95 protein-coding genes and 6 pseudogenes (2 of these 101 only partly in view) are annotated in these 115343 nt (G+C 60.2%); 39 read left to right on the plus strand and 62 right to left on the minus strand.

Going from position 1 to position 115343, the window contains the following annotated elements; genetic code table 11:
* Positions 1–265 carry the final stretch of an integrase gene (locus tag EJ076_RS00610; protein WP_063169217.1) on the plus strand. It extends 1058 nt beyond the left edge of the window, so 265 of the gene's 1323 nt are visible here — the last part of the coding sequence; its start codon lies off the left edge, out of view; it ends in the stop codon at positions 263–265.
* Between the two features lie 1453 nt (positions 266–1718).
* Here the strand turns inward: EJ076_RS00610 and EJ076_RS00615 are convergent.
* From EJ076_RS00615 to EJ076_RS00670, 12 genes are all read right to left on the minus strand, one after another.
* Positions 1719–3620 (minus strand): EAL domain-containing protein, encoded by a 1902-nt coding sequence (locus EJ076_RS00615; RefSeq protein WP_082826564.1) that lies wholly within the window; start codon positions 3618–3620, stop codon positions 1719–1721.
* Between the two features lie 175 nt (positions 3621–3795).
* Positions 3796–4977: a 5-demethoxyubiquinol-8 5-hydroxylase UbiM gene (gene ubiM, locus EJ076_RS00620; RefSeq protein ID WP_024502870.1), complete on the minus strand. Its 1182-nt coding sequence runs from the start codon at positions 4975–4977 to the stop codon at positions 3796–3798.
* A gap of 280 nt (positions 4978–5257) precedes the next feature.
* The gene (locus tag EJ076_RS00625; protein ID WP_063169219.1) at positions 5258–5875 is read right to left on the minus strand and encodes a hypothetical protein; all 618 of its coding nucleotides are present in this window, start codon (positions 5873–5875) and stop codon (positions 5258–5260) included.
* 728 nt (positions 5876–6603) lie between these two features.
* Positions 6604–6759: a cbb3-type cytochrome oxidase assembly protein CcoS gene (ccoS, locus tag EJ076_RS00630; RefSeq protein ID WP_081714250.1), complete on the minus strand. Its 156-nt coding sequence runs from the start codon at positions 6757–6759 to the stop codon at positions 6604–6606.
* Between the two features lie 5 nt (positions 6760–6764).
* Positions 6765–9044, minus strand: a complete 2280-nt coding sequence (locus tag EJ076_RS00635) for a cation-translocating P-type ATPase (RefSeq protein ID WP_063169220.1) — start codon at positions 9042–9044, stop codon at positions 6765–6767.
* Complete coding sequence (locus EJ076_RS00640; protein WP_063169221.1) at positions 9041–9538, minus strand: FixH family protein; 498 nt, start codon at positions 9536–9538, stop codon at positions 9041–9043. The genes EJ076_RS00635 and EJ076_RS00640 overlap by 4 nt, the downstream gene beginning before the upstream one ends.
* Positions 9535–11094, minus strand: coding sequence for a cytochrome c oxidase accessory protein CcoG (gene ccoG / locus EJ076_RS00645; protein WP_063169222.1), 1560 nt, complete (start codon positions 11092–11094; stop codon positions 9535–9537). The genes EJ076_RS00640 and ccoG overlap by 4 nt, the downstream gene beginning before the upstream one ends.
* Before the next feature lie 167 nt (positions 11095–11261).
* The gene (gene ccoP, locus EJ076_RS00650) at positions 11262–12125 is read right to left on the minus strand and encodes a cytochrome-c oxidase, cbb3-type subunit III (protein WP_063169223.1); all 864 of its coding nucleotides are present in this window, start codon (positions 12123–12125) and stop codon (positions 11262–11264) included.
* A 2-nt stretch (positions 12126–12127) separates the two neighbouring features.
* Complete coding sequence (locus EJ076_RS00655) at positions 12128–12277, minus strand: cbb3-type cytochrome c oxidase subunit 3 (RefSeq protein WP_024502864.1); 150 nt, start codon at positions 12275–12277, stop codon at positions 12128–12130.
* A gap of 11 nt (positions 12278–12288) precedes the next feature.
* On the minus strand, positions 12289–13020 hold the full coding sequence (gene ccoO / locus EJ076_RS00660) for a cytochrome-c oxidase, cbb3-type subunit II (RefSeq protein WP_063169224.1): 732 nt from the start codon (positions 13018–13020) through the stop codon (positions 12289–12291).
* Positions 13020–14639 carry a cytochrome-c oxidase, cbb3-type subunit I gene (ccoN, locus tag EJ076_RS00665; RefSeq protein ID WP_063169225.1) on the minus strand — a complete coding sequence of 540 codons (1620 nt, stop codon included), beginning with the start codon at positions 14637–14639 and terminating at the stop codon, positions 13020–13022. The genes ccoO and ccoN overlap by 1 nt, the downstream gene beginning before the upstream one ends.
* 494 nt (positions 14640–15133) lie before the next feature.
* Complete coding sequence (locus EJ076_RS00670; RefSeq protein WP_024502861.1) at positions 15134–15877, minus strand: Crp/Fnr family transcriptional regulator; 744 nt, start codon at positions 15875–15877, stop codon at positions 15134–15136.
* Between the two features lie 152 nt (positions 15878–16029).
* On the opposite strand from EJ076_RS00670, the gene hemN (EJ076_RS00675) reads away from it, so the two are divergent.
* A complete protein-coding gene (hemN, locus tag EJ076_RS00675) occupies positions 16030–17379 on the plus strand; it encodes an oxygen-independent coproporphyrinogen III oxidase (RefSeq protein WP_063169226.1) in 1350 nt (449 codons plus the stop codon).
* 110 nt (positions 17380–17489) lie between these two features.
* On the opposite strand, the gene EJ076_RS00680 is transcribed toward hemN (EJ076_RS00675), so the two are convergent.
* The 18 genes and pseudogenes from EJ076_RS00680 to EJ076_RS00760 all read right to left on the minus strand — a co-directional run.
* On the minus strand, positions 17490–18836 hold the full coding sequence (locus tag EJ076_RS00680) for an IS5 family transposase (RefSeq protein WP_063169227.1): 1347 nt from the start codon (positions 18834–18836) through the stop codon (positions 17490–17492).
* 335 nt (positions 18837–19171) lie between these two features.
* A complete protein-coding gene (locus EJ076_RS00685; RefSeq protein ID WP_024502859.1) occupies positions 19172–19414 on the minus strand; it encodes a DUF2274 domain-containing protein in 243 nt (80 codons plus the stop codon).
* Between the two features lie 12 nt (positions 19415–19426).
* Entirely contained in the window at positions 19427–20641 is a 1215-nt protein-coding gene (locus tag EJ076_RS00690) for a TrbI/VirB10 family protein (protein WP_063169228.1), read from the minus strand.
* Positions 20638–21663, minus strand: coding sequence for a P-type conjugative transfer protein TrbG (gene trbG / locus EJ076_RS00695; RefSeq protein ID WP_164548809.1), 1026 nt, complete (start codon positions 21661–21663; stop codon positions 20638–20640). The genes EJ076_RS00690 and trbG overlap by 4 nt, the downstream gene beginning before the upstream one ends.
* 1 nt (position 21664) lies before the next feature.
* Entirely contained in the window at positions 21665–22396 is a 732-nt protein-coding gene (gene trbF / locus EJ076_RS00700) for a conjugal transfer protein TrbF (RefSeq protein ID WP_063169230.1), read from the minus strand.
* Positions 22397–23719, minus strand: a complete 1323-nt coding sequence (gene trbL, locus EJ076_RS00705) for a P-type conjugative transfer protein TrbL (RefSeq protein WP_063169231.1) — start codon at positions 23717–23719, stop codon at positions 22397–22399. It abuts the gene before it with no gap.
* A gap of 33 nt (positions 23720–23752) precedes the next feature.
* Positions 23753–24478, minus strand: coding sequence for a P-type conjugative transfer protein TrbJ (trbJ, locus tag EJ076_RS00710; protein WP_024502854.1), 726 nt, complete (start codon positions 24476–24478; stop codon positions 23753–23755).
* Complete coding sequence (gene trbE / locus EJ076_RS00715) at positions 24475–26925, minus strand: conjugal transfer protein TrbE (RefSeq protein ID WP_063169232.1); 2451 nt, start codon at positions 26923–26925, stop codon at positions 24475–24477. The genes trbJ and trbE overlap by 4 nt, the downstream gene beginning before the upstream one ends.
* Positions 26919–27191, minus strand: coding sequence for a VirB3 family type IV secretion system protein (locus EJ076_RS00720; RefSeq protein WP_024502852.1), 273 nt, complete (start codon positions 27189–27191; stop codon positions 26919–26921). Before EJ076_RS00720 ends, trbE begins: the two co-directional genes overlap by 7 nt.
* A complete protein-coding gene (locus tag EJ076_RS00725; RefSeq protein ID WP_024502851.1) occupies positions 27191–27499 on the minus strand; it encodes a TrbC/VirB2 family protein in 309 nt (102 codons plus the stop codon). Before EJ076_RS00725 ends, EJ076_RS00720 begins: the two co-directional genes overlap by 1 nt.
* Before the next feature lie 12 nt (positions 27500–27511).
* The gene (gene trbB, locus EJ076_RS00730) at positions 27512–28480 is read right to left on the minus strand and encodes a P-type conjugative transfer ATPase TrbB (RefSeq protein WP_024502850.1); all 969 of its coding nucleotides are present in this window, start codon (positions 28478–28480) and stop codon (positions 27512–27514) included.
* On the minus strand, positions 28477–28890 hold the full coding sequence (locus EJ076_RS00735) for a CopG family transcriptional regulator (protein ID WP_063170364.1): 414 nt from the start codon (positions 28888–28890) through the stop codon (positions 28477–28479). Before EJ076_RS00735 ends, trbB begins: the two co-directional genes overlap by 4 nt.
* A 116-nt stretch (positions 28891–29006) precedes the next feature.
* Entirely contained in the window at positions 29007–31031 is a 2025-nt protein-coding gene (locus tag EJ076_RS00740; RefSeq protein WP_063169233.1) for a conjugal transfer protein TraG, read from the minus strand.
* Positions 31032–31250: 219 nt separating this feature from the next.
* Complete coding sequence (locus EJ076_RS00745; protein ID WP_063169234.1) at positions 31251–34715, minus strand: Ulp1 family isopeptidase; 3465 nt, start codon at positions 34713–34715, stop codon at positions 31251–31253.
* 833 nt (positions 34716–35548) lie between these two features.
* Complete coding sequence (locus EJ076_RS00750; protein ID WP_063169235.1) at positions 35549–37855, minus strand: S9 family peptidase; 2307 nt, start codon at positions 37853–37855, stop codon at positions 35549–35551.
* Positions 37856–38522: 667 nt separating this feature from the next.
* Positions 38523–38754, minus strand: a pseudogene (locus tag EJ076_RS35540) (IS5/IS1182 family transposase); the annotation flags it as partial.
* A gap of 86 nt (positions 38755–38840) precedes the next feature.
* A pseudogene (gene fni, locus EJ076_RS00755) lies at positions 38841–39885 on the minus strand (type 2 isopentenyl-diphosphate Delta-isomerase).
* 88 nt (positions 39886–39973) lie between these two features.
* A pseudogene (locus EJ076_RS00760) lies at positions 39974–40867 on the minus strand (hypothetical protein); the annotation flags it as partial.
* A gap of 902 nt (positions 40868–41769) precedes the next feature.
* Between EJ076_RS00760 and EJ076_RS00770 the strand changes: the two are divergent.
* The 4 genes from EJ076_RS00770 (at position 41770) to EJ076_RS00785 (ending at position 44724) form a co-directional block, all read left to right on the plus strand.
* A complete protein-coding gene (locus EJ076_RS00770; protein WP_024505654.1) occupies positions 41770–42066 on the plus strand; it encodes a DUF2604 domain-containing protein in 297 nt (98 codons plus the stop codon).
* Positions 42059–42676 carry a putative metal-binding protein gene (locus EJ076_RS00775; RefSeq protein WP_024505653.1) on the plus strand — a complete coding sequence of 206 codons (618 nt, stop codon included), beginning with the start codon at positions 42059–42061 and terminating at the stop codon, positions 42674–42676. Before EJ076_RS00770 ends, EJ076_RS00775 begins: the two co-directional genes overlap by 8 nt.
* A 98-nt stretch (positions 42677–42774) precedes the next feature.
* Positions 42775–43161, plus strand: a complete 387-nt coding sequence (locus EJ076_RS00780) for a Mov34/MPN/PAD-1 family protein (RefSeq protein WP_236383243.1) — start codon at positions 42775–42777, stop codon at positions 43159–43161.
* A 3-nt stretch (positions 43162–43164) separates the two neighbouring features.
* Positions 43165–44724, plus strand: coding sequence for an E2 ligase fold family C protein (locus EJ076_RS00785; RefSeq protein ID WP_024505651.1), 1560 nt, complete (start codon positions 43165–43167; stop codon positions 44722–44724).
* Between the two features lie 206 nt (positions 44725–44930).
* On the opposite strand, the gene EJ076_RS00790 is transcribed toward EJ076_RS00785, so the two are convergent.
* The 7 genes from EJ076_RS00790 to EJ076_RS00820 form a co-directional block, all read right to left on the minus strand.
* Positions 44931–47399, minus strand: a complete 2469-nt coding sequence (locus EJ076_RS00790; RefSeq protein WP_063169237.1) for a S8 family peptidase — start codon at positions 47397–47399, stop codon at positions 44931–44933.
* 17 nt (positions 47400–47416) lie between these two features.
* Positions 47417–48403: an ATP-binding protein gene (locus EJ076_RS00795; protein WP_024505649.1), complete on the minus strand. Its 987-nt coding sequence runs from the start codon at positions 48401–48403 to the stop codon at positions 47417–47419.
* Positions 48404–48758: 355 nt separating this feature from the next.
* The gene (gene rlxS / locus EJ076_RS00800) at positions 48759–50729 is read right to left on the minus strand and encodes a relaxase/mobilization nuclease RlxS (protein WP_063169238.1); all 1971 of its coding nucleotides are present in this window, start codon (positions 50727–50729) and stop codon (positions 48759–48761) included.
* A 178-nt stretch (positions 50730–50907) separates the two neighbouring features.
* Entirely contained in the window at positions 50908–51591 is a 684-nt protein-coding gene (locus EJ076_RS00805; RefSeq protein ID WP_024505647.1) for a lytic transglycosylase domain-containing protein, read from the minus strand.
* The gene (locus EJ076_RS00810) at positions 51579–52031 is read right to left on the minus strand and encodes a S26 family signal peptidase (RefSeq protein WP_244514236.1); all 453 of its coding nucleotides are present in this window, start codon (positions 52029–52031) and stop codon (positions 51579–51581) included. The genes EJ076_RS00805 and EJ076_RS00810 overlap by 13 nt, the downstream gene beginning before the upstream one ends.
* Before the next feature lie 92 nt (positions 52032–52123).
* Complete coding sequence (locus tag EJ076_RS00815; RefSeq protein ID WP_024505645.1) at positions 52124–52393, minus strand: helix-turn-helix domain-containing protein; 270 nt, start codon at positions 52391–52393, stop codon at positions 52124–52126.
* A 181-nt stretch (positions 52394–52574) separates the two neighbouring features.
* Positions 52575–52898: a DUF736 domain-containing protein gene (locus EJ076_RS00820; RefSeq protein ID WP_024505644.1), complete on the minus strand. Its 324-nt coding sequence runs from the start codon at positions 52896–52898 to the stop codon at positions 52575–52577.
* Positions 52899–53908: 1010 nt separating this feature from the next.
* Here EJ076_RS00820 and EJ076_RS00825 point away from each other — a divergent pair.
* The 3 genes and pseudogenes from EJ076_RS00825 (at position 53909) to groL (ending at position 56333) form a co-directional block, all read left to right on the plus strand.
* On the plus strand, positions 53909–54256 hold the full coding sequence (locus EJ076_RS00825) for a hypothetical protein (protein WP_063169239.1): 348 nt from the start codon (positions 53909–53911) through the stop codon (positions 54254–54256).
* A gap of 62 nt (positions 54257–54318) precedes the next feature.
* Positions 54319–54612, plus strand: a pseudogene (gene groES, locus EJ076_RS00830) (co-chaperone GroES); the annotation flags it as partial.
* A gap of 65 nt (positions 54613–54677) precedes the next feature.
* Entirely contained in the window at positions 54678–56333 is a 1656-nt protein-coding gene (gene groL / locus EJ076_RS00835) for a chaperonin GroEL (RefSeq protein ID WP_063169240.1), read from the plus strand.
* A gap of 157 nt (positions 56334–56490) precedes the next feature.
* Here groL and EJ076_RS00840 read toward each other — a convergent pair whose 3' ends face one another.
* From EJ076_RS00840 to EJ076_RS00850, 3 genes are all read right to left on the minus strand, one after another.
* Positions 56491–57492 carry a zincin-like metallopeptidase domain-containing protein gene (locus EJ076_RS00840; RefSeq protein WP_063169241.1) on the minus strand — a complete coding sequence of 334 codons (1002 nt, stop codon included), beginning with the start codon at positions 57490–57492 and terminating at the stop codon, positions 56491–56493.
* Between the two features lie 732 nt (positions 57493–58224).
* Entirely contained in the window at positions 58225–58530 is a 306-nt protein-coding gene (locus tag EJ076_RS35545; RefSeq protein ID WP_126057771.1) for a thioredoxin domain-containing protein, read from the minus strand.
* A gap of 150 nt (positions 58531–58680) precedes the next feature.
* The gene (locus tag EJ076_RS00850) at positions 58681–59895 is read right to left on the minus strand and encodes a cation:dicarboxylase symporter family transporter (RefSeq protein ID WP_210326676.1); all 1215 of its coding nucleotides are present in this window, start codon (positions 59893–59895) and stop codon (positions 58681–58683) included.
* Between the two features lie 706 nt (positions 59896–60601).
* On the opposite strand from EJ076_RS00850, the gene EJ076_RS00855 reads away from it, so the two are divergent.
* A complete protein-coding gene (locus tag EJ076_RS00855; protein WP_024505560.1) occupies positions 60602–60991 on the plus strand; it encodes a hypothetical protein in 390 nt (129 codons plus the stop codon).
* Between the two features lie 189 nt (positions 60992–61180).
* Here EJ076_RS00855 and EJ076_RS00860 read toward each other — a convergent pair whose 3' ends face one another.
* The 3 genes from EJ076_RS00860 to EJ076_RS00865 all read right to left on the minus strand — a co-directional run bounded on the left by EJ076_RS00860 (position 61181) and on the right by EJ076_RS00865 (position 62198).
* The gene (locus EJ076_RS00860) at positions 61181–61426 is read right to left on the minus strand and encodes a hypothetical protein (RefSeq protein ID WP_063169243.1); all 246 of its coding nucleotides are present in this window, start codon (positions 61424–61426) and stop codon (positions 61181–61183) included.
* Positions 61427–61600: 174 nt separating this feature from the next.
* Complete coding sequence (locus EJ076_RS35940; RefSeq protein WP_256754986.1) at positions 61601–61735, minus strand: hypothetical protein; 135 nt, start codon at positions 61733–61735, stop codon at positions 61601–61603.
* Positions 61728–62198, minus strand: coding sequence for a hypothetical protein (locus tag EJ076_RS00865; protein WP_224570941.1), 471 nt, complete (start codon positions 62196–62198; stop codon positions 61728–61730). The genes EJ076_RS35940 and EJ076_RS00865 overlap by 8 nt, the downstream gene beginning before the upstream one ends.
* Positions 62199–62797: 599 nt before the next feature.
* Here EJ076_RS00865 and EJ076_RS35550 point away from each other — a divergent pair.
* Positions 62798–63046 (plus strand): DUF6074 family protein, encoded by a 249-nt coding sequence (locus EJ076_RS35550; protein ID WP_063169245.1) that lies wholly within the window; start codon positions 62798–62800, stop codon positions 63044–63046.
* Positions 63047–63411: 365 nt separating this feature from the next.
* On the opposite strand, the gene EJ076_RS00875 is transcribed toward EJ076_RS35550, so the two are convergent.
* The 4 genes from EJ076_RS00875 to panB all read right to left on the minus strand — a co-directional run bounded on the left by EJ076_RS00875 (position 63412) and on the right by panB (position 66696).
* The gene (locus EJ076_RS00875; protein WP_063169246.1) at positions 63412–64044 is read right to left on the minus strand and encodes an acyl-homoserine-lactone synthase; all 633 of its coding nucleotides are present in this window, start codon (positions 64042–64044) and stop codon (positions 63412–63414) included.
* A 92-nt stretch (positions 64045–64136) separates the two neighbouring features.
* Positions 64137–64856 (minus strand): LuxR family transcriptional regulator, encoded by a 720-nt coding sequence (locus EJ076_RS00880; protein ID WP_063169247.1) that lies wholly within the window; start codon positions 64854–64856, stop codon positions 64137–64139.
* 98 nt (positions 64857–64954) lie between these two features.
* Positions 64955–65863 carry a pantoate--beta-alanine ligase gene (panC, locus tag EJ076_RS00885; protein WP_063169248.1) on the minus strand — a complete coding sequence of 303 codons (909 nt, stop codon included), beginning with the start codon at positions 65861–65863 and terminating at the stop codon, positions 64955–64957.
* Positions 65860–66696 carry a 3-methyl-2-oxobutanoate hydroxymethyltransferase gene (gene panB / locus EJ076_RS00890; RefSeq protein ID WP_063169249.1) on the minus strand — a complete coding sequence of 279 codons (837 nt, stop codon included), beginning with the start codon at positions 66694–66696 and terminating at the stop codon, positions 65860–65862. Before panB ends, panC begins: the two co-directional genes overlap by 4 nt.
* 171 nt (positions 66697–66867) lie before the next feature.
* Here panB and EJ076_RS00895 point away from each other — a divergent pair, with 171 nt between their 5' ends.
* From EJ076_RS00895 to EJ076_RS00940, 10 genes are all read left to right on the plus strand, one after another.
* Positions 66868–67830 (plus strand): membrane protein, encoded by a 963-nt coding sequence (locus EJ076_RS00895; protein ID WP_024505567.1) that lies wholly within the window; start codon positions 66868–66870, stop codon positions 67828–67830.
* 62 nt (positions 67831–67892) lie between these two features.
* Positions 67893–68867 carry a quinolinate synthase NadA gene (gene nadA / locus EJ076_RS00900; RefSeq protein ID WP_063169250.1) on the plus strand — a complete coding sequence of 325 codons (975 nt, stop codon included), beginning with the start codon at positions 67893–67895 and terminating at the stop codon, positions 68865–68867.
* Positions 68864–70405, plus strand: coding sequence for an L-aspartate oxidase (locus tag EJ076_RS00905; protein WP_063169251.1), 1542 nt, complete (start codon positions 68864–68866; stop codon positions 70403–70405). The genes nadA and EJ076_RS00905 overlap by 4 nt, the downstream gene beginning before the upstream one ends.
* 1 nt (position 70406) lies before the next feature.
* Positions 70407–71288, plus strand: coding sequence for a carboxylating nicotinate-nucleotide diphosphorylase (gene nadC / locus EJ076_RS00910; RefSeq protein WP_063169252.1), 882 nt, complete (start codon positions 70407–70409; stop codon positions 71286–71288).
* A 174-nt stretch (positions 71289–71462) separates the two neighbouring features.
* The gene (gene bioB / locus EJ076_RS00915) at positions 71463–72431 is read left to right on the plus strand and encodes a biotin synthase BioB (protein ID WP_224570943.1); all 969 of its coding nucleotides are present in this window, start codon (positions 71463–71465) and stop codon (positions 72429–72431) included.
* Positions 72428–73567 carry an 8-amino-7-oxononanoate synthase gene (locus tag EJ076_RS00920; RefSeq protein ID WP_024505572.1) on the plus strand — a complete coding sequence of 380 codons (1140 nt, stop codon included), beginning with the start codon at positions 72428–72430 and terminating at the stop codon, positions 73565–73567. The genes bioB and EJ076_RS00920 overlap by 4 nt, the downstream gene beginning before the upstream one ends.
* Positions 73564–74199, plus strand: coding sequence for a dethiobiotin synthase (bioD, locus tag EJ076_RS00925; RefSeq protein WP_063169254.1), 636 nt, complete (start codon positions 73564–73566; stop codon positions 74197–74199). Before EJ076_RS00920 ends, bioD begins: the two co-directional genes overlap by 4 nt.
* Positions 74199–75464, plus strand: a complete 1266-nt coding sequence (locus tag EJ076_RS00930) for an adenosylmethionine--8-amino-7-oxononanoate transaminase (protein ID WP_063169255.1) — start codon at positions 74199–74201, stop codon at positions 75462–75464. The genes bioD and EJ076_RS00930 overlap by 1 nt, the downstream gene beginning before the upstream one ends.
* Positions 75461–76444 (plus strand): beta-ketoacyl-ACP synthase III, encoded by a 984-nt coding sequence (locus EJ076_RS00935; RefSeq protein WP_063169256.1) that lies wholly within the window; start codon positions 75461–75463, stop codon positions 76442–76444. The genes EJ076_RS00930 and EJ076_RS00935 overlap by 4 nt, the downstream gene beginning before the upstream one ends.
* Positions 76445–76617: 173 nt before the next feature.
* Positions 76618–78261, plus strand: coding sequence for an MFS transporter (locus EJ076_RS00940; protein WP_063169257.1), 1644 nt, complete (start codon positions 76618–76620; stop codon positions 78259–78261).
* A gap of 234 nt (positions 78262–78495) precedes the next feature.
* Here the strand turns inward: EJ076_RS00940 and hemN (EJ076_RS00945) are convergent.
* Both hemN (EJ076_RS00945) and EJ076_RS00950 read right to left on the minus strand, forming a co-directional pair.
* A pseudogene (hemN, locus tag EJ076_RS00945) lies at positions 78496–79822 on the minus strand (oxygen-independent coproporphyrinogen III oxidase).
* A gap of 464 nt (positions 79823–80286) precedes the next feature.
* Positions 80287–80643: a hypothetical protein gene (locus EJ076_RS00950; RefSeq protein ID WP_024505577.1), complete on the minus strand. Its 357-nt coding sequence runs from the start codon at positions 80641–80643 to the stop codon at positions 80287–80289.
* 681 nt (positions 80644–81324) lie between these two features.
* Between EJ076_RS00950 and EJ076_RS00955 the strand changes: the two genes are divergently transcribed.
* On the plus strand, positions 81325–82464 hold the full coding sequence (locus EJ076_RS00955; protein WP_063169258.1) for a porin: 1140 nt from the start codon (positions 81325–81327) through the stop codon (positions 82462–82464).
* Positions 82465–82924: 460 nt separating this feature from the next.
* Positions 82925–83878 (plus strand): IS481 family transposase, encoded by a 954-nt coding sequence (locus EJ076_RS00960; protein WP_063169259.1) that lies wholly within the window; start codon positions 82925–82927, stop codon positions 83876–83878.
* A gap of 106 nt (positions 83879–83984) precedes the next feature.
* On the opposite strand, the gene EJ076_RS00965 is transcribed toward EJ076_RS00960, so the two are convergent.
* The 12 genes and pseudogenes from EJ076_RS00965 to EJ076_RS01020 all read right to left on the minus strand — a co-directional run bounded on the left by EJ076_RS00965 (position 83985) and on the right by EJ076_RS01020 (position 99538).
* Complete coding sequence (locus tag EJ076_RS00965; protein ID WP_063169260.1) at positions 83985–85856, minus strand: acyltransferase family protein; 1872 nt, start codon at positions 85854–85856, stop codon at positions 83985–83987.
* An 83-nt stretch (positions 85857–85939) separates the two neighbouring features.
* On the minus strand, positions 85940–86500 hold the full coding sequence (locus tag EJ076_RS00970) for a CpaD family pilus assembly lipoprotein (protein ID WP_063169261.1): 561 nt from the start codon (positions 86498–86500) through the stop codon (positions 85940–85942).
* Positions 86501–86512: 12 nt separating this feature from the next.
* Positions 86513–87934, minus strand: coding sequence for a type II and III secretion system protein family protein (locus EJ076_RS00975; RefSeq protein WP_063170365.1), 1422 nt, complete (start codon positions 87932–87934; stop codon positions 86513–86515).
* A 71-nt stretch (positions 87935–88005) separates the two neighbouring features.
* Complete coding sequence (locus EJ076_RS00980; protein WP_063169262.1) at positions 88006–88692, minus strand: response regulator transcription factor; 687 nt, start codon at positions 88690–88692, stop codon at positions 88006–88008.
* An 805-nt stretch (positions 88693–89497) separates the two neighbouring features.
* Positions 89498–89666, minus strand: a pseudogene (locus tag EJ076_RS35555) (transposase); the annotation flags it as partial.
* A 714-nt stretch (positions 89667–90380) separates the two neighbouring features.
* Positions 90381–91415, minus strand: a complete 1035-nt coding sequence (gene tdh / locus EJ076_RS00990; protein WP_063169264.1) for an L-threonine 3-dehydrogenase — start codon at positions 91413–91415, stop codon at positions 90381–90383.
* Positions 91416–91480: 65 nt separating this feature from the next.
* Positions 91481–92494, minus strand: coding sequence for an adenosine kinase (locus EJ076_RS00995; RefSeq protein ID WP_063170366.1), 1014 nt, complete (start codon positions 92492–92494; stop codon positions 91481–91483).
* 100 nt (positions 92495–92594) lie between these two features.
* Complete coding sequence (metK, locus tag EJ076_RS01000) at positions 92595–93770, minus strand: methionine adenosyltransferase (protein ID WP_063169265.1); 1176 nt, start codon at positions 93768–93770, stop codon at positions 92595–92597.
* 57 nt (positions 93771–93827) lie between these two features.
* Positions 93828–95165: a serine hydroxymethyltransferase gene (glyA, locus tag EJ076_RS01005; RefSeq protein WP_063169266.1), complete on the minus strand. Its 1338-nt coding sequence runs from the start codon at positions 95163–95165 to the stop codon at positions 93828–93830.
* Between the two features lie 37 nt (positions 95166–95202).
* The gene (locus tag EJ076_RS01010; protein ID WP_082826567.1) at positions 95203–95547 is read right to left on the minus strand and encodes a helix-turn-helix domain-containing protein; all 345 of its coding nucleotides are present in this window, start codon (positions 95545–95547) and stop codon (positions 95203–95205) included.
* Positions 95548–96603: 1056 nt separating this feature from the next.
* Positions 96604–98538, minus strand: coding sequence for an HrpF/NolX family T3SS translocon protein (locus tag EJ076_RS01015; protein WP_024505366.1), 1935 nt, complete (start codon positions 98536–98538; stop codon positions 96604–96606).
* Positions 98539–98839: 301 nt separating this feature from the next.
* Positions 98840–99538 (minus strand): secretin N-terminal domain-containing protein, encoded by a 699-nt coding sequence (locus EJ076_RS01020; protein WP_024505367.1) that lies wholly within the window; start codon positions 99536–99538, stop codon positions 98840–98842.
* Positions 99539–99725: 187 nt separating this feature from the next.
* Here EJ076_RS01020 and EJ076_RS01025 point away from each other — a divergent pair, with 187 nt between their 5' ends.
* The 12 genes from EJ076_RS01025 to EJ076_RS01080 all read left to right on the plus strand — a co-directional run bounded on the left by EJ076_RS01025 (position 99726) and on the right by EJ076_RS01080 (position 109276).
* Complete coding sequence (locus EJ076_RS01025) at positions 99726–100235, plus strand: nodulation protein NolB (protein WP_024505368.1); 510 nt, start codon at positions 99726–99728, stop codon at positions 100233–100235.
* Positions 100236–100244: 9 nt separating this feature from the next.
* Complete coding sequence (gene sctJ / locus EJ076_RS01030) at positions 100245–101108, plus strand: type III secretion inner membrane ring lipoprotein SctJ (RefSeq protein WP_024505369.1); 864 nt, start codon at positions 100245–100247, stop codon at positions 101106–101108.
* Complete coding sequence (locus EJ076_RS01035; protein WP_210326671.1) at positions 101053–101739, plus strand: nodulation protein NolU; 687 nt, start codon at positions 101053–101055, stop codon at positions 101737–101739. The genes sctJ and EJ076_RS01035 overlap by 56 nt, the downstream gene beginning before the upstream one ends.
* Complete coding sequence (sctL, locus tag EJ076_RS01040) at positions 101736–102359, plus strand: type III secretion system stator protein SctL (RefSeq protein ID WP_024505371.1); 624 nt, start codon at positions 101736–101738, stop codon at positions 102357–102359. The genes EJ076_RS01035 and sctL overlap by 4 nt, the downstream gene beginning before the upstream one ends.
* A complete protein-coding gene (gene sctN, locus EJ076_RS01045; RefSeq protein ID WP_063169268.1) occupies positions 102356–103714 on the plus strand; it encodes a type III secretion system ATPase SctN in 1359 nt (452 codons plus the stop codon). Before sctL ends, sctN begins: the two co-directional genes overlap by 4 nt.
* Positions 103690–104202, plus strand: coding sequence for a hypothetical protein (locus tag EJ076_RS01050; protein ID WP_063169269.1), 513 nt, complete (start codon positions 103690–103692; stop codon positions 104200–104202). Before sctN ends, EJ076_RS01050 begins: the two co-directional genes overlap by 25 nt.
* 89 nt (positions 104203–104291) lie before the next feature.
* Entirely contained in the window at positions 104292–105320 is a 1029-nt protein-coding gene (gene sctQ, locus EJ076_RS01055; protein WP_095769044.1) for a type III secretion system cytoplasmic ring protein SctQ, read from the plus strand.
* A complete protein-coding gene (gene sctR, locus EJ076_RS01060; protein WP_029354851.1) occupies positions 105313–105978 on the plus strand; it encodes a type III secretion system export apparatus subunit SctR in 666 nt (221 codons plus the stop codon). Before sctQ ends, sctR begins: the two co-directional genes overlap by 8 nt.
* Positions 105979–105980: 2 nt before the next feature.
* A complete protein-coding gene (locus EJ076_RS01065) occupies positions 105981–106256 on the plus strand; it encodes an EscS/YscS/HrcS family type III secretion system export apparatus protein (RefSeq protein WP_024505375.1) in 276 nt (91 codons plus the stop codon).
* Between the two features lie 8 nt (positions 106257–106264).
* Positions 106265–107083 (plus strand): type III secretion system export apparatus subunit SctT, encoded by an 819-nt coding sequence (gene sctT, locus EJ076_RS01070; RefSeq protein ID WP_063169270.1) that lies wholly within the window; start codon positions 106265–106267, stop codon positions 107081–107083.
* A complete protein-coding gene (locus EJ076_RS01075; protein WP_024505377.1) occupies positions 107080–108117 on the plus strand; it encodes an EscU/YscU/HrcU family type III secretion system export apparatus switch protein in 1038 nt (345 codons plus the stop codon). Before sctT ends, EJ076_RS01075 begins: the two co-directional genes overlap by 4 nt.
* Positions 108118–108472: 355 nt before the next feature.
* Complete coding sequence (locus EJ076_RS01080) at positions 108473–109276, plus strand: hypothetical protein (protein WP_024505378.1); 804 nt, start codon at positions 108473–108475, stop codon at positions 109274–109276.
* A gap of 525 nt (positions 109277–109801) precedes the next feature.
* Here the strand turns inward: EJ076_RS01080 and EJ076_RS01085 are convergent.
* On the minus strand, positions 109802–111916 hold the full coding sequence (locus EJ076_RS01085; protein WP_224570035.1) for a hypothetical protein: 2115 nt from the start codon (positions 111914–111916) through the stop codon (positions 109802–109804).
* 1348 nt (positions 111917–113264) lie between these two features.
* Here EJ076_RS01085 and EJ076_RS01090 point away from each other — a divergent pair.
* The 4 genes from EJ076_RS01090 to sctV all read left to right on the plus strand — a co-directional run.
* Positions 113265–113594, plus strand: a complete 330-nt coding sequence (locus EJ076_RS01090) for a hypothetical protein (protein ID WP_081714433.1) — start codon at positions 113265–113267, stop codon at positions 113592–113594.
* A 71-nt stretch (positions 113595–113665) separates the two neighbouring features.
* Positions 113666–113908, plus strand: coding sequence for a nodulation protein NopA (locus EJ076_RS35560; RefSeq protein WP_224570034.1), 243 nt, complete (start codon positions 113666–113668; stop codon positions 113906–113908).
* Between the two features lie 117 nt (positions 113909–114025).
* A complete protein-coding gene (locus EJ076_RS01100) occupies positions 114026–114916 on the plus strand; it encodes a hypothetical protein (protein WP_024505382.1) in 891 nt (296 codons plus the stop codon).
* Between the two features lie 232 nt (positions 114917–115148).
* Positions 115149–115343, plus strand: partial view of a type III secretion system export apparatus subunit SctV gene (sctV, locus tag EJ076_RS01105; protein WP_063169272.1) — the 5' portion only. 1869 nt of this gene lie beyond the right edge of the window; the window shows 195 of its 2064 coding nt (coding positions 1–195); the start codon lies at positions 115149–115151; its stop codon lies beyond the right edge, outside the window.

A 115343-nucleotide genomic window follows, 5' to 3' on the forward strand; every position in this document is an offset into this window, starting at 1 on the left:
TTATCGCGACAAGGCCGCGTCACTTTCAGCGCTCGTCAACAAGGTGCTCGCCAGCAAGGAACTTCTGCCGACTTCCGAGCATAGTCTTTATAGCCTGCGACACACTTTCGAGGACCGGCTGACGGCAGTTGAGGCGCCGGAGAAGGTAATTGCTTCTCTGATGGGCCACAAATGGATCCGGCCCAAATACGGCGCGGGACCTTCGTTAGCGCAAAAGCGCGAGTGGCTCCAAAAAATCGCTTTTACCCCGCCCGGGCGAATGTGATTGCGGCGCCATCCAGGCCTTGAGAACCAACCTCACGGCTCCAGCTGTCCGAGCCATTTAGGTTGAGCGTGGCCAGCACGCGCTGCGCTCGCTCGCGATTTCCGAGCTTCCGCCGCATTTGTTCGACCTCGTATTCCAGCCTTTCGAAGGTCGGTATATAGGCATCTCCATGCCGGATGACCAAGTAGGCGGCAACAGCTAGACACCATTCTAGCTCCGTGGCCGATGGATCGGAAAAAGGGGCGACGCCATACCAAGACGAGCAACGCCTCTCGAGGGCTTCCGAACTAGGCAAACGGCCAGCATGTGGCATGGGAAAGAAACCTATGCCTGATCGACGAACCTAAAGTGCTCACGAAGCTTGACCGGTACGCGGGCCATCGGAGGGTTCTGCCTAAAACCGCCAAAAATTTTGAAACACCCATTCATCCGGCTCGAATTCAAAGGGATCGGCGATTTTTGGGTTATGGCTTGCAAGCATAGTTCAGCCCAGACAAGAACGCCTGATATCTTGTCGTGCACTGTCACCCTGCCAAATATGGTGCCGGCGACAACGGCAGTTTGGCGAGCAGAAGAATTCCCGAGACTGAGACGTTCTACGGCTTGGCCCATGTTCGCGCTCCTCCTCGATTGGAGACAGGATGGGCCATATGGAAGCGAATAAAAGGAGGTTGGTGACGAGTCTCGGTAGTGGAGTAGAAACGGGTGGAAAAGCTTGCGCTATTCGCCATCGGCGCCGCTAAGCGCATTTGAGAGAAGGGGCAGCGATCGCCAAGAGATGACGTCCGATCGCAAGCCGGCTAGAAATGCGACAGTGACGCGCCTTTTTTGGCACGACCTTAGCACCCGATCGGGCCTCAGCTGGTCGTCGTTGCGCAGCCGATCGGGTGCGATTTTTATAAAGCTCTCTTGGCTTTAGCTTTGAGAGCCCGTCATCGAGACAAATGCAAGGGAACGGTCCGCCCCCTGGGGACATTCGACATGCCGTGGCAGCTTCCTATGGTGAGCCAGCGCATTCCGATACACGTTTTCCGCGCTCTACCGTTGCTCCAGCACCTGTGCTGAGGCTGAGCGCTTGATCAGGACCCGACCGCTGCTGTTGCGGGATGGTGACTGGGTTGAGGTCGCGAAGACCTTGACCGCGGGTACGTTGTTCATCCCGATGAGCGCTGAGCCGAGAAGCAGCCAAGAACGCTTCCCGTAATCGAATCCTACGGGAACCGCGAAACCAGCGTCCAAAGGACGCAATTCTCCGACGTCGTTCACTCAAGCTCATCTCGCAACTTGAACGCTTGTATGAAGCCGCTGCATGTGCGCCGGTGGACCGGATTGCTGCTATCCAAACCACGTGCTCAGTTTCGCCCCCGTAATAACTCTACCGTCCGAAACGGCTTTCGCGCGTCAGGTCCACCCCACATGAAAGTTCCGCGAGCAGCACGGACGGAGAGGCCGGTCACAACTCCTTCGCGTGCTCTTTTACTACCGAATCAAGTGCCAAATGGAGAGGCACTGCCTTAGAGAACAGGAAGCCCTGCGCGGTTCTGCAGCCAAGCTTGTACAGAGTTTGCCGATCTGCCTCTGTTTCAACGCCCTCGGCCATGACCTCGATCCCGAGCGTCCTACCAAGATCAATCACCGCTTTGACAAGCAGCCGATTCTCCCGGGACTTGGCTAAGCCGCGAACGAAGCCCTGATCTATTTTCACCTTCCTGATCCGACTGTCCTTGAGCGATGCCAACGTCGAAAAACCGGTGCCGAAGTCATCGAGCGCGATAGAAATGCCAGCATGTGAAAGCCGGGCGAGCTTTTCATCCACTCTGTCCGGATCCACTGGGGCTTCTTCGGTAATCTCGATGTCGAACATCGTTGCAGGGAGGTCTTTTGCCGCCAGACCATTAAGAATCATCTCGTCAATATCGCCAGCTTCCAACTCGCACGGTGAAACATTCATCGCCACACGAACATCACGACGGTCAGCTTTGACCAAGCCCTCGATAAGAGCGCAACAGTCGGCGAATACCGTTTGAGTTAGCAGCTGAAGCATTCCAGTTTCGCGTGCCGCTGTCATGATCTCGGGCGGAGAAATGGGACCGTGAAGCGGGTGAGACCATCTTAGCAAGGCTTCAAAACTGACGACGGCTTCAGTTTCGAGTCTTACGATTGGCTGAAACCAAGCGACCAAGCTTCTCATCGTTATCGCCGAATGAAGATCGCGTTCGATTGACTGGCGGCGTTGCAACTCCCGGGCTAGCTCGGCATCGAACAGACAAAATTCATTCCTGCCGCGGCGCTTAGCTGTGTAAAGGGCGATGTCGGCCCGCAACAACATTTCCGTTAGTCCGGGGTTTTCAGCCAAGTAGATTCCTATAGACGCTCCAATGCGGACTGATGCGATCCCAGGATAGGGGCGAGCAAGCTTGGCTATGAGATTGGACGCGAGATTGGTGGGAGAAGGAGAATTCTTTCGCGAAGAAAAAACCAGCACGAATTCATCCCCACCGATGCGGGCGAGCGTTGAGCCCTCCGGTGCTTCTTCCTCTATTCGGCGGGCGATCCTGGCAAGCAGCTCGTCACCCGTTCTGTGACCGTAGGTATCGTTGACAGATTTGAACCCGTCCAGATCAATCAGCATGGCCACAAAGGGTCCATCGGTGTTCTCAAACTGATCGATTGCATGTTCGAGGCCCCGCCTGTTGAGGAGCGCGGTAAGATGGTCCTCCCTGGAATTGCGCTCCATTTCCGCGGCAAGCCGCTCGGCTTGATGTCTCAGGCGGCTCGCGTCACGGAAGCGCGCTTGTCCAACGAACGAGGATCGAACCAGGCCGCCCTCGAAAAGCAGGACGGCAAAAGCCAGAATGTAGTTTTCCGGGGCTCCCTTCGTCAGCAAACATGCGGCGGCAATGAGGAGTGGCGGTGTGATGAAGCATATCGCTGCCGCAGCATATGAGCTGCCGTACGTGACCGCGCCAGCTGAAATGCCCGCCAGAATTATTAGATGCAGCGATGCTTGAGACGTCGTGTATCCAGCCGTTAGGACGGCAAGGAATGACCAGGTGAATCCCGCCAGAAGAGCAAGCCTGCCAAACCAGCGAAGCCGCAGCCAAACCCGTGTCAGATCATCCTGGACTCCGGGTTCCTTCAGCTGATGACGGGCGAGTGCAAGGCGGGCGGCATTTATCGCATTAACGACCGAAAACCAGGCCGCGCCAGCAAGACCGTTCCCGGAAAGGGCCTGCACGGTCAAAATCAGCCCGGACAGCACAATGCTTATCGGCATTGAGACGAAAAGGCCTGCCCTCAGATCAGCGAGCTGGTCCTGAAGGATTCTCGCCTCCAGCGGATCTTCTTTTTCCAAGGCTGGACGGGTCAGCTTGCTTACTCCTGCTTGTCCGCAGCCTATGCAGCCCCCCTGAAGGACGGGTTAATTCTTCAATCGGAGATCAGCGTCGGGGAGCAGGATTACTCCGGTGCATCATGCACTCTCTCATCGCTCGCCCAGCACGCGCAAAAATGCGACTGCTGGTGCAGTATCACCGCTGGAGCTCCGCCGAAATCCCATGCCGGACAAGGGGAACATGTTGGGCAAAGCGAAGCCCCAGATGCCTTGCAAGCCGTGCCGCCAGGTGGTCTCTGGAGTAGAGTCCAACCAATATGTTCGTTGCATGGTAGAGCGGCGCCGCCGACAGGCGCAGCCGCCTTTCGTATATATGCAGCATGTCGGGGTCGCCAACATTGCGGCCGTCGCGGCACGCAGTCATGATTCCACGGGCGAGTTGCTTCTGGCTGCTGAGACCGATGTTGAATCCGTGAGCGGTCACCGGGTGCATGCCGATGGCAGCGTCGCCGATGAGTGCGGCGCTCGGCGCCCGGAATTTGTGCGCCCAGGTCGTGACCAGCGGATAGGTGTGGCGCTTGCTTGCCAAGGTCATTTTTCCAAGGCGCCCTCGACACCGTTTCGTCAACTCCGACAGGAACAAATCATCATCGAAGGCAAGCAGTCTATAGGCCTCGTTTGAGCGCAATGTGAGCAGCAGCGACGACATGCCCTCCGCGAGGGGCAATATCGCTATCGTCTGATGGTGATCGAACCATTCGATGGCGATCTGGTGGTGGGCGCGCTCGTGCCTCACTCGGCAAATCAGCATCGAGTGGCCAAGCCGGTTGATATCGGCGCCGATGCCTAGCAGATCACGCGTGGCGGACAAACGCGAATCCGCGGCAACAACCAGCCGAGCAGTTAAACGCGCGCCATTAGAGAGCGTTACGACTGCTCCTTCTTGGCTGTTTGTTGCATCGACGACCGAGTGGCCGCACAACAGCCGGGCGCGATCCTGCAAGCGGACGATTTTGAACAGCGCCTCGCGGATCCGGCAATTTGGAACCAAAACCCCCAGCGGTTCTCCAGAGTTGCTGGGAGGATCGAAACGAAGAGCGAATGCGCTCGAGCCGTTGAGCACGCGCGCGCCTTGAAGTGCTGATTTGTCCGAAGCCGGGATGACATCCCAGGCGCCGAGCTCGCGAAGGGTTCTGATCGAAGCGTTGGTCAGCGCGATTTCGCGACCATCGAAAGCCGGATTCGCCAGACTATCGAATGTGTTCTGTTCAACAACTGCCACCTTGAGTTCGCTTTGGGCAAGCGACGCAGCGAACGAAAGGCCGACCGGGCCGGCTCCAACGACAACGATGTCAAAATTATCGTCAGAGCCCATCAGCGTGCCGCCATCCGGTCGCCTATCCTCGTGTAACGGTGGAACTGAGCCGAGTGACATGAGCTCCGTGCCCGCCGCATTGCCTAAAGGCGCTGGGCCGGGAGATTCGCATCGATCGGCAACGAAGCACTCAAAGCGCTCAGAGGTGGATGCGGCTAACCGATCCCGCCCTTTCGCCGCGCAGCCGCGCAGATCGCCGCCAGCAAGCGAGACACTCGCGACGCTGGTCAGCGACGGCCGCGCCGCATCGATCGCCACATTCCACCTGGAACCCTTGCGCATACTACTCACGCTCCACGACGTCGAAGCGGGCTCTCTTGCGAGGGTGAGGGTATCGAACGTAGCGCTCTCTCTCGTCATCCCAGCCAAGGTAGCGGAAACTTTTATCCACGACCGCGCATATCTCATCAAGAACCTGCTGCATGGCTTCGATGTCGATGTCCTTGCAATTCAGTCGCCGATAGAGCAAAGCCCACGCGGCGACATAGTCGTCGAAATAGCGCGCGTCACTCGAACCAATGATCAACTTCGGACGGTTGATCGATTTCGAAAACGCACGTCCCAACCCCGATGATGCTCCGCAGCACGTTGACATCACGAGGATCTTCGGCGCTGGATGCGAGCCCTGGAACATTTTTACGAAGTCAGCCCAAAGAAGGCCACTTCGCCCACTGGACGAAGCGATCCCGTCACCATTGCCGTGCCCGGCGATGTGAAGCACGTCGCACTCCGCCTCCATCGCTCGTACTACAGCCTCACCAAATTTCGTTCGGTTCAACGCCATTTGGAGCTCCGCGCGGATGTTGACAGCCTTTAACAAGTGCTGCACGATCGGTCCCTCTTGCCTGTCGGCGAAGTAGTCATTTGCATTGTGGCAGTCGATGATGTGTACGGTGTTCATGGTACTCCAGCCGCTTGTTCGTTCATCGTCGTGACGAGCGGACACCACGCGCGCGGAACCGCGTGACGTGCGCTGGGTTCCGGTACCGTCGCATAGCCTCAAGGCGCGGGCCGGGAATCGGGATGGATCGGCAACGACGCACACAACCCATCAAAGGCGAAAGCTGTTGATCGGCCCCCTGTCCGCGCAAGCCACGCGGATGGTCAGCCAGCAAGCGAGATACACACGACGCCGGTCAGCTAATGGCTGCGCCGTAAGCACAAGGCATGGCCGACCACACGACAGAAAACCCAGAACCGTGAAGGTGCTGATAATGACGACCAATCTTTCCGTAAGTCATGCATTTCTCCGTCGAAGACTGGTCAATAGACCACGCCGATGAGTATGACCCTGATCTGGATCAGCCAGACATGACCAATCGGCACTGGCGGTTCACGGTCAGGTGATCGACCGTGACGTTCCACTTTGGAACCCGTGCGCACATTGCCAAGCTCTCGTCCGGCCACGCGAGGTACTCTCGTGGCATCACACGCCTCATACTGGGTGCAATGGGAGGCAGTCCTTCGCACGACAGAGGCTTTTCACAAATGTAGTGTGCAGCTTAGGTCAAGATGGTCATGGAGCATGGAGCATGGAGCATGGAGCATGGAGCATGGACAGCTTGTTCCCGACCGAGCCGGCTCGACTGACGAGCGCGATCCGCGCATCTTATGCACAGCGGATTGAAATCAGCGTTCCGGTTTGTCGTCCCGATCAATTAGTATCCGCTCGGCGGCTCCGTCGAGATCTTCGTATTGACCGCTTCGCAATGCCCAGACGAAGCCGGACACACCCAGTGCACCCAGAAAAAGGGCCACTGGTATGAGATAGAGCAACGTCGTCACGAGGATTATGCCGAATAGCTGACTGCGGAGCGTCCGACTTTTTGAATAACTTGCAGCGTCGCATTCGCCCCGAAGCCGTGCAAGCGCAATGCGTTTCCAATAACAAGCACCGATGAGGCAGACATGGCAATCGCCGCTAACAAAGGCGTGGCGTGGCCCAGGATGGCGATCGGCACGGCGACGGCATTGTAGACGATCGCAATCGCGATGTTCTGGCGGATCAGGTGTCCCGCCTTGCGCGAGACGTCCAGCGCGAGAGGCACTGCCAGAAGGCTTTCGCGCAGGAATACGAAGTCGGCGGCATTGCGGCCAATGTCGGCGGCGGTGGCCGGAGCGATCGAGACATGCGCCGCGCTCAGCGCCGGCGTGTCGTTGAGGCCGTCGCCAACCATCAGAACCTTGTGTCCGTCTTTCGCCAGGGTCTCGATGCGCTCGACCTTGCCCGACGGCAGCAGGCACGGAACGAAGTCCTCGACACCCAGCATTCTTGCAACTTCACCGCAGGCACCTGCGGTATCGCCCGACAGCATTTGCATCGACACCCCAGTATCGTTCAATCGCTTGATCGCCGCCGCCGCGTCGGCGCGCAGCGCATCCTCGAAATCGAAGGTCGCGACAATGAACCCGTCTTTTGTCAGCACCGTTCCGCCATAGCCATGGTTGCCTTCACCACCGGTCCGGGCCTTCCATCCAGCCCATCCGCGTCGACCCAGCCGCCAGATGCTTCCGGCGACAGTGGCTTCGATCCCGAACCCCGGATGCTCTGTGACGGCATCGAATTTGTGTTGCCCGCCAGGAGCGGCAAAGCCGGTTATGGCCTTTGAAAACGGGTGACGCGAGTGCGCGGCCATGTCTGCCGCGATTGCCAGCATGGCCGGATCGATCGACGATGCATTGAGGAGCCGGGGTTGTCCGAGCGTGAGCGTTCCGGTCTTGTCGAACACTGCGTTATCAATCGTCGCCAGGCGCTCCATGGCCGAACCGTCCTTGACCATGATGCCGTTCTCGAACAGACGCCGCGCGGCGACCACCTGAACGATCGGTACGGCGAGGCCGAGCGCGCACGGGCAGGTGATGATCAGAACGGCAATGGCGATCGTCATCGCCCGGTGCCAGTCGCCCGTCGCCGCCATCCAACCCAGGAATGTCACGAAGGCGGTGAGATGAACCACGGGCGCGTAGAGTGCCGACACGCGATCAGCGATGCGGCGATAGTGCGCGCGACCGCCCTCTGCGGCTTCCATCAGCCGAACCATTTCGGCGAGGAACGAATCCTTCGCGGCGGCGGTCGCCTCGATCGTCAGCGGGCCGGTAAGATTGAGCACGCCGGCCTGCACGGCTTCGCCCGGCGCCACGTTTTTCGGCGCGCTTTCGCCTGAGGCCAGCGAGCAGTCGAGATCAGACGCTCCGTGGATGATCTTGCCGTCGACGGGGATCCTTTCACCGGCCGCGATCAGCAGCTGCATCCCCGGTTCGATCTCGCCAACCGGCAGATAGTCGCGCGCGCCATCGCCGCGCAGCACCATGGCGCCGCGTGCGGCCAGCTGCGACAGGCCTTTCACCGCGGTGCGGGCACGTTCGCGCATCACGTGATCCAGCGTCCTGCCGATCAAAAGGAAAAAAAGCAGCGAAACCGACGCGTCGAAATAGGCGTGGTCGCCATGGTTGATCGTCTCATAGAGGCTCATGGCGTAAGCGAGCGACACTCCGACCGCGATCGGCACGTCCATGTTCATGCGGCCGTGGCGCAGTGCATTCCAGGCCGAGCGGAAGAAGATGCCGCCGGCGAAGGCGAGCGCTGGGATGGCGATCAATGCGGAGACCCAGTGAAACAGGTCGCGGGTAGCCCCTTCGGCCCCGGACCAGACAGAGACCGAAAGCAGCATGATATTGCCCGCCGCGAACCCGGCAACCGCGACGGCGCGGATCAACTCCGAAAGCGTCCTGTCCTTTTCATCAATCTCGGGGGCGAAGAGATGCGCCTGGTAGCCGAGCCGTCCAAGCGCGGCGACGAACGGTGGAACCTCGTCGCCACGCCAGCGGACCGAGACCCGTTTCGTCGACAGGTTGACGCGGGCGCTCTCGACGCGATCGAGCGTTCCCAACGCCGTCTCGATCGTCTGGATACAAGCTGCGCAATGAACGCTCGGCACCGAAAGATCGGTTTGGCGGAGATCATCTCCAAGCGATCGGCTCGCCAGCCTGATCTCTTGACTAGACGGCAGGACCGACGTGGTGCTGCCCAGATCAAGCGCCATTTCGGCGCCCGGTGCACAACAACTCATTTCAGCGCTCCATGGGAAATCATGATCCTGCGGACTTCGCGGTAGGGCTCGGCCAGACCGGCGTCAGCGTCGACTTCGACGATCCAGACGCCATCCTTCGGCATGTGCTGGGCTGCGAATTCCTGGCCGGAGGCGAGGGCGAGGTTGACCGCCTTGTCCTCTTTCTCGTAGGCGGGATGGCGAAACAGCACCTTGACGCCATGCAAGGCAATCGGCTTGCCGACGGCGTCGGTAAGGCTATAGCGGACCTCGCCCCATGCGATGGTCAGCTTGCCGGTCCAGCCGAGCGCTGCCTGCGCCCGCCCCTCCTCGGCCTTCTTGTTGAACTGCTGGCTCGCCACATAGGTGTTTTCGACGACAAGGCCGGTCCAGCTCGTGTTGGCGAGCGTTGCCATCGTCAGATTGACCGCGATGACCACCCCGAAAAAGGCTAGGATGATGGCCAGCATGTGCCTGCCGGTGAATACGCGGGGTTTTTCAGCGTTAGCGGTCATCTGGCAGTCTCCGGCGCGTTGAAGGTGGCGGTGTATTCGTCCGCCTCGAAGCTCGCCTTGTCCTCGACACGGAACTTGAAGGTCTGCGCTGTGCCCTGGATTTGATCCGCCGGCTGGCGCACGAAGACCTTCAGCATTTTCAGGCGGTCGGGTTCGACCGGAATGGCAAAAGAACGGCCTTCCGGGATGTCGTCGCCGACCACGCTCATCTCGGCGCCCTGCAAGCCTTGAATCGCGACAACGATCGTCCTTGGCTCGGGGATCATGTTGAGCAGCTTGACGGTGTAGCCGTTGCGGATCGAGCCGTCGGACAGCGTGACAAATTGCGGATTGCGATCATGCAGCACGTTGACTTCGAGCCGATCGCGCGTCAGCAGCGAATAGAGCAGACCCAGGCCGATCAGCGACCAGATACCCATGTAGACGTAGGTGCGTGGCCGAAAGATCTTGCGGATATGGAAATGCGCCACCTTGTCGGAGAACAGGCCATCAGCGGTCCTGACCTGCGACGGGTTGACTGAACTGGAGCCGCCCGCGGTCGCCAGCATCATGTTGGCGTTGTAGTCGGACAGTGTCGCATAGGAGATCAGCCCGCGCTCCTTGCCGAGCTTGTCCATGACCCCGTCGCAGGCGTCTATGCACAGCGCGCAGGTGATGCATTCCATCTGCTGGCCATCGCGGATGTCGATCCCCATCGGGCAGACCGCGACGCAGGCATTGCAGTCGACGCAGTCACCGACCGGCAGCCCTGCGGCAAGGACCTTCTTGGCGTGGCGAGAACGCGGTTCGCCGCGCCAGTCATTGTAGGTGACGGTGAGAGAACTTTCGTCGAGCATCGCTGCCTGGATGCGCGGCCATGGGCACATGTAGGTGCAGACCTGCTCGCGCATCAGACCGCCGAACGTGTAGGTGGTAGCCGTCAGCACGGCGACAGTGATGTAGGCGACGGGTGGCGCGGTGCCGGTGAAGAGTTCGCCAACCAGCGTCGGCGCATCGGCAAAATAGAAAATCCAGGCGCCGCCGGTCGCCGCACCGATGACCAGCCAGACGGCGTGCTTCGATAAGCGCAGCATCAGCTTGCGGGCGGTCCAGGGGCCTGCATCGAGTTTCATGCGAGCGTTACGGTCGCCCTCTATCGCACGTTCGACGACGAGGAACAGATCGACCCACACCGTCTGAGGGCATGCATAGCCGCACCAGGCACGGCCGACAGTCGAGGTGATCAGGAAAAGACCGACGCCCGCCATGACCAGGAGGCCGGCCACATAGAAGAATTCCTGGGGCCATATCTCGATGAAGAAGAAGTAGAAGCGCCGGTTCGCGAGATCGAGCAGGACTGCCTGGTCCGGGGCAAATGGACCGCGAGCCCAAGGCAGCCACGCAGCCAGGTAATAGATGCCAAGTGTGATCGTCATCACCAGCCATTTGAAGCGACGAAAGTTGCCCGAGGCGCGCTTCGGAAAGATCTTTTGACGCGCGGCATAAAGCGGCTTGCGGGTTTTGGCGGAATTGACAGTTTCTGTTTCGAGCCCTGTCAACTGCGTCTTGTCACGCATGTGCAACTCCACTTTCCCAGCCAATGTCAGGGGCACCTGTCGTAAAGCCTCGCCGTAGGATAGCCTTGCCGGGTTGTGCAGATCGCATTAGGGATGGTGTCGAGGCCCGGCTCACGCCGGGCCTCGTCCGCTTGGCAGGGGGGACCGAAGAATAGGACCTTCCATTCCTATTCTCCGCCGCCAAGCGAATGGACATAAACTGCAAGTTCCTTGACCTTGATCTCGCCGAGACGGCCAACCCAGGCCGGCATGACGCCCTGTTTTGGCGCACGGACCTGTGCGGCGATGGCTGTCTCACCGGATCCATAGAGCCAGATCGCATCGGTCAGGTCGGGGGCGCCGAATTCCCTGTTGCCTTTTGCATTGTCGCCGTGACAGGCCACGCAATTCTCGGCAAAGACCTTGGCGCCGGGTTGGATCAGACTTGCATCGCGGACCTTGCCGGAAAGGCTGGCCACGTAGGCGCTGACTTGTGCGATCTGGTCGGCGGTAATGATGTCGCCGAAGGCCGGCATTTCCGACAGGCGCGTGTCCGGATCGGATGCGAAGCGGATGCCGTGCGTAATCGTCTGCTGGATCTGCTCGGCCTTGCCGCCCCACAGCCAGTCGTCGTCGTTGAGATTGGGAAAGCCCTTGGAACCCTGGGCGCCGGAGCCATGACATTGTACGCAATTGACCTTGAAAGCGGCGCCACCGGCGGCGATTGCGAATTCGCGCAGGCCGTCGTCCGCGGCGATTTCCGAGACGCTCTTGGACTCCACCGCCGAGATATATTTGCCCTTGGCGGCCTCAGCCGCGGTCAGCTCGTTCCTGACCTCGTTGCGGCTGGAATAGCCGAGCACACCCGTTGTCGCCGAGTGCAACAGAGGCCATGCTGGATAGGCAATGGTGTAGCCTATCGCCCAGACAATGGTGACGTAAAAAGTGATAACCCACCATCTGGGAAGCGGGTTGTTCAGCTCCCGGATACCATCCCATTCGTGGCCGGTGGTCGAGACGCCAGAGATTTCATCGATATGCTCGTCGCTCATGATCACTCGTCCTCGAGCGGAATGCGGGCCGCTTCGTCGGCCAGCCTTCGGCTGCCGGGGCGTAGGGCAAAGGCGATGCACCCCACGAAGAACAGCGCCATCGCAACCAGGCCCCAGCTGTCGGCAAACGCCCGCATCAAATTGTAGGTCATCAGCGTTCTCCTCAGCGGTAGCCGGCGGCTTCGTCGTAATTTTTGAAGTCGACCAGTGTGCCAAGCATCTGCAGGTAGGCGAGCAGGGCATCCATTTCGGTGACCTGTTGCGGGTTGCCGTCGAAGTCGCCGATCTTGGCTTTTGGGTAACGCGCCTCAAGGCCTGATGTGTCGGCATTGGGATCGGCCTGCGCCGCCAGATCCGCATTGGCGTGGGCGATCATGTCATCGGTGTAAGGGACGGCTACAAGCCTGTTGGCGACCAGATGCGTCGAGAAATCCTTCACGTCGATCGGCGTGTCTTTCAGGAACCCATAGCTCGGCATGATCGATTCCGGCACCACCGAGCGCGGGTCGGTAAGATGCGCGACATGCCATGCATTCGAGTAGCGGTCGCCAACTCTGGCGAGATCCGGCCCGGTGCGCTTCGATCCCCACTGGAAGGGGTGATCGTACATGGACTCGGCAGCCAGGCTGTAGTGGCCATAGCGCTCAACTTCGTCGCGGAACGGCCTGATCATCTGGCTATGACAGAGGTAGCAGCCCTCGCGCATATAGATGTTGCGCCCGACAAGTTCGAGCGGCGAATAGGGGCGCATGCCTTCCACCTTCTCGATCGTGTTGTCGAGATAGAAGAGAGGCGCGATCTCGACGATGCCGCCGACCGTCACCACGAGCAGCGAGCCAACGAGAAGAAGCGTGGCGTTCTTCTCGATGATTGCGTGTTTGTCCATCAAGCCCATTACCTGGCTCCTGATCGCGCAGGTCGGATGGCGACGGGGCTCGGCATCGGCTCCTCCTCGCGCTGGTGGCCGAGGATGGTCCTGGTGATGTTCCAGGCCATGATCAGGGCGCCGGAGAGGTACATGGCGCCGCCGATGGCGCGCAGGACATAGTAGGGGTGCATGGCGGCGACGGTTTCGGCGAAGGAGTAGACCAGGAAGCCCTGCTCGCCATATTCGCGCCACATCAGGCCCTGCATGATGCCGGACACCCACATCACCGCGGCGTAGACGACGATCCCGAGTGTCGCCAGCCAGAAGTGCCAGGTGACGAGCCTCAGCGAGTAGAGCCGTTGACGGTTCCAGAGCTTCGGGACCATGTAGTAGATCGCGCCGAACGAGATCATGCCGACCCAGCCGAGCGCACCCGAATGGACGTGCCCGATGGTCCAGTCGGTATAATGCGACAGCGAATTGACCGCCCGGATCGCCATGATGGGGCCTTCGAAGGTCGACATGCCATAGAAGGCGACGGCCATCACCATCATGCGGATGATCGGATCGGTGCGCAGCTTGTCCCAGGCGCCGGACAGCGTCATCAGGCCGTTGATCATGCCGCCCCAGGACGGCATCCACAGCATGATCGAGAACACCATGCCGAGCGTCTGCGCCCAATCGGGCAAGGCGGTGTAGTGCAGGTGATGCGGCCCGGCCCAGATGTAGAGAAAGATGATAGCCCAGAAATGGACGATCGACAGCCGGTACGAATAGACTGGCCGGTTCGCCTGCTTGGGCACGAAATAATACATCATGCCGAGGAAGCCGGCGGTGAGAAAGAAGCCGACCGCGTTGTGGCCGTACCACCATTGCGTCAAGGCGTCCTGGACCCCTGAAAAGGCGGAGTAGCTCTTGGAGCCCGGGAACGAGACTGGTATGGACAGGTTGTTGACCACATGCAGCATCGCGATGGTCACGATGAACGACAGGTAGAACCAGTTGGCCACGTAGATATGCGGTTCCTTGCGCTTCAGGATCGTGCCAAGGAACAGAATGAGGTAGGCGACCCAGACGATGGTCAGCCAGACATCCACATACCATTCGGGTTCGGCGTACTCGCGGCCCTCGGTGATGCCGAGCAGGTAGCCGGTCGCGGCCATGACGATGAACAGCTGGTAGCCCCAGAAGACGAACCAGGCGAGATCACGGCCGAAGAGGCGCGCGCGGCAGGTGCGCTGCACGACATACAGAGACGTGCAAAGCAGCGCGTTGCCGCCGAAGGCGAAAACGACACCGGATGTGTGCAACGGCCGCAAACGACCGAAATTGAACCAGGGCTGGATGTTGAGATCGGGGTAGGCGAGCTGCAGCGCGATCACCACGCCGACCAGCATGCCGACGACACCCCAGAACACGGTGGCGATCGCGCCGTAGCGGATCGGACCATCCATGTAAGCGGATGGGTCAATCGGAGCTGCTGGCCTGAACTCCGTGTTGCGCAACAGGATCGCAGTGAAACCAGCCACTGCGAAGAACAACACCCACATGTGTCGGCGGAAAGGTTCATCCACGCCGAAGCCGGCGGCCACCAGGGCCGCAAAAGCGAACACGCTTAGAAGGACGATCTCTGTGCCGAATTTCATTGCAGATCCCGATCTCGAATCTGGTGGATGCCAAATCCGCAGCGCACTAATCGCGCAGCCGCCGCCCCCTCGCCCTGATCTATGTCAGGCCGCACGATTTTGTGCGGCGCAATCAGCAGGTGGCGAATGAACGAGGAACGCAGCGCGGGCTCACTCCCTCATGGAAGGCGTTCCCTGGGTTGGGCGGGCGCAGACGCGATCGCTGAGGCGAAAGCTGAGGCTCTGCGCGCGTTGGATGCTATTGCCGATGCCCTGCCAAACGTTGTTCGGATCCCATTGGAAACGAACGCGATCGTTCCGCCGAGCCGTGGCAGATTAAGGACCATGCTTCGCCGGTATGTGCCGAAACACACCTGGCGATTGGTCACGTTCCTATCAAAGCCCGAAAGCTGTTTGTCTCGACAACCGTGACGCCGCTTCGTCGAAGGCGCGGCGACATCGCATTAAAAGGCAAACACGGCCCGCCCCGGAGTCATGCGACATGGCCTCGCCGCTTAGGGCCGCTCGCGTCCGCCGCCACAGCGCTTCTCCAGACGGCTTATGCTGTCCACCGTCACATGGCGTGCGTTCTCAATCCGAATCACCCCGTCAGCCCGCAATCGCGTCAGTTGGCGGCTCACGGTCTCGCTGGTGATTCCAAGGAAATCAGACATTTCGGCACGCGTCAGCGGCAGATCGAAGGAGGCCGACCCGGAAGCCGCATCGAGACTGGAATCGATATTCCGGGCCATCATGAGGAGAAAAGTCGCCACCTTTTCCGGAGCTGTCTTGCGCCCCAGCGTCACCATCCACTCGCGCGCCTCATCGAGTTCATTCAGCGTCTGTTTGAGCAGGCGATGCTCGAATTCCCGTGACGCCTTCATCATCCGTTCGACGGCCGCTCGCGGAAACGAACACAGCGTGACTGCTGTTGCCGCTTCCGCATTGATCGAGCTTTCCTCCTTGAAAGGACGTCCCAGAAAATCCGGTGCAAACTGGAGACCGACGATCTGCTGGCGCCCATCCGACAGGCTCTTTGATAGCTTTACCACGCCTGAAAGCACGTTGGAGTAGCTGTCGACGTTCTGTGCCTCGCCGGTCAACTCCATTCCTGACTCGATCCGGCGACGCGAGCAAGTCTTGGCGAGCCCAACCAAATTGTCTGGATCGAGCGCACCGCAGACACCGCGACGCCGTGCCTCGCAAGGGAAGCAAAGAACAGGAATGCCGGAACTATGAATGTCTTGCCGAAAGGTCATGCGTTCGCCTTACCCGATCCTAACTGCCGGCAGGATACCCATCCAGGGTAGAGAAATCCTGCGGCGGTTTGTCCATGAGCGCGGCTGATCGAGATCAGGGTCTGCTTCAGCGATGCGTGCAGTGTTCCGGCGGGCAACACGGTGAACGCGAGATGCAATCGGAAATAGCTGTCAAACTCAGCGAGAACGTCCCACGCTACACCAGCTATCCGACGGCGCCGCATTTCCATTCGGGGATCGATGCTGCCATTTACCGTGGCTGGTTGGAGACGCTGGAAAGCGGCGACGAAATCTCGCTGTACCTGCACATTCCTTACTGCGACAAGCTCTGCTGGTTCTGCGCCTGCCACACCAAGCAGACGCACCAATATGAGCCGGTGGCCGCTTATCTGCGCTCGCTGAATGCCGAAATCGTCACGATTGCCGGTCTGGTGAGCGGCAAGGCACATGTCCGTGCAATCCACTTCGGTGGCGGTTCGCCAACTATTCTGAGGCCCGATGATATGGTTGCTCTTGGAGCGGCCTTGCGGGACAGCTTCGACCTTCTCCCGGATGCTACGGTCAGCATCGAAATCGAAACCAACGACATGGACAAGGCGCGCCTTGATGCACTTGCTCAAATCGGCGTAACGCGGGCGAGCCTCGGCGTGCAGGATTTCGATCCGCAAGTGCAAAAAGCAATTAATCGTGAGCAGAGTTTTTTGCAGACCAAGGCAGTCGTCGACGGGGTTCGTTCGCGGGGCGTCGAATCGGTCAATCTGGACCTGCTCTACGGGCTCCCGAATCAGACACGCGAGACGATCTGTTCCACGGTGGCGCAGGCACTGACCTTGGAGCCAGACCGGATGGCCCTGTTCGGCTACGCACATGTGCCCTGGTTCAAGAAGCATCAGACGATGATCGACGAGGCATGGCTGCCGAGTCCCACTGAGCGTTTCGCCCAATCTCAACTCGCGGCGCGGGCAATTGTCGCCAAGGGATATGAGGCAATAGGACTCGATCATTTCGCGAAGCCCGACGATGCGCTGGCCATAGCGGCCCGCGCAGGGGTTTTGCATCGCAATTTTCAGGGCTACACTGAGGATCGCTGCCCGACACTGATCGGACTTGGCCCTTCGTCCATCGGTCGTTTTCGCCAAGGCTACGTGCAGAACATGGCTTCGACTGCCGGGTACGGGCGCATGGTTGCGGATGGCGGGTTGGCTGCCGTCCGCGGCGTTGCCCTTTCCGACGACGATCGCGTCCGTGGCTGGATCATCGAGCGGCTGATGTGTGATTTTGCCTTCTCGGCAGTCGACCTGGTGGAGCGGTTCGGCAAAGCCGGCGAGCAGCTCCTTCATCGCTCGAGGTCCATCGCACTCCACGATCCTGCCCGAGCGCTTGAATTCGATGGTGACAGTTTCCTCGTACGGACTGAAAGTCGCCCCTTCATTCGAACCATCGCGGCCAAGTTCGATACATATTTCAAAGGGGGAACGGCGAGGCACTCGGTGGCGGTCTGAGCAAAGCACAGTGCGCTCGCCGTTTGGTCGATCGGCGAACCAGCTGCGTTCGTTTTGACCGCTCATAGGCGACTACCGCATCAAATCGTCGACCGTGAACAATCCGAGCCCTAAGCGGCGACCGGCTTCGGCCGGATTTGAAGCAGGGCAATCAAGAGCGACAAAAACCCCTTCAGCCACCTGAGCAGGAGGGAGAAGTTGTAGCCGGCGGCGGCCAGGATGGCGTTGAGGGTGTCGCCCTGCTGGCCGGCGAGGTAGTTGCGGCCCATTCTGTGTTCGCTCTTGATGTGGCCGATGACGGGCTCGACCGCCGACCGCCGTCGCATCTGGCGCTTGATGGCTGGGGTGACGCGGCGTTTCTGGCCCGCGGTGAAGACCCTGAGCTTGTGGCTCTGCGGTGCGTTGTGGCCGCGATAGCCGGCGTCGGCGAGGATGCGGCCGATCTCGTTGCCGATGGTCTTTTCCATGTCGGGGATGACGCTTGCCAGCGTGTGGCCGTCATAGGGATTGCCGGGCAGTGCTTTTGCATGCAGGGCGAACTGGCCGCCCCTGGAGCGCTTCAGCGTGGTGGCCACCGACACCTTCACCCCGAACTCGTAGGGCGCATGCGCCTTGCCCTTGCCGATGCATTCCACCTCGTGTGCGTGCAGGCTGTAGATCTTGCGGCCGCGCTGGCGCTGGCGTTGCTCGAGAACGGTGGCGGCCTGGTAGAGCGGCCATTTGAACAGCGCGTCCAGCCCCTGATCGCCGGCGATCTGGCGACCAATGTCGCGAATGGTCCGGCCGAGATAGGTCTTGAGCTTGCGTAGCGCCTTGTTGGCCCGCTTGAACTGCTTGGCGTGGGCATAGCGCTGGTGGCTGATCAGCGCCAGCTTGCCGACCCGCACATAACTCTGGCGCAAATGGAGACCCGTCCTCTTGGCCAGCCGCACCAGCCGTTCGCGTGCCCGATGGATGAGCTTGGCGTCGGTCGGGAACATGACGTTCTTCGGCTGCACGGTGGTGTCGACGATCACCTGGCGCGTGTCGGCCGGTTTCATCGCCCCGGTCTTGACCGCGAGGCTGAGGCTCTCCTGCAACAGCACCATAATCCGCTCCTCGCCCATACGGCTGCGCCAACGCGTCATCGAGGAGCGGTCGAACGGCAGCGTATGGCAAAAGAACGTCTCGCCGGTGAGATACTGGAAATAAGGGTTCTCCACCCAGCGCTCGCACAGCACCTCATCCGACAGGTTGAAGGTGTGCTTGAGGATCGCCAGCCCCGCCATCAGCCGGGTCGGCAGCGGCGGCATGCCGGGGCCGTCCGAATAGACGGCGCCGAAACGCTCCTCCAGCACCGGCCAGTCGATCGCCTGCGCCAGCCGCACCAGCTCGTGCTTCATGTTGATGATTTGGTCGAGCCGGGAGCGGAACAGGTCCTGCTCTCCCGTCTCGCGCTTCTCGCGTGGCCTGGACATTCGCTGTCCCCTCGATTCGCCGCCGCCGAACCGAGTGAATCACGCTCCGCGCCACAAGGGAATCGCAAAACCGAATTGCAGGAAAACAGCGTCCAAATACCGCTAATCCTGCAATTCCAAAGCCGCTATCCGCCTCAATCAACAGGCCAGATCAATGGCTTGCGGATAGTTCACGGCCGACCAAATCGAAAATGCAAACTTAGGCTGTTGCGCGGTATCTCCTTCCACATCATCTCTTGCGCATACCTGCATTCCAAGGTGTTTGATCCTATGCTTCGCGAGGAGCAGGTAGGTCGCGACAGCTAGGCAATGTTCCAGCTGCCCTAGCGGAGGAGTCACGATTTTCCGGCAAGCTCCGTCGGCAGACGTTCCTTTCTGGCCTTGGCAAAGGCTCGGTCGCCTTCCAGAAACGCCGCCAGCATGAAAGGGATGAGTTCTGCCACGGTTTCAGACTGACCATAGGTCTGACGGTAAAGTGCAGCATACTCCTTGAGTGTTTGGCTCAGCTCCGCGCTGACGGTAATGGTGATCTTCGAAGCTGTTCGGTCCGGAAGTTTTCCAAGTTTCAGGTCAGCCATGATAACTCCTGCTCAACTGGCGTATGGCCGCAGCACGATGTCCTTGTGCACGATGACGCGCAGTGGCCAACCTGGGCGGACGACGATGGTGGGCTGGATATTGAGGTTTTTTTCGGTGATGCGCTGGCCGGCTCGACTGGCGTTCTGCTGGGCTGATTCCCGGATCGCCTTGACCAGATCGCTCTCGTTTTCGCCGAGGCTGAATTCTGTGCCGACACCGAGCAATGTGGCAAGCGCCACTCCCTTGATCATCTGCCAAGTGTGGAAATCGACTTCGTCTTCCAGCCCTGCGTAGCCGGCGGTGTCGCTCGCGGGCAGATTGTCGATTTCGGCCGACGAGCCGTCGGGCAGCAGAATGCGCTGCCAGACCAGCAGCGCTCGCTTTTGCCCGAACGCGACGACGCTGTCGTAGACGCCGATAAGACGTGAGCCCTGCGGAATCAGCAATATGTTGCCCGTGACCGTGTCGTGCACATTTTCGGTGACTTGCGCGACGACAAGGCCCGGCAAATCGGAATTGATGCCGGTGATCAGGCTGGCGGCAATCACGCTGCCAGCCATCAGTTGATATGGCGAGATCGGCGTCTGCAGCGCATGCGGATTGTAGATCCCGCCAGTGCTCCGCTGGCTGAGAAAATCAAGCTTTCGCTGCTGATTGTTCTGGTCGCCTTCCGCCGCCGCCACCGAGGCTGACGCGCGTCCTGCTTCGGATTGGGGAAGCGCCTCAAATGGATGCTGAGCAGTTTGCACGCTCTCTCCGACATCTGTCTTTTGAGCTCGATTTTCGACGCGGAAAAGCACCCGCGATTCACGCGCTTCGATCGCCTGCTGCGCTAGACGCTGCTCCTCGGCCGAGATGTCTTGGCCCGGCACGATGCCGAGCTGGCGCTGCCGCTCGAGGATGGGGCGGCCGAGGTCGCCCGGCAAAGGTAGCCCAAGGACGGGAGGCTTCGGCTTCATGCCGGAATAGTCATGGGGAAGCGTATCGAGCCCCTCGGCGGTTGGTTTGCGCTCAGTGTTGTAGAGATCTTCCGCCTGATCCCTGATGCGAAGGGCCGGCCCCTGGAGGGCGATCATGGTAACGCCGAAGACAGCGCCGGATCCGAGCGCTGCGATCGCGATGATCACACCGCGCCTGAACCGCACCACGCGGCGGGGAGAGGCCCGAAGCTGCAGTTCCTCGGGATCCAGTTTCGGCGGGATGCCAGAGCGGGAATTTTCGATCATGAGTCCTCACCTCGCCGGCTGCCGCGAAAGAGCGAGATCCGCCGTTGCGGTTGCCTGCCGTCAATCCTGCTGATGCGGATCACCTGCTGCCGCTTGGTGCCGAGGCGAAGTTCGGCCGCGGCGAAGAGCCGATCGACGATGTAATAGTTGCCGCGCACGCGATAGTTGACGAGCTCGCTGCTCCCATCTGCGCCGACGATGAAGAGTGGTGGCGCCTCGCCCTGATCTATGCGACGAGGGAACTCAATATAGACCTTGCTGCCGTCGTCGAAGGCTCGCGTCGGTCTCCAGGGCGGTGTGTCGCCACTGATTGAGTAGCGAAAGCGAAGGTTTTCGAGCGCGATATTCGACGCGACCGGTGTAACTGCCTCGGCTTGAGCATTGCGCTGGCGAAGCGCGATGATCTGGTCTTGGCTGTAGGTCCAGGAGATTGCCGCCATTGCGGTCTTCTCGGTGCTTTGAAGCTGCAAATGATAGGTCCGCCGGTCCGTCGTAATGACGACATTGGTGGCAAGACCCGGCGCGAAGGGTTTTACCAGAACATGGGTGCGCTGATTGTCACCGGTGCCGCTTGCGGTATCGCCAATGACCCAGCGCACGGTGTCGCCAGCCGACACGGCGGTTAGTTTCTCGCCCGGCTGCAGAGCGATGTCGGTCACGCGCTCCGGCGCGGCATAGAGTTGATAAAGCGCGCCATCGGTGAAGGGGTAGACTTGCACGGCATTAACATACCCGTACTTGGTGGGTTGCTGGGTCGCGGCTTTGTTGGCATCAGCGACGCGTTCTTCAGGGGGGCGCTTGTCCTCGGCCTTGCCGGGCTCGGGCTGCATTTGGCCAGGCAGCGGCAGTGGTTTTGGCACCTCGACAATTCTAATCGGCCTCTCCGGCGCCTTTTCGATCGCGGCCGGTTTGAAGTCGGCAGCGTCATAGGAAATCTCAGGCGGCGGCACCTTCTTCGATGCACAAGCGGAAACGACCGCTGCCGACACCGATAGGATCAGCACGGCACGAATCGGTGACATTTTACCTTTCATTGGTGGACTCCGTCGGAGAAAGGGGGGTTGGGACGGCGCTGTCGAGCTCGCGTGACCAGTCAATGGCATTGATGAAGACGCCGAGCGGATTCTTGCGCAGCTGATCCGTATTGCTTGGCGAGCGAATCACGATCGTGAGGATCGCAGTCCAGCGCATCGTGCTGGCAAGGCTTCCGCGCTCAAACACCTGCTCGGTCCATTTGACCTGGAATGAACTTTCGGAGGCTCTGACCACGCTGGTGACCTGTACCGAAACACTGCGCGTTCCGATCTGACCGAAGGGGTCGTTCGCCTTGGCGTATTCGTTGAGGAAGAGCGCTGCGCGATCGCTAGCAAAGTCGTACGCTGCCAACCAGTTCTGCCGTACCAAAACCGGATCGGTGGAAACGGAACGGACATTCTGGATGAAGCGGCCGAGATGCCAGGCGATCTGAGCATCCGAGGGCTCATAATTCCGGATCGCCGGCGCGACGGCGCGCGTCTCGCCGAAGCCATCGACCTCGACGACATAAGGCACGACACGGCTTTGCATCGACTGCCATACGAGTCCGCCGGAAAGCCCGGTCGCCAAGGCCAGGCAGCCAAGGGCCATGATCCGCCAGTTCCTGGCCTGCAGTCGAGATGAGCCGATGCGCTCGTCCCACAGCTGGGCGGCTTTTTGATACGGCGTGACCGGTTCGGGTGTTTTGCCGTAACGGTGCACGGGTCGCTTGAAGAGCATCTAGTCATCCTTGTCGTTGAGAGAGGGGGTGGCGCTGCCTCCCGGCCGGTCTCCGTCTCGGACAGCTTGCATGGCAGCGTGGCGATTTGCACGGGCGGTCTGTTCAGAACGTAGGCGCCTTGCCCACGTCGGCGCCGAAACAGTGGCCGAACCGGCAGAGCGTTCGGTCATTGGCGCTGTCGGCGTGCCGCCGGTCGCGGTCCACGCGGCATCGCGCCCGGCATCGGCGTTGCGCCCAACACTTGCAGTGGCGGATCGCGCTATGCGTATAGCGGCGCCGCCAGCTGCACTGGTTACACCATGCATTCCAGCAGCCACACCGGAGAGGCCAGCGTCGGGCGAGGTTGCGCGCCCGATCTGCCATGACGTGGAAGCAGCCGATCCCATTGTTGTGCCGGCTCGGATGGCGGCGACACCGCCGCTGGTTGCCATACGCGCGCCAGCAAATGCTGTGCCTCCAGCAACGAGTGATACACCCGCTGCCGCCGCGGTCGTGCCGAGGGCGGCGCCCGCCCCAAGCTGCGGTGCGCCTGAGACAAGACCCGACGCGATCCCCGGCCCAAAAATGCCAAGGCCAAGCAATGCCAGTGCGCCCAGTACCTGGGACATGGCACCGGCAAGATCCGGCTCCTTGCCTTGCAATGCGGAAGCGAACTCCCCGAAGAGCGTGGAGCCGATACCGACAATGACGGCGAGCACCATCACCTTGATGCCTGACGAGATAACATGGCCGAGCACGCGTTCGGCCAGGAACGCTGAACGGTTCCAAAGTGCGAATGGAACCAAAACAAAACCTGCCAGCGTGGTGAGCTTGAACTCAAGGATGGTGATGAAAAGCTGGATGGAAAGGATGAAGAAGGCGATGATGACCAGGAACCAGGCCATCAGCAGCACGAAGATGGTCAGTGCGTTGCCGAAGATTTCCGGGAAGCCCAGGAGCTGACTGGCTTGGTCAAGCATTGGCCAAGCACCTTCGAAACCGGTCGCGGCAATGCGGCCCGGGCGCAAGAGATTGTCTGCCGACAGATTGCCGGCCGACGCCTTAATCCCGAGACCGGCAAAAGAACGATAAACGATATCGGCGAGGTTCTTGAAATTGTTCAGAATGAAGGCGAAGACGCCAACATAGAGCACCTTGCGGACAAGCCGGCCGAGAACGCTGGTTTCGTCGCCGAGCGCCCACGCCAGGCCGGCAAGTGTGATGTCAATGCCGATCAGAATGGTAGTGAGGAAGGCGAGGTCGCCCGATAGCAGACCGAACCCGCTGTCGATGTAGCGGATGAAGGTCTCCATGAAGCGATCGATGACGCCAAGGTCGTTCATGCCGCTGCCTTTCTCGTCGTGATGAACTCGTGATTAATTGCCGGGATAAGCCGAGCCGGTACCCAAGAATCGCTTCGTCATCTCGCGGGCGGCTTCGTCTGACTGGGCCTTGCGGGCGGCATCCTCGGCCTCAGCTCGAAACTGCGTTGCGAGCAGCGTCTGGATCTGCATCTGCTGTTTTGTCGAAAGCGCCATCAGCTGGTTGGTGGCCTGGCTTGCCTGAAGCGCACCGGCCGCCCCTTGGCTGCGGTTGACGAGATCGGCGAGCAGATCGCCGTCGGCGCGGACGTTCTCGACGATTTGCGACTGGACACCCATGGTCTGGCGGAACGCCTGCATGGCGGTTTGCCAACGCTCCCGCGCAGCACTCGCCACATCGCTGACTTTGATCGTGGCGTCGTAGCTTTCCGGATATTGGCTGCGCCACTGGTCTTGAAGCTTGCCCAGATCAAAGCTGAGGCCACTCGCCTGGTCCATCAAGCCGTCGATGCGATGGAGCGAACCGGTGAGTTGGCCAACGGAAGAGAAATCCAGACGCTGAAGATTGCGCGCCATGTTCTGCAGCATGGTCGCCTGATTCTGCAGCGACTGGATCTGGTTGTTGATCTGCTCCAATGCGCGCGCGGCCGTCAGCACGTTCTGCGCATAATTGGACGGATCGAACACGATAAGGGCGTAGGCGGGCTGCACATAGTCGGCCATAGGCTTGGCGATCAGGGAAACGGTGATCAGGCCGGAGAGAAGGCGTCGCCGCATCATGAGAATTGCTCCTTGTCTGGTTGAGGGAATTGCTTGAGAAGTTCGCCGGCCCAATCGAGGCCGCGCGCGATCAGGAACTGCGAGGCAAAGCTGCCTTGCCCGTCTTCGGACATGATCCTGTCGATCAGAGTCTGCGTGGCCGGATCGGAAGCACCGCAAAGCGCAAGAGCGATGGGGCCAAGCTCGAGCTCGAACAGACGGTTGCCGCGGCGCGATTGCAGATAATACTGACGCTTCGGCGTGGCGCGGGCGATCAATTCGATCTGCCGCTCGCTTAAACCGAAGCGCTCGTAGGCTGTGCGCGCCTGGGGTTCCACGGCACGATCATTGGGAAGGAAAATGCGCTGCGGGCAGCTTTCGATGATTGCCGGCGCTATGCCAGAGCCCGCGATATCAGCCAGCGACTGCGTAGCGAAGACAACCGACACGTTCTTCTTTCGCAGCACCTTCAGCCATTCGCGGATGCGGGCGGCGAACAGCGGATTGTCGAGATAGACCCACGCCTCGTCGAGCATGATCAGCGTGGGCCGTCCGTCGAACCGTTCCTCAAGTCGCTGGAACAGATAGGTAAGCACCGGCAGCAAAGCGCTTTGGCTGTGCATTAACTCCTCGGTCTCGAAACACTGCACATCCGACAAGGCCAGCCCATCATGATCGGCATCGAGCAGGCGGCCGAAGGGACCGTCGAGCGTGTAGGGCATCAATGCGGTCTTCAGCGCATTGGATTGAAGCAGGACCGAAAGACCGGTCAGTGTGCGTTCCTGCGCCGGCGCGGTGGCAAGGCTGGCCAGCGCTGACCAAATAGCCTCCTTCACCTCCGGCGTGACGGTGACGTTCTCGTGGGCAACAAGGCTGGCGATCCATTCGGCCGCCCAGCTTCGGCTAGCCTGGTCGTTGATGCTGCGCAGTGGCTGAAAGGCAAGGGAACCGTCCGCTCCTAGCGCGTGGTGTTCTCCACCCATGGCAAGTGTTGCAGCACGGGCCGAATTGCCTTTGTCGAAGACATAAACCTGGGCGCCGGCGTAGCGCCTGAACTGCAGAGCAATCAGAGCAAGCAGAACCGACTTGCCGGCGCCGGTCGGACCAACAACCAGCATGTGGCCGACATCTTCGACGTGGGTGGAAAGCCGAAACGGTGTCGACCCACTGGTCTCGGCAACGAAAAGCGGTGGCGCTTCGGTTTGGGTGACTTTCGCGAGATGCTCGTTTGTCGCAGGACCGGCCCAAACCGACGACAGCGGCATGAGATGGGCAAGGTTCAATGTATGAACGAGCGGTTGGCGAACGTTAGCGTAGACATGGCCAGGCAATGAGCCGAGCCAAGCCTCGACCGCATTGACGCCTTCTCGGATCGTGGTGAAGCCGAGCCCATTGATGATGCGCTCGACCGCGCGAAGCTTCTCTGCAGCGGCTTGGCGATCCTCGCCCCACACCGTCACGGTGGTGGTGAGATAGCCGAAACTCACATGATCACCGCCCAATGCCTGAAGGGCTTCGTCGGCATCGAGCGCCTTGTTGTCGGCATCGCTATCGACAAGCGGGACCGGCTCGTTGGTAATGACCTCGCGTAGGATTGCCACGATCGATTTGCGCTTGGCAAACCACTGCCGGCGCAATCGCGTCAGCGTCTTCGTGGCTTCCGTTTTCTCGAGCGGAATGAAGCGCGTCATCCAGCGATAGGCGAAATCCTGATGATTGAGGGTATCGAGGATTCCGGGCCGGGTGAGGTTCGGAAAGCCGAGGATGGTCAGTGTGCGAAGATGCTGCTCACCCAGCATCGGCTCCAGGCCACCGGTAAGCGGCGCATCGACCAGGATTGCATCCAGATATATCGGCGTTTCCGGGGCCATGATAGGATGGCGACGAGGCGAAATCGTGCCGTGGAGGTAGGTCAACGTCTGAGCATCATCGAGGACGCGTACTTCGGACATGAAACCCGAGAAGAGATCGAGCACGCGGTTGGTCTCGTCACGGAACCTCGCCAGATCCTGGCGCCAGTCTCTTTCTCCTCGGGAATAATGAGAGTCGACGAGCGTGCTTTCTGCGCGCGCCTGGGCGTCCGGCGGTGGCATAAACACCAAGGTCAGATGATAGCGGCTCTCGTAGTGCGCTACCTTCCCCTCGAAAGCAGCGCGGCGTTCTTCGTCGACCAGCCACGACGCGGCGTCAGGAAAATGCGAGTTCGGATAGCCCAGCGCTTCTGTGCGCTCGGCCTCAAAGAACAATGCCCAGCCAGAGCCAAGGCGTCTGAGAGCATTGTTCGCCCGGGCGCAAATGCCGACGAGTTCAGCCTCCGTCGCACTTTCGAGATCCGGGCCGCGGAACCGCAACGTCCGCTGAAAGCTGCCGTCCTTGTTGAGCACGATGCCGGGCGCCACCAAGGCAGCCCAGGGTAGATGGTCGGCAAGCCGGTCGGCTTTGCTTCGATATTCCGAAAGGTTCAGCATGCAAGCCACCCCTTCAGACGTAGGTGGCGCACAAGCACGCTGGCGAAGTCCGGATCGCGTCTTGCGGCAAACACCGCTAACGAGTGGCCTGCGATCCAAAGCACCAGACCAGCAATCCATTGCTGCAAGCCGAAGCCAATGGCCGCGGCCACTGTACCGTTGAGGATCGCCACCGCGCGCGGAGCCCCGCCGAGCAGGATCGGCTCGGTCAGCGCCCGGTGGACCGGTACTGCGAAGCCCTCGATATGCTGCTCCCCGGCGGCCATCAGACGAGCGCCCCACCACCGAAGGAGAAGAAGGAGAGGAAGAAGCTCGATGCCGCGAAGGCGATCGACAGACCGAAGACGATCTGAATCAGGCGCCGAAAACCACCGGCGGTGTCGCCGAAGGCAAGCGTCAGGCCGGTGGTGATAATGATGATCACCGCAACGATCTTGGCGACCGGTCCCTGCACGGACTCCAGGATCTGCTGCAGCGGCTGCTCCCACGGCATGCCGGAGCCGGCGGCATAAACCGGGGCCGTGATAAGAAACGCGAGCGCTGTGGACGAAAGAAAGCGAAGCTTCTTGCGCATGAGGAAGGCCTTTCAAAGCTGCTGGAGTTGCGAAAGCGTGAGCGGGGCAACGGCGTAATCGCCGCTGCCGTCGAGACCGGTGACCTCGGCGATTGCGTCGATGTGGCGCGACGAGCCGCGTCCCGCTATGAAGACGATCAGATCTATCGCCTCAGCGATGAGCCGGCGGGGAACGGTGACCACCGCTTCCTGGGCGAGTTGCTCAATGCGATAGAGAGCCGAGCGCGCGGAATTGGCGTGTACGGTAGCGATGCCGCCTGGGTGCCCGGTGTTCCATGCCTTCAGCATGTCGAGCGCTTCCGCGCCCCTCACCTCGCCCACGATGATGCGGTCCGGCCTGAGCCTCAGCGTCGAGCGCACGAGATCGGCAAGGGTGACCGAGCCCCGCCTTGTTCTCAGGGCAACGCAGTCCCTGGCCGCGCACTGCAGTTCGCGTGTGTCCTCGATCAGGATCACCCGATCGTCGCATTCGGCGACTTCAGCCAGCAGAGCGTTGGCGAGTGTTGTCTTCCCCGAGGAAGTGCCGCCGGCGATCAGCATGTTGCGCCGCTCGCGGACGGCCTTTTTCAGCGCATCGGCCTGCAGCGGCAGCATGATGCGTTCGGCAACATAGTCGGCCAGGGTGTAGACTTTCGCGGCGGGCTTGCGGATGGCAAAACATGGCGCCAACACCACAGGTGGCAGCAGGCCTTCGAAGCGTTCGCCAGACGGCAATTCGGCACTGACGATCGGGTTGTCGGCGTGCGCCTCGGCGCGCACGTGCGAAGCAACCAGGCGGATGATACGTTCTGCCTCGGACGGGTGCATGTGAACGTCGGTATCGACCCGACCTTCGCCTAACCGGTCGAGTCGCAGCGCGCCGTCGGGATTGACCATCACCTCGATGACGGACGGATCGGCCAGGGCTTCGGTGATTGCCGGACCCATGGCGGTGCGCAGCATGACACGCCGCCGGTGGTCGGCCTCGGGATGAGAGCTCATCCTTCCCCTCCCCCACCATTGTCTTTGCTAAGCGACTTTTTGCCGGAAGCGATCTGGCGGCCGACCTTCTCAACGAATTTCTCGAAACGCTCTTGGGCAATAGCCTGCGTTGCCCGATCCGGGACCGGCGTGTGGGCGTGAAGGGTGATCGAAAAGCGGATGAAGAGCGCCAGGCTCTCCAGGATCACCTCGGAATCGCGCCTGACGTGGGCAAGATCGCGGGAGAGCCGGTCAAGCCTTACGCCGTAGCGCCGATCGAACTCGCTCTCGCCACGCCGCTCGATGAACGCCTCGATCGCCTTCCCCACGATCGCTGATTTGGTCGTTGACGGATCGCGACTGAGGTTGTCCAGTTTCTCGCTGAGCTCCGGCTCAAGCAGAAACTGATGGCGAATGCGGTGCGGCTTCATGCGGATCGTTCCGACGGCCCGGCGTTGCGCCGGCGACGGGAGAAGCATCGGCCAGACGCTCAAAATTGCTTATGGCCGTTATCTACGCTGAGGTGCGCTCTGCAACTCAGCGGACTTCAGAAGCCGGGAATGACATCGTCGCCCCTGCCCTCGTTGATACCGTAGACGCGGGCCGCAGTGGAAATCCGATCCATGACACGCTTGTCCGCGAGCGCTTCGCTGTCATCGTCTGCGGGCTTGTACAGATCGGCCTGATCGGGCTCTTGAGAGACAACAACGTCTTCTTCGGGCAGGCTTGGATGGCGTTGCTGCTGAACGCCTCCCTCGTCTTCAACTGGCGCGTCGGCGCTTTCCTCGTCCGCAGCAAGTCGGCTATCGACGCTGCACACTTGTCCAGTCCAGCCGTCCGGGCGTGATGCAGGGCAGTCCGCATAGGGTCCGTCGTGCAGCACCGGCGCAGGCAGCACCCGATCTGTGAAATTCTGATCCTGATAATAGCGCAGCTTCTTGGCGCGGATCGGCGGCAACCCAGAAACCAGGACCAATTCGTCTGACGGCGGCAATTGCATCACCTCGCCTGGCGTCAGGAGCGGGCGCGCGGTTTCCTGGCGGCTCACCATGACATGTGAAAGCCAGGGCGCAAGCCGATGGCCCGCATAGTTGCGCATCGACCTAAGTTCGGTTGCGGTGCCGAGGGCATCCGAGATGCGCTTGGCCGTGCGTTCGTCATTGGAGGAAAAGGCAATTCGCACGTGGCAATTGTCGAGAATAGCATTGTTCTCGCCATAGGCCTTTGAAACCTGGTTCAAAGATTGTGCGATCAGATAGGAGCGAATGCCATAACCTGCCATGAAGGCGAGCGCCGTTTCGAAGAAGTCGAGGCGACCGAGCGCCGGAAACTCGTCCAGCATCATGAGCAGCTGATGCTTACGGCTCTTCTTCGGGTCCCCCTCCAGACGCTCCGTCAACCGCCTGCCGATCTGGTTCAAGATCAGTCGCACAAAAGGCTTGGTGCGCGAGATATCCGAAGGCGGCACGACCAGATAGAGCGACAGCGGTCGCTCTCCATCCACTAGGTCAGCGATGCGCCAGTCGCAGGACGAAGTGGCCGCCGCGACCGTTGGATCACGATAAAGCCCGAGAAAGGACATGGCGGTCGAGAGGACGCCTGAGCGCTCGTTTTCCGACTTGTTCAGGAGTTCGCGAGCCGCCGAGGCCACTACGGGATGGACCTGAGGGTTATGCCCCGTCCCGAGATGGTTTGTCGTCATCATCCGCCGTAGCGTTGCGGCAAACGAGCGTTGCGGGTCCGACAGGAAGGTGGCGACGCGGGCCAGCGTCTTGTCCTCTTCAGCGTAGAGCACGTGCAAAATGGCGCCAACTAGGAGTGAATGGCTGGTCTTCTCCCAGTGGTTCCGTCGCTCCAGCGCGCCCTCGGGATCGACGAGGATGTCGGCGATGTTTTGAACGTCCCGGATCTCATCTGGGCCTTTGCGCACCTCCAGCAGCGGGTTGTAGCGTGCCGATCTCGGGTCGGTCGGATTGAACAGAAGGCAGTACGAGAATTTCGACCGCCAGCCGGAGGTCAACTGCCAATTTTCGCCTTTTATATCATGAATGATGGCAGACCCGGTCCAGGAAAGTAGCGTTGGAACAACCAGCCCCACGCCCTTGCCCGAACGCGTCGGCGCAAATGCCATGACGTGCTCCGGGCCGTCATGGCGCAGATAGCGATCGTTCAGCCTACCGAGGAAAACGCCCGCCGGCCGTAACAACCCTGCCGTCTCGACCTCATGAGTCGTGGCCCACCGTGAAGACCCATAGGTCGTAACCGACCCGCGCTGTCGCGCGCGCAAAAGCGAGCCAGCGATTGCGGCGGCACAACCCAGGAATCCGCTGGCGCCTGCAAGCGTACCGGCTTTGTCGAAGACCTCCGGCGCATAAGCATCGAAGTGGAACCACCATTCAAACAGCTTCCACGGCTTGTAGATTGGCCAGCCGGCGAAGAGAAACCATGGTGCGCCGAGAGGCGTCTGGTAGGTCAGCATTTGAGCGCACCATTGGGTTGCCGTCCATACGCCGATAATGACAATTGCGCACACAACGGCGATCTGCCCGATCAGTAGCTTCGTAGGTGTCATCGGCTTGGCCCGCTGAACAACGCGACCTAGCATCGCGCGGCGCAGCCGGGACAGGAATGTTCCTCACATACGATTTGGGAGCAATGAACGACTTCCTACGTATGCAGGTCGGTCAGCACGCGTGTTGCGCCTTCACGCGACACCATCCGCCACTCCATCCTTTCCATTCACCCTGAGGCCCGGCGCCGCCGACAGTTGCGTGACCGCTCCTCCGCAAAGTTATCTTCTGCGTTCAGGGAGCCACGGCGCCTGGGCTGGCTGATGAACACCGTCCGCTCGCGCATGTGGGGTCGAATTGATTTGTGCCCAAGTGGAGGCAGGCTCGTCTTCCAACAGTTGCCGCAGTTCCCCTGGCTCGAACGCCATCATCGGTGGGGAAGCGGGTTCATCCTCCAACAGTTGCCGCAGTTCCCCTGGCTCGAACGCCATCATCGGTGGGGAAGCGGGTTCATCCTCCAACAGCTGCCGCAGTTCCCCTGGCTCGAACGCCATCATTGGTGGGGAGGCAGGCTCGTCCTCCAACAGTTGCCGCAGTTCCCCTGGCTCGAACGCCATCATTGGTGGGGAGGCAGGTTCGTCCTCCAACAGTTGCCGCAGTTCCCCTGGCTCGAACGCCATCATTGGTGGGGAGGCAGGCTCGTCTTCCAACAGTTGCCGCAGTTCCCCTGGCTCGAATGCCATCATCGGTGGGGAGGCGGGTTCATCCTCCAGCAGCTGCCGCGGCTCTTCCTCGTGCGGCAAGCGCCTCCTTAGCCGGTCTTGCAGCGCCTGCCGATCGGCAACGAGGTTGTCGAGGGGCAGCGGCTCGTGGTCTGGCCGCTGCCCTTTCACCAATCGTTCAACCAGCGCCCACGTGCCCTCCAGGACAAATACGCCGCAATCATAATGGTTCGTCTGTCTGGCCATGGGGGCTGGCGCCAAGGTGGCATTCAGCAGTCCTGCGAGCTGTTTTGCAGGCACGTCGTTATATCCCTCTCGCTGGAGGGAGTCGTAGTGATAGGCGAACCGCCTTTCCGGGTCGCGGCGATCAACGAGCAGCAGCGACCAATGGGTGCCGGGGCTAGTAGCCGTGCCATTATTCACTGGCAAGAACAGGAAGTCGGCTGTGGCGTTGTTTTGATTATAGATGGACTGCAATATGCCTCGAGCGTCTTGCGGCGACGTGTGTCGCAGTAGATGGGATACGGAAGGATCCACCAGCCGAGTCCGGGCAGCGAGCGCCGGATTGATCCCCTGCAGTTGCCCCTCCAGCAAATTGTAATCTCTCTGGATATGGGCGTCGCTCAGCCATTCGGCGGCGCCGAGCACCCGCCCCGTTGCAACGTTGGACGGGGCTGTCGGATCGAGCGCCCCGATCTGAGCCCCAGAGGAACTGGTAGTCAGTGTGGTCACATCAACCAGTGGAAGGCCGCGGTAGGTGCCTGGCAGCCTAGCGGTTGCTGGCGAGGCGGGTTGGGGAGCTCTTGCCGGTGCCGCTGGCCCAGCTTCAGCAGCGGCCCCAACGCGCCTGGTGACTGCGTCTGCCGGATGAGCAGAAAGGACAGTTTCGCGCCCGAGCACAATGCGCGGCAGGATATCCCGGAGGTGAGCCAATGCAGAACTGATACTTAGCCTATTACCATAGGAGACAGCCTTGAAGCTCTCAACATCTTTATCCAGCGATTTGTCGTGAATCCGAGCCGCAATCCCAAGCTTGTTATTTTGACGCAGGTACTGACTAAAATGTCTAAGAAAATTTGTATAGCCGCCCACGGTATCTGGATTCCGTCCGGTCGCAGGCGCTGCCAGGTACTCCTTGGTCGAAGCGGCTCTGTAATTTCTAATGAGCTCGGCATCGTCAGGATAGGGGATCACGACAGGGCGAGCCATAATCGGGGCTCCGCCTGTCGACTTCTTGAGGTAACGCAGTGCGCCAGCCACGGTGGAGGAACCACCCGTACTCTCGTACTCCTTGAGATCCTGATCCAGCGACGAATGGTAAAGCCGAGCAGCAAACCCTGGCTTGTTGTTTTGAAGGAGCCACCGACTAAAGCCGAAAAGAGAATTTACATTGTAAGTGACCGTGTTCGCTTTGGCCTTACCCGCGTGGAATGCTGCCCTCAGCCCTTCGATAGCGGTCGCATCGTTGGAATAGACAGGACGCTTGTCGGCACCGTCGGGGACTACAATTGGACGATCCGGCTGCACTGTCGAGGGCATCGACCCACCACCTCCGGGATGCGGTGCTGGGGTGGATTCGTGCTCATCCCTCTGCCTGACGAGCTGCGCCTCACATTCCGGTGTAGCCACCTCATGAGGATCCTGCATCGGTTCGATCCCCTCCATCTCCTGCTGCAACCAAGCCAAAGCTTGGCGAGCGGCCTGCGCGGCTTCATCAACCGCGGAGGATGTCTCCACACCTCTGGCGGACGCCGGCAGAGCCTGCTCCGCCCGCCGTCGAAAGAGCTCTGGCGAGGCGGATTTCTCCGCCCACAATCTGGGCTGCGTAGCGAGTCCCCGTCCAGATTTATGTGGCACCGCCTCGCTTGGCAGCGGGCTGCTCCTGTCCCGTGCAGCTACCAGCTCCTCCGGGGCGCCCTGGTCGCCGTGGCGCCAGTTCAAGTGAGGGACGGCCTCTCCAAAGTCGGGCGCTTGGTGTTGGTGCGCGGTTGGGGCGAGAGACAATGGTAGATCGGTGCCCTCCTTATAACCTACCGGCAGGAGCTCCTCTGGCCAATCGAATCCCTGCTGTGGTGCGGTATGCTGAGCAGCGTCGCCACGGGGACGAGCCTCCATGCTGACCGCGTTTTCCAGATGATTCCCGAGTATAACGCGCGGCGGGTTCTTGCGGAGATAAACCAGCGCAGATTCGATCGGAGCTCCACCATTAGAGGAGGCGGCCTTGTAGCTCTCAACATCTTTATCCAGCGATTTATCGTAAATGCGACCCGCAATTCCGAGCTTGTCATTTTGACGTAGGTAATGACTGAAATGGTTAAGAGCAGTTGCGTAGCCGCTCGCGGATCTGAAATGTCTGGTGAGCGCGGCGTCGTCAGGATGGGGGTTCAGGACAGCGCGACCCACAATCGGGCCGGCTCCGCCCATCGACTTCATCAATTGACGCAGTGCGCCAGCCACGGTGGAGGAACCACCCCTACTCTCGTACTCCTCGAGATCCTGGCTCAGCGACGGATGGTAAAGCCGAGCAGCAAGCCCTGGCTTGTTGTTTTGAAAGAGCCAACGACTAAAGCCGAAAAGAGAATTTGTGCTGCGAGTGACCGTGTCCGGCCTGGCTTTACCCGCAAGGAGTGCTGACTTCAGCCCTTCGATGGCGGTGGCATCGTTGGAATAAACAGGACGCTTGTCGGCACCGTCGGGGACCACAATTGGACGATCCGGCTGCACTGTCGAGGGCATCGACCCGTCGAGATGCGGTGCTGGGGTGTATTCGTGCTCGTCCCCCTGCATCACAAGTTGCGCCTCCCGTTCCGATGTACCCACCTGATCGGTGGGGAGTTGCATCATCACGCGAGCGCCTGAGTTGCCAACCTCACCTGGTTGCCGCTCAGTGACAGCATGCTGCAGATTGCTTTGGATCCTCTGCCTCTTCGTTGGTCTCAACTCACCTTTACCATGCGAGCCATTGACGAGGACCTCCTCGCCTAGCGCACCCATCAACTCGTCCGCCGCCTGCAGTTCGCCCAAGTGCTGCTCAAAACCGGCTTGGCCGGCCTGTCCGCTTGCTCGTGCGGTACGGCGTGCTGCACCTGCAGCCAAGCTGCCACGATGAATGTCTAGTTTGTACGGGTGCACGCTATCCTCACTTCCACAGATCACATGAGCAACCTACTCAGGCAAGCTTTCGAGAGGCTGACGAGGTCCGCCGCCGCGGAAGGCGAAGGCTGGTTTTCTGCTCAGCGGTTGACGGCCTCGCGTGTTGCGGCCGCGCCGGGTATCACGCCAATCAATCTGAATAGTCGATGCGTCAAACGAACCAGGATGGGATTTTCGTAGCGGGGCTGCTCTACTCACTCTTGTCCTGAGGGCAGAATTCAACCATATCGCCGAGCAACTGGATGCCGATTGGATACCCGATCCGGAAAGCTTCAGCTCATATGTGACGCGAGGATGAGAATCGTGGCAGCTCCAGACCGACGGGCTGCCACCCACAGCGGCGATGACCGACGAGGGTCTTCTATTGCCAAGGCAATCGTCCGTTCGGGGACCTATGTGTTCCAATGCTCGTCGAGCGGATCGGTGGGCCGCACCGCCGTAGCGTTACGGCGAGCGGAAGCGGCGTTGGGTGCGGCTTTTCCCCTGAACGCTTCACACCAGGCTGATAGGGGATCTTGCAATCGCACACACGCGGTCTGCAGGCGTGCCTATCAAGCAGTTTGCTCAGACCAACGTCGCGGCGAGCCGATCCTCAATACGCAGCGCAAGTCCTAGACTCCACGATCGTCCTTCGGTGCAGATTTGCTCGCGCCTCGCCCTGATTACAGCTGATAAGGCGAGCTAACAATTGCAAGAGCCACAAGCTATTCCAGCTCGATCGGTTTGGTGTTCCAGTCGGGCGGGGTCTGACCGAGAATGTTGCGAACGAAGAAGTCTAGGAGTTTGCGCTCGGTGTAGGTGCCTAGAGTATGGTGATTGGCACCAGGAACGTAGACCATGTCAAAATCTTTTCCTGCCTTGATGAGTCGATCGGCAAGCTGGAACGAGCAAAACGGATCGACATTATCATCCATTTCGCCGACCGCGATCATCAGCTTGCCCTGCAGCCTGTGAGCATTGTCAACGGCGGAGGATTGCGAATATTCAATGCCGACCGGCCACCCCATCCAAAGTTCGTTCCACCAGGTCTTGTCTATCCTGTTGTCGAAGCAGCCGTTTTTGGCGACGGCGACCTTGTAGAAATCGGGGTGAAAGAGCAGCGCGCTGACTGCACTCTGGCCGCCGGCGGATGCGCCAAAAATGCCGACGTTGGATATGTCGTACCATGGATATTGCGCGGCCGCCGCCTTGTGCCACAGAATGCGATCGGGAAATCCTGCGTCCTTCAGATTCTTCCAAGCAACATCATGGAAGGCGCGGGAGCGGTTGTTGGTGCCCATGCCGTCGATCTGAGCAACGACGAAGCCCAGCTGCGTGAGCGGCTCTGTCCACCGCGAGAAGGATTTTGGGACGAAGGAGCCGTGGGGTCCAGCATAGATATTCTCCACAACCGGGTATTTCTTCGTCGGGTCGAAGTTGGCTGGCAGGTGGAGCACGCCCCAGATGTCAGTTTTGCCGTCGCGCCCCTTGGAATGGAAACTGAGCGGCGGCTGCCAGCCTGCGGCGACGAGCTCAGAAATGTCGGCCGTCTCGATCTGCTGGAGCTTGGCATTGTCGCTGGCGCGGTAGAGTGCCATGCGCGGGGGCAGATCGATGCGTGACCAGAGATCGACATAATAGCGCCTGTCAGGCGAGAACTCGATATGGTGGTTGGCCGGTTCGGGCGTCAGTGCAGTCAGTCCCTTGCCGTCAAAGCCGATGCGGTAAGCATGGACCCAATAGGGGTCCTCCTGCGAGTTCATCCCGCTCGCCTCGAACCAGATCTGACGCTTGACCGGATCGACATGGTTGACCCTCCGGACGACCCACTCACCTCGCGTGATCTGGTTTTCGAGCGCGCCTGTCCGGCCGTTGAAAAGATACAAATGCTCATACCCGTCGCGCTCTGATGCCCAGATGATCTCCTTCCCGTCATCGACATCGTAACGGAAGATTTTTCCGGCATCCTCCTGGCCATGCCCCAGCGGCAAATAATCAACGAATGTCTCGCTGGTCTCATCGATCAGGGAGCGCCCGCGGCCCGAGGCGGCGTCTACCTCGACCAGGCGATAAAGCTGATGCCCGCGCTGGTTATATTCGAAAGTGAAGCCGCGGCTGTCCGCCCACCACCGGAGAGGGGAAAGTTCGAAGACGTTCGAGAAGAGGGCACCGTCAATCACGATCTGGCGCCGGCCGGCAATGTCGAACAGGACTGGCTGGGGCAGCGGAAGGACATCGCCCGGCCTGGGATAGAATTTTGTTGAATATTCCCGCTCCAACTGGTCCGTCGAAGAATTGAGGTAGCGGACCTCTCGCCTATAGCCGGGGCGAACAAGGTAAGCGGCGAGGTGGCGCGAGTCCGGCGACCAGCTCAGCGTCGAAAAGACGTAGCAATTGCCTTCGGCTCCGTCCCGGCTCAGAGGAACATCCTGCAATCCGTCCTCGCTGCGCAGGAAAACGTTGCAGTTCTTGATATAGGCGATCCATTTGCCGTCGGGCGACGCGTTGCTCTTGTCGGGGTTGTTCTCCGCTGGCGGCGTGTAGCGGTGGCTGAGCTCCCTACGGTCCCCTTTCCTTGCATCGAATGTGGTGCTGGTACAGTCATAGCTTGCAAGGTCGCAGCTCCACCGGGTGTCTTCAATCTGGAAGTCGAGCCTGCGACCATCCTCACTCAGTTCGAAACGGTCGAACGGAAGATTGCCGGCTTGATAGCTCTCATGGCTCACCTTGTTTAGCGCTGCCGCCAGACGCGCCTGATCGAAAGCGGGCCGCTTGAAACCCGTGGCAGCATCGACCTGCATGAACTGCTGCTCGCCGTGGCTAGTCCGGCGGTAGACGAAGGCTTCACCCCCGGTCAGCCAGAAAGGCATTTTGGGGACATTGACAGTGAGCCCGCCATATCGATCGTTGATCGTAAGTGCGCGCTTGAAATCGGCCGGCGCTAGCGTCGGGTGTAAACTTTTCGAACCCTTGGCCAGCGTCTGAGTTGCCGATCGCCATGCGGCGCGCGTCAAAGCGCCGATCCTGGACATACCTGTTCACTTCTTTCGGTTTTCGGAATGCTAATTTTGAAGTTGGGTTCTCGTCGCCGGTCTGCAGCAGCGCCGAAGCGTCGCCTTGGAGGAGAGCCAGCACGCGGGTGCAGCCAGGCACGCGCAACAGGGGCGCTCCTTGGACATCCAGGCACTGGTTCGGGTGCCGATTGAAGAGTTGGCGTCCGCCGCCGAAACAACCAGGAAAGAGCGTCCATGCAGCCCTGACGCGACTATTTCCCCGCGAGTATGGCCGCTTGCTTTTCTGCATCATCTGAAAGGTCCTGCTCTAGTCGGGCCGGATGTCACCCCGGCAGAAATCATTGTGCTATTTCGACAATCTCCGAGCGATTGCCGCCGGCCCATGACGAGGTTTACCGATAGGGCGCAATATGCGTGCCAAAGGAAAAGCGGTTTAAATACACGGCAATCCGCCTATGTCGCATCCCCAACATCGTCGCACACCGGACAATGCCGGACGAAATTGTCCCGGGGCGTCAAATTGGTTTGATGGTGACCCAAGGAGTTCTGGCTTTATCTGAGGCGTTCGGCCTTTTTCGAAAGCCGGACTCTTCGCGCGTTTCCGACGGCCCGAAGCGCCTGATCAAAGCTGACGGCATTCCCGGGTCTTGGCCTTGCCACAGCAGCACCTGCTGCATCAATTCCGACGGACGCTGTAGAACACCTGCAACACACGGCCCGCAGCAATTTCTCCGGCGCAACGCTGGGGCGACCGCCTTTGGCACTGCAGGCGTACATGCCGGAAAGGATGCCGTCTAGCCGCACCAGCGCTCCATTGATCATCAGCCGGTGCGGGCACCAGGATGACCGGCTGGAACGAAATCTTCCAACCGCTTCATCGTGAACAGCTGCTCCATGAACACATCGCTCCCGTCAATCGAGCCGTCTCGCCAGGGGGATCAATAGTCTGTCTTTGGCGTAGGTATTTCAGCAGCCTGCTGTTAGCGTGCGGACGACGCCGACATCAACCGGCGGACAAATGCGACGAGGGCAACAAGCGCGCCTGACGCAACGCCGCCAGATCAGCCGAGCCCGTGCAGAAGCAGGCGACGGCCAACTGGCGGATGACGATCTCGAAATGCGCGACAACGGCCCCGGTGGACACTGTCGCCGCGCCCAGCACGCTGGCCGCCTGCCCGGCGATGTCCGCGCCCAGGCGGATGGCCTTGGCCACGTCGACGCCATCGCGGATCCCGCCCGACGCGATCAGCTTCACCGTTGGCAGCGCCCGACGCACCGCCTGCACGCTGGTCAGGGTGGAATCCCCCAATCGGCGAATGACATCGCCACTGCACGGTCGGCGGCATTGCGGGCGCGCTCGCCCTCCACTGCGGCCCAACTGGTGCCGCCGGCGCCGGCGACATCGATTACCGCCACGCCCGCCTCGACGAGCGCACAGGCACCGAGGCGGACAGGCCCGCCCCCACTTCCTTGGCCACCATCGGCACGCCCACGATGCGCGCGGCGCCAGCGATCAGCGCCAGGACGCCGCGCCAGTTCGCGGTCGCCCTCCGGCTGTACCGCTTCCTGCAGCGGATTGAGATGGACGATGAGCCCATCGGCCTCCAGCGCGTCCACCGCGCGACGCGCCAGGTCCAGGCCGTCGGCCTCCCGCAGTTGCGCGGCGCCGATATTGGCCAGCAAGGGAATGTCTGGCGCCAGGCGGCGCAGCGCGCGCGTTAGCCCCTGGGAGTTGCGGGATTGCAGGCTCACACGCTGCGAACCGCACATGGCGATCCCCAAGGCTTGCGCTGCCTCGCTCAAATGCCGGTTGATGGCCTCGGCCCGTGGCATGCCGCCGGCCATAGAGCTGATCAGCAGCGGCGCGCGCATAGCCTTGCCCAGCAGCGAGGCGCGCAGGTCGATCTGCGTCAGGTCCAACTCGGGCAGTGCGCAGTGTTCGAGATGGATGTACTCCCAGCCAGCGGCCACCGTGGCCGGCGCCGTTCGCCGATCCAGCACGATGTCCAGATGTTCGTCCTTCCCCGGCTCAGGGCGGTGTCGCTCATGCTCGCTCCATCCGTAGCAGCGGGCGACGGCGTTGCGTCGGATCGAACCGACGGCAGCGCGCCCAAGCCGCCGCCTCCGGCGCGTCCAGGCCGACGCACGCTGGCCTCCCCCTGCAGCGTCGCTGCGATAGCGGCTGGTCGAAGTCTGGTAGTACTGCGCGCGGATCGCCGCCATCGCCTCGATCAACGGTCCCCACGGCGCGGGAAAGCATTCTTCCGCCATCACCCGGTGCAGCATGCGCGTATGGCCGGCCAACTCGTCGTTGAGGAACTCAACCACAGGCATAGCCGGATAGCGCTGCAGAAGCAGGATCGCCGCGTTATCGCCGGCCGACCTGTCCTTGTCGCGTCCATGCAGATCGTTCTGCAGGCGCCCTATCACTGAGATGAGCCGCAGGACCTGGCGAAACGCTGGACGCGCGCGCAAGGTCGCCATGTCCAGCCCCCACAGCAGCGACAGGCAACAGAACACGGTCCCGTAAGCGATCGAATCGATGCCGTTGTGCAGGTACTCGGCGTAAGACCAGCGTCGCGCCCCTGCCGCCTGCGCGTGTCCGGCGCGCAGCGCCGCGCAGTAGCACCGGGTATAGTCGAGAAGCCGAGCATAGTCGTGACGATCGTAAGCGAGCGCAGCCAGCGAAGCGCGCAGCTGAGCGCAGCCCTCGAATCCGGAGAGCACGCACGGTACGCCGTGCCCCAGCGCCTGCTCCAGGGCGGCGAGCTGCTCCGGCGCGATCAGGCCAACGTCGTTGCAATCGTCTAGCCAGAACAGCAGCGCCAGTTCGCGATAGAACGCCACGATCAGCGTTTCGTCCTGCGGATCGCGGCCGGTGCGGGCGCTGGTGTCGCGCAGGCTCGGGTGAATGCGTTGCAGGATATACTGGCCGCCCCTTACCGCTTCCTCAGCATGCTCATCCGCGAAACCGGTCAGGGCACGCCCCCACTCAAGCACCTGCTGCAGCGCGCGTTCGGTCTGGATCATGGCGCCGCCCCTGCTCCCTCGGCTACGACGCGCCGCCCACAACGAAGCGCCAGCCACAACCCGGCGAGACCGCATCTCCGCGCCATAACGGCGATCGCGAAGTTATCGATCCGATTGCCAGTTGCTGATGCAAGCTCTTGTGAACGGCCGTTAGGACCGGCCCGCAGCCTCGCCGGCAGTATCGAGCAATCCGCTTGCGCCGGCTCGCCATAGCAGGCGAGGACGGCAAGGTCGCCGGCGGCAAACGCACGCGAGCACATTGCAAGCGACATCCGCGAACGCGGCGCCGACTGGTCAGCCTCCGCCTCGGTGCCCGCATATGTCCGCGAGTCGAGCAGCGCCTTCGCCACGAAATGAGCAGAACGCCTTACGAGCATCGACCGCCGGCTGCTGCGCATGCGCGATGATGAGGCATGGTCTCGCAGCGGACCCGTTCCGACAGATGCTGCACCAGGGACGAGGCGACCTTATCCAACAAGGCACCACTTGCGCTGTTTGTGGAGACGAGCGTCGGCTGCATCCATGCGGCTGCTTGAGTGGTGAAGACTCTGAACGACGGTTCCTACGGCGCTGCCGGCGCAATCGGCTGCTTGGGGGACGCGTGACGCAGTCAAAGCTCCCCTTGCCAAGCACGGAGCAGGCGAGTGAGAGAGCAGATGAATAGGCGTGTCGCCAATATTTTTGCATTGCTCTAATCGATTATAGTTGTGAGGAGCAATTTGAGACCATTTACTTGCGGCTCAAGTCACCCATAAAAGAAGGCAAGCACCGATTCGGTAGCTTATCCCCTGTCTTTCGCGTACTCGCGGCCGTGGCGCCGGGTGAACGATTGAAGACCGCCGGTCTCACTCGCAGGTGGGCGCCAGGGCGTGGGGCGGTTGGCAAGCCACAGGAGTAGGACAATGTCGAAGGATTCGGGTAAGGGCGATAATCACGGCGGCGGACCGGGCAAGATCGAGATCACGGTGGTGGTGAACGGCCAGCCCACGCAGGTCGAAGCCAATCCCAACCAGCCGCTTCACGTCATTCGTACCAAAGCCCTTGAGAACACGCAGAATGTCGCCCAACCAGCCGAGAATTGGGAATTCAAGGATGAGGCCGGCAACTTGCTCGATGTCGACAAGAAGCTTGGCGACTTCGGTTTCCCGAATACTGTGACCCTGTTCCTCAGCCTGAAGGCGGGCGTCGCAGGTGCCTAAACACCAAAGTGTGGATCCGGAGGTCTCCCGAGCGAAGTTTGATCGGGAGATCGGCCGGTTCCGGCCATATGCTGATGTCTATCGGGCTCAGGGCTGCTTCTTGATCGAGGCGACCTTTCCGCGCGCTTTCTTCATTTTCGCCAGCCCCAAGTTAAAGCCACGGGTGGTCAGCGCAGCGAGCGAGGTCGACTTCACCGACTACGACTTAAGACCACCGTCCGTGGTCTTCGTCGATCCGTTTACGCGTCATCCGATTGCCCGGAAAGATCTATACCTGAAAATGCTTAGACGTCCGCCGCTGCCCGGAACGCCGCCGGAGATGATAGGAGCTCTCATCCAGCAGAACGCCGTGCCGCTGACGGACTTCATCCAGGCCAACAGTCCCGAGGACGAACCATTCCTGTGCATGGCGGGCGTCCGGGAATACCACGACAATCCAGCCCATTCAGGTGATCCATGGCTGCTTCATCGGGGTTCTGGCGAAGGCTGTTTGGCCTTCATCCTGGACAAGATCATCAAGTACGGAATCGTTCCTATAGAGCAGTTGCAGATTCAACTCCAACCGACAATCGTAGGAATGGTGGTATCCCCTCAGGCGATACAAGAATGACTGGTTTGAGAGATGTAACGATCGTGACTCTCCCGCGCGGCTGCATCTCGACCACGCATGGGCATCTGCGCTCAGTTGGTCGCGAGGGCAATGAGGGGATGGCGCTCTGGGTCGGCGTTCAGCAAGAGCGGCACTTTGCCGTAACAGAGACGGTTATCCCGGCGCAGCGTCACATTCGGACAAACGATGGCGTTTGCGTGATCGTTGCGGCCGAAGAACTGCACCGGCTCAATGTCTGGCTCTACAAAAGCGGCCTGAAACTCTTGGCCCAGATTCACAGCCATCCGGGCCGCGCCTACCATTCGACGACGGACGACGCTTATGCGGTTGCTACCACGGTTGGGTGTCTGTCGCTGGTAGTGCCGAATTTCGCCCGCGAGCCTTTCGATTTTGCTCGGGTCGCCGCCTATCGGCTTGACGAAAAGGCCAAATGGAATGCGCTCCCTCCCGCGGCACTGTCGCGAATGATCATGATATCGAGTTGAACAATGGCATTCGCTAACTTCATCGATCGCGCCGCCACGGCGGCATCTCAGGTCCTGGCCGATTTTCATCTGGGAGACTTCAAAGCAGCTCTTGAAAAGCAGGTCGTGGCAGTCGCCTTCGACCATCAGGCCGCTTCCTGCGCCGAAGGCCAGGCGACACTAGATCTTGCGGTGAGATTGCTCGCTAGGCTCTACCCGGTTCTGGCGATACTCCCGCTGGACAGCGCGGCGAGCTCTCAAGCCCAAGCGCTGGAGCGCTTGGCAAAGTCGATCAATCCAAAAGTCGGCATCCGGCGTTCCGGCAAGTCTGCCACCGTCTGCGTCGTTGCAGGGGTAACGCGCCCATCACTCCGGTGCCCGATCTTTTTCGTGGGATCGGACGGTTGGGCGGCAAAGCTGTCGCGTACGGACCCGGTGGGCTCTGGCCCAAGTCTGCTGCCTTATGGAGCTGGCGCCGCCAGTTGCTTCGGCGCCGCCAACGTCTTTCGAACTATCTTCGCTGCCCAGTTGACCGGCGCCGAGTTGGACGAAACCATCGACCTCTCGCTATGCAGCTACGACAAGACCAAAGCCGGAGAGCCTGGCCCGATCGACTTCCCAGTCGACCTTGGCGAAACCCACCTCGTTGGGCTCGGTGCGATAGGCCATGGCTCGCTTTGGGCGCTAGCGAGACAACCCGATCTCAAAGGTCGTCTGCATGTAATCGATCACGAAGCGATCGAACTCTCAAACCTGCAGCGCTACGCATTGGCTGGCCAGGCGGAGATTGGTATGTCCAAAGCGGTTCTTGCAGCCACCGCCCTTAGATCGACTGCCCTTGAGGTCGAGGCGCACCCTCTGACGTGGGCAGAATATGTTGCGCGCCGGGGCAATTGGGTCTTCGACCAAGTGGGTGTGGCGCTTGACACCGCCGCCGACCGTCTGGCTGTCCAAGGTGCACTGCCGCGATGGATCGCAAACGCTTGGACGCAGGAGCACGATCTCGGTATCTCCCGGCATGGTTTCGATGACGGCCAGGCTTGCCTTTGTTGCATGTACCTGCCATCCGGAAAATCCAAGGACGAGCACCAGCTGATTGCCGAGGAACTCGGAATACCGGAAGCACACGAGCAGGTGAAAACGCTCCTGCAGACCAATGCCGGAGTTCCCAACGACTTTGTAGTTCGCGTGGCTACAGCGATGGCTGTGCCGTTTGAACCGCTAGCCCCGTTTGTCGGCCAGCCCCTGCGCTCCTTTTATCAGCAGGCTATCTGCGGCGGTCTGGTGTTCCAGCTTAGCGAAGGAAGTCGCCGCGTTCGAACTGTGGTTCCGATGGCCTTTCAGTCGGTGCTTGCCGGGATTATGCTTGCCGCGGATTTGGTCAAACATAGTGCGGGGTTTCCCATGAGCCCGACGACGAGCACTCGGGTGAATCTTCTGCGCCCCCTTGGCTCTCACTTGCACGATCCGAAGGCCAAGGACTCCAGCGGCCGCTGCATCTGTAGCGACGACGATTTCATTGCCGCTTACAGGCGCAAATACGGCGAGCGCGTTGATCAGGTAAGCGATGTCTCGGCCGCCTAAACAGACGCGCACCTCTCCGTAGACGCAGGGGGCGCGGCTTGTGGGCGTGACCATGGGCGCCATTATCACACGCTTGGCCCGCTCCTTTGCCGGCCTATCGTCCTCCGCGCATGATCCCTGTTGCCGACGTGATGATCCAGCACCAGCCGCCATGGCACCAGAGGCTGGTCAAACCTCCGTTGTTGGCCGATTTGGACAGTGCTGCATCAGGTCTCGACCGACGTCTCGACAGTCAGGGCTGCTTCGACGGGTGTGAAGATGTCAACATCGACCCCAGGCGCCCGCATCGTCACAATCAGGGCGTACCGAGCCAGAGCGTCGACGCGTTCCAGGTAAGGCTTCTCCTTCCACCAGCCCCCGACCGGGAACACGCCGATCGCATCACGCTCGGCGAGATCGGCGGCGCTGCCCGACCAGAAATCGGCGTGCAACGAGCCGCGATCGCGGAAGGTGCCGAGCAGCCACTCTTCTCCGCCTCCAGCAGGCGCCCCTTCCTCCTCGTCCCGAGCGGCCTGATTGATGCGGGCTCGGAATTCGTCGACTGTCTCGGTCGCTGACTTTACTCTGAACCGAAGACCATGGGACGCGTAACGATGCCGGCGGGTCCATCCGCGTTCACCGGGGTTGGGTTCGATGAAATAGGACAGCGTGACGCGGAGCTCGACCTGGGCAGCGCCGAGCGCCGCGAGCTGCTCCTTCGGCCAAGGCAGGCGATGCAGCTTCATGTCACGCGTTTTGGCAGCCGCGCCGCCCTCGCGCTGGAAAGGCTGAAGCTCATCTTCAACGATAAGCGTGAGGTCGTTCACCGTTGACAGAAGCGCGCGCCCAAGATCTGGCACGCCGTAACCATAGCGCCGCACGAGCGCCTGGATCTCGCCCTTCGCTCCGTTGCACGCATCGATGCGTGCGCGCATCGCCGGAGTCCATTCGGCCGAGTGGACGATCAGGGCGCGAACCGTTTCAGGCCACAGCTCGGGGCGCGCTGATAGAATTAGTCCCGCCATCCGTGCGGCATGGGCCGTTGCCGCGCTCGTATCTCCGAGGGTGGTGAAGTGGCGCAGTTCGGGTCGATAGAAAGTGGTCAATATCTGCAGATCGTCGATCGGCTCGCCAGGCAACACACCGTCATGGGCGAGATTGCCGCCTTCGAAGACGACCTCGGGCTTCACCGGCCACTGCCTGTCCCAAACGACCGAAGTGCGACTGCGCGGCGAGAGCTCGCCGACCGGCGCGATCGGAGCGTAGCCCGCAAAGTCGGTGTCAATGATATCGACCTTTTCTGTGAAAGCGCCGACCGTCAGCGCATTCCAGGCCTGAGAAGGATCATCGACTGCTTCCAGATCGTTGCGCGTCAAATGCTCGGCCGGCATGAGGTCATCGCCGATGTTGCCGGCAGAGAGAACGATCAAGCGTCGCTGCTCCTCTTCGAAACAGAGTTGGTCGATAGCGGCAGACCACGATGTGGGCCTTCCACGCGCCGGACTGGCGCTTGTCACAGCCATTGCGATCGCGCGGCGGCGCTCCGGCGCCTGCACCTCGGCGCGGGCGATCGCTTCCGCGGTGATCGAGCCATAGAGTTCTGGATCGTTTGCCTCGTCTTCTGGCGGAAGGATACGGACACTCTCCAGCCGAAAGGGCAATGGAACTGGATCGCCTCCGACCAGGAGCGGGACCAGATCACCGTACAGGCCGACACCTGCCATTCGCGTCCCGTGGCCGCTCCACGCAGGTGTGTCGTCGCTGCCCCATGCCGGTTTGACGGTGTGCCAGTCTTCAACGGCAAGTGCGGGTTCGATCAACGGGTGGGTGCGACGTACGCCGCTGTCGAGAATGCAGACCGCAATATCGGATTGAGGCGGTCTGACGCGCCCGAGAAGCTCGTCGCTCCAGTCCCTTTGCTCCGCGCCGCCAAGGCCCATGAAGAAGGACGGCGTATCCTTCGCGCGCCGCAGCTCGGCGACGACATCGCTGTGCGCAATCATGCGGTCGAGCATTGCCGTGCTGGCGAGTGCCAGCATGACCACCCGCTCCGGAAACCTGACCGCATGCGTGCGCAAAGTGATGTTCAGGGCTTCGGCAATGTGCTCGAAGTTCTCGCGGCGACCGTCGCGCAGCCAGACTTCCCACCACACCTGCTCGTCAGCGGCCTGGGGGAAGAGGTCGTCGTGGTCGGTAAACAACGATCGTGCAGTCGCCAGCCTGACTGTCTCCATGCGGGAGACGAGCGGCTCGTTGCGCGGTCTGCCGCGGTCAGTGTCAACGTCTCGATACGCCTCGACTTTCCGCAAATAATAGGCTTGCGCGCTTTGCGGCAGGAACACCGACGCTGTGATGGGAGCACCGGGTTGAGTTGGCTCATGGACGGCGACCAGCTCCATGTGCTGGCGACGATCGGCCAACTGGTCGAGGGCCGCCCGTCCGGACATGGGCAGATCGATCTCGAGGTAAAAGCCAGGCGTGCCGACCGACAGCTGGGGGTCACGCGCCGCAATCTGCTGGCGTGCACTTTCGACCGCTTGTTCGATGGATTGCGTCAAGGCCGCAGCATGCGACGCCCGATCACGCGCCGGCAGCGGCGGTGCATGTATAAGTTGGTTGGGCCGCCGATAGGCTTCCCGAATGCCGTTGTTGCGAAGGTGGATATGGGCGCGGTCGCGCGGAAAATCGTCTGCCATTATGATCTGTGCTGTCGCTACTCAGACAGCGAAGCCTGCCGGCGTTCCTTCAGAGCGTCGATGAGCGCTTCCGAGGTGATCCGCTTCCCCCCCCGCAATATGATGGTTTTTGCAGCGTCGTCGGCCGCGCGGGTGATCTCGGCCTGCGACAGTCTCTCTGCCTGAGAGATCGCCTCGTTCCAGGCAAGCCCTCTGGTGTCGAAGCGGTCGAGTCGAGCCCGAAGCAGCGCCTCGATAATCGGCCGATCGGGCACGGCGTATTCGATGACATCGTCGAAACGGCGGAACAAAGCTCTGTCGAGCAGCTCGGGATGATTTGTTGCCGCAATAATCAGGCTGTGGCTGTCGTCTTGCTCGAGAAACTGCAGAAACGAATTCAGCACGCGCCGAATCTCGCCAACATCCTGGCGTTCGCCTCGACGCGCGCCGATGGCATCGAATTCGTCAAAGAAGTAGACGCCCCGCGTCGCCTGCATTGCATCAAAAACAAGCCGCAGCTTTCCGGCAGTCTCTCCCATGAACTTGGTGATCAAACCATCGAGGACGATCATGAAAAGGGGCAGATGAAGCTCCCCGGCCAATGCCGATGCGGTCATCGTCTTGCCTGATCCTGGCGGGCCGACCAGAAGCAGTTTGCGACGGGGAACAAGCCCGTGCTCGCGCAAGCTTGCTTGTTGGCGCTGCTCTCCCAGCACGCGGTGCAGGCGCGAGCGCAGACTGTCCGGCAAAATCATGTCCGTCAGTCGCAGGTCCGGATAGCGCACATGCAGGAGGCCTGCGAGTTCGCCCTTTGGCTGAAAAAGGGGAACCGGCCGACTGCTCTTGGCAATCCGGGCGTCCCTGCTCTTGGCTGCGTCGACCAGATCCTTGAGCTCCTGAGCAAGCTTGCCATGGCCTTGACGTGCCTCATGCGCAGCAAGCTGCATCGCGATAGAGAGGAAACGATCCTCGTCGCCGGCAATGTGGCTTTTAAGCAGCGTCACGATATGGCGGGCCGTGGTCATGGCTCTCTTCTGGGGTATCCGTTTACTTGGCGAAGCGCATGCAACCTAAACGCTTTCAACGGCGATTTGTAACGCGCAATGGTGTTTTTTCTCTTGTCGATGTTCGCCCGTGGCAACTTCAGCGGTGAACTGTTGCGCCGCGGTCATAGGCCAGCCGGAATAACGCCGGCCAGCAGACAACAGTCCGCATCTTCGAGCGCTCGAAGTCTGGCCACTCACGCAGCGTGTCGGGTCCGAACGCTCCAAAGCCGCCCCGCCTGGCAGGTCCATGCGACCGATTGCGGGCGTGCGGCCATAAGGTCTACGCGGGCTCGCATGGCTGCCCGCGCCGCTGGCTAAAAAGCTGTACACCATCTCACGAAACACCAGGTCCGCTCCTTTGCCGGCCGACGGTCCATGAAATCCCCTCCCCACTCACGACACCGGAGACCTCCTTGCCCACATGGCGCTCAAGCACCGGCCGCCATGGCACCAGCGTGAACTCGCGCGACTTTTCAACGACGGCATATTTTCCGCTGGCAAGCTCGACGGAGCGGCGGAGCGTACCCTCTACTCGTCCTCCGAATCGCGCTTCGGCATAGGGCAGGCCAAGTTCCTCCGACAGTTGGCCAGCAACACGGTTCAGTTCTCGCTGGCGCAGGATCGAAAGCATGTTGGCTCGATAGACGATCCCATCCTGTTCTTTATGCGCGAGGCCTTGCGCGATCAGCCACTGCCGCCGGCGAGCTTGCGCCTCTCTCACGTCGCGGCCGAAGCCGGATCCGTGCAAAGGCTCGGGTCTATCGGCAACCAGCTCCCGGTCGAGCCAGGTGGCGCCGTTGAAGCTGACCTGTCGCTCCAGCGCCATTGAGGAGAGCTTGTCGGCAACGACAGGCTCGGCCCTGGCCCGCTGGCCCTCATAATTCGCGACGCGATCGAGATGGTCCGGCGCGATGAGCCAGGTGCCGTTCGGCTCTCGCTCAACGCCGCCGGTCGCGCGGCGGATCGCCTCCAGCCGCCGCACATGCGTTCGCGCAAAGCTCTCGGTGGCGGATGGGTCATGCTTCAGGTGCATATCGACGTCGTAACGGCCGCCATGCGCGGCGGCGATTTCGGCGATGGTACGATCGACCTGCCTCGGCTCGGTGTTCCTTGGCGCGACACGCACGATGCAGCCATTAGGCATCGTTTCCATCGCCTCGCCTCTACCGATGTTGATCCAATGGCTCTTACCGTCGACGGCGTCGACGATCATGTAATGGCGGTCATTGATCTCGTCGGCCAGTCCACGCGCGACAACGCGACCGACGAGAGACTGGACGGGCTCGCCGGATCGATCGTGGATCACCCAGTCGGCGGCCCTGCGGGCAAGCCCCTTGCCGGTCAGTTCGCGGTGCATGGTCTTGATGATGTCGCCGCGTTCGCCGGTGCGGCGCAGCGTGGCTTCGAGCTCATCGTCGAGGCGCCAGGAGCCAGCGCCGACCTCCGCGGCCAGACCCATCCGCTCGAGCTTGCGCAGCCGTCCCTGGTGCAGCGTCTGGCGAATGGCGTCGGGACCGCCCGGCGAGACCAGGCCGTCATCATCACGCATGCTGAGCAGCCGACGGTCGATGCTGGTGAAGCGTTCCTGCTCCATTTCCCGGCGCAGGCGAAGCTCAATCTCGCGGTCGGTTCGCGGACCGAGATCGAGGCTGACCAGCTCGGCCGCCCGCTCGCGGATGCCAGATGAGATATATTCGCGCGCGATGACCAGGTTCTCGCCACGGTCGTCCCTGCCACGGACGATGATGTGGCTGTGCGGGTGGCCGGTGTTGAAATGATCGACCGCGACCCAGTCGAGCTTCGTGCCGAGGTCTTCCTGCATCTGCGCCATGAGCCGCCGCGTCAGCGCCTTGAGGTCGTCGTACTCGATGCCGTCTTCGGCAGCGACGATGAAGCGGAACTGATGGCGGTCGCCGTCCGCGCGATCGATGAACGCCTTGCCGTCGACGCGGCCGCTGTCGGCGCCGTAGAGCTCGCCAGGTTCACCTTCGCGGGTGACCCCGTCGCGCTGAAGATAGCGTAGATGGGCACGCGCCCCGTCCGCGCCCTTGCCGGCGAGCTTGACGACCCGCGCCTTGACGATCACCCGGCGCTGGCGGAAGGCGGCATACCGGTCGCGCGATTTCAGCAGTGCGGCGGCCGCCCCGCCGCGCCCTGTCCGGCTTCCTGTGAAGCGACCACCGCGTTGCGGCCGGCCGCCAGCCCGGTTGATCGCCGCACGAACCTGGCCGGCATAGCGTTTGCCGGCCTTCGAGCCGCGCGACCCGATTTTGCCGAGCTTCGGCCTGAACTCGTCATCCTTAATGCGAGCCTCCCAGACATATCAAGCAAAATCAGACACTTACACGTCAAACCCTCTTGGCACCGGCGGCAGCCTCCCGGAAAAACGATGTGCAGACAAAGATTTAACCGCCTCCTGGAGGCGGTACCTTTATCTTGCCTTCCGCGCCCAGCCCCGCCAGACGCGCCCCCGTCCGCCATGGCTAACGCACCGGCTCCTTCGGCTGCGCGCCGTCCTTGCCGAGCGGCACGAAGAGATCGCCGTTTCGCACGCCTGAGTGAACACCGTCATGAATGAAGAACAGCGACCGTCCGAGAGGAGCGATTTGCGCCTTTGGAGCGACAGATTGGCTTTCGAACGCCTCGATGTCGGCCGCCGAAACTCCGGCCGCCTTGAGTTGGTCGAGGTACTCGACGGTCTCTTCTGGCAGCGGTTTGCCACGCTTCAAATGCTCGTCGTAGCGCTCGGGACCGGCATTGTAGGCGCCAAACAGGCCAGGAAATCCGAAGCGGTCATACATGGCACTGAGATAGGCCGTGCCGGCCAGGATATTGTCGCGCGGATCGTGGGGGTTAGGCCCAAGGCCGTGTTCGACCCGCATCTCTTCATAGGTGCCGGGCATCACCTGCATGAGGCCCATGGCGCCAGCGGGGGAGGTGATGGGGCGGCCGCCGCGCATTGTCTTGCCGCCGCTTTCGGCAGCCATGACGGCATAGATCCAGGCTTGGGGAATATGGAAGCGCCGGCTTGCTTCCGATACCAACGTCTGCCACTTTCGCAGCTGCGGACTTTGGGAGATGGCGACCGGCTCAGCGCCGGTCGAGGCGGAACAGGCGCATGGCGCAATGGCGATCATGCCCAACAAGAGGAGGGTCACTCGGTCCATAGTGGTACGAGCCTCCCGATGACATTTTGAGTGGGAACAGGCCCGAAATAGCGGCTGTCGAAGGAGCGGTTTTTGTCGCTGCCGAGCAGGAAAACCTCGTTATCCCCGAGCGCTCGGCAGCCGTTCCACCATGGCAAAGGTCGGCCTTCGGCGTCGATTTTGAGCCGGCGCGCGACGATGTCGCCGCCGATGATGATGGCGTCATTGAAGGCGCAGACATTATCGTCCGGCAGCGCTGCAAGACGTTTTGCCAGCGGCACATTGCGAGGCAGATAGCTGCGCTCGGCGGCGAGATACGCCGCGTATTCAGGCGGGCGCACGAGCACGAGATCGCCACGCGCCAGCGCTCCCGCAGCGATGCGGTAAAGGCCGATCGGCGCGCTGGCCGAGGCGTTCCAGACCAGCCAAGGGGCGGGCTTTCCCAGCGCCGTGAAGCCCAAAAGACCGAGACCGGCCGCGGCCAAGGCGACCGTCTTACGGGCTCGAACACGCCTCAGGCGGCTGCCGATCAGATGGATGGAAGGGCGCCGCCTCATGAACGGCCTCCCGTGCCGCCCTGGCCGGAACCGGCCTTGCCATCGCCGGCGATGGAGTGCTGCGGGTGTCCTTTCGACCAATGGTCGAGTTCGTCGATGTGATAGCGGACATAGCGGCCGTGCTTGCGGAATTTCGGGCCGCCGCCCTTGAGCCGCATCTTTTCGAGCGTGCGCTGGGAGAGCCCGATATAGAAGGCGGCTTGGGCTGTGCTGAGAAACGGGCTGCCCTTTTTCGCGCGGGCCGCGCGTTCGTTTTCGTCGTCCATGATGATCCTCGTTTCGCTTCGGACAAGCGAGGGCGAGGATGGGCGAGGGAGATCGTCTCGGGGACGGGCGAAGAGTCGGGGGAGAGTTTTCGCCGCCCTTTAGGGCGGACGGGGTTTGGGTGGAACTCCTGGGAATGAGCCCCGCGCCGGGGCTGCGGCGCGAGGCTCTTATCTCGGCCGGTCAGTCGGCCGGGTTCCAGATGATGGCGTAGGTGTCGTGATCGTCCTGGCCGGCGGCTCGGCCGAGATTGGCGTAGAGCTTGCGCGGTCCGAACTCCGGCGCTGCAATCGACAGGCTCACATAATCCTTGCCGGAAGTCTCGCCGGTGCGGATCCAGCCAGCGCCGACTTCGACCCCTTGCGTAAGCACCCGGAAGTCGGGATGGTTATCGGCGCTCTTGGCCTGGTTGGGGACGATATCGATGTCGGCGCGGACGCTGAGCGTCTTGAACTGGCCCTTGTAGGCGCCGTTTTCCTGCTTGTTGACGTAACCGATCGCGGTCATTTCGAAGTCTCCTTTTGTGGTTTCGCCGGGGACCATCCCCTGCGATGGCGCACCGTAATGGGCGCGTCAGGACCGCCTGAATCCGACAGGGCCGCAGCGACAGTGAAGGACCCGAGCGGGCAGCTTTTTTGTGAGCGAAGCGGCGCGAGGAAGCCGCCGCAGGCGGCGGGGAAAAAAGCTGATGGCGCGAGGGTTTCGGGCGGCCGGACCCGCCCATAGGTCGACAAGCCAGCCGCAGGGATGGTCCTTGGAGAGAGCATGGAGACCGCTCGCCAAGTGCGGTCTGTCAGCCAAGCAGGACGCCGGGATGAAACGGCCTGCAAAGATGCTGCGCCCTTATGCCGGATCGAGATCGTGCCAGCGGGTCGGGCGCCAGAGCAGACATCCGGCATGGTGCGATCTATGAAAGCAGGGCTCGCCAGCGGGAATTTGATACGCGAGGGGGCCAAAGTAAGGCTGGATGAGAAGCCGGTGCTACCTGCAGGTCCAGTGTCATGTGGCGGCGCTCGGGAAACCGCTACGCAATGTAACGCGCTCTTATGAGGCGAACAGACCGGCCCCAAAACCGATCGACCGGTGGTCGGCGCGAAACGCGTCATGCCTGTCCGAAAGCTGACAGTGGCAGAAGACGCATGTCGGGTTCCGCACAATTGACCATGCTGGATTTGTGAGGTTTTCAGGGAGAGCCATGCGTTCACTTCCCAGTGAGCTTTGGCACGGCATTTGCTCTTGATGTGGCAACACGGATCGAAGGTTGACTGCATGCACAAGCGCGAGATGAGCAATGCTCTCCTTTCCTGGAGGCTTGGCAGCAGATTCGATTTGACGTTGCGAGGAGCTTCAGCCGCTCGCGGCGGAAGTGATCTCAAATCTGAAGGCACCGTTGGGGCCGCAGCCATCAAACACATCTTTCTCTTTTTCGCAGCTCGTCTTCAACGCGATGCGGACTTCTTCGCGTCGACGGCGGCCGAAGGTGGAGAAGGGGCTCGACTTGCAAAAAGGAGTTGTCAATGACGTCTTACGTTCGCACCAACAGCCCGGCGCAGGTGCGCTCACTGTCCACCTTTGGCAAGCATCTGCAAAGGAGCGTGCTGACGGCGACGCTGCTTGCCGCGGCTTCGACGGGAAGTGAAGCGCAGCCCTATGTTCGTGCTGACGGCAGCACGACTGACGACTTGGAAGCGGCGCGAGCAAGTTGGCGTCATGACGCCGAATTCAATGGAAATGTGGGGCTCGCAGCCATCAACGCGGATGCCGCGTATGCGTTGGGTTCCACCGGGGAGGGGGCCAGAGCTCCTCGCCTGCCCTCGTCCGTCTTGACGAGTGCCCGCTTACAGCCTACCTCACTATCGCGTTAGCACTCGTCCATCGCGAGTGCTAACAAAAACCCCTCAACAGCGCACCAGGGAAAAATCCGAAAATGGCAAAGTCGAAGTTCCGCCCGCTGCATGACCGCGTGGTCGTTCGCCGGGTCGAATCCGAATCCAAGACCGCTGGCGGGATCATCATCCCCGACACGGCAAAGGAAAAGCCGCAGGAAGGCGAGATCATCGCTGTCGGCTTCGGCGCTCGTGACGAAGCTGGCAAGCTGGTCCCGCTGGACGTCAAGGCCGGCGACCGCATCCTGTTCAGCAAGTGGTCGGGCACGGAAGTCAAGCTCAATGGCGAAGACCTTCTGATCATGAAGGAATCCGACATCATGGGCATCATCGGCTCATATCAGGCCCTTTCGTCAACTGAATTCCCGGGCTCGATTGAAGCCCCTGCCAGGAGCTAAAAATGGCTGCCAAAGACGTAAAATTCTCCCGCGATGCCCGCGAGCGCATGCTGCGCGGTGTCAACATCCTCGCTGACGCGGTGAAGGTCACGCTCGGCCCCAAGGGCCGCAACGTGGTCATCGACAAGTCGTTCGGCGCCCCGCGCATCACCAAGGACGGCGTCACCGTCGCCAAGGAAATCGAGCTTGAGGACAAGTTCGAAAACATGGGCGCGCAGATGGTCCGCGAAGTTGCTTCGAAGACCAACGACATCGCTGGCGACGGCACCACGACCGCGACCGTTCTGGCGCAGTCGATCGTCCAGGAAGGCCACAAGGCCGTTGCCGCCGGCATGAACCCGATGGACCTGAAGCGCGGCATCGACCTCGCGGTAACCGACGTCGTTGCGACCCTGATCAAGAACGCCAAGAAGATCAAGACCTCCGAAGAGGTTGCCCAGGTCGGCACCATCGCCGGCAACGGCGATGCTTCGGTCGGCAAGATGATCGCCGAAGCGATGCAGAAGGTCGGCAACGAAGGCGTCATCACGGTTGAGGAAGCCAAGACCGCCGAGACCGAACTCGAAGTCGTCGAAGGCATGCAGTTCGACCGCGGCTACCTCTCGCCCTACTTCGTCACCAACGCCGACAAGATGGTTGCCGAACTCGAGGACGTCTACATCCTCCTGCACGAGAAGAAGCTGTCCAACCTCCAGGCCATGCTGCCGGTTCTCGAAGCCGTCGTGCAGACCTCGAAGCCGCTGCTCATCATCTCGGAAGACGTCGAAGGCGAGGCTCTGGCCACGCTGGTCGTCAACAAGCTGCGTGGCGGCCTGAAGATCGCCGCCGTCAAGGCGCCGGGCTTCGGTGATCGCCGCAAGGCCATGCTGGAAGACATCGCCATCCTCACCGGTGGCCAGGTCATCTCGGAAGACCTCGGCATCAAGCTCGAGAACGTCGGCCTCAACATGCTCGGCCGCGCCAAGAAGGTGTCGATCTCCAAGGAGAACACCACCATCGTCGACGGCGCCGGCAAGAAGGCCGAGATCCAGGGCCGCGTTGCCCAGATCAAGCAGCAGATCGAAAAGACCACTTCGGACTACGACAAGGAGAAGCTGCAGGAACGTCTGGCGAAGCTCGCCGGCGGCGTTGCGGTGATCCGCGTCGGCGGTGCGACGGAAGTCGAAGTCAAGGAAAAGAAGGACCGCGTCGATGACGCCCTCAACGCGACCCGCGCGGCCGTCGAAGAAGGCATCGTTGCTGGTGGTGGCGTCGCGCTGCTGCGCGCTTCGGCCAACATCAAGGCCACCGGCGTCAATGCCGACCAGGCCGCCGGCATCAACATCGTGCGTCGTGCGCTGCAGGCTCCGGCCCGCCAGATCGCGGCCAACGCCGGTGCGGAAGCATCGATCGTTGCCGGCAAGATCCTTGAGAACAAGGGCGCGACCTTCGGCTACAACGCCCAGACCGGCGAGTATGGCGACATGATCGCCATGGGTATCGTCGATCCGGTCAAGGTTGTCCGTACGGCTCTTCAGGACGCGGCCTCGGTCGCCGGCCTGCTGGTCACCACCGAAGCCATGATCGCGGAGGCTCCGAAGAAGGAGTCGGCTGGCGGCGGCATGCCTGGCGGCATGGGCGGCGGCGGCATGGGCGGCATGGGCGGCATGGATTTCTAATCCAGCTCTGGCAGCTTTCGCAACGAGAGGGCGGCATCAATGCCGCCCTCTTTTTTTGCGAACCTCGGTCCGATGAACGATCGACGCCAACGCCGGCCATCGGCGTTAGGGCAACCTCAAAAGAACTGTCGAGTTGGTTGCGCGCGGCTTTGCGTCATCAGAGGCGCAAGGCGGTCGCGTGTGAGGATTGCGCGCTCCCATAGGCGGTTTCGGCATGTGCCTCGCCTTCGACATCGACATTGCGGCCAAGCAGGAAATCGGCGGCTTTCGAGGCATGGCTTGCGGCGCGGAAGATGGCGCGGTTGTCCTCGCGCAAAACCGTCAGCCATGAGCCGATGTAGTCGGCATGGCGCACGGTCGGCTCGATGCCGAGACTGCTGCAGATGAAGGCTGATGCGATTTCGGCGACCAGTTCCTCGCGCGCATAGGTGTTGGACCCGAAGGAGCCGGACAGGTCGCGCGCGAGTCGCCTCGGGTGGCCGGTCCAGTGGCCAAGCTCGTGAAAGCAGGTCCGGTAATAGTCGATCTGGTGGAAGAAAGCCGGCTGCGGCGGCACCTGTATGGTGTCGCTGCCGGGCATGTAGAAGGCGCGCTCGCCGCCGACGCGAAAATCAGCGCCGGTTGCATGAATGAGCGCCTCGGCCTGCGGGACCATCTCGCGCTCAGGCAGAGGCTCGCCGGCGGCGTAAAGATGTTCGGGCAGATTATCGCACTGCGCGACATTGAAGACGGTGAAGCGCTTCAGGAAGGGCACCGCCTGCGGTTCGTCGCCATCGGTGTCGGCGCGTTGCTTTTCGTTCTTGGGAACAAAGCGGTCAGCGTGAACGATGGTGGTGCCGTGCTCGCCCTTCCTGACATTGCCGCCAAGCGAAAGCGCCTGCCGGAAGGTGAGCCAGTTCTGGCTGGGGAAACCGCGCTCGATGACCGCGCCCCACAGGATCAGGATATTGATGCCGGAATATCGGCGCTGGGTGGCCGCATTCCGCGGCAGGCCGAGGCCTGTCCTTGCCCTGCCCCACGGCTTGACCCATGGCACGGTGCCGCGCTCCAGTTCGGCAATGATGCGGTCGGTGATTTCCTGATAAAGGCTGGCGCCGGTGCGCCCGCCGCTGTCTGCGCCAGCCTGTCGGCTGCCGCAACGTTTGTTGTTTGCACGCATCGTGATGTCCTCCGCTCTACAATCGCGCGCCCTCCCCGGAAGCGGGGTGGGCGGCAAAAGCGACCGGAAAGGCCCGCCGTCGGAGGCGGACTGCATCAGCAGGACCGGAACGGAGTGGAGGACCCGAAAGCGACAAGCGAAGGGTTGCGGGACGCCGCGGCGGGCCTAGAAGGGAGTGCTGCCCACCCTGCGCCAGGGGGAAGGCCACAATAGAAAGACGCCGGCCGACAGGCCGGCGACCGTCAGCAGCCGAAGGCTGCCCCGCGCCAGGGGGCGATGCCGCAGGGCCAAGACCGCCTGAGCTTGCCGAAGAAAAGCGGGCTCGGTTCACGAGCACCCGGCCAGCGACTTCAGGCGCGGGCGCTCAGGATTGTTGTTGGCGCCCACGGCAGCTGGATGACCGCAACAAGATTACGAGGAGCGACAGCAAAGCCAGCTGCCACAAACGGCACGCTCCGGCAACAACAGCGTGGCCGGTCTACAGATGCTGCCCCGCACGAGAGCCAGCACGCTTTGAGCGCGCATCGGCGATGCAAGCGTTGCAAGCTGGCCATGTCCACAAGGTCGGCGACCACTATATCGCCGACCACCAACGCGGGCGTACCGTCTAAGTGCAGACCTTTCGCGAGTGCGCGGACGCGCGCATTTCATCTGCGATGGCCGGATCTTGCATTCCCGCTTGAGCTGCTCAACGTCAAGGCCTACACGCGCTGCGATCTTGAGAGTGACCCTTCAACTGGGGGAAATCATAAGGGCGCGGTGGAATTCGTCGAACTTTCCCTGTTTTCTCGAGGCGAGTGCGGCGAAGGCTGGGAATTGGGAATCCGGTCCCAGGACCGGGAACTGTTTGATCACAAGCTTCAGATTGGGCTCATGCTTGAAGGCTTTTTGGTAGTTGATATCAGCCAGTCTGCAATGCGGACAGTTGTGGTAGTCATTGAATATGACCAGAACGGCATCGCCTTGCGGGTTGCCGGCGATTGGCGAAGGAGATCGTTGTCGAATGCGCCGCTCCACTTTTGCCTGTCGGTCGACCACGCCTGCCGGTGCAGGTTCGCGCTATATTGGCTCGCCAGCAAGGCGAGGAGTAAAAGAAGAGCTGCGACAGTGATGGCAGTCGGCTTAGACATGAGTCTCCAATCCATGGACGGCGTGGCAGCAACGGCCGCCTTTTTGGTGTAAAATGGGTCAGTTTTGATCGTGCCCCGCAGTTGCTACAGGCGCACAGGTGCCGGTGCGATCTGGCGGTTTCTCAAATACGGCTTTGCGCCATCGGGTCCACCCCAATAGCTGAGCGTCGTTCGCACGGGGAATTGTGTTCACCACGCCGGGCGACTTGACCGTCCACCGCCAGAGCGCTGAACGGTCCGCTAGTGAGGCGCTCCCCGAATCGTCGTTTATCCCGCTCGCCCCGGACCGGGTGACAGCCAGCGTTGCCGCTACGCTGCGGAGAAAAACCGTCAGCGCGTGGCATTCGGACATAAGCTGATCGACGCCAAGAATAAGCCCCACGGAGGTGACCGGTGCGGCCGGAACAAGAAAGAGCGTTGCAGCCATTGTGACGAGGCCTGCACCGGTAATGCGGGTTGTTCCGTTCGAAGGGAACAATGCGACAAACAGCATGAGGATCCGGCAGCCGATCGGGAGATCAGTTTTCGTCGCTTGGGCGATGAAAAGGGCGGCGAGCATCATATTCGTGCCGTCCAGATTGAATGGAATGAGACCCACGACCGAATGCGTGGCGCCGGCCTTTTCCATCTTCTCCATGAGCGAGGCCAGCGCGGCCTCTGAGGAGGACATTGCGAGCAGCAGCTCGTCCTTGATGTATCGGACGAGAGAGAAGAGCGAGCGGCCGTTGTAGCGGCAGACCGCGCCGAACAGGATCGAGAGGAACAGGACCGAGAGGAACAAGACTTGCAGGATGTCGCCTTCCGCGAAGGCACTGGCAATCGTTGACGGGATGATGTTCATCAGGAAGCTGGTCACGGACTGCTCGTGAGCCGTGGCCACATAGCCCTTAACGGCTTCGACATCGAGCGAGGCCGGATCGATGTTGAGGCCGGCGCCAGGCTGAACGATATTCGCGACAATCAGCCCGACAAGGAGTGCTAGCGTCGAGAAGGTAAGGAAATAAACCATCGCCTTGGCGGCAACTCGGCCGACCTTCTGCAGATCGCTCATGCCGGCAATGCCGGTCGCCATTGTCAGGAAGATGACAGGTACGGTGATTATCTTGACGACATCGACGAAGGCATCGCAGAGCGGCTTCAGGCTGTGGCCGGTCTCCAAATGGAAATAGCCGATTGCGGCACCCAGGATTATGGCGGCAAGTACCTGCACGTAGGTCCGGGCAAAATGGCGCTTGCGGGGCGCTAAGATCGCGCGGGGAACTCTTGGAACCAACACCGTCTCTCTCCTTGACCGGATCGGGGTGGGGCTCCTCCCTCTCCCATGCAGTGCTCCGGTCGAACGCTGCGCCCACTTCGGCGCAAACGATGTGCCAAATAGCAAGAGGGGAAAACGCGCAGGACCTCACGCAATGCTTGCGATTCGCTCTCCCACACTCGTGCAGTGGTTGCCTGTCGCAACTATGGAAGGGTCGATTCTGGGAACTCCAAAGGCCGCTCTTTGCGTCGACGCAGCTTGGCTGCCTGGAAGGTTCCCTCTTTGCCTTGCGGTCTGCGAGCTGGGTCCAGATGGTCATCATTTGGCTGCGCGCTGCACGGGGCTCGAAAGATTCAATCGAGGACGGGTCCTCTTGGAAAACGGGGGCAGCGTTGGTCAAGCCCTTCCACCCTGCTGTCCCAATGGTGTTCAGAAGCTCAGTTCACGATCAAGCGATGGATCAGCGTCATCTGGCGTTTGCGCCATCGCGGCGGCGTTGCAACGGGTCTGCCAAAGATGAGCAGGCCGCGAGGCAGGGTCCGAGACCTAGACTCCAACCTCATAGCGCGCTCGGCTCGCGTTCGGAAGGTTCGAACCGCAGCACGATCAGGTGGCGACACCGTTGGTCGGAACCGGAACCCGACGAATGATCGTTCGTGACCGACATCTGTGAACAAGCAGTATGTGTCATTGCAATCACCACCCGTTGCGCGGAAATGCCCATATGGCCGTGAATGAACTGGATTTGGTGATTTTCCAGATGGCGGTGGAAAGCGTCCGCTTGCTCTCTTCAAGCTTTGATGAGAAGGCGGCTGAGATAGCCACGAGGAGCCGTGGTAGCCTTCTTTTTGACGTGCGGGTGGACGGTGACCTGGAGGTCCAGCGAGTCGCAGCCATTGGATATCCAGGCGACAAGATCGGTGTGGTGGCATTGGACCGAGAGGGCCTTGTTAGCTGTTGTTGCCTTGTCAATGGCACCTTCTCACCTTTCATTGCACCGTTGGAGAACTGGACCAGCATGCCCCTTTCGATGCAGGCCCAGATCGATGTCACAGGCTATGCGAGGCTCCTTCTGGCCGCCTTGCGAAATGCTGGACATATGCTGGACAGGTAGCATCGCGATGATGTCTGTGATGAGATGGTGCAAACGGCTGGATGAGGCGATCGCTTGCTGGCAGCTTTGGCAACAAAGCGATCGGTGAGTTCGCAATGCTGGAACACGTCCTTTAGACTCTGCAGTTAAGTTAGCGGACTACCATCTGACGAATGCCCTCTGACAGTCTGCATGGCGCGGCATGCCCTCTTAGGAATGCAGCCGTGGTTCTACACCATCGGCTGTTTTTGTGTCGAAGGCGACGGGCACGCCATGAACGAAGGAAGCGGCCGCCAACAGTTCCTCCAACTCGCGGTCGGTGGCCTTGCATGCCGGCATTAGTGTTCGGATGGCGCGGATCGCCTGCGCCATGGAGAGAAAGCGGACCCTTCCCCTGGAAAGGACATAGGCTTCTGCGGCTTTTTCGACGGTGACGGTGTGAAACGAATTGGTCATGACGAATTCCTCCCTGAACCCTGACCAACCCGACTTATGGCACGAATTCGACCGCCTTCAAGCCTATGTCCGATTGCGGACAATCGCTGCGATTCGTTCAAAACCGCTGATGCTTTTGGGCGACCTGGTGAGGGGCAAGGAGACGTCGGCTGAACCCGTTTCAACCGACATGCTTCAGGCAGCGGCCAGGCCGAAATAACGCTGCTCCTCCTTGTCATAAGCGCCATGTGTGAGCTTTATCAATCCGGCACGGTCGATGATCGTGATCTCGCCGCGCTTGGCGTGCACCAGTCCTCGATACTCAAGCATTTGCAGGGCCGTGGTGACCCCGGGCGGTGGGCGCGAGCATGGTCGCCAGAAATTCATGCGTCGGGAGGATCTTATCTCCTTCCGCACGGTCGTGGACCATCAGCTGCCAGCGGGCCAGCCGTTCTTCGACCTTGGAGTGGCCATTGACCAGTGCCGTCCGGCATGATTGGACGAGGAACGCGTGGGCATAGTCCAGCACTGAGGTGCGAAGCGACGGGCTAATCGCAGGGCGAAGGTTTTCAACCGGCAGGCGCCAGGTAGTGCTTTCCTTTCCGAGAATGACGGCAATTCCTTTCATCCCGTCATAGCCGACAATGCCGACTTCACCTTGCCGCCCGCCGGTCATGGTGGCGACCACCGACGCGATGCCCCTCTCGGGAAAATATACGTTCTTGATCGGCTGATGCGCGACCTCCAACTTGTCCTTGATGCCCGGTTCGACGTGATGCAGCGATGGTCGCAAAAGCGCGAAGTCCTGCGGGGTGAGGGCTTCAGCACCTGGTCGCGAAAGAGGGATCGGGCAAGGCTCTCTTCCAACGGGGCAAGAGCGCGTACGTCTTACTGTCGGCTGCACCGAAGTAAATGCCGGCCGATGCCAAAGCATAGGCTTCGAAACGCGCGATTGCAAAGCCCTGTCGGGGCAGTGCAGTCATGCTAGAAGTCGCGCCGCCTACGATAGGCAGCGGATGACATGATTCCCTTCTGCGGCGGCCACCAAGAACGGCTCGGGCACGCTTTAATCGTTCATACACAAGCTCGCAGGAATGTAAGCAGCGGAACAGTCGGGTGATTCGTACCGCCCTGCCCTTTCAGAGATCAAGTCATTGGACGTCAATTCGGCTGGAACGCCTCGTCGAACGGCCCAGGAAAATGCAGCCGGATGAGCAATGGTGGTTCACCTTATGTGCGGTCCCGGATATGCGGTCCGGCGGCTCATCTCCCAATGGCTTGTCGATGGGGAAGTGGAACTCGTCATGTCGCCGCGAACCGTCACCGCGCTAGCGGGGCTCTTTTGAAGACGCCGGTGTTTTTCTTTGTGGAACTGAATCTGTGAGGTGATTGATGCATGAATCAAACATTTGCGTATTTCCGCTGCATCGGCGACGTATATTGGTCGAAAGTATCGCCCAGGCCCTCGAGACCAAGAACGGCGAGGCGGCGAGCGCGTTCTGGCGCTGTGCCGCCAAGAAAATGCTCATTCAATTGTCCGATGTAGGAATTGCGCCAGAGCTCGCTGCGCAGGAGGTTGGAAGCCTTCTTCATGCGGTCTTGGACGACATGGCCAACCGAACGGTAATGCACAAAGCATAGGCTCGGGCGCTGTTGGACCGCGCGTCAGCTCGGGTCCTTATCGGGGGACTGCTCCGACTGGCCGACGGTCCGGCCAAACCGGCATACCGGCAAAGCTTTGAGGTTGCGATCGCTCACGGCGGCCGGTCCAATATTCTAAGACGACCTCAGAAGCCACGTTGGCTTCTTTGGACGAAGCGGAGGGGCGCCATTTTGGCGTGCTCACGCTGGACTGCGGGTTGCGCCTACGGAAATCCAAAGTCCGGCCGCGCGAGCCAATCGACCGGAACAGTCGAAAGCTCGTGGGGCGGGTCCGCTCACCCTCACGGCGGCGGTGGCGGCCGTGAGCAGACTTAACTCAAGTCACGGCTGAGCATCCGCAGGCGCTATGCCGATTGGATGAGAACTGGTTGCCACAACACCGGCCCGTTGAGGCGTCCCCTCCAGCGGATGCGCAAGAGACTGGCGTAGGAAATATCGAGGAAGCCGGCGACTGCCTCGGTGTTGCCGACCTGCTTGGGCTGTCCGATACGTGACAACGGCCAGGTCGCGAGACGAAGGATCCTTTCGATGCGCGTATCTGTCACCGTTACGATCCCGGAGAGATTGTTGGCCAAGCCGAATTCGATGATCCCCGCGAAGAGCTCGTAGGTTGCTTGGGCCAGGCCGCCAGCTGCCTTCGGCGCTGTCGCAGGGAGATCGAGCGCGAAACGACTACTCTCCCAGATATCGGCACTCGCAGGGACCACCATCTCATCCAGCAGCGTCGGAAACGTATCGCGCAACATTGTCGGTCCGGTGGTCGGCAAAAGGCGGACGCAGCCGCAAGTTCGCCAATCGGACCCCTTGAGAAGCAGGTAGACGGGGTTCAGGCTGTCAAACGAGTCCGTTTCCATTTCGCCTTCGGTCTGCACTTCCCAATCGAGCCGCTTCTTGAAAACCCGATACCTAAGTCCGTGCATTTCCTTGAGTTCGCTCGCAAACTCGGCGTAGCAGTCGGGTGTTATCAGCTGCATCATTGTCGTCTCCGTGCGGGATGTGTCCACGCAATCGAAGGGCAAAGCCGTCATGAATGCAGCCTGTAGACCTTTACAGCTAGACTTGGAGAGGATCAGGATCTCGCCCGAGCAGCCATCCGCACTACGGCCTGGTTGATGGTTCGCACGCCAAGCTTCGCCTTGGCGTTTTCCTGATGGAAGGTCACGGTGCGTTTCGAGACACCGAGAATCTGGCTGATATCCCAGGCCGACTTGCCGCACGCCGCCCATTTCAGGCACTCGAACTCCCGCCGGGTGAGCATTATGCCATCTACCACGCAATCTTCGGCGAGCCTGCGCCGGGCATGGATATGAACGTTGATCGCAACCAGTTGCATTGCTTTTTCGTAGCGCGTCAGCGACCTCAGAAATGGCGGATGCGCCTCGTTGGAGGCGAAGGTCAGTGCGGCGAACCGGCCGCGATGATCATGCATCGACATGGTCAGTCCGCCGCGAATGCCGAACTCAGCTGCTTTTTCCAGGACTTCCTGCTGAGAGGTCGGCAAATAACGGTGATCGCGGTCCACACCCCAGTCGAAGGTATCCCAGCCCCGCAGTCCCCGCAGGATCACGGGATCCACGCTGTGGTAGCGCTGTTGCAGGTAATGTGATGTCCATGATGATGGATAATTCGAGATCAATCGCGGCCTGTCGCCGGAAGCGGATGGGTAGGTGAAATAAGCGAAGAGCGGAAAGTCGAACCCGGCTGCGGCGGACGCCATTGCCTCATGGAGATCGACGGCATCGACGCTTGCAGAGAGTTGCTCGACCAAGGTTTCAAATACGCGATGCATCTGCGCTTAGCGTACCTCGCGGAGGTTGCTGGAAGCCGACGGAGACGTGGTTCTAAATGATGGCCTGTCCCTGCAGGGCATACGACGCGCCGCCGTCATCACCGCAATTGCTGTGCTGCTTCCGATTGGAGAGAGCTCCGCCCACCTGACCAACTACCGATGGGTGATATTGCGACGTTATCGATGAGCCGCGTGTCGCCAAGCCAAGCCGCAGCAAGCAAGCGTGCCGGTCGGTCAAGGCTTGCTAACGATTGCAGGTCTGTTTCTCCGCGAAGCTCCAGGTATTCGAGCTCGCGATAGCCGGCAGCCAGAATTGCTGCACGCGCTTCATCAAGCGTAGGCAGGATGGGGGAGCCGCGTGCAAGCCGCTCGGCCGTATCGAGCAGGACCGATGCTAGTTTTGGGGCAATGGCGCGTTGGGCTGGGGAGAGCCGCACGTTACGCGACGATAGCGCAAGACCATCGGCTTCGCGGACTGTCGGACAGGGCACAATAGTGATCGGAATGTCGAGATCCCGGACCAAGCGCCTGACAAGCTGAAGTTGCTGAAAATCCTTTTCGCCAAAAAAGGCGAAGTCAGCGCCGGCCTGCAGGAAGAGCTTGGCCACGACCGTCGCCACGCCATTGAAATGGCCGAGCCGGAATGCGCCGCAAAGGCATTCGCTGATGCCGGACACTGAAACGGCCGTGGCGAAGCCCACCTGGTACATTTCCTCTGTGTCCGGCACATAGAGCAGATGCGTGCCCAGCAGAGCGAGCTTGGCAGCATCGTCGCTTTCCGTCCGAGGGTAGGCAATCAGGTCGGCGGGGCTGTTGAACTGCTTGGGGTTTACGAACAGCGTCACGATCACCCGCTCGGCCCTTTCGAGCGCCTTCCGCACGAGGCTCAGATGCCCGTCGTGCAAGGCTCCCATGGTCGGCACAATACCGATCGTGGCACCCGAGCGACGCCATTGCGCAACGACGCCGCGCAGCTCGCTCACGGTTCGAGCGATCGGCACGCTCATGTGAAGTCACCGGCCTTCAAGGCGTTGACATAGAGATGTTCGACCGCCGGAAAGTGCCGGTTCCGCATATCGGTGGCGTAAGCGGCGATTGCCGCCTCAGCCTGCTCACCGAGCTCGGCATAGCGTTTGACGAACTTCGGCCGAAATGAGGTGAAGAGCCCGAGCATATCGTGGCTCACCAGAATCTGGCCGTCGCAAGCTGGCGAGGCACCGATGCCGATGGTGGGTATGTCGATATCGGCGGTTATCTGCCGTGCAAGCTGCTCCGGTATCTTTTCCAGCACCAAGGAGAAGGCGCCAGCTTCAGTTACCGCCCTGGCGTCGCGCCTGATCCGCTCTGCATCGGCTCCCCGGCCCTGCACACGATAGCCTCCAAACGTGTTTACCGCCTGCGGCGTCAGGCCCACATGGGCCATGACAGGTACGCCGCGCGCGGTAAGGAAGCGGATGGTTTCCGCGATGGTCTCGCCGCCCTCGATCTTTACCGCTGAACAACCGGTCTCACCCATCACGCGCGCAGCGTTGCCGAAAGCGTGCTCTGGGCTTTCCTCGTAGGAACCGAAGGGCAGGTCGACGACCATCAGCGCGTGTTCAAGGCCGCGGCGAACGGCCTGTCCGTGCATGATCATCATGTCGAGCGTGACCCCCAGCGTCGACGACAGGCCGTGCAGCACCATGCCGACGCTGTCGCCGACAAGAACGATGTCGCAGTGGCGATCGAGCAGCCTCGCGACCGGCGTGGTGTAGGCCGTCAAGCATACAAGTGGCGTCTGGCCTTTTCGCGATCGAATATCTGGAGGAGTCATCCCTTTTATCTCACCAGCCGCGCTCAACCGAGGCCCCTTCCCTTACGTTACCAACAGCGGGTGTCGCGTTTGGCATATTTTTGTGCGACTGCGAAGAGCTAAAAACAGCGCTTGAGTACTCCGGTGTTGACGTGCTGGCTTCCAAGGTTACATTCAATCGATTAAGGCGCTCCGTTGGGCCAACCCGCTTTCGCAAACATGGATCCTCAGACAAGAAGAACCAAGAAAGGCAAAGCCGCCGTCAAAGCTGACGAAGCCAAAGTGGACCTGACTGCCGTCGTGGTCGCCGTAAACGACAGTGAGCCCTGTGTCCTCACAGTCGGTCATGCGGACACCCTCCCTTCTGGACCTTTTGCCCTTGAGCATCGATCACTGCAGTCGGGTTTGAGGGGGTGGGTGGAGCAGCAGACCGGCCATGCACTTGGATACATCGAGCAACTCTACACCTTCGCCGATCGCGATCGCATCGGCACTGAGCGCCACCAGCGCGTCATCTCAATCAGCTATCTCGCATTGACCAGGAAGGAACAGGCAACGAACTCGGCCGCGTGCGGCTGGCAAAGTTGGTACGAATATTTTCCCTGGGAGGACCACCGCTTCGGCACGCCGCCTGTGCTGCTCGATAGATTGCGGCCCCGCCTGATTGAGTGGGCCGGCGGCGCCAGCGAGCCGACCACTCAACGCGAGCGCCGGCAGCGCGCTGCGATAGCCTTCGGCTTCGACGACCGCCATTGGAACGAGGAACTCACGCTCCAACGCTACGAGTTGCTCTATGAAGCTGCTCTGATTGAGGAGGCCGGTGGCGGCAGGGACGCGATTGCGGCCGCGGCTGGCAAACCAATGGTCGCTGACCACCGTCGTATTCTGGCAACCGGGATCGCGCGGCTGCGTTCGAAGATCAAATACCGGCCGGTCGTGTTCGAGCTTATGCGGCCTTCCTTCACGCTGCTGCAACTGCAGCGAACCGTGGAAGCTTTGGCTGGCAGGCTGATCAACAAGCCGAACTTCCGGAGATTGGTCGAGCAGCAGGAACTTGTTGAGGAGACCGGGGAGACCTCCCTCGACACGGGCGGCCGACCGGCGAAGCTTTATCGCTTCCGGCATGCCGTCCTCGACGACAGGGCTATCGCCGGGACAAAATTACCGCTGGCGCGGGCTTGACATACTTATAGTCAAGGTAGATATATTCCCTTATTGTCAAACCGAATATAATCGAGGCGCCAATGACTGGGGCGTTACCTATGGCTGCGTCCTTGTATGAGCGTGTCCGGCGGGTGATCCCACCCGTTGAATGGCCCGCGTTCGCCGGCGATATTGAAGCCATCTTAGCGCTGAAGCGTGAGCGCAATGCGGTGGTGCTGGCGCACAATTACCAGACGCCCGAAATTTTTCATTGCGTGGCAGACATCGTCGGCGACAGCCTGGCGTTGGCCCACAAGGCGGTGACGGTCGACGCCGACATCATCGTGGTTGCCGGCGTTCATTTCATGGCCGAGACGGCAAAACTGCTCAATCCGAACAAGACCGTGCTCATCCCGGATCTCCGCGCCGGCTGCTCGCTGGCCGAATCGATCACGGCAAACGACGTGCGGCTAATGCGGCTGCGGTATCCGGGGGTCCCCGTTGTTACTTACGTCAACACTTCCGCCGCCGTAAAAGCGGAGTCCGACATCTGCTGCACGTCCGGCAACGCCAAGGCGGTGGTGGAATCGCTTGGCGTGGCGCGTGTGCTGATGCTCCCGGACGAATATCTGGCGAGGAACGTGGCAGCCGATACAGACGTCGAGATCATCGCCTGGAAAGGCCATTGCGAGGTGCATGAGCGCTTCACCGCAGCAGACATCCGGGAACTGCGCGATGCCCATCCAGGCGTCATCGTGCTGGCCCATCCAGAATGCCCACCAGACGTTGTCGCGGAGGCGGAGTTCTCCGGCTCGACCGCGGCGATGTCGGATTATGTCGAGCGTGAGAAACCGAAGCGTGTCGTCCTTCTGACCGAATGTTCGATGAGCGACAACGTCGCGGTCGCGCATCCCGACGTCGAGTTCGTTCGCCCATGCAATCTGTGCCCGCACATGAAGCGCATCAACCTGGCCAACATTCGCGCCGCACTCGAGCAGAACCGGCATGAGGTCCGGATTGATCCCGAAATTGCCGGCCCCGCCCGCCGCGCGGTCGAGCGCATGCTTTCCCTATGAGTCTGGAGGTTCGCGAAATCGCGGGGGCGCCGGTCGTCATCGGCGGCGGCATTGCCGGCCTGATGACGGCGCTTCATCTGGCGCCGGAACCGGTCGTGCTTTTGACCAACGCGCCGCTTGGAACCGGAGCCTGCAGTGAACTTGCCCAGGGCGGTCTTGCGGCAAGTCTCGGGGGCGACGACGGCCCAGATTTTCACCTTTGCGACACGATAGCTGCCGGCGACGGACTCTGCGATGAGGCCACGGTGCGGCGAGTGGTACGAGCTGCACCCGAAGCGATTAGGACGATCCAAAGGTTCGGCGTCGACTTCGACCAGCACCCTGACCGCGCGTTGCGACTTGGGCTCGAGGCGGCACACTCGCGACGGCGGATTGTGCATGCAGCCGGCGACGCCACCGGTCGCGAGTTGGTGCGCGCGCTCGTCGCCGCGGTTCGGCGTACAGCCTCGATCACCATTATCGAAAATGTGGAGGTCCGCCGGCTGGTCGTGCAGGACGGGTCGGTCATCGCCGTGGTCGCAGCAGGACGAGCCGGCGCGCTCGCTCTGCCCACGCGTCGCGCGGTGCTGGCGACCGGCGGCGTCGGCGGGCTGTTTTGCGACACGACAAACCCCGCTGGCTCATGGGGTCACGGGCTGGCGCTCGCCGCATGGGCGGGGGCGGAACTCGCCGACTTGGAATTCATACAGTTCCATCCAACTGCGCTCGACGGTCCGCGCCGGCCGATGCCGCTGGTGAGCGAAGCCGTGCGTGGCGAAGGCGCGGTGCTCATCGATGAGCGAGGAGAGCGCTTCCTCGCCGACACACCTGGCGGTGAACTTGCGCCTCGCGACGTCGTAGCGCGCGCCATTTGGCACCAGCTTGCCGTTGGACGCCGCGTATTCCTGGACGCACGGCAAAGTCTCGGCCCGAGATTTGGCAAGCGTTTTCCAGGCATCGCCGAATTGTGCCGGAGCGCAGGAATCGACCCAGCGACCGACCTGATCCCGGTGCGCCCGGCGGCACATTATCACATGGGCGGCGTCGCCGTAGACAGCGCCGGCCGCAGCTCCATCGAGGGATTGTGGGCCTGCGGTGAGGTGGCCTGTACCGGCCTGCACGGCGCCAACCGCCTGGCCAGCAACTCGCTCACCGAAGCGGCGGTCACCGCGAGCTGGGTTGCCGAAAGCGTTGCCGGCACGTCGTATACCCGGCGACCGCGCAGATGCTCCACATTCGTCCCTCCACGACCAGACGCTTCCGTGGTCCGCCCGATTGTCTCCGCCGCCCTGGGTATCATCCGCGACGGCGAGGCAATGCGCGAAGCGGTGGCGACCCTGCTGCCGATCGCAGCCAATAGTGTCGCTGCCTCTGGTCCGGCTTTGGTCTCACTGATGATCGCCGCGGCGGCCCTGAGGCGGGAAGAGAGTCGAGGCGCGCACTGTCGGTCCGATTTCCCGCTCCACGATGCCAACGTGCGCCCATCACGGCTGACACTGCACAGCGCAATGCGGGCCGCGGCCGCACTCGATTGCCGGGCTACCATACGGAGCACTTGATATGACTTCATTCTCCCCCCTCCCCGCGACCCTGATCGAACCGATTGTGCGCGTTGCGCTCCTCGAAGACCTGGGCAGATCCGGCGACCTGACCACCGATGCGGTTATCCCGTATGATTGCACTGCCACGTTGGTGCTCAAAGCGAGGCAGGCGGGCGTCGTTGCCGGGCTCGATCTGGTCTCGTATGCCTTCCTTCTCGTGGAACCGGCGATCAACATCCAGATCTGGCGCCCTGATGGCAGCGAGGTTGGGGCCGGGGAAACCATTGCAAGATTGTCCGGACCCGCACGAGGCCTGCTCACGGCCGAACGCACGGCCCTCAATTTCTTATGCCGGCTGAGCGGCATTGCCACTGCCACAGCGGCCATGGTTGAGGCCGTGCGCGGTCACAAGGCGAGGATTGTATCGACGCGAAAGACGACGCCCGGGCTGCGGGCATTGGAGAAATACGCCGTGCGCGTCGGCGGCGGTGCCAATCACCGGTTCGGCCTCGATGACGGCGTGCTCATAAAGGACAACCACATCGCGATCGCCGGCGATATGCGCACAGCAATAGAGCGGGCGCGCGCCGCAGCAGGGCATATGGTGAAGGTCGAGGTCGAGGTCGACACGCTGAAGCAGCTCGATGCAGCGCTCGCGATTGGTGTTGACGCGGTGCTGCTCGACAATATGTCGGTCGAGGATCTTGCCCGCGCGGTTTCTATAGTGGATGGCCGTACGATCACCGAGGCGTCCGGTCGGGTGATGCCGAAAACGGCGGCGGCGATTGCGGCGACCGGTGTCGATCTCATCTCCATGGGTTGGCTGACGCACAGCGCCCCGATCCTCGACATCGGCCTGGACATGCCGGACCACCAGAACATCTGCAAGCACTTGAACTGAGGATTACGGCGTGAGGAGCAACATCAGCTCGGCAGGCGTAGGAGGTGCTGGAAAGACGTGCCGCAGCTCGCCTTTAGCGAGTGCGCCCCAAAGCCAAGAAGGCGTACCGGACTAGCAAACAAAGGTTTGACGATGACGATTGGAATGAACTCGGAGTTCGACGTGAACCAGACCATGCAATCGGTCGACGGAACGCCTCCGCGATGGAACCGCAAAGAGGCCGAGGCCATCTACGGCATGCCATTCAACGATCTGCTGTTCCTGGCTCAGACGATCCACCGCCAGAACTTCGATCGAAACCGAGTGCAGCTGTCGCGGCTCCTTAGCATCAAGACCGGCGGGTGCCCCGAAGATTGCGGCTATTGCAGCCAGTCTGCGCATTACGAAACCGGTGTGAAGGCGTCGAAGCTGGTGGACGTCAAGCATGTCATCGACGAAGCGGCCAAGGCGCGTGATGGCGGCGCAACGCGCTATTGCATGGGCGCGGCGTGGCGAAGTCCCAAGGAGCGCGACATGGACGTTGTGGTCGCCATGATTGAGGGCGTCAAGGCCCTCGGCATGGAGACCTGCATGACGCTCGGCATGCTCGATCTTGAGCAAGCTGCTCGCCTGAAGCAGGCCGGTCTCGACTACTATAACCACAACATCGATACCTCTGAGCGCTACTATGGCGAGGTTATTTCAACCAGGACTTTTGCCGACCGGCTGAAAACGCTTGGGCACGTGCGCGCGGTTGGGATGAAAGTCTGCTGCGGCGGCATTGTCGGGATGGGAGAAGAAAAGACCGATCGCATCGACATGCTGGTCACGCTCGCGAACCTGCCCGAGCCGCCGGAAAGCGTGCCGATCAACATGCTTATTCCCATCGAAGGCACGCCGCTTGCCGCGGCCGACGCCATCGATCCGATCGATTTCGTCCGCATCGTTGCGCTCGCGCGGGTGATGATGCCGAAATCCTATGTAAGGCTGTCCGCCGGCAGGACGGCGATGAGCGACGAAACGCAGGCGCTGTGCTTCTTTGCCGGCGCCAATTCGATCTTTGTCGGCGACACGCTGCTGACGGCGGGAAATCCCGGCGAGGACAAGGATACCCTTCTGTTCCGGCGCCTCGGCATTGAGCCTATGGAACTCGCCACGCAATGAAGGAGGCAATTCTTGCCCGCTATGACGCAACCTTGCGGGGACTGGGGCGCAAGGACCGGTTGCGGACGCTCGCACCGCGCGCCGGGCTCGACTTCTCGTCGAACGACTATATCGGACTTGCCGCCTCCAAAAGACTGGGCGATGCGGTTTCGACGGCGATTGCGCGGGGCACGCCAGTGGGCGCCACCGGATCGCGGCTGTTGCGCGGCAATGCACCGGAACATGAGCAACTGGAGGCGGACGCAGCGGCATTTTTCGGAGCCGAGCGTGCACTGTTCTTCGGCAGCGGCTATATCGCCAACTTCGCTCTGCTGACGGCCCTGCCGCAGAAAGGCGACCTGCTGGTCCTCGACGAGCTCGCTCATGCCAGCATGCATGAGGGTGCCCAGGCCGGGCGCGCTGAGTTCAAGCTGGCCGCGCACAACGACGTCGACGCTGTCGAGGACGCAATCACCCGCTGGCGCGCCGAAGGCGGCATGGGGCGGGTGTGGATCGCCTTCGAAAGCCTTTACAGCATGGATGGCGACCGTGCGCCGATGGAGAGCCTGGTCGCGCTGGCTGATCGGTACCAGGCATTCATCGTCGTCGATGAAGCGCATGCCACCGGCGTCTGGGGACCGGACGGCCGGGGACTGGCCGCCGCGTATGAAGGCCGCGACAACATCGTCACGCTCCACACATGCGGCAAGGCGCTTGGCGCATCCGGCGCGCTCGTTACCGGACCGCGAACACTGTGCGACTATCTTATCAACCGGTGCCGGCCATTCATCTATGCGACCGCACCATCGCCGCTGATGGCAGTCGCGGCACGTGAGGCGCTGACTATTCTGTCTGACGAGCCTATGCGTCGTGCTCAGTTGCACGAGCGTGTCGCTTTCGCGAGCCGGCAATTGGCCGAACGCTGCGGCGTGATGCCCAGCGGCTCGCAGATCCAGCCGCTTGTGATCGGCGATAACAGCCGCACCATGGCGGTGGCGGCAGGACTGCAGGCACGCGGCTTCGACATACGCGGCATTCGCCCGCCGACAGTGCCTGAGGGTACGTCGCGCCTGCGCATTTCGCTGACTCTCAACGTCGACGAAGCCGACATTTCCGCCATGGTCGAGGCTCTCGTCGGAGTGTTGGCCACAGCATGACCAAACGCATCGTCGTCACCGGAACAGACACTGGAATTGGCAAGACAGTGTTTTCGGCCGGACTTGCCGGGCTGCTCGACGGCTTCTACTGGAAGCCGGTGCAATCGGGCCTCAACGAGGAGACCGACAGCGAGGTCGTCGCCCGGCTTTCCGGCTTGCCCGACGGACGCGTGCTGCCCGAAGTCTATCGACTGACGATGCCGCTGTCGCCGCATCGATCAGCCGAAATCGACGGCGTCGCGATCGAGGCCGACGATCTTTCATTTCCGGTCCTGCCGACACCGCTCGTCATCGAAGGCGCCGGCGGGCTGATGGTGCCGCTCAATCGACAGACAAGGTTCATTGACATATTCGAACAATGGCGGCTGCCGGTCATACTGTGCGCCCGCACCGCGCTTGGCACCATCAATCATACGCTGTTGTCGATCGAGGCCCTGAGAGCCCGCTCCATCCCGCTCATCGGCATTGCCTTCATTGGCGAAGAGGTGGCCGATACACAAAGGACAATCGTGGAATTCGGCGGCGTGCCGCAGCTGGGCAGGCTGCCGCACCTCGGTCCGCTGACGGGTGAAACGTTGAGAGATGCAATGATTTCCGGCTTCGACCTGGCCATGATTGCCGGAGGCGACTGATGGCGGAGTCTCGAGTCTGGCATCCGTTCACGCAGCACGCGCTAGAGCCCTCGCTCCCTGAAATCGTGCTGACTGAAGGCGCCTATCTCCACAAGGCCGACGGCTTCCGCATCCTCGATGCGATTTCTTCCTGGTGGGTCGTCACCCATGGCCATCGCCACCCCCGCATCATGAAGGCCATCGAGACGACCGCCTCGAGCCTCGACCAGATCATCTTCGCGGGCTTCACCCACGAGCCGGCCGAACGGCTGGCCGAGGCGCTTGTAGGCATCGCACCCGCCGGCCTCCACCGGGTGTTCTATTCCGACAGTGGCTCGACCTCAGTCGAAGTCGCGCTGAAGATGGCGCTCGGCTATTTCCGTAACATCGGCGCGTCGCGTTCGCGCATCGCCGTCATGGAGCACAGCTATCATGGCGACACCATCGGCACGATGAGCGTCGGCGCCCGTGGCGTCTTCAACGCCGCCTATGAGCCTTTGCTGTTCGAGGTCGACACCATCCCCTTCCCGGCCGCCGGGCGCGAGCAGGAAACGCTGGATCGGTTCGAGGCCGTTAGCCGCGACCGGCGCGCAGCCGCGCTGATCGTCGAGCCGCTGGTGCTTGGCGCCGGCGGCATGCTGATGTATCCGGCCTGGGTTCTTGCCGAATTGAAGAGGATCGCCGAAGCCTCCGGCACGCTCGTGATCGCCGATGAAGTGATGACCGGCTGGGGGCGCACCGGAACCATGTTTGCCTGCGAACAGGCGTCCGTCTCGCCCGACATCTTGTGCACCTCGAAAGGTCTGACCGGTGGTACCATCCCGCTGGCCGCCACGATCGCCACCGATGCCATCTTCCACGCTCACTTTTCGGAGGATCGCAAGAAGACGTTTTTCCATTCGAGCTCCTACACCGCCAATCCGATCGCCTGCGCGGCAGCACTTGCCAATGTCGAGATCTGGCGTGACGAGCCGGTGGCCGAGCGGATCGCGGTCTTGAGCGCGAGGCAGGCCGCGGGGCTGCAACGCTTCCGGGACAATCCATATTTCACCGACTGCCGGACAACCGGCACCATCGCGGCACTCGACCTACGCACCGGCTCAGCCGGTTATCTGGCCGAGATCGGGCCAAAACTGCGCGCTTTTTTCCTTGAGCGCGGCCTGTTGGTGCGCCCGCTCGGCAATGTCCTCTATCTTCTGCCGCCCTATTGCATCACCAGCGACGAATTGGACGGGCTCTATGACGCGATAGAGGAGGCCGGCGAACGCTTCGGCTCGCGGCCATGAACCTATCGTCGCGCGTTCTCGGCTTCGGCCATCATGCGCCGACGCGCAAGGTCGAGAACCCGGAAATCGAAGACCGGCTCGGGCTTGAGCCCGGCTGGATCGAGCGGCGCACCGGAATTCGCTCGCGCTTCTGGGCAACAGACGAAGACACGCTGTCGGGCCTTGCCGCCTCTGCCGGCGACATGGCGCTGACCAATGCCGGTATCGACCGCGGCGACGTCGGTCTACTCTTGCTCGCCACGTCGACGCCCGATCACCTTCTGCCGCCAAGCGCGCCGCTGGTCGCACATCGGCTGGGGCTAGGCCGCGCCGGAGCGATCGACCTGACCGGCGCCTGCGCCGGCTTCATCTATGCGCTGATGTTCGCCGACGGGTTCACCCGCCTGCACGGCAAAGCGAGCCTTGTCATCGCCGCCAACATCCTCAGCCACCGCATCAATTTGGCCGAGCGCGCCAGCGCCGTGCTGTTTGCCGATGCCGCCGGCGCCATGGTGATCAGTCCTTGCGATGACCCGGATCGAGGCATTCTCGGCGCTTCGGTGGATTCCGACGGCTCGCGCTACGGGCTAATCCAGATTCCCGCCGGGGGAAGCAACACTCCGTTCCATGCCGACCTCGACCTCGCGCAGACACGGATGACGATCACTGACGGCCGTGAAGTATTCAGCAAGGCCGTGGAGATGATGACCGCCTGCTCGAGAGATGCGCTCACTGCTGCCCGACTGAGGCCGCAAGACCTCGATCGTTTCGTGCCGCATCAGGCCAATGCGCGCATTTTCGACGCGGTCGGCAGGAACCTCGGCATCGCTGATCACTCGATCGTCAAGACGATCGCCGAATATGGCAACTCTTCCGCCGCGACGATCCCGCTCTCATTGTCGCTGGCCCATCGGGCGCAGCCGTTTCGGCCTGGCGAGAAAGTCCTCTTGGCGGCAGCGGGTGCGGGTCTCAGCGGCGGCGCGCTTGTGGTGGGAATTTAGCAAAGCAATGCTTGCGCACAGGACTGCTCATGAATGAGACTATGAGAATGGCTCAATACGCAAATAGTCGCCGGCAAGCTCCATAGAGCTGGGGTCCGTGCGGTGCTCCGCGATGTCTAAGTATCGACCCGCTTGCTCAAATCGCAGCGCTCATCGAAGGCCAGCAATACCTCATGCAGAGCGAAAATCCCCAACCGCCCGTTTCAAAGACGCTCGCCCCATTTCGAAACAAGGTGTTTCGCTCAATTTGGGCGGCCACCCAGATTTCCAGCCTCGGTTGGCTAGTGCAAACGGTCGCCATCAGTTGGCTTATGGCAACGATTTCAGCGTCCGACCTCATGGTGGCACTCGTCCAGGCCGCATCCACATTGCCGGTGTTCTTCCTCTCAGTTTTCGCCGGAGCCATTGCCGACAACTTCAGCCGCCGGTGGGTGATGTTTGCGGGACACTGCCTGATAGCATCGGCGTCGACGACGCTGATGATTTCTGTGGGTCTGGGATTTGTCAGTCCTTGGCTGATTCTCGGGTTAGGTTTCCTGGCCGGCTGCGGCTTTGCCTTGAATGATCCGGCTTGGCACGCTTCGGTCGGCGATATCCTTCACAAACGCGACATTCCGGCCGCAGTGACGCTTATGTCCGTCGGATACAACATTGTGCGCAGCGTTGGTCCAGCCTTGGGGGGCGTGATCCTGGCCGTCTTTGGGCCGCTGGCCGCTTTCGCCTTGGCTGCGGTGAGTGATCTGGCGCCCATAAGCGCGATATGGCGCACCAAATGGGAGGTCCGCTCTTCGCCTCTCCCTCGTGAGAGAATGACGACGGCAATTCATGACGGAGTGCGCTTTACGGCGATGTCTTTGGAGATCAGGGCAGCGACCGCCCGAGCCGCTCTTTTCGGGTTGGCAAGCATCTCCATTCTGGCGTTGCTCCCCCTCGTCGTCCGGGATCAGTTGAAGAGTGGGCCAATTGTCTACGGTATCTTATTGGCCGGCTTCGGCATGGGTGCTTTCATCGCGGGTATGGGCAACGGCTTCTTGAGGAAGGTCACGTCTCAAAACAGGCTGGTGGCCTTCGCCTCTGTGGCTTGTGCAGTCTGTTGCCTCTCCCTTGCCCTTACATCGTCGCTTCCTGTGGCGGCCATTTCGCTGGCGCTCGGCGGAGCGGGTTGGCTTATCACCTGGACGGGCATTGACGTGTCGGTGCAGTTGGCAAGCCCAAGGTGGGTTGTAGGCCGCACGCTCTCCATTTACTACGCCTTGAGCGCAGGCGGTATGGCTGCTGGCAGCTGGATCTGGGGTTCTGTCGCGCAAAACTATTCCTTGACCTCAGCATTGGAGGGCGCCGCAGGCGCTCTGTTGCTGGTTGCAGCAGCGGGGATCGTGTTGCCGGTCCGTCCCTGGGAAGAAACCGATCAAGAAAGTTCAGTTTTTCATCCGCCGGACGTGGCTCTCGATCTGAAACCCAGAAGTGGCCCTATCGTGGCCAAGGTCGAGTATTTGATATCGGAGGAAAATATCGAGGCCTTTCTGGGCTCCATGCGCACGCGGCGACACGTCCAGAGCCGTGCCGGTGCACGAAACTGGACGCTCCAGCGAAATCTGCAAACACCGTCACTTTGGACGGAGACATTCCGCACCCCCACCTGGATGGACTTTCTCCGCCTAAATCATCGACTCACCGCAGCAGATAAGGAAGTCGCCCAGCATCTCCTGTCACTGCATGAAGGAGAGGTGCCTCCGCAGACAGTGCTTTCGATTGAACGGACGACCGAGGCAATTCGTACCCGTACCTCGACAATCTTTTCTCGTCCTCCAAGATGACGCCATCAAGCTGCTGTCCAGGGACAGGGTGGATCACCGGTGCTTTGCAGAGCACAGCCTCACACCGAGAGCAGCGTGCTCCGGGTTGTGCGCTTTCGCGCGCACCCAGGCGAGATGATGGTGAACGCGGCGTCAAGTGGAAGTCCCCTGCATACGCTTGCGGAGTCTTCTGCGAGAGCCCATGCCGACGAGCGCCAAACAAGGTCTGATGCCTTTCGGCGTCGTGGCCTCAACTCATCGATTCGCGAGAAAAGCATCGAATGCAGCAGCAACGGCGCGAACAACAAAGCGGTGCTCCGGCCGCACGCGGATGAAGCCGTTTTCGACGTCCAGGATCCCCTCCTCAGCCAGCGTCACCAAACTCTCAACTGAATCGAGAAAACGAGCTGGTTCGATTTCGTGGGCGGCACAGATGGTCGGCACGTCGGCCTCCAAATCGCACATCAGTCGCTCGATGATCGCTGCGCGCACCCGGTCATCGTCGGTCAGACGGTGACCCTTTGATGTCGCCAGACGTCCACTTGCGATGTGCCGGGCGTAAGAATCCCGTGTTACTTCGTTCTGAACATACCCCTCGCGGACTCGGCCAATAGCCGACGCGCCGAAGCCGATCACGTTTTGCAAGTATCGGCCGAGTATCCCAGCGAATTACGCCGTAGGCGCCCGGTCTTCTGGCGCTAGCGCAAGTTCGTCGTCCGGCGGAGCGAAATGATCGAGCCCGATCTCCCGGTAGCCAGCGCCAACCAGTGTCTCGGCGACAGTTGCAGCCTGTTCGGCGCGAAGATCGCCGTCCGGTAGACCTGCCTGCTCGATTAGGCGCTGATTCTTTATCACGGAAGGAATATGCGCGTATCCGAACACCGCAAGCCGGTTGGGGCGCATGGCGACCGCAGCCATCGCGGTCTGGATGCAGGACTGCACAGTCTGTTTCGGTAGACCGAAGATGAGGTCGAAGTTGATATGGCCAACGCCATGCCGGCGGAGATTTTGGACTGCAGCGGCCGTCTGCACCTTACTCTGGATCCGATTGATCGCCTTTGCACATCGGGATCAAAGCTCTGCATCCGATGCTCGCGCGGTTGACACCGTTAGCTGCCAGGGCTTCGGCCATTTCCGGTGTGAACGTTCGGGGATCGATCTCCACGGCGATCGCAGCAGTTTTGCTGAAAGCGAAGTGGCGGCGTAGAAATTCCATCAGCGCCAAGTGCTCGGCTGGCCCGATAAGGTGAGGCGTTCCGCCGCCGAAATGCACATCGCTCACCGGCAGCCCTTGCCGCACTTGCTCCGACACCAAACTGATCTCCTGACGCAGCACCGCTAAATAATTAAGGATCGGGCCGTTGCGACGGATGACCGCGGTAGGGAAGCCGCAATACCAGCACATGGATCGGCAAAACGGAATGTGGAAATAGAGCGACACCGATTCGTCGGCCGGGAGGCCCCCCAGCCATTCCTCATAATCGTCAGCACCAACTGCCGCAGAGAAGTCTGGCACAGTCGGATAGATGGTATACCAAGGCGGCCGGGGGTCCCGGTACTTTGTCAGGATTGAGGTGTGCAAGGAGCTGTCATCCCACGTCGCTCATCCATCATTCTTTCGTTGCGCGCTCGTCCTGGTCTCTGACCTAAGTCAGTGCGTCCCGCTTATGTCGCAGTCTCGTTTGGACAGGATGGGGTCAACCACGCCGGGGAGCGCGCGTGCCATGGTTGCGCCTGAGGTGATGGTGCGGTGCCGCATTCAACGTCTGAGTACGTGACGCCAGTGCAGTGTGCTTGAGGCGTCTGCGGAAGAACTTTGCAATGCGAAATTCATGTCCGACGCAACGGACCTGTCAAGCCTCGTTCAGACGCCATCCAGGTCCAGCCAGCGGCCTTCCCTGCCGGCCGAAAAACCATACCGGCTTTAGCCACCGAGACGCTCTAAAGCTGACGTCGGCTCATTTGATGAAAGGAGGACGCCGCTAGGGGGTGCACAAGGTTCCCCGGCTTGACGTCGCTTCGAGCGAAGAGCGGTGTGGCTTGTCGTCAAGCGCCGGGCAGCGTGCCCCCTACCGATATCCCGAAAAGATCGACCAAGATGGCCATGCCGACGCCACACGCGGTCTGGATGAGGCCGACCATGAAAATGCGATTGGCGCGTTCGTAGATGGGGCGCCGCAAGGAACTCATGTCGAGCAGCATGGACAGCGCTCTCATCTGCAGTGCGATGCCGAGCAGGATCGGCACTACGGCGAACAGATCGTAGAGTTGCCATGGCAAGGGGTTCGCGGCCCAATGAGTGAGGAAGCCGAGGGAAAAGGCAAGCAGGATACCCACGGCAGTGATTGTGCCGTTGCGGAAAATGGTCTCGATCGGTTCTTCCTTCGGATCGTGCTCGTCCAAGCGGCTTCCTTTCGTTGCTCTTTCCGTCGAGACTAAGTTCTCGAGAATACTGTTCATCGCCAATTACTCGAGGCGAGCCGTAGGCAGCCGTTTCAGGGTGCGCTCCCTCTCGCTTCCGGCCGCGCAATGTACCTGCACGGCGAACTTACAGCGGCGAAAAGGTGCTGCGGCCACCATGCGACGCCTCGGACGTGCACGCCCTCTGTTCCTGGCGCAGCCCTTGCGGAGCGTACGCGCAGTGATCCTTCTCGGTAGCGGATGGCGCGGCCTCCGTTGCGGTCAGACGGGAAGCCGTCGCTGTTAAACGAGACTGTCACATATCGAACATGGCGAACCGTGTCGCACATTTCTTTTCGCAGTGACCCTCAAAAAAAGTGATTCCAGCGAGACGAAGGCGCGTCGGCCCGATTTTGGTGTCGGCCGCATCTACGCTTCAGGTTGGCATGTCGCTTGCTGCTCTATTCGGAGAGCTGCAGCGGTCCGACCGGAGTGTTTCACATGTAAACGATAATGAATCTCCTAGCAGAAAACACTATTATAAGTACATGTGGCTTTTACGCTGGCTCACCTCTCGTGTCAAGCGCTTTGGCGTCCACATATTGGAGACAACACGCACAAAATTTAGAGGAAAAGCTTGCTCTTTCGCCTCTATCCTTTTTATTCCTTCATGGAGATCTAGACATGTACATCAAGAGTCCTCTTCTCGGCTTAACTGCTCTGATGACCATTTCCGTCGGTCGAGCAGCTGGCGCCGAGCGGGAACCGGCCGAGTACATCAAGATCTGCGACGTCCTCGGCTCGGGATATTCCTATATTCCCAACACCGAGACCTGCCTGCGCATCGGCGGCTATGTCCGTTACGATATCGGCCTGGGTGACGTCCGATCGTATGACAGCGCAAGAACCTCGGACGTGAGAACTGGCGAGGACCAAGGCACTTGGCGAAACAGCACACGCTTCACGTTCAAAACTTGGACCGGCCAGCAGACCGAGCTCGGCGCGTTGACGACCTATACCGAAACCCAGGTGAATTTTGGCAACAGCGCTAACTCGCATGACAGTCCTCAGAACTATGATTTCAACAGCGGCCTCGCACTGGCTTCTGCCTGGGTCGAGCTGGGAGGCCTGCGAGTTGGCAAGGAGGGGTCGGCCTTCGATACGTTTGCAAGCTACGCTGGCAACGTTCTCGATAGTATGCTCGTTCCGTCGGCCGGCTTCGACACCAACGTGGCTCAGTACCACTTCGACGCCGGCAACGGCATTTCGACTGTGATTTCGCTCGAACAAGGATCGGGCTCAGCCGGTACTATCGACAGCTATATTCCGCACGTTGTCGCCGGCTTGAAATACACGCAAGGCTGGGGCTCGATCATCGGCGTCGCGGCTTATGACAGCAATTACGAAGCTTTTGCCGGCAAGATCCGCGTCGACGTCGCTGTCACAAACCAGCTGTCGCTGTTTGGACTCTTCGGCTACGGTTCCAATGCCAGTCTCAACGAGGACTCAAACGGCGCAATTGCCAATCATGGGCGCGGCTCGTACAAAATCTGGAACGGCCAGTGGGCTTTCTGGGCGGGCGCCACCTACGAGTTTGACGAGAAAACTTCGTTCAACCTTCAGGTCTCGGGTGATCAGCTCAAGGATGCTGGTGTGGCTGCAAACGTCGCCTACATGGTCGTTCCCGGCTTCACGGTCACAGCCGAGGTCGATTACGACCACTACGGCAACTCTGGCCTCGGCCCTGCCGAGCCTACCGCCGTCAAGGGCACGAGCAAGCCGAACAGCGTCGGCGGCATTCTCCGCTTACAAGGCTCATTTTGAAATCTCTCCAGTCGCGAGCATGGCAAAGGCACTTGCCTCGACAACGCACGCATGGAGAGCTTCGTTCGCCATCTTGAAGTCTGCATCGACCGTCCACGGCCCATCGTACCAACTAGAAACTGAAAGTTATGAGCCCTGTGTACTACACCTAGCCCTTGACCTGCCCGATGAACCGGCCAGGGGCCGTCAGTTCAAATTCGGGGCCGTTTAGAGGGCAGTGTGAGGCCGTGTTAGGTAAGCGCCACTGCAATGTCGAGGCCGCGACACGCCTGTCGCTTTGGACGGCTGGAATTGCCCTTCGCGGCGCCATTCATTCTCTCAACATTTACGTGATAATGCACGCTGAGTCCGAGCCGCGTGGCAGCACCCATCCTAGGTGTGAGCTTTCGAGAGGTTGTCCATTCGGACCGGACCGAGGAGACTGGAGTTACCACGCTTCAGCATCCATCGGAGGGTCCGAATGAACATCCACAAGAATGCCCGTCTCACACCGCTGCGTCGAGAGGAGATGGCGTTATCGGTGATAGAAGGCGCTTTTTCCAAAGCCCATGCGGCGCGCGTCTATGGCGTGTCGGCCAAGATCGTGGCGCGCTGGGTCGAGCGCTATAAGACCAAAGGGCGGGCCGGCATGGTCGACCGCTCGTCGCGGCCCACCGTCATGCCGAGCCTGACCGAACAGTCCGTGGCCGAGCGCATCGCAGCCTTGCGTCGCCAGCGGCTGACCGGCAAGCACATCGCCCATGAGGTCGGCGTCTCGCCCGCCACCGTCAGCCGGGTTCTCAAGCGTGCCGGGCTGTCGCGGCTCAGGGATATCGAGCCGGCCGAACCGGTCCGGCGCTACGAGCGGGAGCATCCCGGCGAGATGATCCATATCGACATCAAGAAGCTCGGCCGCTTCAGCCAAGTCGGCCATCGTATCACCGGCGATCCGCAAAAGGGCAAGTCGCGCGGCGCCGGCTGGGAGTTCGTCCATGTCTGCATCGACGACGCGTCCCGCATCGCCTTCTCGCAAATCCTGCCCGACGAGAAAAAGGAGTGCGCCATCGCCTTCCTCAAGGCCGCGGTCGCCTATTACGCCAGCCTCGGCGTCACGATAGCCCGCGTCATGACCGACAACGGCTCCTGCTACAGATCAAAGGCCTTCGCCAAGGCCTGCCGCGATCTCGGCCTCAAGCACGTCACGACAAGACCCTATACGCCCAAGACCAATGGCAAGGCCGAGCGCTTCATCCAGACAGCACTGCGCGAATGGGCCTACGCCATTGCCTATCCGACATCCGATCATCGTGCCGCCGAACTGCCTGTCTGGCTGCACAGATACAATTGGCATCGTCCACATGGCAGCCTAAAGTCAAAAACGCCTATCAGTCGCCTCGCCCTGATCGAGGACAACCTGTTGAAGCTCCACACCTAGGTCACTATCGGGGGGCCTTAAACCTGAACAGCTCCATCGTCGCGGCTGCTGCGGAAGCAGGAGCTATCACTGGGACCCGTACTGGTGCTTGTCAGCCGCTGAGCCGCTACTTCGTCTTAGGAAGAGCATTGTCCTTGCCAAAAGCCGGCCAGTATTTCGAGATTGCCAGTGTGGCGCCGGCTGAAGAGAAATGACCATAGTCGAAATATAAAAACTCTCCTCTATCGAAATAGGCGCAGCGTCCTGCGCTGCACAGGAATTTCAGCGGATCGATGAATGTGGCGCCTTTGGTAAATGAGCGCACACGTTCGTTGACGTCGGGGTCCATCGCGATCGGCCAGGACGTATCGTCCAGATTTTGGCGCTTGGCGAAGAACGCAATTTTCCGGACGTCAGTTGGGAACTGCGGAGACTGGCCGATGACAAACACGCGCACGCCCAGGGCACGAAGCGTAGCGATTGTTTGCTGAAGACCGTCGAAACCTCTGACCTCATAGTCACTCCATCTACCGCTGAGGATAACCGTCTTGATGTCCGCTTCCAAGATGACGTCCAAGGCCTTGCGATTGAACCGGACACAATCAAGACGATCGTACGGGTAGTAATAGAGTATCGGCGCGCAGCTGGCGTACGTATATTCAACGATGTTCGCCTGCAATCGATTTATGTTAGCACCCAAGCCGGAAACATAGTGCGCGGCGAAGGAGTCGCCCCACAAAAAAACCGTTGTTGGAAAACCGCTGGTGCGCGTGCAATCCTCCATATTCCAGCTTTCGATCCGGCTGGTGCCCTCGTTGAAACAGATGCCATTCCTCCAGTCCCCGACGGAAATGCGCCGCTGGACATAGTCCGGAAACCGTTGCGGAAAGCCGTTGCCGAGCGCCCCCGCCGCTCCGCCGGCACAAAGGACAACGATCGCGAGCGCTGAAAAGGCGAAGATAGGCCCCGGGGAGGTGAAGGCCCTCTTCTGTCGAAACGGCTGCTCTACAAACTTCCAGGAGAATGCAGCCAATGCGAGGCTTGCCACCAACATCGCACCGGTCATCAACGGATCGAGTTTTTGGAACGAAAGATAGTGCGCGAACGCATTGAGAGGCCAGTGAACAAGATACAACGAATACGAGATGAGCCCAATCCAGACCAGCGGCCTGACTTCGAGCATGCGGGTGGCGACCGTCGAGGGGGTATTTTGGCCAACATAGATCAGAAGGGCCGTTCCGATGCATGGATACAAGGCGTTGTAGCCTGGGAACGGATCACTCGCCGAAATCGCGAAGAACCCGATGGCGAGAAGGCCAAATCCGGCCACCCCCACCGACTCCATCAGGAGTCGGTTGCCCAGCGGCGAGGGGCATTTGAGCATGAGCAGGGCGCCCAACATGAGTTCCCAGATTCGGGTCGGCAGCAGATAGAATCCGGCGGTGGGTGCCAGCGATGTCGCCATCACCGCCACTACGAAGCTGCAGAGAATTATCGGAAGAAGTGTCGTCAGCCAGCGCTTCCCGATGTAGCGATAGATTAGGAACATCAGGATTGGTGCGAAGATGTAGTACTGCTCCGCTACGGAAAGCGGCCAAGTGTGCAACAGTGGTAGAAGCGCGGCATCGATAGAGAAGTAACTTGACGTTTTCCAGAAGAAAACGTTCGACCAGAAGGTCGAGGTAGCTATGATGCTAAGACTGAATCCGCGCAGATCCGGTGGCAGAAGAATGAACAATGCCGCAATGCAGGTGAGAAGCATCACAAAGACGAGCGCCGGCAGAATGCGCCGGGCACGGCGCCAGTAGAAGTTGACGATGGAAAATTGGCCGCGTTCAAGGTCATCCAGGAGGCTTCCGCTGGTTAGGTAGCCGGAGATGACGAAGAAGATATCGACCCCGCTAAAGCCACCCGGGATCGCCGAAATTCCGAAATGAAAGAGTACGACCGGAAGTACAGCAACGGCCCTAAGGCCCTCGATATAGCGCCTATATTGCATCCAGCGGTTCCTTTTATTTTAGATCAGGACGCGATTGGAAGCTTTCAATCTCCGGTAGGAGTGCTGCCGAGATAAGGGCGGTATCAGCCACCTTTATCCGTCCCGAATGTTCTGTAAGTTGCAACTGGTACAGAAGCACGATCGCCATCGCCGGCCTTGACGGCCTGATTGTCGAGCAGATCGCGCGGATCGTTGACCATCACGGCCAGGTTATGTCCTGTCGAACAACCAAGCGGCTGTTTGAAGGATTCTTCATTGGGTAAGGCACCATATGAGGGACAGACCGGCGGACGGGCGTGATAGACAATCGCCTCAATTCGCACTGAGCCGGCGTCGTGTTGATCGCGCAATTGAATGTTGTCTTCTTCGATTGCCAACTGCCTGGCCTGATGGGCTACCCCTGCGCTGAGCTGGGGCGAACCGCTGATGAGGAGGTGGATGGCATCGAACCGGCCGCGACTGGCCTTGTCTAGGAAAACACGCAAACGCTGCCGTTCGGAAGCGCGCAGGCTTTGCAACGTCAGGACGGTGGTCTCCTCTCGGACAAGCATTGGTGCCGATGGTTCGACATCAACTGGCGTAGTGCTTGTGCAGCCACTTACGCTTGGTGCCAGAGCGACAAAGAGGATTATAAAACGCAACATCTTTGGATGACACTATTCGATGATGAAGCCGAGACCGCCCTGGGCGCTTGGCGCGCCCGCACGGATAGCAGCGCGGTCTCGCGGGGGACTTGTCACGGAATTCGTCGGAGCGCCCCCTCCGTTCAAAGCCGGTGCCGCCCGCTCGGTCGGTGCGCTCATCTGGTTTGGGTTGGAGCCTGGTCTTACAATGTAAGGCGTAACTAGAATGACCAGTTCTGACTCCTCTTTTTGAAACGAGGTCGAGCGAAAAAGCGGTCCCAGGATCGCCAGTTCTCCGAGCCAGGGAAAGGCCCTGACATCATTGTTGACGTTCCGCCTGATTAGACCGCCGATTGCGAAGCTCTGGCCGCTGGCGAGTTCGACGACCGTATCGGCTCGGCGCGTGGAAACTGCCGGCACGGAAATTCCGTTGATTTGCACGGCACCTTGCGTCGACAGTTCACTGACTTCGGGCGTTACGTGAATGTTGATTTGATTGTTGCTGAGAACTGTCGGCACAAATTCCAGACTGACGCCGAAGTGACGGAATTCAACCGATACCTGCCTGTTTTCCTGCAGGACAGGAATGGGAAATTCGCCGCCCGCGAGAAAGCTGGCCTTTTCACCCGACATAGCGGTGAGGTTCGGCTCAGCCAGGACGGAAGCTATATGCTCCTTGGCGAGCGCGTCGAGAACCGCGCTGACGTTGACGGCACCGTTGTCGAATCCGATTTCTGCTGTACCGCCACCCTGGGTTGAACCAGACCCAGCGCTTGCAGCGCTTCCGCTTAGAACGCCCACTTTGAAATTGCCGATTTGACCGAAGGCGGACAAGTTGACGCCGAGTGACTTCATGGCGCTGCGTGAGACTTCGGCTACGCGCACGCTGAGGTTAACTTGCAGGGATCCAGCGACCTTGATGTTGTTGACGACTTGCGCTCCGTCGCCCAGATATTGCTCAGTGACTCTTTTTGCGGTGTCGGCGACCTCTGCGTCGGGCGCCGTCCCGCTAAGGATTGCGCCGCGCGGCGTATAGTTGACGCGGATGGGATAGTCGCCGACCTGCTCCCGCAACATGGCGCGTAAATCCCCGATCGGTTGCGTGACAACGATACGCAATTCGGCGAGAGGCTCGCCATTGCCATCCAAGGCGAATAGGCTGGTCCGCCCCGATTTCTTGCCAAAGACGAAGATTGTTTTGCTCGATGGCGCCTGAAAATCCGCGATCGTGGGGTCAGCAACAAAGATGGTCGTGGCTGGCCCGGGCAGATGAACGGTCTCCCCGAGCGAAGAGGAAAGGGTCAGCGTGGCGTTGATGCTATTCGAAGCCGCATGCGGCGGGCCTTTGTCCTGCTTGTTTTGCGCCGCGACACCAAGTGGGAAAGTCACAATAAGCGCGCAGAGGAGATGGCCCAGGTAACGGGGCACTGCAGGTCTTGTAACCTTGTTGGCGATCGCCCGCCAATTGAGCGCAGCGCAAGGATGTTGAAGGATCAGCAAAATAGATCTTCTTTCGATTCGACAAACTATGCGGACGAGGCGTCAGTCAATTCTAGGATGTAACCAATGCCTCGGATGGTCTTGATCCGTGGCGTTGCACCTGATCTGGTCAGATGTCCCCGTAAACGATAAATTCCGACTTCAAGCGCGTTGGCAGACACGTCGTCGTTGAATGAATAGAGGTGATCTTCCAATTGCGCACGGGGCACGATGCGGCCTGCCCGGTTAAGCAGGTGCTCTAGAACACAGAGTTCGCGACGTGCGATCATCATTGGGTGCCCATCAACGAAAACCTGGCGGGCGACCGGATCAAAGTCGAGATTGCCAAATACGAGCCTCAGGTCGGTCATCTGTGTCGCCCGGCGCAGAATGGCTCTCATTCTGGCAATAAGCTCATCGGTAGAGATGGGTTTGAGCAGAAAGTCGTCCGCACCACCGTTGAAGATCGCAATTCGCTTATCGAGATCGTTAAGGCTGCTCATAATGACGGCAGGAACTGAATGCCCGTGGGTCCTCAACTGCCTCAGCCAACCCAAGCCATCGCCATCTGGCAGAGCCAATTCCAGCAGGAGAATTTCATAGCTGGCGCAAGAAAATGCACTCGAAGCCAGTTCCAGAGTACCAACGACATCAACGACGAAGCCGCCATCCCCGAGCGCAAGTCGCATGGCGCGCGCAAGATCCGCATGATGATCCACGAGCAGCGTTCGCATTTCATCTCCTCTCGAAGAGGGACGGCCCATCGAACGCGTCACCGGCGGCCATCTGATCGGAGCACACGGCGCGCAACTCGTCGCAGCTCTCGGAACTGGTCCGAGTCGGAGGGACATGCAAGTCGCTCGGTGGCAATAGGCGCGGGTGAGGACCAACTGACGGGCTCAAATACGCCGGTCGGCGAACCCACGAGGCCAGCAACCCGCGTGCGATTTCTCGTTGCATCATCTCTCCTACGTGCAGCCCCTGCGCTCGCAAGGCAGCGTCGCGGCTCAGAGCCCGATTCCCACAGAGGGTAGGGTTAGCTTTCGAGAAACTGATTGAACAAATCGATTATTTGGATCGAATGCATCCACGGTATGGATGCAGCGCACCATCTTCAACGACTGCGGCGTCCTGATGCACTGTTGTGTCTGTCGTGCTCTGCTTTTTTCGCTGTCCTTCAAGGCTGGCGAGCCTGGTGGAACCTGCGCGTCATTGGCTTGGTAGCTTGAATGCTCAACAACGGAGCGCCCTGCGCAAAGCCGCTCTCATTTCCAAAAAGCCTTGCAATCTGGTTGGAGCACTTCGCGCTCGACACCAAAATAGGCGAGGAAAACTGACGTCTGACAGGGATGTACATGCAACAGCCGATTTGCGGCACCAGCAAACGACCGCGTTCAGGCTGAAGATCGACGACCAACGGCTCCTCGATTTCCGCACTTTTACAAGCTCTTCCTGTGCGGGCGGATGCCGGCAAACAGCAGCACAGGGTCAGCGAAACCGGGAGCGGGCCTGCTTGATCGCCATGATCACATTGCCGCTGTCGCGCGTGCGGAGCGGAATGCAATCGGTCCAGCCGGCGGCAATCCGGTCAGCACCATCGTCTGCACGAAGCTCCCTGACGAAGACGTGCCCGAATGCGCTCAACAAAGCCGGGCGGCGGATCTTTCCAATCGCCGAAGGTGCGGGCTGGCACCGAGCGGCGAACTGCGAACTCATTCCTGCCCGGCGGCGCTGGCCGCCGCGAGCGTCGATGCGGACCCAGCCGCTCCGAATCCTCCCACAACACGATGAGCGCGTCGCGGACATCGCTGCCGTAACAGCGGCTGCGGCTCTTGCCCGCAGACGGCCTCTGCTCACGACGGTTCATAAGACGGATCGCGCGCTTGCGAATAATAGCCGGTTACCGCCTCGAACTCATCCAGAATGCGCCGCTTGTCAACGCCGCAATAAAGCTCCACGATCGCCGCTTCACCGTGTCGCCATGCTGAGCCGCGCCATCCTTCCCCCGAACCGGAATGGCACGACCTGTCCATCCCCTTTGGAACAGGACACTATTGGTAACATTTTGCTTGAGGCAATGCGGCTCGTTGCCTTCCTTTTCGCTGACCGGAAGGGTACCGGAAGTCGTCTATCGCATCTTACCCGCTGAAAGCGGCAACACCTCGACCTCAATCGCAGATCATAGGAAATAGACGATCGCGTCGGGGCCTCAGCATCGGTTCACCGGGTTTCCGTCATCGACTGAAGCGAATTGCCCCATCGACCGTCACCGGGTGGGCCGCGATACGTCGCCGTATATGATTAGCGAGCGCACGTAGCGGAGCCATAGCTCTCCACCCAGCCATGTTCCCCTAGTTGGAAAATGTCCGGCGGACCAGAGGTGCTGTCGTCAGCTTTTCCTGAATAGCGGCCAAGGCAATCCCTACCAGTCCATCACCACCTTGCCGGAACTGCCGCTCTTCATCGCATCGAAACCGATCTGAAAATCGTCGATGCCGATGCGGTGGGTGATCAGGCCGGAGACATCCAGCGGACCCTGCACAAGCGCGATCATCTTGTACCAGGTTTCGAACATCTCGCGGCCGTAGATGCCTTTGAGATGCAGCATCTTGAAGATGACCTTGTTCCAGTCGATCTCGAAGCCGGTCGGCGCGATGCCCAGAATGGCGATCTTGCCGCCATTGTTCATGGTGTCGATCATGTCGCGGAAAGCGGGGGCGGCGCCTGACATTTCGAGGCCGACGTCGAACCCCTCGGTCATGCCGAGCACCGGCATGACGTCGCGCAGCTTCTCCTTCGAGGCGTCGACGACATGCTGGACGCCGAGTTTCTTGGCTAGCGCCAGCCGCACCGGGTTGATGTCAGTGATGACCACTTTGCGCGCGCCGACGCATTGGGCGACGAGCGCGCCCATGATGCCGATCGGCCCGGCGCCAGTCACCAGCACGTCCTCGCCGACCAGATCGAAGGACAATGCGGTGTGGACGGCATTGCCCAAGGGATCGAAGATCGCGGCAATCTCATCGGGCACATCGTCGGGGATCGGCACGACATTGTGCTGCGGGATCGCCAGATACTCGCCGAAGGCGCCTGGACGGTTGACGCCGACGCCGAGCGTGTTGCGGCACAGATGCCCTCGCCCGGCGCGACAGTTGCGGCAATGGCCGCAGACGATGTGGCCTTCGCCCGATACACGCTGGCCGACCTTGTATTCGGTGACCGCTGCGCCGAAATCGGCAACGGTGCCGACGAATTCATGGCCCGTCACCATCGGCACCGGCACCGTCTTCTGCGCCCACTGGTCCCAATTGTAGATGTGCACGTCGGTGCCGCAGATCGCCGTCTTCTTGATCTTGATCAGCACGTCGTTGGGGCCGATTTCCGGCACCGGCACCTCTTCCATCCAGATGCCCGGTTCGGCCTTGGCCTTCACAAGCGCCTTCATCATGTTCGACATCAGGATTTCCCTATTCCGTGATTGCGCTTCTGGCGAGATAGCCTGCACAACGGGAAGGTAGGCCACTAACTCGTTTGAACGTCCGGAATGGTCAGCCCCGCCTGCTCAGCCTCGCGGCGCAAATTCTGACGGGGCCTGGGGCCGATCTGCTGGATCACCAATCCGGCTGCCAGTGAGCCAAGGTCGCCGCAAGTCTGCAGGTCGCGGCCTTGCGTGTAGCCATGCAGGAAGCCGGCGGCATAGAGATCGCCGGCGCCCGTCGTGTCGACCAGTTCCTTGATGGCGGTCGCCTTGATCACCACGGTCTCGTCGCCGCGCACGATCACCGAGCCTTTTTCCGAGCGGGTGACGGCGGCGATCCGGCAATCCTTGCGGATCTGGGCCAGCGCCTCGTCGAACGACGATGTCTGGTAGAGCGACTTGATCTCGTGGCTGTTGGCAAAGACGATGTCGACCGTGCCCGAGCGCACCAGGTCGAGGAATTCGTCGCGGTAGCGGTCGACGCAGAACGAATCCGACAGCGTCATCGACACTTCTCGGCCTGCCGCGTGCGCCAGCTTCGCCGTCTGGCGGATTGCCTCCTTGGCGCGCGGCGGGTCCCACAGATAGCCTTCGAAATAGGTGACCTTGGCGCCGGACGCCTTGTCGGCTTCGACATCCTCAGGGCCAAGCTCGACGCAGGCGCCGAGATAGGTGTTCATCGAGCGCTCGCCGTCGGGCGTGACGAAGATCATCGAGCGCGCCGTCGGCGGCTCACCCTTGAGCGGCGTGGTGCCGAAGGCGACGCCCTGCGCATGGATGTCGTGGGCGTAGATTTCGCCCAGCGCATCGTTGGAGACCTTGCCGAAGAAGGCCGCGCGGCCGCCAAAGCTGGCGACGCCGGCCGCCGTGTTGCCGGCGCTGCCGCCGGACGCTTCGATCGCCGGGCCCATGCGGCTGTAGAGCAGTTCGGCGCGTTGTGTGTCGATGAGGTTCATCGCGCCCTTGATGATGCCGTTGGTCTCGAGGAATTCCTCGTCGCACTGGGCGATGATGTCGACAATGGCATTGCCGATGCAAAGCACGTCATAATCCGGCATCAAAATCTCCGCCAAAACCCGAGCCGGCTTCTTGCCACGCCGGCCGGGCGTGGTCTCGCGAGTTGAAATGGGTTGCCGCATGCGCTTGATCCAGCCGCCCTCACGCAGCTGCCGGTCCGGCTTCACGCAGCAAATCGTCAGCTTTGTCCGTCTTCTCCCAAGTGAACTCAGGCTCTTCACGCCCGAAGTGTCCGTATGTCGCCGTCTTGCGGTATATCGGCCGTAAGAGATCAAGCATCTTGATGATGCCTTTCGGTCGGAGATTGAAAACCTCGAGAACAAGGCGCTCGATCCTTTTTTCCTCGATCCTTGCGGTTCCGAAGGTATTGACCATGACAGAAACCGGACTGGCCACGCCGATCGCGTAGGCAAGCTGAACCTCGCAGACCTCCGCAAGGCCGCTGGCAACGATGTTCTTCGCGACATACCGGGCGGCATAGGCCGCCGAGCGGTCAACCTTGGATGGGTCCTTGCCCGAAAAGGCACCGCCGCCGTGACGCCCGGTCCCACCGTAGGAATCGACGATGATCTTCCGTCCTGTGAGGCCGCAGTCGCCGGCAGGCCCACCGACCACGAACCGCCCTGTTGGGTTGACCAGAAATCTGATCCCCGAAGTATCCAGGTGGGCCGGCAGGACCGGTTTTATGATCTCCTCAATGACGCCTTCGCGGACCGTGGCTTGTGAGACCGCTTCGTCATGCTGCGTTGACAGGACTATGGTATCCAGCGCCACCGGGCGGAGCCCTTCGTAGCGTACCGACACTTGAGATTTCACGTCCGGACGCAGCCAGCCAAGCTGTCCCGCTTTCCGGACCTCGGCCTGTCTTTTCGTCAAATGGTGAGCGAGTTGGATCGGCAGGGGCATCAATGTATCCGTCTCGTTGCATGCGAATCCAAACATGATGCCCTGATCCCCTGCCCCTTGCCCGAGATCCTGCCCTCGTCCTTCATCAACGCCCTGGCTTATGTCGGGCGACTGCTCGGTGAGGGCCAGAACGACGGCGCAACGTCGACCATCAAAGCCAATCGCATCATCGTCGTAGCCAATATCGAGTATCGTATCGCGGGCGACTTGGCTGTAATCGATGTGGGCATGGCTGGTGATCTCGCCAGCCACAACGACCATCCCCGTCTTCACCAACACTTCACAGGCGACGCGCGCCTTCGGATCGGTGCGCAGGACCGCATCGAGAATGGCATCGGAGATGTTGTCTGCCATCTTATCGGGGTGTCCCGCGCCGACGGATTCGGAAGAGAACACGAACTGCCTGGTCATAAAAATGCCCTCGCTTCAAGTGCTGGAGTTAGTGAGGAGTTTCTGGATTGGGGTGGCTTATCGGTCGGGGATGCCGGGAACATCGAACGCAGTGCAGAAGTCGGCAACGTCTCTTCGTACGCTCGCATGAACTTCCTGGTCATCGGGCTGGCGGCAGACCGAGTCGATGAAAGCGGCGATCTGCACCATCTCCGTTTCGCGCATGCCCATGGACGTCACCGCTGGTGTCCCTAAGCGGATGCCGCTTGTCAGCGCCGGATGCCGCCGGTCGCCCGGGACCATATTGAAATTCGCAATGATGCCTGCACGCGATAAGCGCTCCGCATAGGCTTTGCCTGACAGCGACCGGTCCCGAAGATCAAGGATCAGCATGTGATTGTCAGTGCCCCCGGTGACGAGTTCATAACCTCGCTCCAGAAGTGCCTGGGCCAGAGCCTTGGCGTTGTGGACGATCTGCTGACCGTAGACACGAAAGGACGAGTTCGCTGCTTCCTGCAAAGCGACGGCAAGCGCGGCGATAGTATTCATATGCGGTCCGCCTTGCAGAAGAGGGAACACGGCGCGGTCTATACGTTTGGCCAGATTGTGTTTGCTCTTCGGATGATGGAGGGGCTGATAACGGTCTTCATTCCTTGATAAAATGAAGCCACCCCGGGGACCGCGGATCGACTTGTGAGAGGTGCTGGTGACCACATCGCAATGGGACACGGGGTTCGGATGCACTCCTGCGACAACCAGGCCGCAGATGTGGGCGATGTCAGCCACCAGATACGAGTTCACCTCCGAAGCAATTTCGGCCATTGCCGCGTAGTCAAAAATACGCGGATAAGCAGTTCCGCCGACCCAAATTAGCTTCGGGCGTTCCCGCTTGGCGGTCTCGCGCAAGTGGTCATAGTCAATTTGCTGTGTCTTTTCGTGCAGCCTGTACGGGACGCGCTGATAATCGCTGCCGGAAAAATTGACGGACCAACCGTGAGTCAGATGGCCGCCTTCGGGTAAAGGCAAGCCCATGACTTTGTCACGGGGGCTCAAAAGCGCGCGATAGACAGCCTGGTTGGCTGGCGAGCCTGAATAAGGCTGGACGTTGGCATGTTCACTGCCAAATAGCGCTTTCAGGCGCTCGATCGCGAGGGTCTCAAGCTCATCGACGATCTCGTTTCCGGCGTAGTAGCGCGCACCGGGGTATCCCTCGGCATACTTGTTGGTGAAAATCGACCCGGTCGCTTCCAACACCGCCGAGGAGGCAAAGTTCTCGGAGGCGATCAGTTTGAGAGTTGTCCGCTCCTGACGCTCCTGTCTTAGAAGCAGTTCGTGAACGCGGGAGTCGACGGCGGCTAAGTGAGGCCGCCCGTAAGTGTCGGGCTGCGCGATGGCGCCGCCGGCGGAGTTATCCATGGTAGTCGCGCTCCATTTGGACTGATCTATTTCACGATCAAGCAGGCGGTCCCTTCAACCGCGCGTCTTGTATTGCTTCCAGGCGTTGTAGGTCTCTTTTATGATGGCCATCATCGTGGGGCAGGAGATCGACCACCAATTGAGCCAGCTCGCCATCCTTGCCTCCTGCTTGCATATGGTACGAAGACTGCGGACGTTGTTCGTTGCAGCAAAGAAAGTTGGCTCTGACCAGCCGCCGAACGTGGCGTCGAACCTGCTCGCGAGGCAGACCGGTAATATCGGCCAGCTCGCCGACGGTTAGATCCGCATGCGCGCAAAGGCCCAGGATTCGAAGGCGATCAAGATGCGCTGCCGTCCTTAGGCGATTTACCAGTGTCAACATTGGTTAGCATCAACCCGGACGGGATGCAGCAAGCCGCTAGCCCTTCTATCCCCATCAATCCGCATGAGACCTCTCTCGTCATTTGCTGTAAATCCGCTGGTATGGATGCTAATGGAAGATAGATCACAGTCCTTTCTACGACTAAGACGCCAGATATTGGGGCTAATGTACCACCTGACAGGAGACTACACTCACGAACATTATGTGAATTTTTTTTAACGTTGCTGAGAATCAAGGGGGAGGTTTGGCGAATGTCTCGCCGTCGACTGTCGAATCCTGCCCGACGGGATTATAGGGTGCGTAGCCTGCTTGTCCTTTCCACATGACCAGCGACGATGGGGCGAAGGCGGCAGACATAGCTCTGGAGCATGCTGCGGTATCTTTGGCCTGAAGCCGAGGAAGGCGGACCGTGGCTTCCGCGCCGCTGCCGGGAGCCCGCGAACAGGCCAAGTGGATCAGCCGGGTGTTGCCGTCATAGAGCGTGAGACCCAAAGCTGGCCAGCCGCGCCCTGAGGCTGACGCACCGCTCAGCGTCCACCTTGCTCTCGAAGCCCATCGGCATAGCGCCGATAACGACTTGACCGCGTGCGTGTCGACGAGCGATCGGTGAGCGCAAGGATCGAGGGTGCAGTGCAGGATAATGCTGTTTTAAATCAGCGCTGTTTTCAGCCGACTGCCTTGAGCGTGGCACGAGGATATAGGCCCAAGGCAGGAGATCATCGTCTGCTGTTCGGGAGGCCGCCCTGGGCGCGCGACAGCCGTTCCTTCGGCTGCGCCGCTCCGCCACCATCCGCGCCGTGCCTTCCGGAGACCATTCCCGCTACCGGCCGGCGCCCGTGAAAACCTCGACCCGGCGCACCGGCTCGAGATGGCTGGGCTCAGCGTAACTCTGAAGTCGTCATATACCGAAGTCTTCACAGACTTCGGACATCCCCCTCACAGTCCGATCCAGATGGCGTCAGGAACACCGCTTGCGTTGATGCGGATGAACCCCTGCTTGTGCCACAATGACCCTTATGTCAGCGCGCGAGCCAAAGCTTCCGCGCAAGGCGACGGCTAGGATAAGGCAATGCCGACGAAGGGCACATTGCTTGCCACACTCTGGAATGATGGCATGCTCGGAAGGCCTAGGCTTTGCTCAGGGCCGCCTGCAAGGCGCGCTTTGAGGTTATTCACATAGCCTTCTGCGTAGTCCTGCGCCGTCGAGACCGAAAGATCAATGCCTGCCGCCAAGGCCTCTTCCATCAGGTGCTTTACGAGCCCATTTCGAATGGCCAGCTTGACCTCGGGGCCTGCGATAAGGCCGATCGCCTGCGCGGCCATATTGAGGCCAGCTTCCTCCAGCGCTCGCTTCATATCGCCTCCGTTAATGGCCGTACGCAGGAGATTGGCTGCTTGCGACTCAGCCTCGAGAACCATCGAGGCAAGATCGGCTACTTGTCCGAGGCCCGGAATGAAGCTGAGCAGTCCCACCGCCGTTGCCGCCAAGTCGAGCACTTTCGTCTCGATTTTGAGCACGGAGTCGACGACGTGCATGACGGCCCCGCCGTTCTTTTTGGCTGACTTAATGTCAGGCTGGTCCATCAGGCCCATCTTCATGTCCGCGACGGCATTCTGCTCTTCTGCGGTTTGGGCGCCGTGGGTGATTGGCTGCTGAACGTTGCGGTTCGCAGACGACATGTTTGTGCAAAAATGGGCAAAGTCTTTTTTGCTGATATTGCCGGAATCAACCGTATGCCCGCCGCCAAAGTCGAAGAATTTATGATGGGTCTTATAGCCCGTGATCGAATTGTTCAGGAGGCCAAACAAAAGAGGATCTGAAAGGAGCTGAGAGGCTGCTTCCCGCACTTTCGGATCAAGGCTCTTGTCGTCTTTCATTTTCGCCAGTTTGTCGCGAGTCAGAACACCGCTTCCAAAGAACGTGTCCTGATGGTCCTTGATCATCTCGACCGTATTCAGCTCAGTTTGCGTGAGGCTCATCGACGATGAGGCGACTTGCAGGAAATCCTCTTTGTGCATCTTCCCTTTCGAGCCACCGCACAACTGGTTCCAAGCATCGGGGTGATCGAGGAAATATTGCGCCGCCGCAATGACCTGGGGCGGAAATTTGCCGTTTTTCGATTCGCCGCCGACCATTTTCTTGAACTCATCCAGACTCAGGTCCTTGGACAGATTTTCGGAGTACCGGTAAAACTCCCGCAAGGCATCGCTCAAGGTCATGACCGAAGGCTGCAAACCTCCGCTGCCGTCGGATGGTATGTAGTTCTGCTCGTAGCTTCGCGCTTGGGCTTCCTGAAATGCAGCAACTTGTGGGTGGTGGTTTGAAAATCCGGCCAAGTCCTTGGCGTTGATCTTGCCTCCACAGCGGCCGTCGCCCTGCGAGCCAATCGCATAAAAAAGTCCCGAATCCTGCTGCAGTCCCTGGATCGCCGCTTTCAGATCCGGTGGCGTAGAGGGATCATTGGCTTTGTCGGTCAACGACTTCCAAGTAAGCGGGCATTGGTCCTTGTGACGGTTGAGTACCGCAACAATCTGCAACTCAGCCGTGGTCAGCGACCCACCGTTCCACGTGATTCCGGGGCTCGGCCTGGGAGCCGGCTCGATCTTCGGAGTGACGCCGAGCAGATGTTGGGCTTCAGTCGCCTTGGAGCGTTGCGATTGGTCCTCCTTGAGAGCCGCCCTCATATTTGGCGGCAGCAGATCCAGTGGGTGTTGCTCCAAGCCATTCAATGTCAAGACATCCGGTGCCAGATGGCCCAAAGGGTCCTGCCGCAATTTATCCATTGTCGAATCAAGATTCGACGCTGGCAGATCCCCTTGCGCGAAAGAGCCGGGCTTGTCTGCCAGCACACAAGTGGACAGCATCGCTTCGAAGCACGATGCACTTTGCTGATGCTGGGTCGCAAAATGGGAAACTTTCAGGCCCGGCCAACCCCTTGCGGACTGTAGCGAATTTGAGCGGTAGAAAGTTGAAAGATTACTGGCCGACATTATGCATCCTCAGACGTGACGTTGAAATCCCCACAAGAGACCCCGACAGAAGATCCCTTGCGTTTCACAAAATTCGACAATTCCAAGCGTCGGCAGGTCACGAATGCGCCTGCCCTGCCTTCAATTGCTGTGTTCCGGGCCGGCTCCAAGGTTCGGTCCAACACAATGGCCGGAGTCACCGCGAGAGCTGCCGGGACTCATCATGAGCGGATTAGCTTTCGAGAAACTGACGAGTTTGCGAAGAGTTCACAAAGGGGTAGCCGCAGTCATGTTCTTCAGAGCTGCGGGAAATCCTCAATGTTCATTTCTTGCCCAGCTCAGGCTTCCCGCCAACGCTATCCTGTTGTGGGATGTCAGAAGAATAAGAAGCATCCGGTCGTCCGTCGCGAACGACCGTAGTGGAGGAGCCGCGAAACAAGATCAGCACTGATTCCTTTGGCGTTGCCGCTATGTGAGTCTGCGCCTGCGCCTGCGCCACCAAGCCGTTAAAGGTCTGCTCCACGAGTGCGACGAAGCGCGGTGGACCGGAAACGAAGACGAGGCCATTGCCTGGCACGGGTTTGACCACATAGCGCTCGTCGGAGATATCAAGCTTGTCGAGAGCCCCCTTGAACGCATCGAAGCGAATCGACGTCATCAAAAGCATTCGAGTTTGCGATTCTTGTGCAGCAGACACATAGAGCACAAGGCCGTCATAGTACCATTGTAGACCGTAAAGGTTCGTCAAGCGGTCGAGGAACGCGCGCGGTGGCAAATCAGGCATACGTCCGCGAATTCGCCCCTTCACCGCAGGACTGATGTTGACCCTGATATTCAGGTTGTTGCCGAATTCCTGCAACGCTGCAGCGAGCTCCTGATCCAGAACCGTGTATCTATAGGGTGTCGCCGGAAGGGACAGCGGGACTGCATGCGCCGGGTGAATCCCGGTGGACAGAAAAAACCCGGCACAAAGAAGTCTCAAAACATGCAGGGTGACGGGTTGGATAAGCGTTCTCGGCATGTCGCACTGATAAACCAAACGCTGAAATCATCACAAGTGACTAAATTGCCGAAGAGATTTTAGATTGTCGAAATGACGCCGCCGTTAGTCAGCTTGTTGTCAGCTTGCCCCCCTAGGAGTGTTGCGCCGACACCGGGTGATGAATGGGCGGGGCTCGCCCGGTCAGAGAGAGCAACCGAGTCCTTACATGATGATGCCTGTCACGTCGATCTCTGCCACTCTAACGGCTGGCCTCCCCAGGGTCGGATCACCGTCGATTGTCGAGCAGGCCCAGTTTGAGCGCGCCTTAGGGCATGCAGCCGACTCGCTGAAAAACGATGCCGCCGCGGGGCCAGCGAGTGCGGCGCCAGTTGCTGCGGCGATGGATGTTCAGCGCGCGGCTGCGCCGACGAGCGGCATGGGCGATCGCGTGTTGCAGACGATTTCCTCCCTATATCCACACAACACTGTTTCCTTCCCCGCGCTCGACCATGACATAGCCCTTTCGAAGGGCGCTCTACCGGGACCGGCGCAGAAGCTTCCCGTTCCAGGTGAGGCGGGAACCGGAATCTCGGGCATTCCCCAACAAGGGCAAGACTTCGAAACGATGATGGCTGGTCTTCGGGATGTTTACAACGGCGTCACCCAGGTGGCGCTTATCTCCAAAGGCGTCAGCGGCGTCACATCATCCGTGAATAAACTTTTGAAGGAAGGCTGAACCGCGCGCATGATTGGCTTGGCCGAGGGCGAAATCATGCGTGGCCTGTCAGGGTGGCGGTCGGTTAGACTTGTCATGCTGCCAGTTCTCGTCGCCCTCACTGCTTGCAAAGCCGACCTCTACACGCAATTGCAAGAGCGTGAGGCAAATGAAATGCTCGCACTTCTTGAAGACAACGGGGTCGCCGCGATCCGGGTGGTCGCCAAGGATGGAACCAGCACGATCCAGGTTGACGAAAAGCTGCTCGCCTTCTCAATCAACCTTCTGAACGCCAAGGGGCTGCCGCGCCAATCCTTCAAGAACCTCGGTGAGATATTCCAAGGATCAGGCCTGATTGCCTCGCCGACCGAAGAGCGTGCCCGTTACGTGTATGCCCTGAGCGAAGAGTTGTCGCGGACGATCAGCGATATCGATGGCGTTTTTTCTGTACGTGTTCACGTCGTGCTGCCGCATAACGACCTTGTGCGAGCCGGTGCCACGCCATCCTCGGCCTCGGTGTTTATCAGGCACGACGCAAAAACAAATGTCGCGGCTCTGCTGCCAAAGATAAAGATGCTTGTAGCCGACAGCATCGAAGGCCTGTCCTACGATAAGGTGGAAGTGGTTTTGGTGCCGGTAGAACGTTCCGCACACGAGCAACGGCCCGATCCGACTGCTGTTTTGCCACAAGCATCACTACCTCTTCCTGCGCCACTTCTGGCGACCGTAACAGGTTTTGCCGCAGCCGTATTCGCCGTGGCCTGTTATCTCTTGATCGGCGTTGTTACGCGTCGGCGCAAGCAATCAACCGGCGTTTCCAAGGTCGAGGGGCGCCGGGATGCTTCTGCTGTCGAGGCCATTCGCAAAAGAATGCCTGCAATTGGACGTGGGTGACATCTCATTGCCAATGCCTATACAGACCGCCCGACCTGATGGTCCGCACTTTCCGGGCGCGAGCGAGCTTGCGGCTTCGGCCCATCCAACCCGTCTTGCGGCGCGTCTTGATCCAGCGTTATCGGCCGAAACGTTAGTGAAGTTGCAGAAGTGTTCCAGACTGCATCCAAGGCTGGCAGAATTGCTGGGCAACGATGACGTGGATCTGAACCACATCGGCTGCAGGCCGGACCTTCTACGCGGGCATGATCCATATCGAGCGACCCTTCTTGCTGGTAGTATCTGGCATGCCCGTTCGCTGGTCGCGTTTGTCTCTCAGCCTGAGCTTGCCATCCTTGTTAAACGCATCGGCGTGGATGCACACGCATTCGGAATCCGACACCTGCTGCATGCTGTTGACAAAAGACTGATCTCGGACCCAGAAAAACTCGCTCAGCAAATCGAATACGATGGACACGCATGTCTTGGAGCTTGGCTCCAGGACAGTTCAGCGACCGAGCGTAACCGCGTGCTTCTTCGATTGCCCGAGGGGACTGCCGCGGAGACTCCAGCACATGAGCATTGGACCGCCGCCGGCCAATTGCTTTCACTTGTAGTAGCTCATTTTGAGACAGAGACCCCGGTGAAATGACAGTCGAACTTTCCGAGGGGCCAATAGCGCCGCAGATGCGTCCAGTCGGACCACTGATACCCGCGAGCGAGCTCGAAACCTGGCACAGCGCCGCGCAAGCCCTTGCCGCGGCAGAACGGCATCGGCAGCGCGTTCGAAACTGGGCACGCGCGGTTTACCAGCGGGCGTGGGCGCGCGGCCACATGGAGGGCTCGAATGCAGGCACCGAGGAGATGGCAGGGTTGATTGCGGAGACAATCTCCGAAATCGCGCGACGAAAGGCGGCTCTGGAGCAGGAATTGCCGCAGCTCGTGATGGAAATATTGAGCGATCTTATCGGCGCTTTCGATCCGGGCGAGCTATTGGTGAGGGCTGTTCGTCACGCCATAGAGTGTCAATACAGCGGCGCCGACGTTTGCCTTCATGTTTCTCCCATGCAAGTCGACATGCTTGCACGAGAGTTTGCTCGATGCGACGGCCAGGATGGTCGACCAAGGGTGCGGATCGAGCCCGACCCGACATTGTCGCCGCAACGCTGCGTGCTGTGGAGCGAGTACGGCAATGTTGACCTTGGACTTGACGCCCAGATGCGCGCGCTGCGCCTTGGTTTCGGGACGCTCTGTGAGAAAGGCGAGCTATGAGAAAGCCCGTCCCAGAACATAACGCTGACGCCCACACTCGAGCTCTCGTTCCAGCAATCTCGTCTTTGAGGGCTGCGGCCAAGCGAATTGACACGCGTGCGGTGCGCGGTCGGATCACGCGGGCTATCGGCACACTGGTTCATGCCGTCTTGCCAGACACTCGTATTGGGGAACTTTGCCTCCTAGAGGACCCGCGAACCGGGCTGTCGCTCGAGGCCGAGGTGATCGGCCTGTCGGGTGATGGTGTATTGCTGACACCGATCGGGGACTTGGTGGGCCTATCCAGCCGCGCAGAGGTCGTGGCCACTGGCCGAATGCGTGAGGTGCCCGTCGGCGGCGATTTGCTCGGTCGCGTGATCGACAGTCGTTGCCGCCCATTGGACGGCAAAGGCGAAATCAAGACCGTCGAAACTCGGCCCCTGCATGGCAGAGCCCCCAATCCGATGACGAGGCGCATGATTGAGCGGCCATTCCCGCTTGGGGTCCGTGTCCTCGATGGTCTGCTGACGTGCGGCGAGGGCCAGCGGATCGGGATTTATGGCGAGCCAGGTGGTGGCAAGTCGACGCTGTTGTCACAGATCGTAAAGGGTGCCGCCGCTGACGTCGTCATAGTGGCGCTCATAGGCGAACGTGGACGGGAAGTTCGTGAATTCATCGAAAGGAATCTTGGTGAAGAGGGCCTTCTCCGTACGGTCGTCGTGGTTGAAACATCCGACCGCTCGGCGGTAGAGCGTGCGCAATGCGCTCCAATGGCGACTGCGCTCGCGGAATATTTCCGCGATCAAGGCCTACGCGTTGCTCTCATGCTGGATTCGCTGACGCGCTTCTGCCGCGCTATGCGCGAAATAGGCCTTGCTGCGGGTGAGCCGCCGACGCGACGGGGCTTTCCTCCTTCCGTTTTTGGCATGCTGCCAGGCCTGCTCGAGCGCGCCGGCATGGGTGAGCGGGGCTCAATCACGGCCTTCTATACGGTGCTTGTAGAGGGTGATGGCACGGGTGATCCAATCGCCGAGGAATCGCGTGGTATTCTCGATGGCCATGTCATCCTCTCACGCGCTATTGCGGCGCGATCGCATTTCCCCGCTATTGATGTGCTGCAGAGTCGCAGCCGCGTCATGGATGCAGTCGTTTCGGGGACACATCGCAAGGCAGCATCCATTTTCCGCGAGCTCCTGTCGCGCTATGCCGAGACCGAGTTCTTGATCAATGTTGGCGAATACAAGCCAGGTGGAGATCCCCTGACTGACCGGGCTGTCGCGTCAATCGACGAACTGAGGGAGTTTCTGCGCCAGAGCGAAGATGACGCGTCAGATTTCGAGGAGACGGTCGCATGGATGTCGCGTCTGACCGCGTAAACTGGATTCAGTCTTCGAGTATACGGCTTCTGAAGGAAATGCAAGAGCGTCGTGCCCTTGGCGAGCTGTCCAAGAAGGAAGCCCAGCGCGATGTGGCCGCCTCAGCCGTACAAAATGCCTCTAGGGAGCTTGCAATGATACAGCAACATTGTTCAAGAAAAGAAGCAGCGCTCTATCAGCATCTGATGTCACTCGACAACTTGTCTAGCGCAGCGCTCGACCGTCACCGCCTTCACACTGAACAACTTGCCGCTGAGATCAATTCCAGACGGCAGATGCTTGATGATACCCAAATCGCTCAAGAGGAGGCTGAGATGGCGGCGTCCAGGACGAGGGAGCTATGGGTCATATGTTCGGCGGCAAGGGACAAATGGCAACAAATCGAGGACGACGTGCGGCGCGCCGTCGAGACTCATTCGGAGGCCGCAGCCGAGATCGAGGCCGACGATGAGATACTGCTGAAATATGCGAGGGGGTCGCTTGCCTAAATGCCGCGCAACCGGATCCGACGGTCGCAAGAGGTCGTCCGAATGACACGACCGTGCAGTCTTTGATAGGCGCTGCGGTCACACCCGCCATGTTCGAACCAGTTCTGAAACTGTCCCACACGGTTGTCTCGTGGCTCAATGATACAGCAGCGCCGCGCACGCCGTTTCAAAGCCGGATCAACGAGGTGCCGCTATCGGTGCGAACGGCAGGGCTTGTCTGGCAGCAGGAACCTGCTGCCATTCCGATGCTTGACTGCGTCTGGAGAGTGGGAGCCGAAACGGTCATCTTGTCACTGTCGCGCCCGCTCGTAGAGGAGTTCATCACGACAGTGCAGAACGGCTTGGCCTTCCCTTCCGAGCCAACTGCTTCGCTAATTCTCGAACTCGCTCTGGAGCCGCTTGTCACTCGACTGGAGGAGACGACGCGTCTGAACGTGCAACTCGTGCGGGTATGCGAAGCCACGATGCTGGCTCCTCATCTTGAACTCGACATCATTTTCGGCGCGGTCAAGGGCAAGGGCCGTCTATTCCTGTTCACGCCACTTGACGGCTTAGTACCGCCTGCGTTTCGCGCGCTAGGCGAACTGCTTGCCCAGTTGCCGCGGCAGCTGGGCGGGCTGCCTCCAGAGCTCCCGCTCATTGTTGCAGGAGAGGTCGGCACGCTTCGCCTTCCTGCGGCGCTTCTTCGAAGCGCATGTGTCGGTGATGCATTGTTGCCCGATATTGCGCCGTTCGGCCGCGGCCAGATCACCCTAGCTGTCGGCCAGTTGTGCGCCGAGGCGGATCTTGACGGCGATGAATTAATCTTGCGGGGGCCTTTCCGCCCGCGACCGTGTCCTTTGGAGAGTGCGCATATGACACAACCCGGATCGCAACTGGAGCTTACTAAGGATCTCGACGATGTCGAGATCGTGCTTGTCTTTGAATGCGGCCGCTGGCCTATTTCTCTTGGGGAATTAAGAAGTGCCGGCGAAGGGCATATTTTTGAACTTGGATGGCCGATCGACGGCCCGGTCGACATAGTGGCCAATGGTCAGCGTATCGGGCGTGGCGACATTGTCCGCATCGGAGAAGAGCTGGGCATCAGGCTCCGTGGCGGGTTTGCATGCAATGAGTGAAGCTCAGCCGACAATCCTGGCGCTTCTTGCGGTTACCGCCGGACTCGGTCTGCTGGTTTTAGCAGTTGCCACGACAACGGCCTTTGTAAAGGTATCAATTGTTCTTTTCCTCGTCCGCAATGCGCTCGGGACCCAGACCATACCACCCAATGTGGTGCTGTACGCCGCGGCGATGATCCTCACTATGTTCGTTAGTGCGCCCGTTGCTGAGCAGACCTATGACCGCATGTCGGATCCCAAGCTCCACTATCAGACATTCGACGACTGGGTAAGCGCCGCTAAAGCCGGAAGTGAGCCCTTGCGCGAGCATCTCAAGAAATTCACAAATGAAGAGCAGCGGCGATTTTTCCTATCTTCGACAGAAAAGGTCTGGCCAGAGGAAATGCACGCTGCAGCCACGCCTGATGACTTTGCAATACTTGTACCATCTTTCTTGCTATCAGAATTGAAGCGCGGATTTGAGATAGGATTTCTACTTTATCTGCCTTTTATTGTTATAGATCTGATAGTGACAACTATCTTGATGGCAATGGGTATGTCGATGGTCTCACCAACTGTTATATCTGTTCCGTTCAAGATCTTCTTGTTTGTTGCCATTGATGGTTGGTCAAAATTGATGCATGGGCTTGTGCTGAGTTATACGTTACCGGGAGGCTGATCATCACTGAATCCAGCATCATTACTCTTATGAGCCAATCACTGGTGGTTTTCATGATCTGGATTCTACCGCCGCTCATTGCATCAGTGGTTGTCGGCCTCGTCATCGGCATCCTCCAGGCGGCGACGCAGATCCAGGATGAAAGCTTGCCGCTCACCGTGAAGCTTCTGGTCGTTGTCGCGGTGATTGGGCTGTTTGCTCCTGTGCTAAGCGCCCCGCTCATAGAGCTAGCCGATCAGATCTTCACCGAGTTTCCCGCAATGACACTTAGCTACTAGTCCGCCCCATGGACGCGCCATCGGCCGATATTCAAATTCTGATCCAGACGGCTTTCGAACTCGTCGTTGCGGCAGGTCTTGGGGCAGCCCGCGCGATGGGCATCATGCTGATCTTTCCCGTATTCACACGCTCGCAGATCAGTGGGCTGATCCGGGGCTGTTTGGCTGTTGGCTTCGCACTACCATGCCTGGCACACGTCAGCGGCGGATTGCCGGCGCTGGATCCTGATACGCGCCTGATCCAGCTAACCCTGCTCGGATTCAAGGAAGTTTTTGTCGGTGTACTCCTTGGCACTTTTCTTGGCATTCCGCTTTGGGGCCTTCAGGCTGCCGGGGAGCTTATCGACAACCAACGCGGCATCAGCAGCCCGACCGCTTCGGCCGATCCCGCGACGAACAGTCAGGCTTCCGCGATGGGCGTTTTTCTGGGGATCACTGCGATTGCCATATTCGTCGGATCAGGAGGCCTGGAAACTTTGATCAGTGTCCTGTACCGCAGCTACTTGATCTGGCCGGTGTATCAGTTTCACCCGACACTGAGCGGGCCAGGAGCAATGGAGTTGTTGGGGCTTCTCGACAGCATAATGCGCACGGCATTATTGGTTTCGGGGCCTGTCGTGTTCTTCCTGATACTGATTGATATATCGATGATGCTGCTGCGTCGCTTTGCCCCGCAATTTAAGGCGAGCCAACTGTCTCCGGCAATCAAGAACATTGTCTTTCCAGTTCTCATGGTCACCTACGCTGCCTATCTGGTGGAGAGCATGAAACTGGAGGTCACACGTGCCAACGGCGTGCTGGAGTGGTTCGACAAATTGCTGCCATGAGCGACACAAGTGAAGAGAAGACACACGCCGCCAGCCCGAAGAAGTTAAGTGAAGCGCGCAAAAAAGGACAGCTGCCACGTAGCTCCGATTTCGTCCGCGCGGTCGGGACTTGCGCTGGGCTCGGCTACCTTTGGCTAAGAGGCAGCGTGATCGAGGACAAATGCCGGGAAGCGCTCCTATTAGCCACCAAGTTGCAGAGCCTACCTTTCGATACCGCGGTGCCGCAGGCATTGGTTGTGCTCGTCCAACTCACAGTCGCGGCTGTTGGCCCGCTGCTTGGAACCCTTGTCGCCGCGGTGATTTTGGCCAGCCTGCTAGCCAATGGTGGATTTGTCTTCTCTCTGGAGCCGATGAAGCTCAGCTTTAAGAAAATTGACCCCTTTGAAGGGCTGAAGCGCTTGGGGTCTGCTCGTTCCATGGTCGAAGTCTGCAAGACCATGTTCAAGGTATTGGTTCTCAGCGCAACCTTTTCCATTGTCCTTCTCGGGATGTGGAAGACAATGGTCCCTCTGCCGATCTGCGGCATGGGCTGTGTTGGCCTCATCTTTATGGAGACAAAATTGCTGATGGGAATTGGCGCCGGCGCACTGCTGGTCGGCGGACTGATCGATCTTCTGCTCCAGCGCGCGTTGTATCTGCGCGAAATGCGCATGACCAATACCGAAGTGACGCGCGAGTCGAAGGATCAGCAAGGAGCGCCAGAGTTGAAAGGTGAACAGCGTCGCATCCGCGAGGAGGCGGCCGACGAGCCTGCGCTTGGCGTGCATCGCGCCACGCTGGTCTTAACAGGAAGGGCGGTCCTGATCGGTCTGCGTTACGTTCGCGGTGAAACCGGGGTGCCGTTCTTAGTTTGCCGTGCCGAAGGTGAGCGCGTTTCACATGTGTTGAGCGAGGCGCGGGCACTACGCCTGACGATCGTCCATGACCATGTCTTAGCGCGTCAGCTGATAGGCACTACAAAACTCGGCCACGCGGTTCCTATGCAATATTTCCAGCCTGTCGCGAAAGCATTCTTTGCCGCAGGCTTGGCCTAGTCATGGAAGTCCACGACTGCCCAGTTCAAAACTGACCTGGCTCCATGCTAGTGGCAAATGTCGGCTGGCCATCCGTGCCCCAGTGTCTCTGTCAGGCCAACCGCGCAACCGCGGGCCTGGGGCAATCACTCCCCTCGGATCTGCCACCCAGCAACTACGGCAAGTCCTCCGGGCATGACCTTGCAGCCTCTGCTGGCCGGTGCGTGGCGCAGTCCGAGGTTTTGAGGCCGGCAGTGCGGATTTGATTGGTGCAGCCGTTGGAATGCCCTCGTCAGCTAGTCGTCAACTAAGCGCCCTATGTTGAACAGCCGTGCTAACTTGAGCTCGGTTGCGAAACATAGGAGTACGAATCGTCATGTATGGTCGAATTGGTGGCTCATCCGATAGTTACCGCGCGCATAATGCCGGCGAGCAATCGGATGCAGGAAGCGAAGGGTTCGCGGACACATTTGCCCGAATGCACTTATCCGGATCGGAAGGTAGCGGCGCCTCATCATCGGCGGCTCCCCAAGCATACTCCCTCAATTCCCGACCTCCTGTGGTGGAGATCAACAGGACTTCCTTCAGGAGACAGGTGAGGCAATTTCATGGTGATGAAATCACGCACATCGCCGACAATCCTCAAGAGTATTCGGAGTTCGTATCGTCACGAGCCAGGCGCACCGCGGACGTTGCTCAGCAATATGGCATCCGTCGAGATACGGAGCACGCGCGATATTTCAGTTACCAATTGGGAGACCGGAGTGCCGGACTGCTGAGAATGGAAGGCGGATTCAGCATGAACGAGTTCGAATCGGAAAGTTGGCGGGAACAATTTCCTGGTCGAACTGAGGTCACTTCCATAGTGGATCTTCAAGTCGCCCATCCGCTCGTCGAAAATGCGGGCGATATTCTGCTGGAGCATCAACTTCGGATAGACGGCGACCGACCGTTGCTGAATTGGCGTGCGGCTAATCCGGAAGCACAAGCGCGCGCGCAGACGATGGGGTTTGTTGAAGTGGATCATGGCGACCTGGTGCTTGACCCTACGCAGCATCCCGACAAATGGACGAAGAACAGTGCCGGTGAGTGGCAGCGTGCAGGCAAACCTCCACTCTATCTCCACAAAACCGAGGATAGCGACAGCAGCGATAGCGGGTCCGACGACGATTTCATGTGATTTGTCGACCCGCCGCCGAGCCTTGCAACTGGTGACGGTTGCAAGGCTGTTGGCAGTGAATGCTAATTGTCCGGCGACAGCCCCGCCTTAGCGCCAGCGCCGCCGAGCAATCCAGCCCATCTCCCAGACAATAAACTGCGGATGCGCATCGTGGGTGCTTGCGAGCGGATTGTATTCGGGCCGGAACTCCGCCTCTTGGAACCGAGCTCTCCCGAATCCAATTTTCTCCACCACACCGTTGGGTCGTTGCGATGCGCCGATCCCGATCGGATCGGCTATGCCTGCTCCGCGCTCGCAGGAAGACCTTCCGCCTCGATCTTGGCGGCGCGATCTCGGCGATAAGTTGGATGGGAGGCAAGATACGCCGCCACGTCAACAGCCGGTAACGCGACATCGCAAATCGGCCCTGACGGTAGCCGATCGACTCCAATCGCCGGACCGCAACTCGCGCAGCGGCATTCGCGGTTTGGCCAGGAGAAATGCTCGCTGACTCACAGCGTGGCCGGCCGCATTCTGAGTGCCCTGTCATGCAGCCTGCGCCGACGGGAGCTCGGCACGCGAATGGCGTGGTTGGCGGCCAAGCCCTGAGGTCAACAAGGACTTACAGAAAGCGGGGGTGAGTTTGCCGCGATGAATTATGACCTTCTCGCGACCGGACCTAGCATCGGCTTCCTCTCGCTCTCGATTGTAGCCGCGCTGTTCGTTGGATTTAACGTGGCAAGCGGTGAATTCGGAATCAGCCAGCCCTTCCAAGTTTCTGGCCATGACGGGGCGACTCGTGTGGATGTGCACCCACATCGGGCTCGGCATCGCACCATTGACCAGCATCTTGGGCTGCAGCTTCATCTCAAACAGCTTTCCTGGCTCGCCACGCAGCGCGACCGGTGCCTCCGGCGGCATCAATTCGTCGGCATTGCACAAATGTTCCAGGTATTTTTGCGCCGGAAATGCGTAGGTCTTCATGCAATCAGTCGTAATGCCGGCTTTTCCTTCATTCAATGCGTTGGCCTGTCCCAGCACCATGTTCAGCAACCCTTTGAGCTGGTCTGTGCGTTCGTGCACTTTGGGTAGCTGGGTGGAGGTGAGTAGCAGGCGTACATTACGCCCCTGCAACCCGGCGAGACAGGTTTGCATCTCAATGGCCTGGGCTCGCAGGTACTGGGCCACATCGTCCACGACCTTACCGGCCTCCTCAGGCTTCATCTGGCGCACTTGGGAGACGACGCTTTGCTGACCGGCCAGATCGAACTGCAAAAGTTCGTCCAATCGTTTGAGCCGCTCCGTCAATACCTCCATTGACAACGCGGCGCCCCCGATTGTCGAGCCTGCCCCCGACGAACTCGCAGCCACCTCTTGCGCTCTCACCTGTGTACTCGCAACTTGATCCGAGCGCGCGAGAACCTTGGCTGCTGGCACTGTGCCGGCGTTCGCAGCGACTGGTGTTGATGGCTGCCCGGCGGCAGAAGTCCCGGCGCGAGCTGCCGACTTATGCTTTGACTTCCCTTTCCTTCGCGCTGTAGTGCCTTCTGACACTGCAGCCGTACCAGCAGTGTCAGCCGGTATCGCAGCGCCTGCCCTGGCCGGCATCGCAGCGCCCGCCTGGGCCTGTGGCGCCATGATGGCTGACGGCGGAGACTGCAGGTTCAACAAGTGCATGGCATCGTGCGCAGTGATCCATGCATCGTCCACGATCCGTTCGAACAGTTTCAATGGGAGGCCGGCATCTGGGTAGGTATGGCTTAGCTTGGTATGCACCTCGTGCAACGCCAATCCAAAATCCGAAAGCCGCTCCATGATTTTTTCTACAACCGCGCAATCATGAGCGTTGAGTGTTTTGCCATCATCCATTATGCCCTTCGCCAAAGAGAGGGCGCGAAGAGCTTCTTGAGCGGCGCTTGCCATCAGCTGCACCACTCCATTTCGACCGACGAGGAGTTCCTTCAAATCTGGCTCGAACCTGCTCGCCCGCAGTTCAATCTTGGCCCGCGCAAGACCGATCCGCTCACGGACCAGCCAGATCCTGACACTCAGTACCGAGCCGGCACGCAGCCGCAGTGCGCACCGCTCGGCTTCCCGCATCACGGGCGTTCCACTGGATAGGCTAGCGGTGGCAGCGCAGGCGGATCGCTGCCGTTCGGAGCGCCATGCCTTTTTTTCCCACCACTTAATTGCCGCCGTATGGTGGTTCTCCACATTTAAAATCAACAGCTCCTGCCGGTCCGCCTGGGAGTAGGAGTAGAGTTTATCGACCATACCTGCCGCTTTCTTGGTCTTTTTGTCCAATTTCGTGATCGTCGACAGGCCAAGTTTGTCTACTTCATTCGCGGCGTCGCACACGATCTGGCAACATCTACGCACCTTGTCGTCTGGCATAATTGTCTGCGCCTCAGCCGCAGGCAGGCTAGCGCGGTACTCCAGAATTGCTGAGGCTGCATCGACGACCCCACTGATCAGCTCCACCGCCTCCTCGGGGACGTCGGTTTTCCTGGCCGCAGCCTCGCAATCAGTCAGTTGTTGAACAAGACTGTTCATTCTGAGCTGTGTCGGACTGATATCTTTATTTGACGATGAGCTGGTGCCTTCCACCTGCGCGGTTGATAGTTGGCTACCGACCGGCGCCATGGCTTCGCCCTCAGACATGGAGGGAGAACCGCGCCGCCTTGCGGCTGCGCCACGTGGCGCTACGGTTCCGCGTGGTGGCGCAGCGGCTCCACGTGGCGGTGTGTTCAGGATTTGATCTTCGCCAATCGAGGCGCCTGGCAGACTTTCGCGGGCATCGCCTGGACCGCGCGCAACTGGAAGGGAGGAGGGCCTCCTATCGGCGTCCCCAGAGCGCATCTGCTCCACAACGGAATCGAATGACTGTCCACCTTCTCCCGCAGCAAGACTTGATTGCGAAAGGGAACTGCTCGCCCGCCCCGCGCGGCTGGCTCCAGTTTCAGCCTGCGATTTCCGTGGTCGGCCAATGCCCTTCATATTGCGTCTCCGTAGTAGGCGAGAATGTGCTGCTATTGTGCTGGCGGCTGACGAGACCAGCGGCATCTTTCGGTTAACGTCACGGTCAGCCAGACCCGCGACGGCGTAATGTTCCCGCCAAAGTGCTTCTCAGTAGCAGGCCAAGATTGGCCCGAGCTCACAGGACTTTCGCAACGTTGCCATCGATGTCCTGAGATTATCAGCGCTTCAGTCCGCCGATTTCCAGGAACAGCGAATGAAATCAGACCAACTCGGCTAGCTCCCCTTCCTAGACACGTGCCTGACGATTTTATTGATGCGTCACTCCTCTCGTTCGCCACCGACAAAGTCACACATTTGCTTCAGAGAAGCGTGTGCGTTGCGTATCACGCGGACCATTTCGATCTATAGTTACAAAAAGTGTCGAGACGGGACCTTTGGATCCGAAGGTCAGGCACGGCCGGCCTAGATAGACCGCTTGGCTGACGATTAGCTGACGATGGGAGTTCTCACGAACAGGGCAAGAAAATCCGACCGCTTCAAGCTTTCGATATGGTGAGAAGAGGATCCGCACCGGCCTCCCAAAGCCGGCAGACCATCCCATGTTCGTACGGTCGCCGACCTTCTCGAAGCCAATGAGCTCACCGCGCCGGGCCGTGATGTGCAGGCGAGAGAATGGTGATGCAAAGACCGAGTTCCTGCTCGTTGCGTGCGCCCGTGGAGCCAGCAAGAATACGGTCATTGCGGTCATGCAGCACGTGGACCGTGTCTCCTGTTCGACACCACAGCATCGAGGATGCAAACGAGCTGCTGCGGCTGCCATTCGGTCGCGGCATGCGTGGACGGCGGGATTGGCCGAACAGCCGAGATCGTGGTCGACTGTTCGATGCGAGAGCAACATCCTGCAGAGCATACGTTTTTGCGCTGGCCGGTTTTTGTCAAAAGCCGTCAGGTTCTCGAAAGCTCCCGCCCTTAGCTTGATCGAGGCTAACCTTTAACACGTCGCCGCCAATGGCAAATGCCGGAGTACCTGATGATAGCAGCAATTGGGAGTGGAGTTGGCAACCTCGGGACTTCCTTGATCCGAAAGGGCCATGGGGATTCGAAATCCGAGCATTCTGGTGATGGCAAGCCGGCTGATGGCAATGATGGCAAGCCAGCTGGTGGGAATGATGGCAAGGCAGCTGGCGGGAACGATCGGGCGGATAACCGGACCGTTTCAAATGATCAACTTCAAGACAACTCACAGTCTGCAGCACAAAGTGAAGCCTTCCAAAGTATCCTGCGATCGTTCGCGTTCCAATTCGCGAACGATGCGATGGCTGAGGCCGATGAAGCTTTGGATGACACAGAAGATGCCTGACGCGGGAAATCCGGCGTGAGGTCATACAGGCCGTTATTGACGGCACAACTCCAACAGAAAAAGGAATGATCATGGCTGCAGTTGATAATAATAAAAAATCAGGCAATACCAATACCAGTAGCGCCGGCAATACCGATAAAACTAACAGTGGCACTCCCGGCAATACAAGCGGAGCTGATGCTACTGCTTTTCAGGCGCAAGTGCAGGAACTAACCAATGTTAGCTTGGAGGCGACGAAAAGGAGTGTCCAGTTGCGCACTCTAACGACCAATCTCCAGACCATCAAGAAGGCCGCCGACGAACGCGTTTCGTAATGTCGGAAGCGGGTTTTAGACTGCCCCCTAGCGCGTCTCCTTATTGACGCGACGTAGTCCCGAAATGAGCCGCATGGCAATTGCCATGCGGCTTCTATCCTGTTTGAGAGATGCTCTGTGGATGACGCCGTTTCCCTCCGTTTCGAAGTGCGTTCGGGGCACTATTGCGGTCTGACCGGCAAGACGGATCTTCAAAAGTGTTTAATCGGCAGCGGCTTCGATGCCGATTTGGTCTTTGTCGAGCAGGGACTGGCACCGCATCACCTTCGTGTAACTCTTCTTGGCAAGTCGATCGAACTGGAGGCGCTTGCACCCGGACTCAGTATCGAGGGCAACCGGAATATCGCCGCAGGCCAGTCCGTTGTTGTGCCCCTTCCTGTCGTCCTGCTCGTAGGCGAGATGTCCATTGCTTTGTCCGTGCAGGATGCAGAGCCGCCTGGTTCGACCGGCATACCGCGCCTACCGATCGGTGTGCTCGCCATGGTCATAATCAGCTCACTCGGGATCGGCGCGCTTTCAGGCACGATCTCCTATCTTGGCAATGCAAGTGGATCGAGCCCCAATTCACTTCGGGCTGAAGTCGCGTCCAGAACGATCAGTCACCGCGCTGACAATGAACTTACGGAGGCAGCGGCCCAAGAGCTGCAGGAGGAAGTCGATCGAGCGGGTCTTCTCGACGTCAAGATTGGGTCGGCAAAGGGTGTTGTGACCGCCGAAGGCACCGTCACGTCTGAATCGGTCATCAGTTGGCAGAAGCTTCAGCAATCGTTCGATCGTCGCACCAAGGGTACTCTAACACTGGTGAACGGAGTGCTCATCAAAGAGGAGAAGGCGCCATCCGCAATCGCGGTCGAAGCTGTGTGGCATGGGGTCCAACCATATATTGTCATCGACAGCGAGAAGTATTTTGTCGGCGCCATTTTGGCTGATGGATGGGTGGTCGAACGTATTGAGGACAGCCGTGTGCTGCTGAGCAGGAATGGCCGCATTGCTGCTCTCCAATATTGAAAGCTCGCAGGCCCCATCAAGCAGCACTCTATGGCCAGCCAAACATCCTGTCGCGCTCGGTGCTGACAAGCTGGCTGCGTTGGAAACATTTGCTGCCCAGCCATTTCGCGCCTGCTTGTGGCTCTCATGCAGGGTCACGCGCTGGCCAAGGCTGAGGCGCCTTCGGAGTTCGAAAGCCACGTTTCATGGCGTAACAGCAGAGTAAGTCTCAACCGATTGCAAAGGTGTCTCGATGGCCAACGTCCTGCGTGACTTCATCAAGCGTGCGCCGGCCAGCCCGGATTTAATGGTTGCGTTGATGCTGCTTCTGGCTGTCGCGATGATGGTCATGCCTATCCCGGTCGTGGTGGTCGACGCCCTGATAGGATTCAATATGGGGTTGGCCATACTGCTGATGATGGTTGCCCTGTATGTCAGTACTCCACTT

It is taken from the genome of Mesorhizobium sp. M7D.F.Ca.US.005.01.1.1, from assembly GCF_003952545.1.
Classification (GTDB): domain Bacteria; phylum Pseudomonadota; class Alphaproteobacteria; order Rhizobiales; family Rhizobiaceae; genus Mesorhizobium; species Mesorhizobium loti.

Bases quoted from the DNA above. Each gene is read 5' to 3' on its own strand.
- EJ076_RS00980 (WP_063169262.1), bottom strand. From the start codon at position 88,692: ATGCGAACGCTGCTCGTGGATCATCATGCGGATCTTGCGCGCGCCATG.
- EJ076_RS01035 (WP_210326671.1), top strand. From the start codon at position 101,053: ATGCTTCTGCTGTCGAGGCCATTCGCAAAAGAATGCCTGCAATTGGAC.
- EJ076_RS00855 (WP_024505560.1), top strand. From the start codon at position 60,602: ATGGCCGTGAATGAACTGGATTTGGTGATTTTCCAGATGGCGGTGGAA.
- trbE (WP_063169232.1), bottom strand. From the start codon at position 26,925: ATGCTGAACCTTTCGGAATATCGAAGCAAAGCCGACCGGCTTGCCGAC.
- EJ076_RS00785 (WP_024505651.1), top strand. From the start codon at position 43,165: ATGGCATTCGCTAACTTCATCGATCGCGCCGCCACGGCGGCATCTCAG.
- EJ076_RS00795 (WP_024505649.1), bottom strand. From the start codon at position 48,403: ATGACCACGGCCCGCCATATCGTGACGCTGCTTAAAAGCCACATTGCC.
- EJ076_RS01050 (WP_063169269.1), top strand. From the start codon at position 103,690: ATGGATGTCGCGTCTGACCGCGTAAACTGGATTCAGTCTTCGAGTATA.
- EJ076_RS00905 (WP_063169251.1), top strand. From the start codon at position 68,864: ATGAGTCTGGAGGTTCGCGAAATCGCGGGGGCGCCGGTCGTCATCGGC.
- panC (WP_063169248.1), bottom strand. From the start codon at position 65,863: ATGAGCGTGCCGATCGCTCGAACCGTGAGCGAGCTGCGCGGCGTCGTT.
- bioD (WP_063169254.1), top strand. From the start codon at position 73,564: ATGACCAAACGCATCGTCGTCACCGGAACAGACACTGGAATTGGCAAG.
- EJ076_RS01020 (WP_024505367.1), bottom strand. From the start codon at position 99,538: ATGCCGAGAACGCTTATCCAACCCGTCACCCTGCATGTTTTGAGACTT.
- ccoP (WP_063169223.1), bottom strand. From the start codon at position 12,125: ATGAGCGACGAGCATATCGATGAAATCTCTGGCGTCTCGACCACCGGC.
- EJ076_RS00965 (WP_063169260.1), bottom strand. From the start codon at position 85,856: ATGCAATATAGGCGCTATATCGAGGGCCTTAGGGCCGTTGCTGTACTT.
- EJ076_RS35560 (WP_224570034.1), top strand. From the start codon at position 113,666: ATGGCTGCAGTTGATAATAATAAAAAATCAGGCAATACCAATACCAGT.
- nadA (WP_063169250.1), top strand. From the start codon at position 67,893: ATGACTGGGGCGTTACCTATGGCTGCGTCCTTGTATGAGCGTGTCCGG.
- EJ076_RS00770 (WP_024505654.1), top strand. From the start codon at position 41,770: ATGTCGAAGGATTCGGGTAAGGGCGATAATCACGGCGGCGGACCGGGC.
- EJ076_RS00995 (WP_063170366.1), bottom strand. From the start codon at position 92,494: ATGCCGGATTATGACGTGCTTTGCATCGGCAATGCCATTGTCGACATC.
- EJ076_RS00735 (WP_063170364.1), bottom strand. From the start codon at position 28,890: ATGAAGCCGCACCGCATTCGCCATCAGTTTCTGCTTGAGCCGGAGCTC.
- EJ076_RS01025 (WP_024505368.1), top strand. From the start codon at position 99,726: ATGATGATGCCTGTCACGTCGATCTCTGCCACTCTAACGGCTGGCCTC.
- EJ076_RS01080 (WP_024505378.1), top strand. From the start codon at position 108,473: ATGTATGGTCGAATTGGTGGCTCATCCGATAGTTACCGCGCGCATAAT.
- EJ076_RS00680 (WP_063169227.1), bottom strand. From the start codon at position 18,836: ATGTCCAGGCCACGCGAGAAGCGCGAGACGGGAGAGCAGGACCTGTTC.
- EJ076_RS00960 (WP_063169259.1), top strand. From the start codon at position 82,925: ATGAACATCCACAAGAATGCCCGTCTCACACCGCTGCGTCGAGAGGAG.
- EJ076_RS00875 (WP_063169246.1), bottom strand. From the start codon at position 64,044: ATGATGCAGCTGATAACACCCGACTGCTACGCCGAGTTTGCGAGCGAA.
- EJ076_RS00940 (WP_063169257.1), top strand. From the start codon at position 76,618: ATGCAGAGCGAAAATCCCCAACCGCCCGTTTCAAAGACGCTCGCCCCA.
- EJ076_RS00625 (WP_063169219.1), bottom strand. From the start codon at position 5,875: ATGAACACCGTACACATCATCGACTGCCACAATGCAAATGACTACTTC.
- trbF (WP_063169230.1), bottom strand. From the start codon at position 22,396: ATGCTCTTCAAGCGACCCGTGCACCGTTACGGCAAAACACCCGAACCG.
- sctR (WP_029354851.1), top strand. From the start codon at position 105,313: ATGAGTGAAGCTCAGCCGACAATCCTGGCGCTTCTTGCGGTTACCGCC.
- EJ076_RS00790 (WP_063169237.1), bottom strand. From the start codon at position 47,399: ATGGCAGACGATTTTCCGCGCGACCGCGCCCATATCCACCTTCGCAAC.
- trbL (WP_063169231.1), bottom strand. From the start codon at position 23,719: ATGAACGACCTTGGCGTCATCGATCGCTTCATGGAGACCTTCATCCGC.
- ccoN (WP_063169225.1), bottom strand. From the start codon at position 14,639: ATGAAATTCGGCACAGAGATCGTCCTTCTAAGCGTGTTCGCTTTTGCG.
- EJ076_RS01085 (WP_224570035.1), bottom strand. From the start codon at position 111,916: ATGTCTGAGGGCGAAGCCATGGCGCCGGTCGGTAGCCAACTATCAACC.
- EJ076_RS01090 (WP_081714433.1), top strand. From the start codon at position 113,265: ATGATAGCAGCAATTGGGAGTGGAGTTGGCAACCTCGGGACTTCCTTG.
- nadC (WP_063169252.1), top strand. From the start codon at position 70,407: ATGACTTCATTCTCCCCCCTCCCCGCGACCCTGATCGAACCGATTGTG.
- EJ076_RS00840 (WP_063169241.1), bottom strand. From the start codon at position 57,492: ATGCGTGCAAACAACAAACGTTGCGGCAGCCGACAGGCTGGCGCAGAC.
- sctQ (WP_095769044.1), top strand. From the start codon at position 104,292: ATGTTCGAACCAGTTCTGAAACTGTCCCACACGGTTGTCTCGTGGCTC.
- EJ076_RS35940 (WP_256754986.1), bottom strand. From the start codon at position 61,735: ATGCTTGAGTATCGAGGACTGGTGCACGCCAAGCGCGGCGAGATCACG.
- EJ076_RS01015 (WP_024505366.1), bottom strand. From the start codon at position 98,538: ATGTCGGCCAGTAATCTTTCAACTTTCTACCGCTCAAATTCGCTACAG.
- EJ076_RS00805 (WP_024505647.1), bottom strand. From the start codon at position 51,591: ATGGACCGAGTGACCCTCCTCTTGTTGGGCATGATCGCCATTGCGCCA.
- tdh (WP_063169264.1), bottom strand. From the start codon at position 91,415: ATGTCGAACATGATGAAGGCGCTTGTGAAGGCCAAGGCCGAACCGGGC.
- EJ076_RS00740 (WP_063169233.1), bottom strand. From the start codon at position 31,031: ATGACACCTACGAAGCTACTGATCGGGCAGATCGCCGTTGTGTGCGCA.
- EJ076_RS01075 (WP_024505377.1), top strand. From the start codon at position 107,080: ATGAGCGACACAAGTGAAGAGAAGACACACGCCGCCAGCCCGAAGAAG.
- EJ076_RS00725 (WP_024502851.1), bottom strand. From the start codon at position 27,499: ATGCGCAAGAAGCTTCGCTTTCTTTCGTCCACAGCGCTCGCGTTTCTT.
- bioB (WP_224570943.1), top strand. From the start codon at position 71,463: ATGCAATCGGTCGACGGAACGCCTCCGCGATGGAACCGCAAAGAGGCC.
- EJ076_RS00635 (WP_063169220.1), bottom strand. From the start codon at position 9,044: ATGAGTTGTTGTGCACCGGGCGCCGAAATGGCGCTTGATCTGGGCAGC.
- EJ076_RS00690 (WP_063169228.1), bottom strand. From the start codon at position 20,641: ATGATCGAAAATTCCCGCTCTGGCATCCCGCCGAAACTGGATCCCGAG.
- EJ076_RS00750 (WP_063169235.1), bottom strand. From the start codon at position 37,855: ATGTCCAGGATCGGCGCTTTGACGCGCGCCGCATGGCGATCGGCAACT.
- groL (WP_063169240.1), top strand. From the start codon at position 54,678: ATGGCTGCCAAAGACGTAAAATTCTCCCGCGATGCCCGCGAGCGCATG.
- sctN (WP_063169268.1), top strand. From the start codon at position 102,356: ATGAGAAAGCCCGTCCCAGAACATAACGCTGACGCCCACACTCGAGCT.
- trbG (WP_164548809.1), bottom strand. From the start codon at position 21,663: ATGTCACCGATTCGTGCCGTGCTGATCCTATCGGTGTCGGCAGCGGTC.
- EJ076_RS00935 (WP_063169256.1), top strand. From the start codon at position 75,461: ATGAACCTATCGTCGCGCGTTCTCGGCTTCGGCCATCATGCGCCGACG.
- hemN (WP_063169226.1), top strand. From the start codon at position 16,030: ATGCAATCGGAAATAGCTGTCAAACTCAGCGAGAACGTCCCACGCTAC.
- EJ076_RS00720 (WP_024502852.1), bottom strand. From the start codon at position 27,191: ATGGCCGCCGGGGAGCAGCATATCGAGGGCTTCGCAGTACCGGTCCAC.
- glyA (WP_063169266.1), bottom strand. From the start codon at position 95,165: ATGGATAACTCCGCCGGCGGCGCCATCGCGCAGCCCGACACTTACGGG.
- EJ076_RS00670 (WP_024502861.1), bottom strand. From the start codon at position 15,877: ATGACCTTTCGGCAAGACATTCATAGTTCCGGCATTCCTGTTCTTTGC.
- EJ076_RS00815 (WP_024505645.1), bottom strand. From the start codon at position 52,393: ATGGACGACGAAAACGAACGCGCGGCCCGCGCGAAAAAGGGCAGCCCG.
- EJ076_RS00860 (WP_063169243.1), bottom strand. From the start codon at position 61,426: ATGACCAATTCGTTTCACACCGTCACCGTCGAAAAAGCCGCAGAAGCC.
- ccoO (WP_063169224.1), bottom strand. From the start codon at position 13,020: ATGGGCTTGATGGACAAACACGCAATCATCGAGAAGAACGCCACGCTT.
- sctL (WP_024505371.1), top strand. From the start codon at position 101,736: ATGACAGTCGAACTTTCCGAGGGGCCAATAGCGCCGCAGATGCGTCCA.
- EJ076_RS00930 (WP_063169255.1), top strand. From the start codon at position 74,199: ATGGCGGAGTCTCGAGTCTGGCATCCGTTCACGCAGCACGCGCTAGAG.
- trbJ (WP_024502854.1), bottom strand. From the start codon at position 24,478: ATGATGCGGCGACGCCTTCTCTCCGGCCTGATCACCGTTTCCCTGATC.
- EJ076_RS00685 (WP_024502859.1), bottom strand. From the start codon at position 19,414: ATGGCTGACCTGAAACTTGGAAAACTTCCGGACCGAACAGCTTCGAAG.
- EJ076_RS00880 (WP_063169247.1), bottom strand. From the start codon at position 64,856: ATGCATCGCGTATTTGAAACCTTGGTCGAGCAACTCTCTGCAAGCGTC.
- sctJ (WP_024505369.1), top strand. From the start codon at position 100,245: ATGATTGGCTTGGCCGAGGGCGAAATCATGCGTGGCCTGTCAGGGTGG.
- EJ076_RS00955 (WP_063169258.1), top strand. From the start codon at position 81,325: ATGTACATCAAGAGTCCTCTTCTCGGCTTAACTGCTCTGATGACCATT.
- EJ076_RS00655 (WP_024502864.1), bottom strand. From the start codon at position 12,277: ATGACCTACAATTTGATGCGGGCGTTTGCCGACAGCTGGGGCCTGGTT.
- ccoG (WP_063169222.1), bottom strand. From the start codon at position 11,094: ATGCGTGACAAGACGCAGTTGACAGGGCTCGAAACAGAAACTGTCAAT.
- metK (WP_063169265.1), bottom strand. From the start codon at position 93,770: ATGACCAGGCAGTTCGTGTTCTCTTCCGAATCCGTCGGCGCGGGACAC.
- EJ076_RS01010 (WP_082826567.1), bottom strand. From the start codon at position 95,547: ATGTTGACACTGGTAAATCGCCTAAGGACGGCAGCGCATCTTGATCGC.
- EJ076_RS00640 (WP_063169221.1), bottom strand. From the start codon at position 9,538: ATGACCGCTAACGCTGAAAAACCCCGCGTATTCACCGGCAGGCACATG.
- EJ076_RS00895 (WP_024505567.1), top strand. From the start codon at position 66,868: ATGGATCCTCAGACAAGAAGAACCAAGAAAGGCAAAGCCGCCGTCAAA.
- EJ076_RS00780 (WP_236383243.1), top strand. From the start codon at position 42,775: ATGGCGCTCTGGGTCGGCGTTCAGCAAGAGCGGCACTTTGCCGTAACA.
- EJ076_RS35550 (WP_063169245.1), top strand. From the start codon at position 62,798: ATGCATGAATCAAACATTTGCGTATTTCCGCTGCATCGGCGACGTATA.
- EJ076_RS00820 (WP_024505644.1), bottom strand. From the start codon at position 52,898: ATGACCGCGATCGGTTACGTCAACAAGCAGGAAAACGGCGCCTACAAG.
- trbB (WP_024502850.1), bottom strand. From the start codon at position 28,480: ATGAGCTCTCATCCCGAGGCCGACCACCGGCGGCGTGTCATGCTGCGC.
- sctT (WP_063169270.1), top strand. From the start codon at position 106,265: ATGGACGCGCCATCGGCCGATATTCAAATTCTGATCCAGACGGCTTTC.
- EJ076_RS00825 (WP_063169239.1), top strand. From the start codon at position 53,909: ATGACGTCTTACGTTCGCACCAACAGCCCGGCGCAGGTGCGCTCACTG.
- EJ076_RS00970 (WP_063169261.1), bottom strand. From the start codon at position 86,500: ATGTTGCGTTTTATAATCCTCTTTGTCGCTCTGGCACCAAGCGTAAGT.
- EJ076_RS00920 (WP_024505572.1), top strand. From the start codon at position 72,428: ATGAAGGAGGCAATTCTTGCCCGCTATGACGCAACCTTGCGGGGACTG.